The following is an 84,604-nucleotide window of genomic DNA, read 5'->3' as shown; positions in this document are numbered from 1 at the left end:
TTGCTTTTGCTTTTAACACTCAGGTCGGCTTTCAGGCCGCCGTGCTCTTGCTTTTGATCTTGATCTGACTGCCCCAATAAGCCCGAGGCCGAACGCAGGTATTGCGGAGCCCTTTGCCTACTTTGGGCTGGGCCGGCATTCCGGCTTTTCCAAAGTGAGCCGCTGTAAGAGCGGAACCATAGGCCGCCGTTACCCAAATAACGGATATGCCCCCTCAAATCCCCCGCAACGCCAAAATCGCCAAATACAGCAGCACCACCCCACAAGCCCCATAGCTAACCCTCTGCCACATGGGCGAAGCATTCCGCCGCAGCAAATTGACCAACCCCGCAATCAAAAAACACGACAACACCGACGCCAGCATAAACCCCGCAAAAAACATCAACGTCTGCCCATGGCTAGGCGCCGCCCCGACTATCCCCGACAACGCACTCCCCAGCGCACCCCAATAGACAATGTTCTTCGGATTGGCCAGGGAAATCGCCGCCCCCACCACCAGCGCATTCTGCCCGGACCTGGCCGGCGCACGCCCGGCCTCTGGCAAGCGCCAGGCATCCATCAGGCTGCGAATCCCGAGCCAGGCCAGATACAGCCCACAAACGGCCGTCAGCGGCACCCGCACCGACTCATGCTGGATCAACAACGCCATGCCCGTAAGCCCGATCACCGCCCACACTGCATCGCCCACCAGCGAACCGATCTGCACCAACAACGCAGGGGCAAACCCCTGCAACAGCCCACGGCGCAGCGTCTCCGCCAGCACCGCCCCCGGCGACAGGCAAAACACAAACCCAAACACCAGCGCCGAAAAAAAGATCGTCAACATGCCTGCCTTCCTTCAAGTGATGGCCGGCATTTTAGGGAAGGGTGTGTAAGTCGTCTTGAACCAGATTGCGCTTTTCAGCCCTTGAGCACGCGTTGATAGCGCCCCGGTGTGATCCCGTAGGCCGCCCGGAAATGCCGATTCAGATGGCTCTGGTCAGCAAACCCCAAGGCATGGGCAACCTGCGACGCCGCAACGCCTGAGCGCAACAGCCCCTTGGCGCGCCGGGTACGCAGTTGCATCGCCCACTGGCGTGGACTCAGCCCGGTTTCTTTCTGAAAAGCCCGCAGCAGATGGAATTTCGACAGGCCCAACTCGTCACCAAGGGTCTCGAGTGCCACCGCCTGGTGCAGGTTTCCAGCCAGCAATTCCTGGGCCTTGATCACCAACCCGCGTCCCACCGCAGTGCTGCCAGGCAAGCGGACGCCGCTGCAACCGACGACTTCGCCGAGCAGCACCACCAGGGCTTCCTCACTCAGCTCCCGGGCCAGCGGATCGACACCCAACGCACCTTCAATCGCCCCGGCGAGTTTCATCGCCAACGCCGGCTGGAAGCACAGCGAACGGTCAAACTCCAGGTGCGCCAGGCCCAGGTCAGCTGCCAATTGCTCGGCAGTCGCATACAAGCTGACAAACCGCCACGGCTGCCCTTCGGCCGCGCCGCCGCCTTGAATCTGCCCCGGGTTGTACAGGGTGATGCTGCCGGGGCCGGCCTCGAAGGTGCGACGATCCAGCCACACCTGTTCCTCGCCGAGCAGGTTGACGCCGATCACGCATTCATCATGGCTGTGGCGGGCAAATGTCAGGCCGGTGCAGGCGGTGCTGCTGACTTCGTAGTTGCCCAGCCAGGCGTGCTGCATGGAACTCATTGAGGGGGCTCGCTGTGACCGTTGCCCGCGAGCATACGCCGGAAAAGGGCTTCAGATCGACTATTGGCCCGGCTCTCCGGTTACAGCGTGGCGATGCGATCAAGCTCGGCCTTGATTTCGATGGGGTTGAGGCTGGCGAACGGAATCTCGAAAAAAGCCCGGCAGCGTCGTTCAATGATTTCCAGGGTGGCGCGGAACGCGGCGTCGACTTGGGCTTCATCGCCTTGAACATCAGACGGATCCTCCAATCCCCAATGCGCCTTGAGCGCCGGGCCGAAATACACCGGGCAAGCTTCTCCAGCAGCCTTGTCGCACACGGTGACCACGATGTCCGGCGGGCTGCCTTCAAAGGCGTCGTTGCCCTTGCTGTACAAGCCTTCGGTGCTGATGCCGGCGGCTTTCAGCGTGGTCAGGCTGCGTGGCAGCACCTGGCCCTTGGGGAAGCTCCCGGAGCTGATGGCCTGGAAACCGTCCGGCGCCAGATGGTTGAACAAGGCTTCCGAGAGAATGCTGCGGCAGCTGTTGGCGGTGCACATGAACAGGACTTTCATCAAGCGAACTCCGTCAGAAACTCAGGCGCAAGGCCAGGGCGGCGAGGGTGATCAACAGTACCGGCAGGGTCAGCACGATCCCGACCTTGAAGTAGTAACCCCAGGTGATGGTGATGCCTTTGCGTGCCAGGATGTGCAGCCAGAGCAAGGTCGCCAGGCTGCCGATAGGGGTGATTTTGGGGCCGAGGTCGCTGCCGATCACGTTGGCGTAGATCATCGCGTCCTTGACCACGCCCACGGCGTGGCTGGCCTCGATGGAGAGCGCCCCGATCAGCACGGTTGGCAGGTTGTTCATCGCCGAAGACAGCAGCGCGGTGAGTACACCGGTGCCCAAGGCCGCGCCCCATACGCCATAGCTTGCGAAGGTGTCGAGCCAGGTCGCGAGGTAGTCGGTCAGCCCGGCATTACGCAGGCCGTAGACCACCAGGTACATGCCCAGGGAGAAAATCACGATCTGCCAGGGCGCCTCCTTCAGCACCTTGCGGGTGGAGATTTTGTGGCCCTTGGCGGCGATCACCAGCAACAATATGGCGCAGGCAGCAGAAATTGCGCTGATGGGAATGCCCAGCGGTTCCAGGGCAAAGCAGCCCACCAGCAGGATGCCCAGCACCCACCAGCCGGCGCGGAAGGTGGCGCGGTCGTGGATCGCGCTGGCAGGGTCGTCGAGGTCGGCCGGGTCGTAGGTTTGCGGAATGTCCCGGCGGAAAAACCACAGCAATACGGCGAGGGTCGCGGCGACGCTTACCAGGTTTACCGGCACCATCACTGCAGCGTATTCGTTGAAGCCGATCTTGAAGTAGTCGGCCGAGACGATGTTCACCAGGTTGGAGACTACCAGCGGCAGGCTCGCGGTGTCGGCGATAAACCCGGCGCCCATGACGAACGCCAGGGTGGCCGCCGGAGAAAAGCGCAACGCCAACAGCATCGACATCACGATGGGCGTGAGGATCAGCGCCGCGCCGTCGTTGGCGAACAAGGCCGATACCAGCGCGCCCAGCAGCACCATGTACGCGAACAGTCGCCGACCGCGCCCACGGCCCCAGCGCGCCACATGCAAGGCAGCCCAGGCAAAGAAGCCCGCCTCATCCAGCAGCAGGCTGATGACGATCAGCGCGACAAAGGTCCCGGTGGCGTTCCAGATGATGTGCCACACCACCGGGATGTCGGCCAGGCTGATAACCCCACAGGCCAGGGCCAGGATCGCACCCATCGTGGCGCTCCAGCCCACGCCCAGGCCCTTGGGCTGCCAGATGACCAAAATGATGGTGAACAGAAAGATAGCAACGGCTACAAGCATGAAAAGCTCTCCGCAGGATCAGCAGCAGGCGCTGGCCCGTTGTGGTCGGTCACCCATGGTTTCCAGACGCTGGGCGTCTGTTTTTAACCAGGCTTGGTTGGCTTGCAGGGTGGTGTCGAGCACTGCCGTCACCCACTCCGGCAAGGCCGGGTTGAGGCGGTAATAAATCCACTGGCCCTGGCGACGGTCCAGCAGCAACCCGCAACTGCGCAGTTGCGCCAGGTGGCGGGAGATTTTCGGCTGGCTGTCGTCCAGAGCATGGATCAATTCGCACACGCAAAGTTCGCCTTCACGCAGGATCAACAACGTCAGCCTGGCGCGGGTGGCGTCGGCCAGGCATTTGAAGACGTTGGGCGGGGAGAAAAGATCTGACATGGTCAGTGCCTTGATACATATGGAAATACGAATATACGCATTTCCATATGTATTGGTCAAACCTTGTTTCGATTGACCTGCGTCAAGTGCCCGACAATCGATGACAAGTGGTTGAAATTAAACTGAAACACAAATGTCCTAAAGTGCCTGCCCATTGGTGATGAAGGAAGAAAACGTGTGACCCGTGCCACTCGCAACCTGCGCAAGACCCTGGATTCCGTCGCGGACAATAACGAAACCGCGGCCTTTGACCTGATGCGCGCCGTCGAAAAGCTCAGCGATGAAGTGCTGCGCCAGCGCCTGCTCAATACCATCCACCGGCTCAACCAGGACGCCCACGAACTGCGCGAAGCCCGGGACGCGGTGGAGCGGGTGTCGGTCAAACTGGCTTGAGCACGATCGTTCAAGACAATCCCTGATACCGCTGGCATGCTTGTCGACTGACTGTCGATGAGCTTGTTGTGTATGCCTAACGCTCTGCCTCTGAACGCCTTTTCCCGTGGCGCGATTGCGATCATTCCATTGTCCCTGGCGTGTGCGCCGTGGGGATTGCTGGCCGGTTCGACTGCAATTGATGCCCAATTCACGCCACTGGAAGCCCAGGGGCTGTCGACCATCGTGTTTGCCGGTGCCGCACAATTGGTGGCCATCGGCATGGTCAAGAGCGGCGCCAGCCTGATTTCGATCCTGCTGACCACCTTGCTGCTGACCTCCCAGCATTTGCTCTACGGCATGCACATGCGTCCCACGCTGTCGCCGCTCAAACCACGGTGGCGCATGAGCCTGGGCTTTTTGCTGACCGACGAATTCTTCGCCCTGGTCAGCCAGTACGACCGCCAGACCTTCAATCGCTGGTACGCCCTGGGCGTCGGCCTGACGTTCTATATCATCTGGAACGTCTTTACCTTCGCCGGCATCGTGCTCGGCAAAAGCATTCCCGGGCTGGATCAACTGGGGCTGGAATTCTCGATCGCAGCGACCTTTATCGCCCTGATCACCCCGGTAGTGCGCGACGTGCCGACCATCGTCTGCGTAGCCGTGTCGTTGCTGTGCTCGGTTTGGCTGAGCTACCTGCACTGGGAATCGGCGGTGGTGGTGTCCGGTGTGTTGGGGATGAGCGCAGGGTATGCCTGCAAGCGGCTGGGAGTAGGGCAACAATGATCTTCGTGATGATTTTTGGCATGGGTTTGATCGTGTTTCTCAACCGCTACCTGTTTCTCGAGCCGCGCCTGCCGGTGCGCCTCAATCGCGGGGCGCGGGAGTTTCTCGGGTTTGCCGTACCGGGGATGCTCACCGCCATCTGCGGCCCGATCATTTTCCTGGCTGATCACAAGCTCAACCTGAGTGTGGGCAACCCCTACCTGCTGGCCGGAATCAGCGCCGTGGCGTTGATGTTCTGGACCCGTAGCGTGCTGATCACCGTGTTGCTGAGCATGGCGCTGTTCTATCTGTTCCGCTGGCTGCTCTGACCAGCAAATTCCTGCTACGGGGGGAGCAAAACCAAGGCAAAAAAAAGCCTGCGGGAGGGCAGGCTGGAAGGGAGACTTCTTAAAAATGAGCCTGCCGACTATAGGCGGCGAGGTCTTCCTTCACAGTGAAACAAAGTTCATGAATCTGTCAGCTATTCGATAACCGGGGCGGCGGCTTTCTTGTTGGCTTTCGCCTCGGCCGCCAGGCATTCCAGGGCAAACTGCTCGGTGTAGGTCATCTGGATCGGGGTGCTTTCGCCCTTCACGGTGCGCTCGCCGTCAAGGATGTAGCGGATGCGCTTGTCGGTCACGCCGATGCGTTTGGCGATCCACGAAGGCGTCTGGCCGATGCGGCTGATCAGCTTGTCGGCGTAGTCGGTGGAGGGGTTGTAGCGCTCGGCATTGGGTGTCATGGGGTTTCCGGGTAAAAGCGGGTTCGTAAGTAGGCGGCAGGGTGACGCAATAATCCTTCGGTGTCGCCTGCTAATGGTACAGTCGCGTTTTTTCCAAGGAAGCTTCGGTATGCGGATGGTGGTAATTGGCGCTTTGGTCCTGGCATCGCTGGCCGGTTGCGCGGGCTCGAAGATGAAAGAGGCGCGTACCGGCGCGCCCTACAAAACCCTGGCCTCGGACAAGGCTCCGCTGGTGGTTGCCCAGTGCATCCAGTTCGGCTGGCAGGATGAAGCGGTGTTCGGGGTGGATGCCGGTGGTTTCATGGAGCCTGCACAGGCTGGTGGCTTCACCATCTACACCACGGCAGGTGACTATTTTGTCGACGTGCGCAGTGCCGGCGCCGGCGCCTCCGTCAACTATTACGCGGCCCAGGATGACTATCCGGCCAAGCGCCGCCTGGCGGCACTGGCGACCTGCCTGTAATCCATTCCGTTAGAAAAGTTCAGAAATGCCCTGCGGACAGTCCCGCAGGCATTGTTTTAGTATTTTCCTGCTCACCCGGCGTGACGGCTCTTTACCGGTACAGGGATGTCGAGGCCGGAGCGTCGGGAGGGCAACTGTTTTCTAGCGGGGCATGTACCCCAGGTGCCAGCGCCGCGGAATCTTCAGCGACACCAGCCCCAACAGCGCCGACAGCACCCCGCTGACCAGCAGCGCACGAATCCCCATGTGGTGCTCCAGCAACGCACCGATCACCGCACCCACAAACATCCCGGCCCACGGGATCAGTTGCACGCGCCAGCCGTTGCGTCGTTCACCGAGCATCCAGCGGCCCAGTCCGCGACCAAAGCGTGACAGCGCCCCGGTGACATAGGTAAGCCCCACGGGCAATCCGTTCACTTCTTCGACGGCGGCATTCAGCATGCCCATGGCGATGATCGCTGCCAGCAACGCCGGCAATTGATCGGCGAACGGCCAGGCCGCAGCCCCGCACAGCAGGGTGGCGATGCACAGCAACAAGGGCAGGGCGTGGCGCCGGCTGACGCGGCTGACCATCACGCCCAGCGCATTCCCGGCGATAAACGTCGCCACCAGCAGCGTCAGGCGCCCGGTTAGGCCCAGGTCGCCTTCGCTGATCGCCACGGCAAGGCGCGTGGTGTTGCCGCTCATGAACGACACAAAATCCCCGCTGGCCATGAAACCAATCGCATCGGTCATGCCCGCCAGCACGGAAAGGCTGGCCACCAGCAGCAACCCGACACGCCCGCGCCATTTGTGGCGATGCAGCAAGGCGGCGTTGGTGTAGGGCTTCAGGGATGAAGGCAGCATGGGGCCGGGTTCCTCGGTGAGATTATCCGGCCACTACCGTAGGGCGCTTCGTGCTCCGCTGCAATGACTTGGCGCACTTACAGGCGTTCGGCCAGTTGCTCCAGAAACATCGCCAGCCCGACTTCCTCGGCCTTCAAGCCTTTGCGCACTCGGGGCTTGGGCAGTTTCGCCAGTTCGCCCAGGCTGAAATGCTCCAGCACCGCCGGGTGGATGTAGCACTTGCGGCACACCGCCGGCGTGTTGCCCAGTTGCTTGGCAACGTTCTTGACCATCTCCACCACATGTTTCTTGGCGTCGGATTCCGGCTGCCACTCAAGCTCGCGCAGCACTGCCAGCGCCAGGGCGCTGCCGGCCCAAGTGCGGTAGTCCTTGGCGGTAAAATCCGCGCCGGTTAGGGTGTGCAGGTAGGCATTCACATCGGTTGAGCTGACGGTATGGCGCTCGCCGTTCTCGTCCAGGTACTGGAACAGGTTCTGCCCCGGCAACTCCAGGCAACGCTTGATCACCGTGGCCAGGCGCCGGTCCTTGACGCTGATCTGGTGCTCGATGCCGCTCTTGCCGCGAAACTGGAACAGGATCTCACTGCCCTTGATATCCACATGGCGGGTGCGCAGGGTGGTCAGGCCGTAGGAGCGGTTGTCGCGGGCATATTGGGTATTGCCGACGCGGATCAGGGTGGCGTCGAGCAGCAGCACCACCGTGGCCAGGACCTTTTCCCGATTGAACCCGGGCGCCTCGATCTGTGCTTCCAACTGTTTGCGCAACTTAGGCAGCGCGCTGCCGAACTGTTGCAGCCGGGAATACTTGTCGGTGTCGCGCACCTCGCGCCAGCGCGGGTGGTAGCGGTACTGCTTGCGCCCCCGGGCATCCCGCCCGGTGGCCTGCAGATGGCCGCGCGGGTCGGCGCAGATCCACACATCGGTATACGCCGGCGGCACTGCGAGGGCGTTGATGCGCTTGATTTCGTCGGCATCGGTTATGCGTGTGCCGTCGGCCTTGAAGTACTGGAATTTGCCCCGCAGCTTTTTCCGGGACAGGCCGGGTTGGGTATCGTCGACGTAATGCAGGTCGCGGGGCAGGTCGGCAAGCAACGCAGGATCGGGCATGGCGCAAATTCCTTGGCAGGTATTTCTGATTGACCGCAGGGTTTTGCGGTCGTGCCAACAAGTTTGCTCCCCCGTAGCAGCTGTCGGGCAGTCAGGCCAGTACCGCCACCGCCTTGATTTGCGCCCACAGCGGCTGGCCGGGATGCAGCTGCAACTGGTCCCGCGAGTAACGGGTGATGCGCGCCAGCAGCGGCGTGCCGGCGGCGTCCAGGCTTACCAGCACGTGGGCTGCGTTGTCCGCCGGGATTTCCTCGGTCACCGTCACCGGCAGGCGATTGAGGATGCTGCTGTGTTCCTCGGCCTGCAGGCTCAAGCTGACGTCCCGCGCCTGGATCTTGAAACGCAACGGTTTGCCCAGCGCCAATGGTGCATGGGCCACGCGCATCTGCAATTGGCTCGCGGGCAATTGCAAGGTGAGCAACTGGTAGTGCGCGTCGTAGGCGCTGACGGTGCCGTTGATCACCACGCCGGCGTCGTCGCCCAGGGCCATGGGCAGGTCCAGCCGGGCCAGGGTTTCGCCGATGGGACCGCTGGCCAGGGCCTTGCCGTCGCTGAGCAACACGATGTGATCGGCCAGGCGCGCCACTTCGTCCTGGGCATGGCTGACGTACAGCACCGGAATCTCCAGTTCGTCATGCAGGCGTTCGAGATACGGCAGGATTTCGCTTTTGCGTTTGCTGTCCAGCGCGGCCAACGGTTCATCCATCAGCAACAGGCTCGGGCTGGTGAGCAGGGCGCGGGCGATGCCGATGCGCTGGCGCTCACCGCCGGAAAGGTGCTGCGGATGGCGGTCCAGCAGGTGGCCGATGCCCAATAGTTCGGTGGCGTGGCTCATCTCCACCCGGCGTTGCTGGCGCGGGATGCGCTTGAAGCCGAACTCCAGGTTGGCCAGTACCGACAAATGCGGGAACAGGCTGGCTTCTTGAAACACGTAGCCCAGGGCGCGTTTGTGGGGTGGCACGAACAGTCCTTTGCGGCTGTCTTGCCAGACCTCGTCGTTGATCTGCACGAAACCCTCTTCAGCCCGCTCCAGCCCGGCGATGCAACGCAGGCAGGTGGTCTTGCCGGAGCCGGAATGGCCGTACAGCGCCGTCACCCCGCGACCGGGCAGGTGCAGGTCGACGTCCAGGGCAAACCCGGAATACTTCAGTTGCAGGCGTACCTCGATCATCGACATCAGCTCCAGCCCGCCTTGGTTTTACGGCTGGAGTAGAGCGCCAGCAACACCAGGAAAGAAAACACCACCATGGACCCGGCCAGCCAGTGGGCCTGGGCATATTCCATGGCTTCGACGTGGTCGTAGATCTGCACCGAGACCACCCGGGTCTTGTTGGGAATATTGCCGCCGATCATCAGTACCACGCCGAACTCGCCGACGGTGTGGGCAAAACCGAGAATCGACGCGGTGATAAACCCCGGGCGCGCCAGGGGCAGGATCACCGTGAAAAAGGTGTCCCAGGGATTGGCCCGCAAGGTCGCGGCCACTTCCAGCGGGCGAGTGCCAATAGCGGAGAAGGCGTTTTGCAACGGCTGCACCACGAACGGCATCGAATAGATCACCGAGCCAATCACCAGCCCGGCGAAGCTGAAGGTCAGGGTGCCCAGGCCCAGCCATTGGGTGAACTGGCCGAAGTAGCCGTTGGGGCCCATGGTCAGCAGCAGGTAGAAGCCGATCACCGTGGGTGGCAACACCAACGGCAAGGCCACCACCGCGCCAATGGGGCCGCGCCACCACGAGCGGGTGCGCGACAGCCACAGGGCTATCGGAGTGCCGATGATCAGCAGGATGACCGTGGTCAGCGACGCCAGTTTCAGGGTCAACCAGATCGCGGAAAAATCGGCACTCGACAGCGGCATTTACAGCTCGTAACCGTAGGACTTGATCACCGCGGCGGCTTTCGGACCCTTGAGGTATTCAACCAGGGCCTTGGCGGCGGCGCTGTCCTTGCCCTTGTTGAGGATTACCGCGTCCTGCTTGATCGGGTCATGCATCGACGACGGTACGATCCAGGCCGAACCGCTGGTGACTTTGCCGTCCTTGTAGATCTGCGACAGCGCTACAAAACCCAGTTCGGCGTTGCCGGTGGAGACGAACTGATAGGCCTGGGTGATGTTCTGGCCTTCAACGAGCTTGTCCTTGACCTTCTCGGTCAGGCCTTCCTTCGCCAGCACCTGGGTGGCGGCCAGGCCATAAGGCGCGGCTTTCGGGTTGGCGATGGACAGGTGCTGGAACTGGTTTTTCTTCAGCACTTCGCCCTTGCCATCGACGTAGCCTTCCTTGGCCGACCATAGTGCCAGGGTGCCGACCGCGTAGGTGAAGCGCGAGCCCTTGACGGTGTCGCCTTTGGCTTCGAGCTTCTGCGGGGTGGTGTCGTCGGCGCTGAGGAACACTTCAAACGGCGCGCCGTTCTTGATCTGGGTGTAGAACTGGCCGGTAGCGCCGTAGGCAGCGACCAGTTTATGGCCGGTGTCTTTTTCAAAGTCGGCGGCAATCGCCTGGATCGGTGCGGTGAAGTTGGCAGCCACGGCCACCTGTACTTCATCGGCATTCGCCGAGGAGAAGCCAAACGCGGCGATCAGGGTGGCGAGGGCCGTGGGGGCCAGGCGTGAGGCGCGAATCATCATCAAGAAGCTCCTTGGGGTTTGCGGCTTGTTAGGCAGAGGGGGACTACCGCTATGTATGGGAATATATAGCGGTTGGCCACTGCCGGTACAGCGCAAAGTTGTCCCGGGAGTTCAGGTTCAGCGTCGGCCGAGTTTTTCCAGGGTTTGCGCGGCCAGTTCGAGCGTCAGGTCATAGCTGGAGATGTCTTTGCCGAGGCGCAGCGCCTGGCCCGACCACAAGTTGCTGAAGCCGGCTTCGTCCTTGGCCTTGAGCGGCATCAACGCACCGCCGGACAGCGGGAACGCCGGCGCCGTGGGGTTGATCGCGCCCAACTCACGCATTACGCGGTTGATGATGCCCCGCGCCGGGCGCCCGGTGAACAGGTTGGTCAGCGCGGTTTCACTGGCCTGGGCAGTGCGCAAGGCGTGGTGGTGTGACTTCGAGACGGTGGCCTCGGGGGTAAACAGGTACGCGGTGCCAATCTGCACCGCTGACGCGCCAAGGGCGAAGGCCGCGACAATGCCCCTGGCATCCCCGATGCCGCCGGCCGCAATCACCGGCACGCGCACGGCATCGACAACCTGTGGCACCAGCGCCATGGTGCCGATCTGGCTATTCAGGTCGTCGCTGAGGAACATCCCGCGATGGCCACCGGCTTCGTTGCCCATGGCGATGATTGCATCGCAGCCGTGCTGTTCCAGCCAGATGGCTTCTTCGACGGTGGTAGCCGACGACAGCACTTTCGCCCCGGTGGCCTTGACCCGGTCCAGCAGGGATTTTTCCGGCAGGCCGAAGTGAAAGCTCACCACTTCGGGGCGGAATTCTTCCACCACTTCACAGGCGGCGTTGTTGAACGGTGCGCGGTTGGAGACGGGCGTCGGCGCGTCAAAATCGGCGCCCAGCTCGCGGTAGTAGGTTTCCAGCAGGTTCTTCCACTGAAGGTCGCGGTGAGCATCCGGCGTCGGTGGCCGATGGCAGAAGAAATTTACGTTCAGCGGCCGCGAGCTGGCCTGGCGAATCGTGGTGAGCGCTTCGCGCAGTTGCTCGATGCTGAGCGCCGCCGCCGGCATCGAACCAAGGGCGCCGGCCTGATTGGCCGCAATCACCATGGCCGTGCTCGTGGCATTGGCCATGGGCGCCTGAATGATCGGTAACTCGATGCCCAGCAGGTCAAGAATTCGGGTGTCTGGCCAGGTGCTCATGGAACGCTTCTCCAACGGTGGAATGCTGTTCCGTCGTTTTAGCAGGACCAGGCAGCACCAGGCCAGTCTGTATTATTCACTGGACGAATCCAGTGTTTCATGGGCGGTTATCAGTTGATGGCGTCGCCCAGTACTGCATGAATCCGTTGGGCAATGTGCGCGGCGTGGGTTTCCAGGGCGAAGTGGCCGGTGTCGAGTAATTCCACCACGGCGTTGGGGTTGTCGCCTTTGTAGGCATGGGCGCCCGGCGGGATGAAGAAGGGATCGTTCTGGCCCCAGATCACCAGCGCCGGCACTTGCGTGGCCTTGAAAAACGCCTGGAACGCCGGGTACAGCGTCAGGTTGTTGCGGTAGTCGAGGAACAGGTCCAACTGGATCTCGTCATTGCCGGGACGCTGCATCAGGAGCACGTCGAGCATATAGGACTCCGGCGCCACCAGCTCCGGTTGCGACACGCCATGCAGGTACTGATAGCGCGTGCCTTCCAGGCTGATGACCGCGTTGCGGATCACCTCGCGATTGGCCTGGCTCGGCTCGGCCCAGTAGGCCCGGATCGGAGCCCAGGCGTCACCCAAACCTTCCAGGTAGGCATTGCCGTTTTGCGATATCAGCGCGCTGACCCGTTCCGGGTGGGCCACGGCGAGGCGCAGGCCCACCGGTGCGCCGTAGTCGAACACATAGAGGGCATAGCGACTGAGGTTCAGGGCGTCGACGAAGTGGCCAACGGTGATCGCCAGGTTATCGAAGCTGTAGTAGTAATTGCGTTCGGCGGGGACTTCGGTGAAGCCGAAGCCTGGCAAGTCCGGGGCGATGATCCGGTAGCGGGTGGCAAGCAGCGGGATCAGGTCACGGTACATATGGGACGAACTGGGAAAGCCATGCAGCAGCAGCAACACCGGCGCGGACGGGTCGCCGGCTTCACGGTAGAAAATGCGCACACCATCGGCATCAACGTGCTGATAGCGAACAACCGGGGCTGAAATCGACATGATCGTAGTCCTCTTTGTAACTGGTTAAATTGATTTGTTGGGTTACTGGTTTTGCAGGCTGCGCTTGAAAATGTAACCTGTCAAATTAATTTAATGGGTTACTGATCGATGAATTTAGTAACTATTCAAAAGCGAAATCAGCGGTTACGATGGCGCGGACTTGAAGAGGATTTGCCATGCCCGCCATCACCCCATCCCCATTGGAACCCTACGTCCTGGCTGATCATCCCGTGCTGGACATGCTCAATACCCGGGCGAATGTCGACGGTGTGCCCTTTGAATTCTGGCAAGGCGATGCCGATGTCGAGCGCTGGCTGGTGCGGCTTGGCTGGGCCGAGGAGGGCGCAGTACCGGTATTTGAGGAGGGAGCACTGCTGGGCGCGGCGCGGGGATTGCGGGAAGTGATCCGCGTGTTACTGGAGCAGCGCAAGGCCGGCCAGCAGGGCGATCCTGCCGCGCTGAATGCGTTCCTGCGCAAGGCGGTCAGTCACCCGCAACTGGCTTGGCCGGCGCCTGGCGAGTTGCGGCTGGAGCGCCAGCGCAAGGTGCAGACTGCCGAGCAGTTCCTGGCGCCGATTGCCGAAGCCGCCGCGACGTTACTGGTGGAAGGGGATTTCGGCCTGATCCGCACCTGCGAACATCCCGAGTGTGTGCTGTGGTTCTACGACCGCACCAAGGGCCACAAGCGCCGCTGGTGCAGCATGGCGCTGTGTGGCAATCGGCATAAGGTGGCCGAGTTTCGCAAGCGCAAACTGATGTAGACGTCCTCAGGATTCTGCCGGGCTTTCGCGCTCCAGCAACTGCCGCTTGCGCTCGACACCCCAGCGGTAGCCCGACAGATTGCCGTCGGCGCGCACCACGCGATGGCAGGGAATCGCCACCGCCAGGCTGTTGGCACCACACGCCTGGGCCACGGCGCGATAGGCGGTCGGCGCGCCGATGCGCTGGGCGATCTCGGCGTAGCTGGCGGTGCACCCCACCGGGATTTCCCGCAAGGCTTGCCACACGCGTTCCTGAAACGCAGTGCCGCGCAAGTCCAGGGGCAAGTCCAGGCCCAGGGCCGGCGCTTCGATGAAGCCCACCACCTGGGCGATCAATTGTTCGAAGTCGTGATCGGCACCCAGCAGATTGGCGCGGGGAAACTGGTCCTGCAGGTCGCGCACCAGTTTGTCCGGGTCATCCCCCAGCAGGATCGCGCACACACCGCGATTGCTCTGGGCCACCAGAATGGCGCCCAATGAGCATTGGCCAACGGCAAAGCGAATATCCGTATTGGTGCCGCCGGCTTTGTAGTCGCGGGGCTTCATGCCGAGCAATTGGTCGGCAGCCTCATAAAAGCGGCTGTTGGAATTGAAGCCGGCGTCGTACAGCGCATCGGTCACCGAGTGCTGGTCCTTGAGGCCGTCCCGTACCTTGCGCGAGCGATGAGCACTGCCGTAGCGCTTGGGCGTCAGGCCGGTCACCGCCTTGAACACCCGATGAAAATGGAACGGGCTCAAGCCGGCGAGGGCGGCCAGATCTTCAAGGGGCGGCAGGGTTTCGGCCTGTTCGATGTGCCGGCAGGCCGCTGCCACCAGTTGCGCATGGCGTGCGGCCACCTGGGTCTGGTCCCCCGACGCGCGCTTGTTGGGCCGGTAGCCCGCCGCTTCAGCCTGTTGCGGGGTGTCGAAGAACTCGACGTTCTCCGGGCGAGGGCGCCGTGCGGAACTGCTGGGGCGACAGTACACACCGGTGGTTTTCACGCCATAGACGAAGGTCAAGTCGGCCTTGGCGTCACGGGCGACAATCGCGGCCCAACGGGGGTCTTGTTCGGTGGCGTGGTGCGCGGTCATGGTGGTGGCTCCTGGTTGAAGAATGCCAGGTTAGTCCCGTGGGGCATTCCCATCACTCCGATGCTTGCGGTCAAATTCATCCGGCCGTGCGAAACGTCAGGTTGATGCGCTGCGGCCCCATGACCGGATGCGTGCCGGGCTTGATCGGCATCACGCCGTGAAAGCGCAGGCGGTCCACGCCGCCCCACACCACTACGTCGCCATGGAACAACGAGACTTTTTGCGTCTTGTCGCTGCGCTCATGGCCGCCGAACAGGAAGATCGCCGGTAAACCCAATGACACGGAGACCACCGGGGCGGCATAGCGACGCTCGTTCTTGTCCTGGTGCAGGGACATTTTCGCGCCTGGCACATAGCGGTTGATCAGGCAGGCATCCGGCTCGAAATCGTCGAAACCTGCATCTGCTGCCGCCATCACGGCCAGTTCGCGCAATGCGGCCGGCAGGGCTGGCCAGGGTTGTTGGTTATTCGGGTCAATCGGGGAGTAGCGATAACCGGTAGAGTCGGTCGTCCAGCCCAAGTCACCGCAACTGCTTAACGCCGCCGACATGGTAAAACCACCGGGCGTGACCATTTGCCGGAAGGGCGATTGAGCCAATACCCGTCGCAGTTCCGGTAGCAAACGCTCGACCCAGGGCAGGGCATAGCCCCTGAGGACGTAGGATTGTTCACCGATTTGCTCGCGCCCCGGGGGCTGTTGCAGTGCCTCATCGGCGAACAAATCGGCGGTTGATCCGGGAAGGGTCTTACTGCGCATCGTGAAAAATCACTCCCAAGGTATGCCGGGTACCACTGTGCAGAACACTGACCCCATGGCGCAAGGTCACCCGATGAAACCCCCTCACACTCGGCATGGGTCGCTGATTGACCGCGAAAATTACCGCGTCACCCTGGTTAAGAGGGACGACCTGGGCCCGGGATTGCATTCTTGGCCGCTGCTCCGTCAGCACCAACTCCCCGCCACGAAAGTCCTCTCCCGGCTGCGACAACAGGATGGCTACTTGTAGGGGAAACACATGTTCCCCGTACAGATCCTGATGCAGGCAGTTGTAGTCGCCTGGGCCGTATTGCAGCAATAACGGGGTAGGTCGTTGCTGCCCGGCAGCGTGGCAGCGGGCAATGAAGTCGGCATGCTGCGCCGGATAGGTGATCGGCAGGTTCATCTGTTCGTTCCAGCGATTGGCCTGGGGCGCGAGGAACCCGTACAGCTGTTCACGCAGCGCGCAGATCGGCGCTGGCAGCGGGTAGCGGAAATATTTGTATTCGCCCCGGCCAAAGCCGTGCCTGGCCATCAGCACATGGGCGCGAAACAGTTCGGGTCGGGGGTAGTGGCCGCTCAGTTCAGCGCATTCCTGCTGATCCAGCAGGGCCGGAATCAGTGCGTTACCCTGTTCATCGAGGGCGTGCTCGATGGCGGCCCAGTCCAGCTTGGCCAGGCGTTCATGCAGTGGAGTGGAAGGCATCGACAAGTTCCTGTGGCAGCGCATTAGGGCTGCCAGTCTAGAAAGTCGTCAGCGTCAGAACACTCCGATGCTTGCGCTCGAATTACAGCGCCTTGCTCACATTGATGTCAGTAATCTCATCGCTGGCATCGTGGATTTTCGCCAGGGCTTCCTTGGCCTCCTCGACGCTGCCTGCCTGCAGTTGGGCGAACTCGAAGCGGCGCTCACCGTTGAGTTTGTACTTGATCACATATTTGGTGGTAGTCACGGGCATTCCTGTCAGCTCAGTTTCGAATTGGTGCGGCGCACAATGCGGATCTTGTGGGACAAGGTCGGCTTTTTGGTCACGCTGATGGCGCGGCGGGTCACGACGTCCAGGGTGATGTTCCAGAACCCGGTGCTGGGCGCAGTGATTTTTGCCGGGAACTTGTCGAAGGCGCCGCCGTGGTAAGTATGGCGGCCGCCGTTCTTGAAGCTGCGAAAGTTGGCATCGCTCATCAGGCGGATGTTGCAGGTTTGCGAGCATTCAATGACGACAATATCTCCTTCATTGAGGTGCTCACGCTGGTGGATGAATTTCATAAGGTGTCTCCAGAAGGGCTTTTTCTGAAAAATCAGAACGATACGTAGGATAAGATGGAGTTTATCAGCCCCAGCACGTTTATTATCGGACCGTCGTCGACGACTTCGACAATTTAAAACAGTTATTTACCGAGTTATCAGGGATAAATCCTACGTGGGCGGGAGAAAAATACCTTCTTCGCTGTCGTAGGGTCTTTATCGGAGGTTTTTATATGAAGTGGAGTGTGTTGGTTCTGGCCCTGGCGTTGGGTGGATGTGCTTCGGTGGCGGATATCAAGCAGACCCCACCAACGCTGGCAGTGATCTCCGGGAAAAAACCACAGGAATACGCGGCGTGCGTTGTCCAGAAATTGTCTAAAACCCGCAGGCCTTCGCAGATCGAGCCTCACAAGGATGGTGTTCAAGTTATCGTACCGCAGAAGTTTTCTGCCGACCCGTCGGCCATTTTTGAAATTGAAGAGCGCTCCAGCGGGAGCAGTATCAAGCTCTACGAGAGCATGTCCAATGTGCCTATTCGTCCAGGTGACGTGAAGGCTGCGGGGGAAGCGTGCATTTCCGGCTGAGTCTGTAGCCGCCCACCTCGAATCCGATCAAGAAGCCCGACCCTGCTGCCGCAGCGTCGGGCTTTTTTGTGCGCGATGTTCAGTACACCGTCCTTTTGCTCGCGGATGAGTGTTGTCGCGACCGGACCATTGCCCTACCATTTGTAGGCTTATGCCTAATTCGCCTAAGCATATAACTATAAAAATGGAGTCGTGATGATGTCTCTGGAACGAGTTCTGATGGGTAGCGCGTTGTTGCTGATGTTGGGCAATGCCCACGCGCTGGAGGGGAAAAACGTTTATATGCAGGGCGGCTCGCAGCCGGGAGCTGCGCCGTGCGTCGCCTGCCACGGGGCTGATGGCCTGGGGCTGGCAGCCGCGGGTTTTCCGCGTTTGGCCGGTTTATCGGCGGGGTATTTGCGTAAGCAACTGCAGGATTTTAAAAGTGGCACCCGGAACAGCCCGGTGATGCAGCCACTGGCCAACGCCCTGACGGAAGAGGAAGTCAGCGCTGTAACCCGGCAGCTGGCGGCAATGCCTGCGCCCGCACCTGTGCCGGTGCACCGCAGCGAGATGCCTACTGACGCTGCGCAAAAGATTGCCCTGCAAGGTGCGTGGGAGCGCCAGATTCCGGCCTGTGTCAGCTGTCATGGCCCGGCCGGCGTGGGCGTCGGCGACGGGTTTCCACCCCTGGCCGGACAACCTGCGGCCTACCTCGCGGCGCAGTTGAACGCCTGGCGCAGCGGCACGCGCCATAACGATCCGAATGATCTGATGGGCCATATCGCCAAATCCCTCAGCGCTGAAGAAGTGCAGGCCGTGGCCACCTATTTTGCCTCGTTGAGCGGCCAGGAGGCCAAGCCATGAAGCGCTTCTTGTTTGCTCCGCTGCTGGGAAGCCTGATCGGCGTACCCGTCCATGCCGCCCCTATTGCCATGGAAGACCAGTCACAGTTGCAGCCAGCCGGCGCTGATGGAACTACCGTGCAGTTCCAGCCGCCAAAAGAAAGCGAGCTGCCGGACAACGCCTACGGCAAGCTGGTGAAACAGGGCTACGCGCTGTTTGTCGACACCAAGCGCCTGGCGCCGCAATTTGTCGGTAATGGCCTCAATTGCAGCAATTGCCACCTGGACCAGGGTCGCCTGGCCAATTCGGCGCCGCTGTGGGGTGCCTACCCGATGTACCCGGCGTATCGAAAAAAGAACGACAAGGTCAACACCTTCGCCGAGCGTTTGCAGGGCTGTTTCCAGTTCAGCATGGATGGCGGCACGCCACCGGCTGCAGACAGCCCGGAGATTACCGCGCTGTCGGTATATGCCTACTGGCTGGCGAGCAAGGCTCCCTTGGGCGTCGAACTGCCGGGCCGTGGCTACCCGGACGTGCCGGCACCCGCCAAGGGTTACGACCTGGCCCAGGGCGCAGAGGTCTACAAGGGCCAGTGCGCGGTGTGCCATGGCGCCGAAGGCCAGGGCCAGAAAGTGGGCGACAACTACGTGATGCCGCCGCTCTGGGGTAAAGACTCCTACAACTGGGGCGCCGGGATGCATCGAATCAATACGGCAGCGTCCTTCATCAAGCACAACATGCCCCTGGGCCAGGGCGGCAGCCTGACCGACCAGCAAGCCTGGGACGTGGCAGCCTACGTCAACCGTCACGAGCGTCCTCAGGACCCGCGCCTCGTGGACGGCTCCGTGGAGAAAACCCGGGTGAAGTTCCATGCCAATGACGGCGTCAATCTTTACGGGCAGACGGTCGATGGCGTACTGATCGGGCAAGGCATCCGTTAAACTGTCGATAACCCATAAAAAATGCCGCTGAATCAGCGGCATTGTCTTTTCGGAAACTCAGTCATGAAACGTGAGCAAGTCAGGGAACAGCATGCAGGGGGGCATATTTCTGCGACCCATGTGATTCAAAATCCCGCGGATACGGGCGAGTGGATCGTGTTCTTCAAGAAGAGTGGCGGTCGCAGTTACTTCCTGGTGGATGACCAGGATGAAGTCGAATCCTTCTCCCGCCTGGACGACTTGATCGAGACCATTCGCGGCCTGGGCATCAAGTTCGCCGAAATTCACATGTAGTTATTTGCAGACCACCGTCACGCTGCGGGTCTTGTAGTTGCCGACATCCTTGCCCAGGGTCTTGTCGCTTTCTTTCAGGGCCGGTGTGCCTTCGGTGCCGACAATCCGGTAGCCGGTGCCCGCGCAGGACGCATCAGCCTTTTCATAACAGCTGGCCCAGGAGTTGGCTTCGCCGGAGCAGTCGATGGCCAGTCCTTGTTCGCCGTTCTTCAGGACCGTGTCGGAAGTGGTGGTGCAGCCACCGGTAAGCGCCAGTACCGCAATCAGTGCCAGGATCTTGTTCATGTAGGAGTCGTCATCAGGGTGTTGGAGGGGAGCGCTGACACTGTCGTGGGGCGTTACAGGCGAGATTATAGCGAACCGCCATTAACGTACAGACAAACACAAAAAAGCCCCGTCAAACGAGGCTTGATTGGCGTTACCGCGGTGTTACTTGGTTTTCGGACGCTTGCTCGACGCGTGGCCGGCTTCATCCACAAACACTTCGGCCACGGCACAGGCTTGAGCTTCGGTCGCGAATGCGCCGGCAACGCTGTCGCCATGGAAGTTGATCAAGTGCCAGCCGTCCGCTCGCTTGGTGATCAGGTAGCCGTTCACGCCTTTTGGTTCTGACATCTATCAATCTCGTTGTCTGGTTCAAGGGCGTAATGATAGCGCCAAACGGCGTGGGGCGGCGCAAGTTGTTGCAGGTCAGTGCCGATCGTCATAAAGCGTGCTAAAAAGGTTGGAGCCCTTTGAATGACGGGCACAAGCCGACGATTTCTAACAGCGGCGAAGGTACTTGATTGAATGCCGGCGGAACTTACGCCGACATTTTTTCTCTATGTTGACATCGCAACGCCAGCAGGACCCATTGTAAGGTGACTGCGGCCTGATTAGACTGCGCCGAATTTCGTACGCACAGCCCTTTGTAAGGACTCATATGATCAAGAAATGCTTGTTCCCAGCAGCCGGTTACGGCACTCGCTTCCTGCCAGCGACCAAGGCCATGCCCAAAGAAATGCTGCCGGTGGTGAACAAGCCACTGATCCAGTATGGCGTGGAAGAAGCACTGGATGCCGGCCTGAACGAAATCTCGATCGTGACCGGCCGTGGCAAACGCGCCCTGGAAGACCACTTCGACATCAGCTACGAGCTGGAAAACCAGATCAAGGGCACCGACAAGGAAAAATACCTGGTCGGCATCCGTAAGCTGCTCGACGAGTGCTCGTTCTCCTACACCCGCCAGACCCAAATGAAAGGCCTGGGTCACGCGATCCTGACCGGTCGTCCGCTGATCGGTGACGAACCGTTCGCCGTGGTACTGGCCGATGACCTGTGTGTAAACCTGGAAGGCGACGGCGTCCTGACCCAGATGGTCAAGCTGTACCAGAAGTACCGTTGCACCATCGTCGCGGTTCAAGAGGTCGATCCTCAGGAAACCAACAAGTACGGCGTGATTGCCGGCGACGATATCGGTGATGGCCTGATCCGCGTACGCGACATGGTTGAAAAGCCAGCGCCGGAAGATGCTCCGTCGAACCTGGCGATCATCGGCCGCTACATCCTGACCCCGGACATCTTCAAGCTGATCGAAGAAACCGAGCCGGGCAAGGGTGGCGAGATCCAGATCACCGACGCTCTGCTGAAGCAGGCAAAAGACGGTTGCGTGATTGCCTACAAGTTCAAGGGTCGTCGTTTTGACTGCGGTGGCGCTGAAGGCTACATCGAAGCGACCAACTTCTGCTACGAGCACTTCTACAAGACTGGCAAGGCTTACTGATTCACGGTTGCCTGCCTGATCTGAGAAAGCCACCTTCGGGTGGCTTTTTCGTTTTTCGGTCCCATGTAAGCAGGTATGCTGTTGTCCTGCCGAGGAGAGTGAAATGGCCTACGATTTTGACCTTTATGTAATTGGTGCCGGTTCCGGCGGTGTGCGCGCTGCACGATTCGCTGCGGGTTTTGGCGCCAAAGTGGCAGTGGCTGAAAGCCGCTACCTGGGCGGTACCTGCGTGAATGTGGGCTGCGTGCCGAAGAAACTGTTGGTATACGGCGCGCATTTCGCCGAAGACTTCGAGCAGGCCAGCGGTTTTGGCTGGTCCCTGGGTGAAGCGAACTTCGATTGGGCGACCCTGATCGCCAACAAGGATCGTGAAATCAACCGTCTCAATGGCATCTACCGCAACCTGCTGGTCAACAGCGGCGTGACCCTGCACGAAGGGCATGCGCGGCTGGTGGACCCGCACCAGGTAGAAATCAACGGCGAGCGTTTCACCGCCAAGCACATTCTGGTGGCCACCGGTGGCTGGCCGCAGATCCCGGACATCCCGGGGCGCGAGCACGCCATTGGCTCCAATGAGGCGTTTTTCCTCAAGGAGCTGCCCAAGCGTGTGCTGGTAGTCGGCGGTGGCTATATCGCCGTCGAGTTCGCCGGGATTTTCCATGGCCTGGGCGCACAGACTTCGCTGCTGTATCGCGGCGACCTGTTCCTGCGCGGTTTTGACGGCTCGGTGCGCACGCACTTGAAGGAGGAGTTGACCAAGCGCGGCCTGGACCTGCAGTTCAACGCCGACATCGAGCGTATCGACAAACAGGCCGATGGCAGCCTCAAGGCCACTTTGAAAGATGGCCGCGTGCTGGAAGCCGATTGCGTGTTCTACGCCACTGGCCGACGCCCGATGCTCGATAACCTGGGGCTGGAAAACACTGGCGTCAAGTTGGACAAGCGCGGCTTTGTCGAAGTGGATGAGCTGTACCAGACCGCCGAACCGTCGATCCTGGCGATTGGTGATGTGATCGGCCGCGTGCAACTGACGCCAGTGGCCCTCGCTGAAGGCATGGCCGTGGCACGTCGCTTGTTCAAGCCTGAGCAATATCGTCCGGTGGACTACGCGATGATCCCGACGGCGGTGTTCAGCCTGCCGAATATCGGCACCGTGGGCCTCAGCGAAGAGCAGGCCCGTGAAGACGGGCACAAGGTGCAGGTGTTCGAAAGCCGCTTCCGGCCGATGAAACTGACCCTGACCGACTGCCAGGAAAAGACCCTGATGAAGCTGGTAGTCGACGCCGAGACCGACAAGGTCCTGGGTTGCCACATGGTCGGCCCCGACGCTGGCGAGATCGTGCAGGGCCTGGCGATCGCGCTCAAGGCGGGCGCGACCAAGCAGCATTTCGATGAAACCATCGGCGTGCACCCAACAGCGGCGGAAGAGTTCGTCACCATGCGCACGCCAGTGGCGCAGTAATCAGCCCTCGGTAGTTGCTTCCGGCACCGTCGCAACGACGGCTGCCAGGCGCAGCGCATCAATACTGGCCTGGGCCTTGACCAGGTCCAGTTCCAGGGTTTTGTTGGTCTTCTGATGCTCGGCCAGCGCTTCCTGGCGCGCCTGATTCTCCAGTTGGGCAACCCGCAAGCGCTCCTGCAACAGGGTACGCTCGCTGTCGATCACACTCACTTGCTCGCTCAATTGACGCTGCTGTTCGCGGTCCTGGCGAGCCTGTTCCTGCAGTGCGCTCAATTCCTTCACGGTCACTCGATGCTCGATCAGCAGGCGCTCGTTATCGCGGTGCAACTGAGTGATTTCATCCTGGCGCACCATCGCGCTCTGCTGGGCCTGGCGCAGCTCTGCCTGGACCTGCTGCAACTGGCCTTCATGGCGACGCTGTTCCTGTTCACGCTGGTCCTTGATCGCATTGCGGTAATGCTCCAGGGCGTCCCGGGCATGCAGGTGCTTTTCTTCCAGTGAGCGAATCTGCTCGTCCTTGTCGTTGATCCGCAACTCGTAATCGCTGCACGCCTGGCTCAGCCCGGCGTTGCGGGTTTGCTCGGTTTGCAGGCTGGAGCGAGTGCTTTGCAAGGCTGCGCTTTCATCGGCCAGGGCGGCGGACTGGATATCGAACTGCTGCTTGAGCTGGGAGTGGGCCGCTTCCAGCTCCTCAACCTGGGCGAGCAGGGCGGTTTTCTGTTGCTGGAACTGCGCCAGGGCCAGGTCGATAGGCTCCTGGGCCTTCTCCTTCAGGCGCTGGGCCAGTCGCGCCACCAGTTCACCCAGTTCGTCGTCAATGGGCGCTTCGGTGATGGTCTGGCGGGTTTCGCTTTCGTCCAGCTCCTTCAGATAGCGGTGAATCGTGGTTTTCGAGCCGGTATTGCCCATCTCGATGCGTACTGCATCGATGCTTGGGTTTTCGCCACGGGCAAGGATCGCCAGGCGTGCCGTTTGAACTACTGCTTTATTGATGCCGCCGCGAGCCATGGAGTCTCCGTCGATTTAGTACTGTGGTACGTAGTATGTATATACGTACTATATCACGATTGTTTTAAAGCCGAAATTGATGATTTATCAGATGGGATATTGGCGTATTATCCCGTGTGATACAGGTTTTGAAATGGACAACAGCCAATGGCAGTACAGGCATGAGTGAGCTGGACCGTTATCTGAATGCGGCCACCCGCGATAACACCCGCCGCAGCTATCGAGCGGCAATCGAGCATTTCGAGGTGAATTGGGGTGGGTTCCTGCCGGCGACCAGCGACAGCGTGGCGCGCTATCTGGTGGCGCATGCGGGCGTGCTGTCGGTCAACACGTTGAAGCTGCGTTTATCGGCGCTGGCCCAGTGGCACACCAGCCAGGGGTTTCCTGATCCGACCAAGGCGCCAGTGGTGCGCAAAGTCCTGAAAGGCATTCGCGCCCTGCACCCGGCTCAGGAAAAACAGGCGGAGCCATTACAACTGCAGCATCTGGAGCAGGTCATCCAGTTCCTCGAACAGGAAGGCCACGACGCCCGAGGCGCAGAAGACCATCCCCGATGGCTGCGGGCCAAGCGTGACGCAGCGTTGATCCTGCTGGGTTTCTGGCGTGGCTTTCGCAGCGATGAGTTGTGCCGGTTGAATATCGAGCACGTGCAGGCGGTGCCCGGTTCGGGCATCACCCTGTATCTACCGCGCAGCAAAAGTGATCGGGAAAATATCGGCCGCACCTACCAGACGCCGGCGCTGCTGCGGCTGTGCCCGGTGCAGGCCTATAGCGAATGGCTCAGCGCTTCAGCGCTGGTGCGCGGCCCGGTGTTTCGCGGCATTGATCGCTGGGGCAACCTGGGCGAGGAGGGCTTGCACGCCAACAGCGTGATCCCGCTATTGCGCCAGGCGCTGGAGCGCGCCGGGATTGCGGCCGATCAGTACACCAGCCACTCCCTGCGCCGGGGCTTCGCTACCTGGGCTCATCGCAGTGGCTGGGACTTGAAGTCGTTGATGACTTACGTCGGCTGGAAAGACATGAAATCGGCCATGCGCTATGTTGAAGCGACGCCCTTTCTCGGCATGACCCGGGCATCCCTCGAGTGATTCAAGGTTTCTTCTATTAATACAGTCTCTTGATAGTGAAAACCAATCGTCAGCATCAGGTTTGCCAATGAGCCATCGGCCGGGAGAGTGGGTAGGATTCACCTCATCAACTTACTAAGCCCTTCTACAAACCTGACGGAGAGTCAACGATGCCTATCATCAACAGCCAAGTAAAACCGTTCAAAGCTACCGCCTACAAAAACGGCAACTTCGTAGACGTGACTGATGCTGACCTGAAAGGCAAATGGTCTGTCGTGTTCTTCTACCCAGCCGACTTCACCTTCGTCTGCCCAACCGAACTGGAAGACCTGGCTGACAACTACGCCGAATTCCAGAAACTGGGCGTCGAAATCTACAGCGTTTCCACCGACACCCACTTTGCCCACGCTGCCTGGCACAACACCTCGCCAGCCATCGGCAAAATCCAGTACACCATGATCGGCGACCCGACCCTGACCATCTCCCGCAACTTCGACGTGCTGATCGAAGAAGCTGGCCTGGCAGACCGTGGCACCTTCGTGATCAACCCTGAAGGCCAGATCAAAATCGTTGAACTGAACGATGGCGGCGTTGGCCGTGACGCTTCCGAGCTGCTGCGCAAAATCAAGGCGGCCCAGTACGTTGCTGCTCACCCGGGCGAAGTCTGCCCAGCCAAGTGGAAAGAAGGCGAGGCCACCCTGGCTCCGTCCCTGGACCTGGTCGGCAAGATCTAAGTCTGTGAAATGCCAAGGGCGGGTTACCGCACCTAAGTAAGCTGCATCCGCCCTCGAAACGCCCGGGCGAGATTCGCTCGGGCGTTTTTTTGTCTGCAATAAACCGAATTAATAGGAAATCGCCCGTATGTTGGACGCCAATCTTAAAGCTCAGTTGAAGTCATACCTGGAACGGGTCACCCAGCCGATCGAGATCGTCGCCTCCCTCGATGACGGTGCGAAATCCCAGGAAATGCTTGCCCTCTTGCAGGATGTAGCCAGCCTTTCGACGCTGATTACCCTGAAAAGCGATGGCAATGATGCGCGCAAGCCATCGTTCTCTATCAACCGCCCGGGTGCCGATATCAGCCTGCGTTTTGCCGGCATCCCAATGGGCCATGAATTCACTTCGCTGGTGTTGGCGCTGCTGCAAGTCGGCGGCCACCCCTCGAAGGCCAGTGTCGAAGTGATTGAACAGATTCGCGCCCTTAAAGGTGAGTTCAGCTTCGAGACTTACTTCTCGCTGTCGTGCCAGAACTGCCCGGACGTGGTCCAGGCGCTGAACCTGATGGCAGTACTGAACCCGAACATCCGCCACGTCGCCATTGACGGTGCGCTGTTCCAGGCAGAAGTCGATGATCGTCAGATCATGGCCGTGCCCAGCGTTTACTTGAATGGTGTGAACTTCGGCCAGGGTCGCATGGGCCTGGAAGAAATCCTCGCCAAGCTCGACACCAGCGGTATCGAAAAAGCCGCCGAGAAAATCAGCGCCAAAGATGCGTTCGACGTACTTGTCGTCGGCGGTGGCCCAGCGGGTTCGGCAGCGGCTATCTACGCTGCACGTAAAGGCATCCGTACCGGTGTTGCAGCCGAGCGTTTCGGCGGGCAGGTGCTGGACACCATGTCGATCGAGAACTTTATCTCGGTACAGGAAACCGAAGGGCCGAAACTCGCCAGCGCCCTGGAGGCCCACGTGCGTCAGTACGACGTGGACATCATGAACCTGCAGCGTGCTACTGCGCTGATCCCGGCGAAAAACAACGGTGAGCTGCACGAAATCCGTTTCGAAAGCGGTGCGACCCTCAAGTCCAAGACCGTGATCCTGGCCACCGGTGCCCGCTGGCGTGAAATGGGTGTACCGGGCGAGCAGGAATACAAGGCCAAAGGCGTGTGCTTCTGCCCGCACTGCGACGGCCCGCTGTTCAAGGGCAAGCGCGTGGCGGTGATCGGCGGCGGTAACTCCGGCGTTGAAGCAGCCATCGACCTGGCCGGTATCGTCAGCCACGTGACCTTGCTTGAGTTTGACAGCAAGTTGCGCGCCGACGCCGTGTTGCAGCGCAAGCTGTACAGCCTGCCGAACGTTGACGTGATTACCAGCGCGCTGACCAGTGAGGTCAAGGGGGATGGCCAGAAAGTTACCGGCCTGGCCTACAAGGATCGCGACAGTGGCGAATTCAAGACTATCGACCTGGAAGGCATCTTTGTACAGATCGGTTTGCTGCCCAACACCGACTGGCTCAAAGGCACTGTGGAGTTGACTCCACGTGGCGAGATCATCGTCGATGCACGTGGTGAGACTTCGCTGCCAGGTGTTTTTGCCGCCGGTGACGTAACGACTGTGCCGTACAAGCAGATCGTGATTGCAGTAGGCGAGGGCGCCAAGGCTTCCCTGAGTGCTTTCGATCACCTGATCCGCACTTCCGCCCCGGCGTAAATTCCGGCCCGGAAATGAAAAACCCCATGAGTGATCATGGGGTTTTTTATTGCCGGCGGAACCTTACAGCGGCGTTGGCTGAATGATTTCAACCCAGTACGCATCCGGGTCTTTCACGAATGCCAGGCTTTTCATGCGGCCGTCACTCAGGCGCTTCTGGAAGTCGCAGCCCAGTTCTTCAAAGCGCGCGCAGGCAGCAACGATGTCCGGCACCGAGATGCAGATATGGCCAAAGCCACGCGGGTCGGTGTTGCCGTTGTGGTAGGCAAAGTCCGCGTCGTTTTCGGTGCCGTGGTTGTGGGTCAGTTCGAGGATGCCCGGGATCGACTTCATCCACTGGGTGCGGGCGGCAGCGTCGGCCGGGATCTGGGCCTTGTCGACCAGGGCCAGGAAGTACAGGCTGAATTCGGCTTCCGGGAAGTCACGTTTTTCAACCAGGGAAAAACCCAGTACGCGGGTGTAGAAATCCAGCGACTTGGTGATGTCCTTGACCCGCAGCATGGTGTGGTTGAATACGAAGTTCGTGGTGGCGGCGTCAGGCTGGGCGGTGACGCCCGGGAAAGTGTTCAGTTCGTGCAGGCTCATGGGCCCTCCAGAGAAAAATGGGGCAAACGTGGCTCCGGTTGGAGCATCCCTTGGCTTGCGGCTGGCATCCGTGCAGCCGGTCCATGATACGCAGCCCTGCCGGTTGCGCCAAATGAAAAAGGTCACGCAACCCTTGCGGCCAGCGGGTGCAGGGGCCCAAACTTTGTCGCTTGAACCTTGAGTGTTTTTCGTAATGACCGGATTTCGCGCACCGTTGTTGAGTACCCTGGGCCTGTTGCTGGGCAGCACCGCTGCATGGGCGGCTGACCCGGAAATTCATTGGCCCAGCGGCTGGCAGGTAGAGGAAGTGGCGCCCGACGACCAGGCCCCGGCGCAACCGTCGGCGGTGTCCCGCCAGCGGGCCATAAAGAATGATGAGAATGGCGCGACCTTGATGGTCATGGAGTTGACGGGCACGCCAATCGAAGCGGGGCATACGGTCAACCTGCAAGGCGTGCTGCTGGAAATGCGCAAATCCATCCAGAAGGACTTTGCCCAGGGTGGTTATCAAAGTGTGTGCACCAAGATGCACCCCACAACATTGAGCCGGCTTGAGGCATTGGAAACTACCTGTGTAATCACCGAGAACGGTCGGCATGTGCTGTCGCAAACGTTGGTGGGGGCTGTCGATACCGATAAGGCCTATGTTTTTTCATACGCAGGCCAGGCCGACGCTTACGAATCAAGCAAGGATGAAGTCAGTTCGGTGCGTGACAGCCTTAAACTTTGAGCGTTGTAGGCATCGCGACAAATAAGTCGATTTGAACAAAGTGAAATGTTTTTTAAAGTTCGTTTTTGAAAGTGCCAGCGTCCTGATTTGTTTCACTATCGATGCCTGTAAACAAAAAAGCCCTGCATGTGCAGGGCTTTTCTTAGTGCGTTTGTACTAGCCGCAAAGCATTAGCCGCGAAGCCAGGAGTCTACTGTGGCTGCGCCGTACTGTTCTTTCCACGCCTTCAGGCCGCGATGGTTGCCGCCCTTGGTTTCGATCAGTTCACCCGTGTGCGGGTTGTGGTAAACCTTGACGACGCGGGCACGTCGCTGTTTGGGTGCGGCAGCGACGGAAGCGCCGGACTTGCCCGGGTTAGGATCCAGGATGGAGATGATGTCGCGCAGGCTTTTGCCGTAGGTCTTCATCAGCCCTTGCAGCTTTTCTTCGAATTCGATTTCTTTCTTCAAACCAGCATCGTTCTTCAGGGATTCCAGCTGGGCAAGCTGCTCTTGAAGGGCTTTTTCTGCTGCGCGAAATTCGGCGAGTCTGGACAAAATCTATACTCCAATAGTGTATTTGGCTGATATCTACTGCAAACAAAGCGATAAGCCAAGAGCCTTAAGGCGACTCAATGAAAGTGGCCTTCCTGCCAATTCAGCACAGGCAGGAAAAATTGTAGTAGTTAATCAGTCATGAGTAAATCATGTCTTTTGTATAAATAACAATATTTCCGTTGAAGTGGCTGGCTATTCAATGGCTGTTCAGGAATCTAATGAACTCGTCGCAAGGTACAGGCTTGCCAAACAGGTAGCCTTGCAAGAAATCAACGCCTTGGGCCGCCAGATAGTCGCATTGTTCTTGTGTTTCGACGCCTTCGGCAACGATGCCCAGGTCCAGCTTGGCAGACAGTTCAATGATGCTGTCGAGTATATGCCGCGAGAGTGCATCAACACCGATCATTGCCACGAAGCTTTGATCTATCTTCAAGTAATCGACATTGAAGTTGCGCAAATAACCCAGGCTGGAGTGGCCGGTGCCAAAGTCGTCGATCGCGATCATTACCCCCATTTCATGCAGCGCCTGGAACAGCTGGCGGGTGATATCCGTGGGTTCGATCAACTCGCGCTCGGTCAACTCCAGGACCAGGATCACCTTGCCCGGCGGGAAGGCAGCGAGGAACTCCCGGCAGTCCTCCACCAGTCCCAGGTCGTGACAATGGCGAGCGGTAATGTTGATGCCCACGTGAAAATTGTCGGCAAACTGCGCGGTGTGGGGCGCCAACTGTGCGGCGGTCTGGCGCATCAGGGCGCGGGTCATCGGTACGATCAGGCCCGAATGTTCGGCCAGGGGAATGAACAGGTCCGGGCGCACCAGACCTTCCCTGGGATGATTCCAGCGCATCAGCACTTCACAGCCGGCCCACTGCCGGATGTTGTCGCCACGCACCACTGGCTGGTAATAGGGCACAAATTCATTGGCGCCCAGGGCCCGTTGCAGTTCCAGGGTCGGTGCCGATGAGCGCTTTTGCAGCCAGTGGGCGAAGATGCCTGCCAGCACGCCGAAAAACACCACCAGAACGAACAGCGCGGGATACCGTGCCTGCATGTAGCGCCAGGTCTCGCCCTCCGGCATCCCGGCTTGCACGCTATAGGCATACCGCTTGGAATCGAGATGCTGCTGGGCCACGGCAAACGTCGGCAGTACCGCGTCGTGCACCTTGCCATCTGCGGCCAGCCAGTTGTCGCCGACCTGCAACACCAGGTCTGCATAACGGCTGATCAGGCGCAAGGCGTTTGTCAGGTGGTAGCCATCAATGGAGGCAAAGGCCCCCCGGTCTCCCTCGGTGAGGCGATACACCAGCAATGCGGTGTCGGGTGTCACCGGGTTGCCTTTCATCAGCCAGAGACGGCCGCCGACGTAGTCCTCAGGGTTGACCGGTGACTGGTAGTTGCCACCAAACAACGAGCTGCAATAGATGTTGCGCTGCCAGGACAAGGTGGTGGCGCGCACGAACGGCCGGCGGGTGACCTGTTCCCGCAGCTTCAGTTGAGTCGGGTTATCACATTCATGGCCGGCCAGTGGCAGCAGGTCCTGGGCGGCGAGGGCGGTGTTGTCGAGCATCAGGTCAAACTGGCGCACGGCCTCCTGGGCGGTTTGCGCGGTGCTGTGCTCGAGGGTGCGCCCGGCTTGCCAATACAGGATAAGCACACCCAGCAAAATGGGCAGCACGCCACTGAGCAGGGTGATCAGGTGGCGAGTGGAGGCCTTTCGGGGGCCTTTGACGGTCAGTGGCATTTGCGCAGCCTGTAGCGGGAGAGGGCAATAGGACGCTCAAATGCGGTCGGGACAACCTCGGTGGCCTTCCAACAAAGCGTATCGGTATTGGCCATGATAGATGGCGGCAGGCGTCTGTGCATGTTCAATAAAGCTTCAACCGTGTGGCCAGTTGAATAAATGCCAGGGTTGCCGGCGAGGACTGCCGTCGATCCAGCACCGCCAGCCCCACCTGGCGTTTGACGGCAGGCTTGAGCGGTTTGATCAGGTAATCCGCCTGCGTGGATTCAGGCAGCGACAACTCGGCGACAATGGTCACGCCGTCGCCCCGGCGCACGGTGTCCAGGGTGCTGAGCAGCTGTGAGCAGCGATAACGCACATCCGGCTGCAACCCTGCACCTACGAACAGCCTTGAGACCAGTTCGGCCGAACCGGCCTGGGTCAGGATAAAAGGTTCACCACACAGCGCTCTCAGGTTGACACTTGGCTGCGCGCCCAAGTGATGCCCCAAGGGCAGCAGCGCGACCAGTTGGTCCTCAATCAACGGGAACGTATCGAAGCGCTCTTCAGGCAGCACCACAAACCCAACGTCGACGCGCCGCTCTTCCAGCCACTGCGTCACCTGGCGATCGGGGCCTTCGTCGACATGCACCTCGATGCCCGGATGCTGCTCGCGAAAATGCTGCAGGATCGCGGGCAACAGGCGAATCGATGAGGTCGGCCCGAACGAACCGATGCGCAGCGTGCCGCGCTTCATCCCGCGGGCATCGGCGGCTTCCTGTTGCAGCGTGTTGGCCAACCCGAGCATGGCCCGGGCGCGCAACAGCAGTTGTTGGCCGATATCGCTGAGTTCGACCTGGGACTGATGACGTCGGATCAACTCCACACCCAGTTCCTGCTCCAGGGATTTGATCGCATGGGACACCGCCGATTGGCTGATGCCCAGGCGATTGGCGGCGCTGGTGAAACCTTGCAGTTCGGCCACCAGGGAAAAGATTTCCAGTTGGGTAAGGGTCATGAGTATTTACTCATTTTACGATGATCGGGGATTAGCCAAACAATAAGCCAATCCCGTGTCTTGTGAGTAGAAATCTGATGAACCCGAGCCCTGACCGTCTGACGTATCTGAAGCTGGCGGCCGTGACCATGATCTGGGGCGGCACCTTCGTTGCCGGGCGCTATCTGGCGGCAGGCCTGGACCCACTGTTAGCGGCGACCGTGCGCTTTGTACTGGCCAGCCTGGCACTGCTGGCCTTCCTGGGCGTCGCGCGTATTCGCCTGGCGCGTCCGACCACCGCGCAATGGGTGCAATTGGTGGTGCTGGGCTTTTTCGGGATATTTTTCTATAACCTGTGTTTTTTCTACGGCCTGCATTACATCAATGCGTCCCGGGCCTCGTTGATCGTGGCGCTGAACCCGGCAGTGATTGGCCTGGCCTCGTGGCTGCTGTTCAAGGAACGCCTGGGCTGCTTCAAGCTGGTGGGGATCGCGCTGTGCCTGGGTGGCGCAGGGCTGGTGATCGTCAGTCGCAACCCGCAGTTGCTGCAGGGCACGGCAGATGCGTGGGTCGGCGACTTGCTGATTTTCGGCTGCGTGGTGGGGTGGGGCGTGTACTCGCTGTTTTCCCGGGGTCTCAACCAGCGCCTGGGGCCATTGCAAACCGTGACCTGGTCGATCCTGCTGGGCACGCTGATGCTGACGATCACCACGCTGGTGACGGGTCGACTAACGGTGGCCGCATTGGGCCGGATTGATCTGCCCCAACTGATGAGTTTGCTGTACCTGGGCGTGCTGGGTTCGGCACTGGCCTACATCGGCTACTACGATGGCCTGCGCCGCATCGGCGCCACCCGTGCGGGTGTATTTATCGCCCTCAATCCGCTGACGGCAGTGATCTGCGGCGCATTGCTGCTTGGCGAGCAACTGACCGTGCCGATGCTGCTGGGTGGGGCGGTCATCCTGCTGGGCATCTATCTGTGCAACAAACCCCTTGCGCGGGCCAGGGCAATGGGGATTTGATAAGAGTACGGACAAATCCGTTTACGCTGTGTAGAATCGATTTACGCATACAAGAATAAGGACTTGCGCTAACGCAAGCCTCGCCCGTCAGAGACTGATGTAACCATGAAGCTACTCGGGTCCCCCCTCATCTTTGGTGACTTCCTCGCCCGCAGCGTGCGGGGTATCTCCTGTGCGCCACCCGCTGACCTCATCCTTGCTCGCAAATAAACATTTGTTAATTACAAGAATGATGATGAGGCACCGAAAATGGCAGACCTGTACGAAAACCCAATGGGCCTGATGGGCTTCGAGTTCATCGAATTCGCATCGCCAACCCCGGGCACCCTGGAGCCGATCTTCGAGATCATGGGCTTCACCAAGGTCGCGACCCACCGCTCCAAGAACGTACACCTGTACCGGCAGGGCGAGATCAACCTGATCCTCAACAACGAACCCAACAGCATCGCCTCCTACTTTGCGGCCGAGCACGGCCCGTCGGTGTGCGGCATGGCGTTTCGCGTCAAGGACTCGCAACAGGCCTACAACCGGGCCCTGGAACTGGGCGCCCAGCCTATCCATATCGAAACCGGCCCGATGGAGCTGAACCTGCCGGCGATCAAGGGCATTGGCGGCGCGCCGCTGTACCTGATCGACCGCTTTGGTGAAGGCAGTTCGATCTATGACATCGACTTCGTGTACCTCGAAGGTGTCGAGCGCAACCCGGTGGGCGCGGGCCTCAAGGTCATCGACCACTTGACCCACAACGTGTACCGCGGCCGCATGGCCTACTGGGCGAACTTCTACGAGAAGCTGTTCAATTTCCGTGAGGCGCGCTATTTCGACATCAAGGGCGAATACACCGGCCTGACCTCCAAGGCCATGAGCGCCCCGGACGGCATGATCCGCATCCCGCTGAACGAAGAATCGTCCAAGGGTGCCGGGCAGATCGAAGAGTTCCTGATGCAGTTCAACGGCGAGGGCATCCAGCACGTTGCCTTCCTCACCGATGACCTGGTCAAGACCTGGGATGCGTTGAAGAAGATCGGCATGCGCTTCATGACCGCGCCGCCAGACACCTATTATGAGATGCTCGAAGGCCGCCTGCCGAACCACGGCGAGCCGGTGGATCAACTGCAGGCACGGGGCATCCTGCTGGACGGCTCGTCAGTGGCGGGGGACAAGCGCCTGCTGCTGCAGATCTTCTCGGAAACCCTGATGGGCCCGGTGTTCTTCGAGTTCATCCAGCGTAAGGGTGACGACGGCTTTGGTGAAGGCAACTTCAAGGCGCTGTTCGAATCCATCGAGCGCGACCAAGTGCGTCGTGGTGTGTTGACCGCTGACTGATCGCCTGGGCGATACACAAAAAGCCCGACCGGGATTGCACCCGGTCGGGCTTTTTGCTGCCCGGCAGAAACATCGGGACACAGGCGGTTGCCAGCGGCCAGGAACGGAATTCGCCGCAAGCATTACTCAGTGTAATATGCCCAGTTGAGGTTCACGTATGACAGTCATTGCGCACACCGGTAGTCCACCTCCAGGTTTGAATCAGGCAGCAGCCGTCAACGACGAACCCGCCATCAGTTCCTTGGCCCCAACTGCTTCCTCCCCATCAAGTCCTGCCACTGTCGCCCGCGTGACGTTTTCCTCGAACGTGGAATGGAGCAGTGCGCAGGGCGAGCTGACCGCCGCAGGCGTCGAACTGGCCAATGCCGTATTGGCCCCGGGTACCTCATCGACCGTCGGCGCGCAGGTCTTCACGTTCGCGGTGGACGGGATCCAGTCGAGCGACATTCTGGTGGTCAAACGCGTACCCGCCTCTGAAACCGGAACGAATGTCCTGTTGTACATTCCTGACGAGGAGGGCAACTCGTTCTTCGAATTCAATAACCTTGAAGAAATGAACACTTGGCTCAAAGAGATCGCCACCGACCCTGACAAGTTGGATGTATTTGCCGGGCATTTTTCCCGCAATGCGCCTGCCGATCAGACAAAGCGGGTAAAAGACACGATGGCGCGCTTCGCAGCAGGCGATATCAATGCCGTGGTCGGGCCTTTTGGCTACGAAAAGGGCGATATCTTCAATCGCCTGGACAAGCACACAAGCGTCCCGCCGGTACCGGTCAACGGGCTGACGGGGACCTACCTGAAAGTTGAGACCCGTGAAGGCCGGGTGACTTTCGCAGGCACACGTCCGGACGGAGAAACCGTGCTCTATCAGTACGATGCCTACGGCAACTTCCATGGAGGAGGTGACAAGGGCAACTTCTACTTTGTGGAAGACGGCCTGAACAATGACCAGCCGCTGTCGCCTGTCTCGCGAGAGCAATACTTGAAAACGGTCGTCAGTGTCGGCCTGGATAATGTGGGTGCCAACGATTTATGGGGGCTGTTCGACGAGTTCATCCGCCAACTGAAGAATCCGGGCTCCGGCATTGGGACGGCCTTGATCGCACTGGGCGTGCCTGAGGATGTGGCGGAGTCCATCGAAGAAATCGTCAAGAACCCCGTCACCGGCACCTTGCTTGAACTCAACCAGGGCAACCGGCTCGGTAAGCTGTTTGGCGTTGAAAAGGCGCAAATGGACGCCGCACTGACGCAAATAGGCGACGAAGTCCAAGGCAGGATTCCGTATTACGGGGCCATTCGAGGGGGGTTGTCGCAGACGGCTGTAATGCTCGAAATGGCAGCAAAAGAAAGTGCTGTCAGGCCTTCTGCTGACGCACCAAATGCTTGAAGCCTTCAAACACCAGCACCATCACCGCGAGCCAGATCGGAAGATACGTCAGCCATTCCCCCGCCTTGATGCTTTCGCCCAACAACAAGGCCACGCCGAGCAGCAGCACCGGTTCTACATAGCTGAGCAGCCCGAACAGGCTGAAGGCCAACAAGCGGCTGGCGACGACATAGCACACCAGCGCCGACGCACTGATCAAGCCCAACATCGGGATCAAGGCGTACAAGCCCTTGTGGGCGTCGAGCACGGCAAAACCCTGTTCGCCGCTTTGCACGAACCACAGTGCCACCGGCAACATCAGCGCCATATCGAGCCACAGCCCGCCGAGGTGGTCGGTCTTCAGGCGTTTGCGCAGTACGAAGTAAACCGGGTAGCCGATGATCACTACCAGGGTTGCCCAGGAGAATCCGCCCACCTGATACAACTCGTTCAGCACACCAGCACCGGCGAAGAACACCGCAATCTTTTGCAGGCGTGACAATTGTTCGCCATACACCAGCCGACCGGTCAGTACCATCGTCAATGGCAGCAGGAAATAGCCCAGCGATACATCCAGGCTGCGACCGTTGAGCGGCGCCCACATGAACAGCCACAACTGCACCCCCAGCAGGGCCGAAGACACCACGACCCCGCCGATCAGCGCGGGTTTGGCCGCAACCAGGCGAACCAGTTCCCACACCCGTCGCCACTCGCCGCTGACAATCATGAACACGGTCATGCAGGGCACCGTCAACAACATGCGCCAGCCGAAGATCTCCAGGCCGCTCAAGGGCGTAAGCAGCGACGTGAAGTAATACATCACGGCAAACAACACCGAGGCCAAGACCGATAACACAACACCTTTAGACACACTGTCCTCACGAAAGCCGATTGATACAAAAGAAGGGGGATTTCAGGGAGGGAATATAGTGCTTTTGAGGTGAGATGTTTGCTCTGTTTTGGAGCGGTTTACGGGAGGATTTCTCAGGTCCCCCCATAAAAGGGACTTATGGCCGGGCAACTCGCCCCGACACAAAGTGGCTCACATCATTGAACCCTGGCGTCGACGCATGCCCTGGCGTGACCAGCGAGTCGATGAATGCTTCGTCCTCCGCCGTGATCTTCACCTCCAGCGCGCCGGTGTAGGCATCCCACTGCGCCTCGGTGCGCGGCCCGACAATCGCCGAACTGACCGCCGAGTTGTTCAGGACCCAGGCAATCGCGAACTCGACCATCCCCACGCCACGGCCCTGGGTGTATTGCTGGATCTGCTGGGCGATGCGCAGGGATTCAACGCGCCATTCGGTTTCCAGGATGCGCTTGTCCTGGCGCCCGGCACGGCTGCCGGCTTCAGGCGTTACGTCCGGCGCATATTTGCCGCTGAGCACGCCACGGGCCAGCGGGCTGTAAGGCACCACGCCCAGGCCATACGCGGCGGCGGCGGTGATCTGCTCCACCTCGGCCTGGCGGTTGACGATGTTGTACAGCGGCTGGCTGATGATCGGTTTGTCCACCCCGAGGCGCTCGGCCACGCGGATCACTTCAGCGATCCGCCAGCCGCGGTAGTTGGACAGGCCCCAGTGGCGGATCTTGCCCTCGCGGATCAAGTCGCCAATCGCTGAAATCGTGACTTCCAGTGGCGTGTTGTGGTCTTCGCGGTGCAGGTAATAGATGTCCAGGTAATCGGTGTCGAGGCGCGTCAGGCTGGCTTCCAGCGCATTGAAAATCCGCTTGCGACTCAGGCCGCTGCGGTTCGGCAGGCCATCCGCCGGGCCGATGCCGACTTTCGAAGCCAGCACCCAATCCTGGCGCTGGCGGGCGATGGCTTCGCCGACGATTTCCTCGGAGCGCCCGCCGGTGTAGACGTCGGCGGTGTCGATAAAGTTGATGCCTTGATCCCAGGCCTTGTCGATGATGCGCAGCGAGTCCTCGGTGTTGGTCTGCTCGCCAAACATCATGCTGCCCAGGGTCAGTGCGCTGACCTTCAACCCGGACTGGCCCAGTGTGCGGTAAATCATCGTGAACACCTCAAAAGGGGGAGACAGGCCCTATCCAATACCAGAGAGCAAGGCTCTGGAACAAGCCCCGCGATGGTTATTGCGGTAATAGTTCGGCGCAGCGCAGTTGCAGGAAGCGGTGCAGCACCTTGACCCGCTCCGACACCTGCAACCGATGGGGACACATCAGATTGAACGGGGTCGGTTCGCCTTGCCAATCGGTGAGCAACGGCACCAGGCGCCCGGCCTTGATATCGCGCGCTACATCCAGCCGCGCTTTATAGGCGATGCCGTGCCCGGCCAATGCCCAGCGCCGCACGATCTCGCCGTCATCACTCAGGTAGTCGCCGCCGACCTCGACTTCCTGCAGCACCTCGCCCTGGCGAAAGTACCAGGTGTTGTTCGCCCGACCCTGGCGCATATAGCGCAGCGTGCTGTGTTGTGCCAGGTCCTGGGGGAGGCGTGGCGTACCGTGGCGCGCGAGGTAGTCGGGGCTGGCGCACGCCACCCGCGTGTGGTCGGGCACCACCGGCAACGCGACCAGGCTGGAGTCCCGTGGTACGCCGAAACGCAGGGCGATGTCGACGGTTTCGCGGAACAGATCGGCATTGCTGTCGTTGAGCAGCAACTGAAGGCGCACGTTCGGGTGTTCGAGCTTGAACTCATCCAGCCAGCCCAGCAGCACATTGCGCCCGAAATCCGAGGGCGCGGCCAATTGCAGTAATCCGCTGAGGCTCTGGCCTTGCTGCTTGACCGCCTGTTCGCCTTCCGACAGCGCCTCCAGGGCCACGCGCACACTGTCGAGGTAGCGCCGGCCTTCTTCGGTCAGGCGCATGCTGCGGGTGGAACGCGCCAGCAGCCGGATGCCCAGGCGGGTTTCCAGGCGCTTGAGGGCAATGCTCGCTGCGGCCGGGGTCAGGCTGAGGCTGCGGGCGGCTGCCGACAGGCTGCCGGTGTCAGCAGTGCGTACGAACACTTCAAGGTCGAGGATTGAGCTCATTTGTAAAAATCCTTTAAAGATCTTGTCGTTTTACCGGGATTTTTCAACGATTGCCAAGCTGGGAAGATGAAAGCTCATTTTCTCAGCCAGGTATTTCCCCATGACATCTCCCCTCAACGGCAAAACCATCATCGTCATTGGCGGCAGCAGCGGCATCGGTGCCGAGGTGGCCAGGCAGGCCGTGGCACGCGGTGCCCATGTGGTGCTGGCCGGGCGGCGCTTGTCTTCAACCGTGGAGAACGGGGTGCGCAGCGAGCAGGTGGACGTGACCGACGCAGCCTCATTACAGCGCTTGTTCGAAACCGTGGGGCCGTTTGACCATCTGGTCTACACCGCAGGGCCTGCGGTGCAGGCCAAGGCCCTGATCGAGACCGACCTGAACCTGGCGCAAGACAACTTCAACGTGAAGCTCTGGGGTTCGCTGCGGGCGATCCAGTCGGCGCTGCCATTTCTCGCCGAGCGCGGCAGCATCACCCTGACGTCGGGGCAGTTGGGGCGCAAAACGGTTGCGGGGCAATTCATCAAGACCGGCATCAATGCGGCGACCGAAGCGCTGGGCAAGCAACTGGCCAAGGAACTGGCGCCACGGCGGGTCAATGTGGTCAGCCCGGGCGTGATCGACACCGAGGCGTATGCCGGATTGTCCGATGAGCAGCGACTGGCAATGTTTGCCAAGGCGGGCGGGGCGTTGCCGGTGGGGCGCGTGGGGCAGGCCGAAGAAGTGGCTGCCGGGTACGTGTTGGCGATGGAGAACGGGTTTATCACCGGTAGCGTGATTGATGTCGACGGCGGCGGATTACTCTAAAGGCAGCTGAATAAAAAAGGTCCCGCTTTCAGGCGGGACCTGCATTATCAGTAATAGGGCCGTGCTTAATAACGTGGCACCGGAACCGGTTGTGGCGGGTAGTAATAGCCTGGAGGCGGCGCCTGGTAATAGACCGGCGGCGGCTGTTGGATGTACACCGGCTGCGGTTGCACGTAAACCGGTTGCTGCTGCACATAGACCGGAGGCTGGGAGTTGGCGACCACCGAACCCACTACGAGACCGCCGACAACCGCACCCAGCAAAGCCGGGCCACCCCAGCCCCAACCACCGCCATGCCCGTACCCATAACCGTGACCCCAGCCATAGCCATATCCTCCACGGGCTTCTGCTTGCCCTGCGATGGCGAGGGTGGCAATGAGCAACATGGCTACTTTCATTTTTGAGAGTCGACTGATCATGATAAGTCCTCTACGTATGCACCGAACCGGTCTTGATAATATCCCCGGGCATAGGCTTCAGACAGCGGTTTCGGACGGGATGATGGGGTACGAAAGTAAAGGCTGGGTAAAGGTTGTAGCCTATTTGTTACCTGGAATGGGCGTAGAGGTTAATACGGCTGTCAGGCAGTTGTTTGCCTATAAAAACACGCCTTTATATGAGCAGATAGATGACCGGCGCCGCCCTCGATATCGCGGCACCGGTCAGCACTGATTCAAGCCTTGAGTGTGCGCGTCATGCGCAACGCCAACACACTGCCCGCGACGATCACCGCCGCCAGCAGGTACAGCGCCAGGTCCGTAGACCCGGTGGCATCTTTCACAAACCCGACGATATACGGGCTGAGGAACCCCGCCATCTGGCCCATGGAGTTGATCAACGCCAGACCGCCCGCTGCCGCACCTGCGCTGAGCATCGCGGTTGGCACCGGCCAGAACATCGGCAGGCCGGTGAGGGCACCCATGGTGGCGATGGTCAGGCCGAGGATCGCAATGGCCGGCGTGGTTGCAAAGTTCACCGCAATCACCAGCCCGATCGCGCCCATCAGCATCGGCACCACCAGGTGCCAGCGACGCTCCTTGCGCAAGTCGGCAGAGCGGCCCACCAGCAGCATGAACACCGCCGCCAGCAGGTACGGGATCGCACTCAGCCAGCCAATCACCAGATTATCGCTGAAGCCCATGTTCTTGATGATCGATGGCAGCCAGAAGTTGATGGCGTACACACCGCTCTGGATGCAGAAGTAGATCAGGCCGAACGCCCAGATCGCCGGGTTCTTGAACACTTCCAGCAGCGAGTCGCTGGTGGTCTTCGGTTTGTTGGCCAGGTCGGTCGCCTGGTCGGCTTCCAGCACCGCGCGCTCATGGGGCGTGAGCCACTTGGCGTTGGCAAAGCTGTCGCTGAGCAGGAAGTAGGCGAGGGCGCCGAGGATCACCGTCGGCACGCCTTGCAGCAGGAACATCCACTGCCAGCCCGCAAGCCCGCCCTGGCCGGCGGCGAAGTGGTTGAGGATCCAGCCGGAGAACGGGCTGCCGAGCAGGCCGGATACCGGAATCGCCGACATGAACAGCGCCATGATCCGCCCACGGCGGAAGGTCGGGAACCACTGCGAGAGGTACAGCACCACGCCCGGGAAGAACCCGGCTTCAGCGGCGCCGGTCAGCAGGCGCAAGCCGTAGAAGTGCGTCGGTGTGGTAACGAACAACAGGCAGGTGGACAGGGCGCCCCAGACGATCATCATCAGCGCAATCCAGCGCCGTGGACCGAATTTGGTCAACGCCAGGTTGCTCGGCACGCCGCACAGCACGTAGCCGATAAAGAAGATCCCGGCACCGAGGCCGTACACGGTCTCGCTGAATTTCAGGTCGTCGAGCATCTGCAACTTGGCAAAGCCGACGTTGACGCGGTCGAGGTAGTTGAACAGGTAGCAGATGAAAATGAAGGGGATCAGGCGCAGGGTGATGCGCTTGTATACGGCGTTTTTATCGTCATCGGTGGCCTGGGTAACAGCGGCGCTCTGTGACATGGCAGTCTCTCTTTATTATGATTTTTCGCGATGCGAGGGTAACGTTGATCGCCCAACGAGTCTCGGCCACCTCAAGGGGTGCTGTCTTTGTGCTCGCGCACAGTGAAGCATGGTTTGCGCTGTGCCTATGAACAACCGGTTTTTTTCAGGAATTTAGCCCCATGTTCGAGCTGGATCATGACCTGGCGCAGGATATCGTCAATCGCACCATGGCGATCCTGCCTTATAACGTCAACGTCATGGACAGCCAGGGCCTGATCCTGGGCAGCGGCGAACCCGAGCGGATCAACACCCGCCACGAAGGCGCGCAGTTGGTGCTGGCCAACGGGCGGGTGGTGGAAATCGACGGCCAGACCGCCAAGCACCTCAAGGGCGTGCAACCCGGGATCAACCTGCCGCTGCTGCACGACCAGCGCCTGATCGGTGTGCTGGGCATTACCGGTGAGCCGGAATTGCTGCGCACCTATGCCGAACTGGTGCGCATGACCGCCGAAATGCTGGTCAGCCAGCGTCACCAGCAAGCCGAGCAGCAATGGCGGCGCCAGCGCTGCGATGATCTGCTGGCACTGCTGCTGGCCGAGACCGGCGATTCGCCGCGCCTGGTGGATGAAGCCCAGCAACTGGGCCTCAAGCCGCAGCTGGCGCGCACGCCGTACCTGTTCGAGCTGGGCAGCGGCCAGTCGGCCGAGGCCTTGAGCGCCTGGCTGACCTCGCGCTACCCCGACAGCTGGTGCGTCAGCTCCGCGCAGTTTTCCCTGCTGTGGTGCCGGCCGGCGTCGGTGCAAGTCGATAACCCGCGCCTGCTGGAAAAGCTCGACGGCCTGGGCTGGAACATCCTGCGGGTCGCCGTCGGCGGGCAAGCGGACGGGCTGGCCGGCCTGCGCCGTTGTTACCGGCGAGTCGGCGACCTGCTCGCCTATGGCCGTGATGTGCTGCCCGAATCGCGGTTGCTGACCCTCAATCGCTACCGCCTGCCGGTCATGCTCTGGCGCCACCGCAACGACGACGCCCTCGATGAATTGCTCAACCCGCTGCGCAAGGTACTGGCCAAGGACAGCAACGGCCAGTTGCTGGCGACCCTGCGCAGCTGGTGCGACCACGACGGCCAAAGCCAAGCCTGCGCCGATGCCCTGGGGATCCACCGCAACAGCCTGCGCTACCGCATGGAACGCATCGCCGAGCTGAGCGGCGTCGACCCGCTGACCCTCGACGGCATGCTCGCGTTGTACCTCGGCGTGCAGCTATTGCCGCAAGCTTTGTCCAAATGAACAACAAACCCCAGCCACTCTTGTGCAATGGACCGGCGTTATTGCCGGTGCCAACTGGCAGCATGGGCGTTATAAAAACCGGAGAAAGCCCATGAAAATCATCATCGCCCCCGACTCGTTCAAGGACAGCCTGAGTGCTGAAGGCGTGGCGAATGCCATTGCCGAGGGGTTGGCCAGCGTGTGGCCCGACGCCGAGCTGATCAAGTGCCCGATGGCGGACGGTGGTGAGGGCACAGTGGAATCGGTACTCGCCGCCTGCCAGGGCGAGCTGCGCGCCACCCGTGTGCAAGGGCCATTGGGCGGCAGTATCGACGCGCATTGGGGCTGGTTGGCCGAGAGCCACACCGCAATCATCGAAATGGCCGAAGCCAGCGGCTTGCAACTCGTGCCACCGGGTCAGCGAGATGCGTGTTCCAGCAGCACCTTCGGCACTGGCGAGCTGATCCGCGCCGCCCTGAATGCCGGCGCCCAACGCATCATCCTGGCCATTGGCGGCAGCGCCACCAACGACGGCGGCGCCGGGGCGATGCTTGCCCTAGGTGTGCAGTTGTTTGATGCCGAGGGAGCAGTGCTGCCCCTTGGGGGCCTGGCGCTGGGCAAGCTGTCGCGCATCAGCCTTGAACAACTGGATCCCCGCCTGAACGAAGTGCGCTTCGAAATCGCCGCCGACGTGAACAACCCTCTATGCGGTCCTCACGGGGCCTCGGCGATTTTCGGCCCGCAAAAGGGCGCCAATCCCCAGCAAGTCGAACAACTGGATGCGGCCCTCGGCCATTTTGCCGATCACTGCGCCAGGGTCTTGCCCAAAGACGTACGTGACGAACCCGGCAGCGGCGCCGCCGGCGGCTTGGGTTTCGCCGCCAAGGCTTTCCTTGGCGCGCAGTTTCGCGCGGGTGTTGAAGTGGTCGCAGAGCTTGTTGGGCTTGAGCAAGCCGTGCGTGGCGCCGACCTGGTGATCACCGGCGAAGGCAGGTTCGACGCCCAGACCCTGCGCGGCAAGACCCCGTTTGGCGTGGCGCGAATCGCCAGGCAGCACAACGTGCCGGTGATCGTGATCGCCGGCACATTGGGGGATGGCTACGAGCAAATGTACGCCCACGGCGTGGATGCCGCGTTCGCCTTGCCGTCCGGCCCGACTACCCTGGAACAGGCCTGCAGCGAGGCACCGCGCCTGTTGCGCGAGCGCGCCTCGGACATTGCCCGGGTTTGGAAATTGGTGGCTGCGCGTTCCCGATGAGTGCAGTGCAGGGCTCGCCATTCTGGGGCCTTGCCGCCTACACTGGTCGGCCACGTGTTTTTCAAAGGACGAAACACCATGCACACACCTGAACCCAAGATCGTTATCACGCGCTTCACCGAGGCCCATCTTGAAGGCGTCGCTGCGCTCTACAACGACCCGGCTGTATGCCGTCAGGTGCTGCAAATGCCTTTCCAGTCGGTCGAGGCCTGGCGCAAACGCCTGGTGCAGGACAACGAGCGGCGGCTACAGCTGGTGGCGCTGCATGCCGGTGAAGTGATCGGCCAGCTGGGTTTGGAACAGTATTTGCGCGTGCGCCAAAGCCACGTCGGCTCATTCGGCATGGGCGTCGCCACCGCCTGGCAGGGCAAGGGCGTGGGCTCCCGGCTGCTGGGCGCGGCGCTGGAGGTGGCGGATAACTGGATGAACCTGCACCGGGTGGAACTCACGGTGTACGCCGACAACGAAGCCGCCCACCGCCTGTACCACAAGTTCGGCTTCGAGACCGAAGGCCTGCTGCGCGATTACGCCGTGCGTGACGGCGCATTCGTCGACACGCTGACCATGGCGCGCATCCGCAAGCCGGCCTAGTCGTCCTGCAACGCAAACGCCACCGCAGCCTGCGCATGCAGCTCGGTGGTGTCCAGCAAGGGCAGGTCGCTGTGCTGCGGCTTGATCAACAGGCTGATTTCCGTACAGCCGAGGATGATGGCCTGGGCGCCACGGGCGGCCAAAGACTCGATCACTCGCTGGTACACCTCGCGCGATGCGTCGCTGATCACCCCGACACACAATTCCTCATAGATGATCCGGTGCACGGCCTGGCGCTCGTCTGCGTCCGGCACCAGCACGGTCAGCCCCTGCGCCGCCAGGCGTGACTTGAGAAAATCCTGCTCCATGGTAAATGCGGTACCCAGCAGGCCAACGGTCAGGGTGCCAGCTTCCACGGCCGCCGCGCCGGCAGCGTCTGCAATATGCAGAAACGGTATCGACACCGCCGCTTCAATCTGCGGCGCTACCAGGTGCATGGTGTTGGTACACAGCACCATGCACTCGGCGCCCCCGGCTTGCAGGCGGCGGGCGGCGTCTTCGAGGATCAGCGCCGCATCGTCCCAGCGCCCGGCGTGCTGGGCCTGCTCCACCGGGCCGAAGTCGACGCTGTACATCAACAGTTGTGCCGAGCGCAGCGGCCCGAGCTGGTCGCGCACGTTCTGGTTGATGATGCGGTAATACTCGGCGCTGGACTCCCAGCTCATGCCGCCGATAAGGCCGATGGTGCGCATGCGATGCTCCTGAATTGGACGGGCGAGGGCACCACATTACCCGCGCGCTGCGCTTTAGTCATACGCCGGTGTGCGGCATCTGCCATGATCAAGGCTCGCAACATGGGTCACCCAAGGAACACGGCAATGGACGATGTACAACAACTGGGCGAGATGCTGCGTCATTACGCCGACAGCGAAGCCCACAAGAAACAGCAGTTCGAAGTGCAGTCGGCCCATTGGGCGCAGAAGATCGGCGAGTTGTTCGGCCAGATCGAGCAGTGGCTTGCGCCTGTGAAGACGGTCGGTTTGCTGGAAGTGCAGCGCGAGACGTACGTGGCTTCCGGCCCCAGCGTGCCGGTGGAGACCTCCACCTTCAAGACCGAGAAACTGACCATCCATATCGCCGGCAAACCGGTGGAGTTCGTGCCGGATGTGATGGGCGCCGGCGGTTTGATTTCGCTGTCGGTGATGGGCTTGACCGCCGCCCGCTACGGCAGCATTTCCCTGGTATTGCTCCCGGGGAAAAACGACTGGCTGTGGAAGAAAACCAACGGTTTGAAAGACCCGGATACGTTCGGCTTCGATGCCAACTTCCTGGCGTTGCAGTTGCAGAGCCTGATTCCCCGCGAACGCGGCTAGTCGCTCAATGTGGTGCTTGTGTGGGAGCGGGCTTGCTCGCGAAAGCGGTGTGTCAGTCGCTGTATATGTTGACTGAACCACCGCATTCGCGAGCAAGCCCGCTCCCACAATTAGATCTCTATATTGCCCCAGTCCTGCTTTGTTTCCTCAGGCGCCACCGCGTTGACTCGCTTGCCCGTGGCCAGCTCCACCCGCCGTGCCACTTCCGGGTCATCGGCGAACGGCATCAGGCTGGCCTCATCCAGGCTCTCCTTCGACTGGCCCCGCAGGCAATACTCCACCGCGCCATACAGACTGATCACCGCCGCCAGGTTCAGCGCTATCTCCCACATCAGGCGATCTGCGCGTCAAGCTGCGCCACCTTCAAATCCGCCACACGCACGGTGCGCCAGGTGTTGTACGCCATCAGCAACATGCCGCTGAGGAAGAATACCCCGCCGACGAATCGCACTACAAATCCCGGATGGCTGGCCTGTAACGCTTCCACAAACGAGTAGGTGAGGGTGCCGTCATCGTTCACCGCCCGCCACATCAGGCCCTGGGTGATGCCGTTGACTCACATTGACGCGATGTACAGCACCGTGCCAATGGTCGCCAGCCAGAAGTGCATATTGATCAGCCCCACGCTGTGCATCTGCGCGCGCCCGAAGACTTTCGGGATCATGTGGTACAGCGAGCCAAATGTGATCATCGCCACCCAGCCCAGGGCGCCGGCGTGGACGTGGCCGATGGTCCAGTCGGTGTAATGGGAGAGGGCGTTGACGGTCTTGATCGCCATCATCGGCCCTTCAAAGGTCGACATCCCGTAGAACGCCAGCGACAGCACCAGGAAGCGCAGGATCGGGTCGGTGCGCAATTTATGCCAAGCCCCGGAAAGCGTCATCATGCCGTTGATCATCCCGCCCCAGCTCGGCGCCAGCAGGATCAGCGACATCGCCATCCCCAGCGACTGCGCCCAGTCCGGCAGCGCGGTGTAGTGCAGGTGGTGCGGACCGGCCCAGATGTACAGGGTGATCAGCGCCCAGAAGTGCACGATGGACAGGCGATAGGAATACACCGGCCGCCCGACCTGCTTCGGCACGAAGTAGTACATCATCCCCAGGAAACCGGTGGTCAGGAAGAACCCCACGGCGTTGTGCCCGTACCACCACTGCACCATCGCGTCGGTGGCCCCGGAATACACCGGGTAGGACTTGAACCAATCCACCGGGATCGACAGGTGATTGACCACGTGCAGCATGGCGATCACCACGATAAATGCACCGAAGAACCAGTTGCCGACGTAGATGTGCCGGGTCTTGCGCTGCACCACAGTGGTGAAAAACACGATCGCATAGGCCACCCACACCACGGTCATCCACACCGCGCCGCTGAACTCGATCTCGGCGTATTCCTTGGTGGTGGTGTAACCCAGTGGCAGGCTGACCAGCATGATCACGATCACCGACTGCCAGCCCCAAAAGGTAAAGGCAGCGAGCTTGTCCGAGTACAGCCGTACCTGGCAGGTGCGCTGTACTGCGTAGTAGCTGGCGGCGAATTGCGCGCTGCCGGCAAAGCCGAAAATCACCAGGCTGGTGTGCAGCGGGCGCAGGCGGCCGAAGGTGGTCCACGGCAGGTCGAGGTTCATCTCGGGCCACACCAGTTGCGAGGCGATCCACACGCCCATGGCCATGCCGACCACGCCCCAGACGATAGTTGCAATGACGAATTGACGCACGACCTTGTAGTTGTAGGCCTGTGCGGTTGATGGTGGTTGCATGCTTAGTCCTCCCACGGTTCCAAGTGGGCGGCACTGTAGGAAGTATGGGTAGAACAATACAGACTCAGACCCGGGTCATTAATACGGACCAGCCACTAACCTGCATTTTTCGCACGTTACCCCCGTCAATAAATCGTTTGTCCAACCCCCGCCCAATGACAAAACTGCAAGTCACTCGCAAAACAACAACGATTGGGCAAAAAACCATATGCAAATCGAGCGCAACTTTTACAACGGCCACTTCGCCGAACCTGCCAGCACCGCCCAAATCGCGGTCTACAACCCCGCGACCGAGGCCCAGGTAGGCCGGGTGTCCGCCGCCACCCCTGATGAAGCCATTGCGGCCGTCGATGCCGCCGCCAGCGCACAGAAAACCTGGGGCAAGCTCACCAGCATCCAGCGCGCCGAACACCTGCGGGCTTTCGCCGCCGCCCTCGAAACCTGCGCTGAAAGCATAGGCCGGGCGCTGGCCAGCGAATCCGGCAAAAGCCTCGACGACGCCAGCAACGAAGCGCGCTACGCCGCCCAGATCACCCGCTACCACGCCGAATGGGCACGCCGCATCGAAGGCGAAATCATCCCCAGCGACACCCCGGACGAAAACCTGTTCCTGCAACGCGAGCCGATTGGCGTCGTGGCTTGCCTGATTCCGTTCAACTACCCGGTCTATACCCTGCTGCGCAAAATCGCCCCGGCGCTGATTGCCGGCAACACCGTGGTGGTGCGCCCGAGCAACAACACGCCGTTGTCCGCCTTTGAAATCGCCCGTGCCGTCGAGCAGTCGGGCATGCCGGCCGGCGTGATCAACATCCTGACCATGGACCACGCCACCGCCGCCGCCCTGTGCACCCACAAGGCCGTGGGCCTGATCACCCTGACCGGCAGCGTCAACGCCGGGCGCATCGTGCTCGACTACTGCAAGGCCAACATCGCCAAGCCGTCCCTGGAGCTGGGCGGCAAGACCCCGGCGATCATCGAGGCCGACGCCGACCTGGAAAAAGCCGCCAGCGACATCATCGCTTCCAAGACCACCCACTGCGGCCAACTGTGCACGGCGGTCGAGCGGGTGTATGTGCAGGAAAGCGTGTATGACCGATTCCTGGCCCTGCTCAAGGCCAAGATCGGCGCCGTCAAATTCGGTGACCGTGCCACGGATGCGGGCCTGATGGGCCCACTGGTCAACGCCAGCTCCCGGCAGAATATTCACGCCATGGTCGAGCGCGCCATCGCCGACGGTGCTGTACTGGAAACAGGCGGCGTACTTCCCGAAGGTCCGGGCCATTTCTACCCGCCGACGCTGCTCAGCGCCTGCCGCCAGGACATGGAAATCATCCAGGAAGAAATCTTCGGCCCGGTGCTGCCGGTGCTCAAGTACCGCGATATCGACGAAGCGCTGGCCATGGCCAACGATCACCAGTTCGGCCTGTCGTCGGTGCTCTATACCGAGAACTACCGCACGGCCATGAAAGTCGCCAACGCCATCGAGGCCGGCGAGTTGTACGTCAATCGCACCCCGGCCGACCCTTACCAGGGTTTCCACGCCGGTTGGAAACGCTCAGGGCTGGGCGGCGATGACGGCAAGCACGGGATGCTTGAATTCACCCAGACCCGTTTGGTGGTCATGAAGTACTGATTCACCGACCACCGGCTTCACCTCAATAAAAACAATTATCGGGGCACCTGCACAGTGGGTGCCCGAGGTCTACAAGATGTCCAAGCCTGCACCCGTTGCCCAGGGTTTCGATGCCGTGTCCGCGGCTAAAAGCGACAAAGCCAGTCGCTACTTCCAATTGATGTTGCTGGTATTGGCTGCCGGGGCGATCTACCCGATCCTCTACCTGCGCCAGGTCTACCAGACCACCATGCTCGAGGTGTTCCAGATCAACCACAGCCAGCTGGGTTATCTGTACTCGATGCTCGGTACGATCTTCCTGCTCAGCTACCTGCCGAGCGGCTGGTTGGCCGATCGCCTGCCGCCACGCTTCCTGATCTTCTTTTCGCTGGTGGCCACCGGGGCCCTGGGTCTCTGGTACTCCACCGTGCCGTCGATGACCGGGCTGATGATCATCTTCGGCTGCTGGGGCCTGACCACCGGCCTGACCTTCTGGGCTTCGGTGCTCAAGCGGGTGAAGATGATCGCCCATCACAGTGAGCAGGGCCGTTTCTTCGGCATCCTCGACGGCGGCCGTGGCCTGGTGGAAGCCTTGCTGGCGACCGTGGCCCTGGGGCTCTTCGCCTACGCCACCGAGACCCGCAGCCAAACTGCGGCCGAAGGCTTCAAGCACGTGGTGTACCTGTATTCGTTCGTGTGTATCGCCATTGGTTGTGTGCTGGTGCTGCTCAAGGACCCCAAGTCCATGGCCGAAACTGCGGCGGTGGAGAAGGGCAAGTTCAACCTGATCGCCGACCTCACCACCCTGGTGAAAATCCCCGAGCTGTGGCTGGTGACCGCCATCGTGTTCTGCGGTTACCACATGTTCTGGGCCACCTACAGCTTCTCCGATTACCTGCAAGGCAGCGGCATGACCGCCGTGATGGCCGGCACCATCACCACCATCAAGCTGTGGATGCGGCCCATCGGCGGGATCGGCGGCGGCTGGCTGGGGGACAAGTTTTCGAACATCTCGGTGCTGATCGTCGCGCTGCTGCTGGTGACCCTGGCGATGGTCGGCCTGATCGTGTTCCCGGCCATTGGCAGCCTCGGCTTGCTGATCGGCACGGTGATCTTTATCGGCCTGATGACCTACGCGATTCGCGGCCTGTACTGGGCGATCCTCGACAGCTGCGACATCCCGCTGCGCATCACCGGCCTGGCCATCGGCATCGTCTCGGTGGTGGGTTACCTGCCGGACACCTTTATCCCGCTGATCAATGGCTACCTCACCGACACCTACCCGGGGCAGGTCGGCTACAACCTGTACTTCGGCTACATCGCCTTCATCGGCGTGCTCGGGACCCTCGCGGCCCTGACCTTGCGCGCCCGGATCAATCGTAAAAAATTCAACCAGACAGGTGCCTGAGATGAAAATCGTCGCCCTTGAAACCCATATTGTCGCCGTACCGCCACCGCACATAGGCGGCATGTATTGGCTGTTCGTCAAACTGAAAACCGACTGCGGCATCGAAGGCGTGGGCGAGATCTACGCCGCCACCTTCGGCCCCAAGGCCATGCTGCCGATCATCGAGGACGTGTTCGAGCGCTACCTGCTCAACCACGACCCGCACCATATCGAGCGCTTCTTCCGCCAGGCGTACTCCAGCGGTTTCACCCAGCGCCCCGACCTGACCATGATGGGCGTGGTCAGCGGCCTGGAAATGGCCTGCTGGGACATCATCGGCAAGGCCGCCAACAAACCGGTCTATGAGTTGCTGGGGGGCAAGGTCAACGAACGCCTGCGTTCCTACACCTACCTGTACCCGGTCAACAGCAAGGGCGAGTACGACTACGACGACCCGGACCTGGCCGCCGAATGCGCGATCGAGAACATGAACAAGGGCTTCACCGCCGTGAAGTTCGACCCGGCAGGCCCGTACACCGCGTACTCCGGCCACCAGATCTCCCTGGAAGTGCTGGAACGCTGCGAAACCTTCTGCCGCAAGATTCGCGAGGCGGTGGGCGACAAGTGCGACCTGCTGTTCGGCACCCACGGGCAGATGGTGCCGTCGTCGGCGATTCGCCTGGCCAAGCGCCTGGAGAAATACGACCCGCTGTGGTTCGAAGAACCGGTGCCACCAGGCCAGGAAGAGGCCATGGCCCAGGTCGCGGCCAAGACCAGCATTCCCATCGCCACCGGCGAGCGCCTGACCACCAAGTACGAGTTCTTCAAGCTCTTGCAGGCCGGTGGTGCATCGATCCTGCAAATGAACGTGGCCCGCTGCGGCGGCCTGCTGGAAGCCAAGAAAGTCGCGAGCATGGCCGAGGCCTACTACGCGCAGATCGCCCCGCACCTGTACAACGGACCGATCGGCGCAGCGGCGAGTTTCCAGTTGGCCACGTGCACGCCGAATTTCCTGATCCAGGAAAGCATCATGACCTGGGGCGGTTTCCATGCCGAAGTGCTGACCAAGCCGCTGCAATGGGAGGACGGCTACATCATCCCGTCCACCGAGCCGGGCCTTGGGGTGGAGCTGAACATGGACGTGGTGCGCAAGCACACGCCGTACACCGGCGAGCGGCTGCACCTGCAAATGGCGCCCACGCCTGCTGACGTGAAAGACACTTCGCCCGCCAAGGGCTAAAAAAAACGACTTATGCGGTAACCGTGAATGACATACGACTACATCATCGCCGGCGCCGGCGCCGCAGGTTGCGTCCTGGCCAACCGACTCTCCGCCTCGGGCGAGCATTCGGTATTGCTGCTGGAAGCCGGCGGCAAGGACAGCTCCTGGTGGTTCAAGATCCCGGTCGGTTTCGCCAAGATGTACTACAACCCGACCTTCAACTGGATGTACTACAGCCAGCCGCAAAAACAACTGGCCGACCGTGCCATCTATGCCCCGCGGGGCAAGGTGCAGGGCGGTTCCGGCTCGATCAACGCCATGATCTACGTGCGCGGCCAGGCCCATGATTTCGATGACTGGGCGGCCAATGGCAACGACGGCTGGGGCTTCAAGGACGTGCTGCCGTACTTCCGCAAGCTGGAAAATCACCCCCTGGGCGACACCGAATACCACGGCAGCAGCGGCCCCATCAGCATCACCCCGATGAAGGGCCAGACCCATGCCATCTGCGATGTATTTCTCAAGGGCTGCGAGCAATTGGGCTATGGCCTGAGCGATGACTTCAACGGGCCGAACTTCGAAGGTGCGGGCCTCTACGACGTCAACACCCGTAACGGTGAGCGCTGCTCCAGCAGCTTTGCGCACCTGCACCCGGCGTTGGGTAGGCCGAACCTGACCGTGGAGTTGCATGCGCTGGTAGACCGCGTGCTGTTCGACGATCAGCAGCGCGCCACCGGCATCAGCGTGACCCAGCACGGCGTGGTTCGCACCTTTACCGCGCGCAAGGAGGTGATCCTGTGCGCCGGGGCGGTGGATACGCCGAAGATCCTGCAACTGTCGGGTGTGGCGGACAAGCAATTGCTCGCCGAACACAACATCCCGCTGGTCAAGGACCTGCCTGCAGTGGGGCAGAACCTGCAGGACCACCTCTGCGCCAGTTATTACTACAAGGCCAATATCCCGACCCTGAACGACCAGCTCAGTTCGCTGTTTGGCCAGCTCAAACTCGGCCTCAAATACCTGCTGACCCGCAAGGGCGCGCTGGCCATGAGCGTCAACCAGGCCGGCGGGTTCTTTCGCGGCAACGAAGGGCAGGCGCACCCCAATCTGCAGCTGTACTTCAACCCGCTGTCGTACCAGATCCCGAAAAACAACAAGGCCAGCCTCAAGCCCGAGCCGTATTCAGGCTTCCTGCTGTGCTTCAACCCGTGCCGGCCTACCAGCCGCGGGACGATCCGCATCGCCTCAAAAAACCCACGGGACGCGGCCTTGATCGACCCCAACTACCTGAGCACCCAAAAGGACATCGACGAGGTGATCCAGGGCAGCCGGCTGATGCGCAAGATCATGCAGGCGCCGGCGCTCAAGGGCGTTACTGTGGCCGAGGTATTGCCGGGGCCGGCGGTGCAAACCGATGAGCAGATGCTGCAGTACTTCCGCGAGAACAGCGGCTCGATCTATCACCTGTGTGGCTCATGCGCCATGGGCTCGGACCCGCTGGTGTCGGTGGTGGACAAGCGCCTGAAGGTGCACGGGATGCAAGGGCTGCGGATTGTCGATGCGTCGATTTTCCCCAACGTGACCTCGGGCAATACCCATGCGGCGGTGTTGATGGTGGCGGAGAAGGGTGCGGATCTGATCCTGCAGGATGCCTGAATTGATCGTTCCCACGCTCTGCGTGGGAATGCATCCTGTGACGCTCCGCGTCACGACTTCAAGAGCAGACGCGGAGCGTCCAGGGCGGCGTTCCCACGCGGAGCGTGGGAACGATCATAGAGAGACCGTGTTCTGCCACTGAGCAACCGTTTCGGCACTGATGCTCACCCCACCACACACAATCACCACCACATCCTCAATCCCGGCAATCGCCCCATGCTCCAGATACGCCACGGCCAACGAAACCCCACACGCCGGTTCCACCAACTGGCGTAAATCATCGGCGTACCGCGCCACGCCCATCATCGCGTCGGCATCACTCAACACCACGCATTGATGGGCAAACCTGCCGATATGCTGCACCGGCCACGCCGCCACCTGGGTCGCGGCCAACGACTTGGCCACCGTATCGATCTTCGCCAGCCGCACGGGCTTTCCAGCCTCTACGGCAGCAGCAAACGAAGCCGCGCCCGCCGTTTCACACGCAATCACCTTGCAGCCGAACCGCCCATGACGCTCCAGGCCCGTCAGAACGCCCGCGAGCAGTCCACCGCCGCCCACCGAGGTCACGATGGCGCCCACCTGAGGGCAGTCCTCAAGAATCTCATCGATCATGCTGCTGTGGCCTTCCCACAACAGCGGGTGATCAAAGGCCGGCACATACAGTGCCTCAGGTGATTCGGAGAGTTGCAGCGCCAGCTCATTGGATTGATCCCACAGATCACCGTGCACCAGCACCTCGGCCCCGGCCTGGCGGATGCGTGCGCGGGTGGCTTCGGGGGTGGTGGTCGGCACCACGATCCGCGCCTGTAACCCCAGGCCGCGCGCCGCGAAGGCCGTGGCCAGCCCGGCATTGCCGCCGGAGGGGCATACCACCGTGGTCTTGCCCTGGCTCGCCGCATAGGCGCACAGCGTGGTCATGCCGCGCAACTTGAACGAGCCACAGGGTTGCAGGTTCTCGAGCTTCAGCCAGACCCGCCGGGTAGCGGTAGACAAGCCGGGGTGCAGGATCAACGGGGTGCGAATCGGCAGCATTTCACAAGTTCCTTTTGGGTGAGGCTGCCATCCTACCTCAGCTCGTGGCTGCCACCAGAGGCCATGGCTACCTATGGTTTCGCTCTTGCAGCGAGTCCTGCCGGCTTCCCGCGTTCGCAGCCCTAACCGAAGAAACGGATAACCCCCGACCTACCAACCGCGCAACCGCTCCCACACCCGCACCTCGCCATTCCCCAGCAGCGCACTGTAGCTACCAAATTGCGTCCCGGTGGCACACGCATGATTGGGCAGTACCCGCAGGCGCGTGCCCAACGGGAAACGTTCAACCACATCCACCGCCACCCCGTCGAACCAAGCCACCCCATGCTCCTGATTCGCGCTGCCCACCAGCAACCCCTCAATCACCTCGCCACCCTCGGTACACACCTGCCCATAACCAAAATCCCGCTTCTGCGACTGCGTCCCACGATCCCGACTCATCGCCATCCACCCCGCGTCGGTAATGATCCAGCCCTTTTCCACCTGATGCCCGATCACCGTAGTCAGCACACTCAACGCCAGCTCATCAATGCGGCACACCCCAACGTTATGCATCACCAAATCAAAAAACGCATAAACCCCAGCCCGCAGCTCAGTCACACCCTCCAGGCTCACCGCCGACAGCGCCGTGGGCGTCGAACCCACACTCACCTGCAAGCAAGGCAACCCCGCCCCCCGAATCACCTCGGCCGCTGCAACACAGCGCGCCCGTTCCTGCTCGGCAATCGCCCGCAACGCCTCAGGCGTATCCAGCCCGTAACTTTCCCCGGCATGAGTCAACACCCCGGCAAGCATCCCGCCGCCATATAGCAGCCTTGCGATCTCCAGCAACAGCGGATCCTGAGGCTTCACCCCGGACCGGTGCCCATCACAGTCAATCTCAATCAGCACCGCAAAAACCTCACCCTGCAGCGCACCAAACTCGACAATCGCCCGGGCCCCGGCAAGGCTGTCGGTGATCAGCGTCAGCGCACACCCCTGACGACGCAATGCCAACGCCTGAGGCAATTTATGCGGCGCCATCGCCACCGCATACAGAACGTCCCGAATGCCGAGGTCGAAAAAATACTCGGCCTCCTTCAACGTCGAAACCGTAATCCCCGTGGCCCCGGCGGCGATTTGCGCCGCCACCACCTCGGCACATTTATGGGTCTTCACATGGGGCCGCAAGCTCACACCCAAGTCATCGGCACGCTGCTGCATACGCAGGATATTGCGCTGCATCCGGCTCACATCCAGCAAAGCTGTCGGGGTTTCCATCGTGCACACTCCAAAAGGTAAATTGACGGTCTATCCAGTACTGGATATGTTGTCTGAATGAAAAAACACACTCCCGAACAAGCGGCCTTGATCAGCCAACTCGAACAGATTGCCGAAGGCCTGAGCAAGACCTTCAGCCCGTTTTGCGAGGTCGTGCTGCACGACCTGCGCGACCCGCAGCACGCAATCATGGCCATCCACAACAACCTCTCCGGGCGCCGGCCGGGTGACCCGGCCACCGAGCTGGGCCTGGCGCGGATTGCCGATCCCGAGTACCCGCAGGTGATCGCCAACTACCAGAACCAGTTCGCCGACGGGCGTCAGGTCAAGAGCACTTCCATCGGTATCAAGGACTCCACCGGCAAGTACGTGGCGGCCTTGTGCATGAACGTCGACCTCTCGTTGTTCCGTGGCTTGCAGGGCATGCTGGAACAGTTCGGCTCGGTCAGCGGCGACCGGCCCGCCGAGTCTCTCGACCCGTCCGGTGCGGACGCCATTCGTGCGCGCATCGACCAGTTCGCCGCACGCCTGGCGACCACCCCACGTGCCCTCAAGGCCGCCGACCGGCGCCTGCTGATGCAAGAGCTGAAAGAAGCCGGCGTGATGGACATCCGGCGTGCCATGGAAACGGTTGCCTCACACCTTGGGGTCTCGCGGGCGGCGGTCTACACCTACGCCAAATGACCTATGCCGAGCGCGCCACGGCTTCGATTTCAATCAGATAGCCGTGGTGCAGTTCCGGCACCGGCACCACCGCGCGGGCGGGGCGGTGATCCCCCAGCGCAGCGGCGTACAAGCCATCAAATTCAGGCCAGTGTTTTACCCCCACCACGTACACCGTGACTTTCACCAGGTCTGCGGATGAGCCGCCTGCGGCCTTCAAAATCGCCAACAGATTGTCCAGGGCCACTTGAGCCTGTTCGGCAAACGAAGCCTCGAGGTTATGACGCCCGTCAGGGCTCACTGGCAATTGCCCGGAGATGTACAGCGTGCCCTGGTGGCTTACGGCCTGGGAGTAGTGACCGGCAGGCGCCGAGGCTGCGGGGGTGTGGATGAGGTTCATTGTGGAGCGCTCAGCAGCCGCGCATACGTTTGGAGGTCGACGTTGCCGCCTGTCACGATGACGCCCACGCGCTGGCCCCGGAACTGATGCTTGAGGTTTCGCAGGGCCGCGAGGCCAAGGCAGCCGGTGGGCTCCACGACCATCTTCATGCGCTGCATGAAGAACTTCATCGAGGCCACCAATTCGGCGTCCGAGACAGTGAAAATGTCAGTGACCTGCTCGCGGATGATCGGGAAGGTGTGCTGACCCAAATGCTGGGTCTGGGCGCCGTCGGCGAGGGTGACGGGCGTGTCGATGTGCACGATGCTGCCGCTCTGGAAGGAGCGCTGGCCGTCGTTCCCGGCTTCGGGCTCGACCCCGTACACGAGGCAATCGGGCGCCAGCGCACGGGTGGCCAGCGCGGTGCCGGAGAGCATGCCGCCACCACCCAGGCCGACAAACAGCGCGTCCAGCGGGCCGGTAAACTCCAGCAGTTCCTTCGCGGCAGTGCCCTGGCCGGCCAGCACGTCCGGGTGGTCGAAGGAGGGGATCAGGGTCATGCCGTGTTGCTCGGCGAGGGTGCGACCGATCTGCTCGCGGTCTTCGGTGATGCGGTCATAGAACACCACGCTTGCACCGTATTCCCGGGTAGCGGCGACCTTCGCGGCGGGGGCGTCGGTGGGCATCACGATGGTTGCTGGCATCTGCAACAACCGTGCGGCCAGCGCGATGCCTTGCGCATGATTGCCCGAGGAAAACGCCACGACGCCAGCCTTGCGCTGCTGCTCATCAAAACGCGACAGCGCATTGAAGGCGCCGCGAAACTTGAACGAGCCGGTGCGTTGCAGGTTTTCGCACTTGATGAACACCTGAGCGCCGGTCTCGGCATCGAGGGTACGCGAGGTGAACACCGGCGTGCGGTGGGCGAAGCCTTCCAGGCGTTCGGCGGCTTTGATCACGTCATGGTAGGAAGACGGTGGCATGGAAGGAAACTCTCGAATGTCGTTGAGTGGATAAAATATCCATATCTATACAAACTGTAAAGCTGCATTTCATGCTAGCGTTTCGGGCTTCTCTGATCTGTAGAGGGCTCGACGTTGATTCGACTGACCGATTACATCGCTGATTTTTCCCGTTCGCCGCTGGCACCCTGGGTGGATCTTGCGCCGTGGGAGTTGGTGACCCAGGCGCCGGAAATCGTTCGCAAGTTGCTGGAGGGGCTTTCTGACGACGATTATGAGATTCATGACGAGATCGCCGTGCACCGTACTGCGGTGGTTGAAGCGGGCGCTGTTTTGAAAGCTCCGCTGATCATCGGCGCCCACTGTTTTATCGCTGCCGGTGCCTACCTTCGCGGCGGTTGCTGGGTGGATGAATATTGCATCTTCGGACCGGGTGCAGAGCTCAAGACATCCTTTGTCTTCAGCGGCAGCAAGTTGGCGCATTTCAACTTTGTCGGTGATTCGGTATTGGGCCGCGGGGTTAACCTGGAAGCCGGCAGTATCGTCGCCAACTACCGGAACGAGCGTGACGACAAGGAAGTGCAGGTGCGCATTGACGGGCAGTTGCAGCGCACCGGCTGTGACAAGTTTGGCGCGCTGCTGGGGGACCAGTGCCGGGTGGGAGCCAATGGCGTGCTGGCGCCGGGTGCGGTGCTCGGTTCAGGTCGTGTGGTGGGGCGCGGTCAACTGTTCGATGGAGAAGTGGGCAACGGTTAGTCGAAAAGAACGTGGTATGCCGGCGGGTTATTAAATAGAATGAATCTCATTTGAGACTGACTCGCGCCGCGCAGGTTACTTGCCATGAATGATGCTGTAGTGCCGACGCACCTCGCTGAACCCAGCCTTCACACGTTGTACCGCGACCACCGCAGCTGGCTCGAAAGCTGGCTGCGGCGCCGCTTGGGCAACGCCTGGGATGCGGCCGACCTGAGCCAGGACACGTTCCTGCGGGTGCTGGCCAGCGCGCAGCCGATTGCGCAGTTGCAGGAGCCCCGGGCCTATCTGGTGACGGTGGGCAAGCGCTTGCTGGTGAATTTTCACCAGCGGCGCAGTCTGGAACAGGCGTATCTCAATGCGTTGATGCAGTTGCCGGAGGCTTGCGTGCCGTCGCCGGAGCAACGCTGGTTGCTGCTGGAAACCCTGCAAGCCCTGGATGAATTGCTCGACGGTTTGCCGGCGGTAGTGCGCCGCGCGTTTCTTTGGAGCCAGCTGGAAGGACTCGCCTATCGGGAGATTGCCGAGCGGCTCAAGGTGTCCGAGCGTACGGTCAAGCGCTACATGGCCCAGGCTTACGAGCATTGCCTGCTGGTGGAACTGTGAGCCGTACTGCGCCGGATCTCGCCCGGGCGGCGGCGCAATGGCTGGCGTTGCTGGAATCCGGCAGCGCCACCGAACGTGATCACGCCCGCCTGCAGCAGTGGCGTGACAGCCATCCCCAGCATGAGCAAATCTGGCAAAAAGCCCAATCGCTGCGCCAGCGGTTTACCGACTTGCCGCCAGCGTTGGCCATGGCCAGCCTCGATCGTCCGCAACCGGGACGGCGTGCAGTACTCAAGCGTGCCTTGGGCGTCGCCGCGTTGTTGCCAACCGCGTGGTTGCTCAGCCGGCAATTGCCTATCGACGTGTGGCGCGCCGACCTGCACACCGCTACTGGCGAACGCAAGCGAGTGCCGCTGTTGGATGGCAGCAGCCTGCAACTGAATACCGCGAGCGCGGTGGACGTGGATACGGCCCGGCGCCGTGTGACGCTGGTGGAAGGGGAGATGGCGTTGACGGTGCCGGGGGCTGGTGCGCTGACGGTGCAGACGCGTTATGGCCAGGTGATCGTCAGCCAGGCTGAAGTGTGTGTGCGGCAGTTGTCTTCCGGGTGTTTGGTGTCGGTGTTGAAGGGCGCGGTGCAGGTGCAGGACCTGCGTGGGCAAGTGGCGACATTGCAGGGGGGGCAGCAGGCACGGTTGCAGGCGTCGGGGATGGGCGCTGCGGTGGGGTTTGATGTGTTGCAATTGGGTTGGCGCGACGGTGTGCTGACTGCGCAGAACCAGCTGTTGGGTGATTTTTTGCGGGAGCTGGAGCGGTATCGGCCGGGTGTGCTGCGCTGGGACCCGAGCCTTGAAGCGCTGCGGGTCACTGGGAGTTTTCAGTTGGCTGATACCAATCGAATTCTTGCGTTGCTGGCGTCGACGATGCCGCTGCAAGTGCAGTCCCGTACGCAGTATTGGGTGACGTTGACGCCGCGTAAATCGGCTGCTTGATGCGATCCTTGTGGGAGCGGGCTTGCTCGCGAAGAACCTGAGAGCGCCGCGTTGAATCAGGATGCCCGCGTCATCGTTAACGACCTTCNNATTTGAACCGTGCCCGCTTTAGCTTTTGATTTTGGGCGGACTCAACACGTGCCTTTCAGATCACATGCGCCCGCTGCAGCTCAGTCAACGCCAGTGCCTTGAGCCGCGCCAACAGCGGATCCCGCCGATCCCGCGGATGCACCAACTCCACCGCCAGCTCTTGGCGAATACTGCTCGGCCGGTTATCCATCACCAACACCCGGTCACTCAGGTACAGCGCCTCGTCCACATCGTGAGTCACCAGCAGCAGGGCGATCCCGTGGTGCTCGGCCAATTGCAGCAGCAGGTCCTGCAGCTTCATGCGGGTAAACGCATCCACCGCGCTGAACGGTTCGTCCAGCAACAGCACCTGCGGCCGTGAATACAGCCCGCGAGCAATCGCCACCCGTTGCGCCATCCCGCCAGACAACGCCTTGGGCAACGCCTGGCCAAAACCCGTAAGCCCCACCTCATCGATCAACTGCGCGACCCAGACCCTGTCATAGCCATCGTCATCGCTGAAACCAATGTTTTGCTCCACCGTCAGCCATGGCATCAGGCGTGGCTCCTGGAACACAAACGCGACCTCACCACCGCCTTGCAACAGTTCCCCCTGATAGTCCTTTTCCAGCCCGGCGACGATCCGCAGCAAGGTGCTTTTGCCGCAGCCACTGGGGCCCAGCAAACTGACGGCTTCCCGCGGCTGCAAGGCCAAATGGACGTTGGTCAGCACCGTCGTTGCGCCGAAGTTTTTCCGCTCGACGCGAATGTCCAGTAGCGCTTCACTCATGCTCAATTCTCCGGGCCTTGGCCGTTGAAGGTATCGCGCCAGGCCAGGCAGCGTTTTTCCAGGGCCGCCAACAGGCCGTCGCTGATCTTGCCCAGCAGCGCCAGCACGATGATCGCCGCCAGCACAATGTCAGGCCGTGAGGTTTCCCGGCCATCGCTGAGCAGGTAACCCAGGCCCTTGGTCGCAGCGATCAACTCGGCCGCCACCAGGAACATCCACGCCAGGCTCAGGCCGCTGCGCAAGCCGGTGAACAGGCCGGGCAGGGCGGCAGGCAACAGGATGCGACGCACCAGGCGCGTGCGGCTGAAGCCATACATCTGCCCGACTTCCACCAGCTTGCGGTCGATGTCGCGAATGGCCGCGACGCCATTGAGGTACACCGGGAAGAACGCGCCGATGGCAATCAGCACGATCTTCGAGGTCTCATCAATGCCCAGCCACAGCAGCAACAGCGGCACCCAGGCCAGGCTCGGGATCGAGCGCAGGCCGGCGAAGGTTGGTTCCAGGTACGCCTCGGCCTCGCGGCTCAAGCCGACCCAGGCGGCAAACACCAGGGCCAGGCCGGCGCCGATGGTGAACCCCAGCAGCACCCGCAACAGGCTGGCGCTGATGTGTTTCCACAGCGCGCCTTCGGCGAGGTCGGTGAGGGTCACGGCGATCTCGCTGGGCGCCGGCATCTGGTAGGACGGCAGCCAGCCGATGCGCACCACCACTTCAAGGATCACCAGGATCAACACCGGCAACGCCAGGCCCTTGAGCCGCCGCGGCCAGGCGCTGCGCTGCACGGTGAGCGTTGGCGCGAGTGCGACGGGCAGGGTTTCGCTTTTGCTGCGCATGACGCTCCCCTTATGGACGAGGCAAAGCCTGGCCAAAGCTTGGGTCGATCAACTGGTCGATCACCTGATCCACATTCACCCCACGGCGCACCAGTTCTTCCGACACCAGGATCGGCGCGGCCGCCTTGGACGACACCACGTCCTGGGCAGTGAGCAATGGGCTGCTCAAGTCGGTACGCGACAATTGCAGCTTGGCCACGTCCAGAGGCAGGCCGGATTCGTCGGCCAGCAGCTTGGCAAATTCGTCGGGGTGTTTCACCGCCCAGTTGCGGGCTTTTTCATAGGCGCCGAGCACCTTGGCGATGGTCTGTGGATGCTCCTTGGCGTATTTGTCGGTCACGCTGACCACGCCGTAGCTGTTGAAGTCCTTGTTGCGGTACAGCAGGCGCGAACCCGCCTGGATTTCGCTGGCGGCCATGTGCGGGTCGAGACCGGCCCAGGCATCCACATCACCTTTCTCCAGCGCGGTACGGCCGTCCGGGTGCTGCAGGTGCACCAACTCCACGTCGTCCTTGCTCAGGCCGGCTTTCTGCAGGCTGCGCAGGGTGAACAGGTACGGGTCGGTGCCTTTGGTGGCGGCGATTTTCTTGCCCTTGAGGTCGCTGACGCTCTTGAACGTCGAGTCCTTGCGCACCACGAGTGCGGTCCACTCGGCGCGGCTGTACACATACACCGACTTGATCGGGCTGCCATTGGCCCGGCTGAGCACCGCCGACAGGCTGGCGGACGAGGCGAAGTCGACGCCGCCGCTGTTGAGGTATTCCAGGGAACGGTTGCTGCCCTGGCTCAACACCCAGCCGACCTTGGTTTGCGGCAGCGCTTCTTCAAGCCAGCCGAAGTGCTTGAGCACCAGGCTCACCGGGGAGTAGTAGGCGTAGTCCAGATTGACTTGCGCAGGGTCGGTTTCCGCTGCATGGGCCAGGGGTTGCAGGCTGAAGGCGAGGGCGCAGGCGCCCAATAGGGTATTGAAGTAGGGTTTCATGGAACAGCTCCGGACAAGGCGGGAAAAGAGAAGGCTTTTCTTATATTCAGAAAATTCATATGGCATGTTCCATCATGCGTTATAGGAATATGCAGTCTCTGTGCCAGCGTCTTTGCAGGGCAGGGCAACGCCCTGGCGTAGCAGCTGTCGAGCCTCAGCGAGACTGCGTTCGCGGTGTGTCAGACAGACCGCTGACGCAGTCTCGCTTGGGCTCGACAGCTGCTACGTGGGGAGGTGGTTGGGAGTGGGGAGGCGGGCACTTTGTTGAATCGCTGTTGGCTGTGCAACAGCTCGCATATGTTTTTATGGAATAAATAAAGAGTTATATATTCCTTTTGTTGGTTTCACGAATAGGGCACTTTGAGTGCCTGCGCATTCGTGCGGATTGACCCAACAGACCAAAGGAAAGCCGACATGACCATTAAAGCGATCAACGTGCGCAACCAGTTCAAAGGCGTGATCAAGGAAATCCTGATCGGCGAAGTGGTGTCCGAGATCGACGTGCAAACCGCGTCGGGGATCGTGACGTCGGTGATTACCACCCGCTCGGTGCGTGACCTGGAATTGAAGGTGGGCAGTGAAGTGATTGCCTTTGTGAAGTCGACTGAAGTGTCGATCGCCAAGCTGTAAACCCGAGTCCAGTTGTGAACCCAATCCAAATGTGGGAGCGGGCTTGCTCGCGAAGGCGGTGTGACAGTCAACATCTACAGTGACTGATCCACCGCATTCGCGAGCAAGCCCGCTCCCACATTTTGTTTTGCATACAGCCGTTGGAGGGTTAGTTGAGCCGAGGCCCGCCTCCCGATGGCCGGGATCCTGGCTTCTCATCCGACGCATCCGGCAGTGCCTTGGGCGTTTCACTAGGGTCCTTGTAGTCCTTGTGCAAATCCCCATCCAGCCGGTTGCTCGACGAGCCGCCGCTTTGTGGTGTGGAGTCGAAATGCTCCCACTCCGATTGCTGGAAGCGGAACAGGCTGTCATCGGTCGGCGTGTCGCGGCCGTGGTAGTGGTGGATCTCGTAGTGGGCGTATTCGACCTTGTCGGCCCAGTTGTCCTGCAGCAAACCGTCGCCAGCCAGGTCGCGGTACCAGTCGTTTTCCTTCTCGGTGGCCTTCTGTTTTTTGTTGTGGTCGACGAAGTAACCGATGATTCCGCCTACCACCGCCAACACCACGCCCACCAGGAACAGCGGCCCGGTCAGCGCCGCCGCCGTGCCTGCGCCAAACAGCGCCGCCGCACCCAATACCCCGGCCGACGCGCCGAACGCACCGCCCGCCACTTGCAAGCCACCTGCGGCCTGAGCCAACGGGTCTTTGCTGTCCACGCCGCTTTTGATCGCCAGGGCGCCGAGCACAATGTCGGCAAAACCACCGGCAATGTCCGTCGCCGGGCCCAACACCTTGATCACGGAACCGGCGATCTTCGCCGATTGGGAGGCGCCAAGCTTGGCCGCACCGGCTGCCTTGAGGCCGTCATCCAGGTGAGTGGCGAGGCCTTCGGTGGCTTCGGTTACCGCCTTGTCGCCCTCGCCAAACAGCTTGGCCACGCCGTCGTACTGGCTGTCGGGAACCGCGTCCAGGGCCGCAGCGATTTCCTTGCTGACCTTTGAGTCGATTTCGGTGGGCTTGCTGAAGTCGATGACTTTGCCGGCCGCACCTTCCTTGCCCCAGATTTCCGGCAGGGTCTTGTCCAGGCCGAGGAAGTCCACCAGGCCGCCCTTGCCCAGGGCTTCGCCGATCTTGTCACCGAGCTTGACGAAGTGGCTGGCGCCGCCGGCAAAACTCAGGAAGTCCTTGGCGATGGTCATGCGTTGGGCCGGGGTTTCGCCGAGCTTGCCGCCTTTGCCCACCAGTTGGTAAATCCCCGAGAACAGGCTGACGCCGGCGCCCATCGAACCGAGGATGCCTTTGCTGTTGAGGGTGTTGAACACCTCGCCGAGCATCCCGCGATCCGCCACCGGGATATACGGTTTGCTCAGGGCGGTTTTCACGTCGGCTTCGCTGATGGTGCCGCTGTTCTTGTAGACGTCGCCGAGCTCTTCCAGGGCCTTGGTCACGGCCGAGGATTTCTCCTTGCCCTCCAGGCCCTCGTTGAGGAATTTCTCCAGCACTTCCTGGCTGCGGCGCGGCAGGTCCAGCAGGTTGCCCTTGAGCACGCCCTTGAGCAGGCCGAACAGGTCCTTGGTGGCCAGCTCCTTGTTGTCGTCGGAGATCTTGCTCGGGTCCGAGAGAATCTCGTTGAGGTCGGTGGTGAGGCCATCGGCCTGGATATTCTGCGCGGCCTTGGTGGCGGCTTCCGGGTCGAACAGCGACAGCGAGGTCAGGGTGTTGCTCAGGTCTTGCTGGGCCTCGTGGCTCTTGCCCTGTTTTTGCAGGTCCTTGAGGTACAGCACATAGTCGGGGTTGCTGGTCAGGTCGAGAAGCTTCTGCTTGATCTCGTCCTTGTTGGGCAGGTGACTGATGGCGTCGTCCATCTTGGTCTTGTAGTCGGCCTGCACCGTCGGGTCCTTGAACAACTCGCCGATCTGCTCCTGCACCGCCTTGCCGTCGATGATGTCGTGCATGTCGGCGGAGGTGAGCTCGGTCTGCTTGTCATCGAACTCGCGCCAGGTGGTGTTGAACGGGCGCTTGGATTCTTCGTAGCCGGTGATGCCATGGCCGTTCTGGTAGGCGGCCTGGGCTTCCAGGGCACGGACCAGTTTGGCCCGTGGGTCGTCTTTGGGAATCGAGCCGTCCTTGACGCCGGCGCGGTAGGTGTCGATCAGTTCGGTGGTGGCCAGTTCGCTGACGCTCTGGGTCGGCGACTTGTCGTCGTCCTTGTCGGCATGCACGCCGGTGTCGAGGTTGAGCACGTCGAGCTCATCGTTGCTCGGCAGGTTGTACTTGGCGCGGGTCTCGTCGACGGTGCCGGCGCTCCAGGCTTCCCATTTCGCCACCACTTCGTCGTAGAGCTGCGGGCTGAGCTCCTTGGAGACGATGACCTTGCCTTCGCTGGTTTCATAGCGGATCAGGCCGTCCCCCAGCTCGTCGGGGGAACCGAAGGTGATCTCGGTGTTCTTCAGGAAGTCATTCGGCCCGGCCAGCTTGTAGCCGGCGTCTTCACTGGAGTGGATCTTGCTCCAGGTGTCCTGGGCGGTGGCCACGCTCTTGAACAGTTCCGGGCTGACGTCGGCCGATACGACGACCTTGGTGCCGTCGTGGGTTTCATAGGTCAGCACATTGCCTTGCTGGCCTTCGATCCAGCCGAAGCCCTTGTAGTCGTTCAGCTCCGGCGCCTTGGTATTGGCGTCTGCCAGGGTCGAGCCGTCGTTGAGCGCGGACTCTACGGCGGCCTTTTTGTCGGGGTTGGTGTAGACCTCGTGCAGGCCTGCCAGGTAGTCGAACAGCTTGGGATTGTCGTCGCGGGCCACGACCATTTTCTGGCCATTGCTTTCAAAGCGGATCAGGCCGGGGCCGACTTCATCCTTGGGGCCGACGGTGGTGCCGGCGTAGGGCGGCCACACTTCGTTGTCGCTGGCGCGCTTGTAGCCGGCGTCTTCGCTGCTGCCCAGGCCGGTGAAGCTTTCATAGGCTTCCTTGGCTTTCTGGAAGGCCTCGGGGTTGTCGCGCTGGCTGATGACGAACTTGTTGCCGTCCTGGGTCTCGTAGCGAATCACGCCGGGGCCGGTTTCGTCGGGCGGGCCGAGGGATTTGTAATCACCGAGCTTTTCCGGGGCCGTGGCGTCGCCGCCCAGGCGCTGGTAGCCGGCGGCTTCGCTGGCGTTGACGCCGGAGAGTGCCTTGAAGTCGGCGCTGACTTGCTTGAACAGCTCGGGGCTGTCTTTTTCGCTGACGATGACTTTCTTGCCGTCCTGGGTTTCATAGCGGATCAGGCCGGGGCCGACTTCGTCCGCCGGGCCGATGGCCTTGTAATCCCCCAGGGTGGTGGGCGGCGCGGCGTCCTTGGCGGCCAGTTCATAGCCTTGTTCCTTGCTGGCAGCGAGCCCTTGCGCGGTTTTGTCGCCGGCCTCCACCTTCTTGTTGTTGGCGCTGTTCTTGAGCAGCACGTGGAACGCCGCGCCGGACTTGGGCGGTGTGAGAGGAAGGGCTTTGGGGTCGGTCGAGCGGTTGAGCGGCTGGGTCGTCATGCCATGGAACTCCTGCTGTTACCGGTGGGACGAATCGGCAAAAACAGTAACAGCAGGGGTTCGGCGGTCGTTGCGAAAAGTTGTGAATTGCGCCTTAACGGTGACGCAGGCTGCGTTCCAGGCGGGCGATGCCTTCTTCCAGCATGGCCCGTGGGCAGCCGAAGTTCAGGCGCACGAATTGCTGGCTGTCATCGCCGAATTCAATCCCGGCGCTCAAGCCGACCCTGGCCTGTTCGAGGAAGAACCGTTGCGGGTCGTCCAGGCCCAGGGCGCTGCAGTCCAGCCAGGCCAGGTAGGTGCCTTGAGGCGCATGCATGACCACGCCGGGCAGGCGGGTTTGCACGGCGTTCAGCAGGTAATCGCGGTTGGCTTGCAGGTAGGCCACCAGCGCCTGCAGCCAGTCGCCGCAGTCGCTGTAGGCCGCACGCGTGGCTTCCAGGCCCAGGGGGCTGACGCTGTCGACCATGCCGCAGCGCGCTTGGTTGAAGCGTTCGCGGATCTCGGGATTCTGGATCACCGCGAAGCAGGTCTTCAACCCGGCGACGTTATACGCCTTGCTCGCCGACATCAGGGTGATGGTGCGCTGGGCAATCTCGGGGCTGAGGCTGGCGGTGGGAATATGCCGGCGGCCGTCAAAGCACAGCTCGGCGTGGATTTCATCGGAGACGATCAGCGCACCCTGGTCCAGGCAGGCGCTGGCCACGGCCAGCAGTTCCTCACGGGGGAAGACCTTGCCCATCGGGTTGTGCGGGTTGCTCAACAGCAGCGCCCCGGCGCCGGTGAGGGCTTCACGCATTGCCGGCAACGGCGTGAGGTACTCGCCTTCGGCGCTCAGCTCAAACGGCACTTCGATCTTCGGCAGGTTCCAGTGGCCGGGCGCCAGGCGGATCGGGCGATAGTTGGGGGTTTGCAACACCACCGGTTGGCCGGGCTGCACAAATGCGTGCAGCGCCATGTTGAAACCAGGCTCGACCCCCGGCAGGAACAGCAACTCATCCGGCTGTACGCGCCAGGCGTACTTGGCCCACAGGTCGGCGACGATCGCCTCGCGCACGCCATCGCAGGCCACGCTGTAGCCGAGGATCTGTTGACCGAGGCGCTGGTGCAGCGCCTGAAGCACAGCCGGTGGTGCGGCGATGTCCATGTCGGCAATCCACATCGGCAGAACGTCTTGCGGGTAACGACTCCACTTGGTGCTGCCGGTGCCGAGGCGGGAGTGGATCGTGTCGAAATCAAAGCTCATGGGTGGCTCGTATCAGGGAGGCGGGCGTAGAAATGGCGCTGATTCTAGCGCCATTAATTTTACGCGCCAGCGCTGATTGCCGCCCGGGCGCCCGCTTGCCGGTCAAATGCCTCGGCCAACTGCGTGTGGGCCTGTTCCAGGCTGCGCTGCACGGCGGCTGCGCCACGCACCATGGCCCCCAGATAGACGAAATCCACCGCGTGAATGCCCACGGTTCCAAGGATCGCCTGCAGGTAGGGCGTGAGGAAGTCGGGCTCGCGGTTTTTTCGCGAACTGCCGGAGCTGACCAGTACAAAGGTGCGCCGGTCCTTGAGCAAGCCGACTTTCTCAAACTGCGGATTCACCGTGAAACTGCGGTGGATGCGCACCACATGGTCGATCCAGCACTTGAGGGCCGCCGGCACCGTGAAATTGTGCACGGGGGTGCAGATGATCAACAGGTCACAGGCTTCCAGCTCGACAATCAGTTGCTCGGAGCGCTCGGTTGCCGGGCCGCTCAGGCCGCCGGGCGTGGTCAGGGCGTTGGCGTATTCCCGGGTCAGCGCCGGCAAGCCCTGGCCGCCGTAGTCGCGTTCGACCACTTCGGCCTCGGGTGCCTGTTCGCGGAGCAGGGCGCGGGCCAGGCGGAAGGTCTGGGCGGCCTTGCCGTGGGGGCTGAAGCTCAGTAGCAGGGCGCGGGTCATTGGCCGAGGTCCTGTGAAAAGTGCATCCCCAGTGGCAGCAGGCCCTGGCGAAAATAGAAGCGTTGGGCCAGGGCCATGTGCATGCCGGTGTCCAGCACCAGGTAGCGATAGCCCAGGCGGCGGGTGTGCTGGCGTACCTCGTCCAGCAGGCGCGCACCCAGGCGTCGGCGTTGCAGGGAGGCGTCCACCACCAGGTCATCGACGTAGATAAAGCGCCCATACAGCAGGTTTTCCGTCAGGCGATAACCGGCCAGGCCCAGCACCTGGCCGTTTTCCCGGGCGGCCAGCAGGCGGTAGCCGGTTTCGCGCTGGCGCTGAATCTGCTGGACGAAGGCGTGCGGGTCTTCGAGCTTTGGCCGCAGTTGCTGCATGACGGCAAAGCAGGCCAGGCAGTCGGCGTCGCTTTCGATGTGCACAAACTCAACAGCGTCATTCATGGTTGCCGTGCTCCATGTGCGCTTTTACGGCGGCAGGGACTTTGCGAAAGCTGATGGCGACGCGGTTCAGGGCGTTCATCAGGGCGATAGCCAGGGTCAGGTCGGCAATTTCCTTGTCATCGAAGAGGGCCTTGGCCTCGGCATAGTGTTCGTCCGGCACCTCGGTTTGTGCGACCTGGGTGACCGACTCGGCCCAAGCTAACGCGGCGCGTTCACGCGGGCTGAACAACGGCAACGCTTCGCGCCAGGCGGCCAGCAGCATCAGCTTTTCCAGGCTCACGCCCTGTTTGAGCAGGTCGCGCGAATGTGAGTCCAGGCAGTAGGCGCAGCCGTTGAGTTGCGAGACCCGCAGGTACACCAGGTCAATCAATTCCTTCTCCAGGCCGCAGCCGTGGATGTAGCTGTGCACCGAGCCAAGGGCCTTGTAGCCGACGGGCGCCGCCAGGGCGTAGTCGAGACGGTGTTGCATGGGGTGCTCCTTGTTTCGTGAAGTGATGCCGTCAGTGTGGCGGCCGGGTCGCCGGCTCAATAGGGCCAAGAATGGACAAGCGGGTTGGGACAAGATCAGACTTCAGGGCTGATTCACTGTGAGCCGGATAACGATGTCGTCACTGCCCAAATACCAGGAGATCTACCGGCGCTTTCGCCAGGCCATCGACCAGGGCCAACTGCGCCCCGGTGAGCGGGTGCCGTCGGTGCGCAGCCTGGCCCAGGAACTGAAGGTGGCCCGGGGCACGGTGGAGACGGCCTACCAGTTGCTGGTGAGCGAAGGGTTCTTCCTGGCGCGGGGCCAGGCGGGAACAGTGGTGGCCGAGGCGTTGCCGCAGCGCTCGATCAAGTCGTTGCCGGTTGAACCCGAACCCGTGGCGCCGGCGTCGGCCCCGCGCCTGTTGCAGTTGGGCTTGCCGGCGCTCGACAGCTTTCCGCGCAAGCTGTGGGCGCGGCTGGTCACCCGGCAAGTGCGCCGAGTCGATGTGAACAGCCTGGCCATGGGCGATGTGCGTGGTGCCCGCTCGCTGCGTGTAGCGATCGCGCAATACCTGGCGCTGTACCGGGGCGTGGAATGTTCGCCGGAGCAGGTGTTCGTGTGTGCCGGTTACTCGGCGTGCCTCGCGCTGGTGTGTGATGCGCTGCAGATGGCCGGCCAGCCATGCTGGTTCGAAGACCCGGGCTACCTGCATGCGCGGCAACTGCTGCTGCACCTGGGGGCGCAGTTGGTCCCGGTGCCGGTGGACCACGACGGGCTTGATGTGGAGGAGGGCATACGGCGTGCGCCCGGCGCCCGGCTGGCGATTGTCACCCCGGCCCACCAGAGCCCGCTGGGGGTCGCCCTCGGTACTGCGCGGCGCCATTGCTTGCTCGATTGGGCACAGGCCCACGGCGGCTGGGTGGTGGAAGACGACTACGACAGCGAGTTCCGCTACAAGGGCCAGCCCCTGGCCGCGCTCAAGAGCCAGGACACGGCCGACCGGGTGATCTACTCCGGCAGTTTCAGCAAGATGCTCTTCCCGGGGCTGCGCCTGGGTTATCTGGTGGTGCCTCGGGCGCTGCTCCCGACCTTTGAGGCCAGCGCCGGCGTACTGCAAAACCGCAGCGCCGAATTGTTGCAAGCCACCACGGCGGACTTTCTCGACCAGGGCCATTTCACCCGCCACCTGAAAAAAATGCGCCAGCTCTACACCGCGCGGCGCGGCTTTCTGGTGGAGGCACTGGCCAGTCATTGCGGGGCGCTTTTGCAGGTGGATGAGCAGTCCGGCGGGATCAACCTGCTGGCGCGGCTGCGGGTGGACGTCTGCGATCAGGCCGTCGCTGCGGCCGCCGCACGTGCCGGGCTGGGGATACAGGCCGTGTCGGGCTGGAGCATCGAGCCCGGCGGTCAGCAAGGCCTGTTGATGGGCTTCACCAACCTGGCGACTCGCCAGCAAGCAGTGCAAGCGGCGCTGGTGTTGCGCGAGGTCATCGACGGCGCTTTATGAACACCGGTTGAACATCTTCATTCGCCACATCGGCCCCGAGCTTCTACCCTGAAGGCATAGCCCTCAGGACGCCAAGCGCTCATGTACAAAGACCTGAAGTTCCCGGTTCTGATCGTACACCGCGACATCAAGGCCGACACCGTTGCCGGCGACCGCGTCCGGGGCATCGCCCGGGAGCTTGAGCAGGAGGGCTTCAGTATCTTTTCGGCGGTGGACTACGCCGAGGGGCGCCTGGTGGCTTCGACCCATCACGGCCTGGCCTGCATGCTGATTGCCGCCGAGGGGGCTGGGGAAAATACCCATCTGATGCAAAACATGGTGGAACTGATCCGCCTGGCGCGGGTGCGGGCGCCAAACCTGCCGATCTTCGCCCTCGGTGAGCAGGTCACCCTGGAAAACGCCCCGGCCGATGCCATGAGCGAGCTGAACCAGTTGCGGGGCATTCTTTATCTGTTTGAAGACACCGTGCCGTTTCTTGCCCGGCAAGTGGCCCGTGCGGCTCGCGCCTACCTGGATGGCCTGTTGCCGCCATTCTTCAAGGCCCTGGTGCAGCACACGGCGGATTCCAATTATTCCTGGCACACCCCCGGTCATGGCGGCGGCGTGGCCTATCGCAAAAGCCCGGTGGGGCAGGCGTTTCATCAGTTCTTCGGGGAAAATACCCTGCGTTCGGACTTGTCGGTGTCGGTGCCGGAGCTCGGCTCGCTGCTGGACCACACCGGCCCGTTGGCCGAAGCCGAGGCGCGGGCAGCGCGCAACTTCGGCGCCGATCACACCTACTTCGTGATCAATGGCACTTCCACCGCCAACAAGATCGTCTGGCACTCGATGGTGGGCCGGGATGACCTGGTGCTGGTGGACCGCAACTGTCACAAGTCGGTGTTGCATTCGATCATCATGACCGGCGCCATCCCGCTGTACCTGTGCCCGGAGCGCAATGAACTGGGGATCATCGGGCCGATTCCCCTGAGCGAGTTCAGCCCCGAGTCGATCCGCGCCAAGATCGACGCCAGCCCGCTGACCCGAGGCCGACCGGCCAGGGTCAAGCTGGCGGTGGTCACCAACTCCACCTATGACGGCCTGTGCTACAACGCCGAGCTGATCAAGCAGCAACTGGGCAACAGCGTCGAGGTGCTGCACTTTGACGAGGCGTGGTACGCCTACGCGGCGTTTCATGAGTTCTTTGCCGGGCGCTACGGCATGGGCACCTCGCGCACGCCCGAGAGCCCGCTGGTGTTCACCACGCACTCCACGCACAAGCTGCTGGCGGCGTTCAGCCAGGCGTCGATGATCCATGTGCAGGATGGCGGCGTGCGCAAGCTGGACCGCGACCGCTTCAACGAAGCGTTCATGATGCATATTTCCACCTCGCCGCAGTACAGCATCATCGCCTCCCTGGATGTGGCGTCCGCAATGATGGAAGGGCCGGCGGGGCGGTCGTTGCTGCAAGAGATGTTTGACGAGGCCCTGAGCTTTCGTCGCGCCCTGGCCAACCTGCGCCAGCACATCGCCGCTGAAGACTGGTGGTTTTCCATCTGGCAGCCGCCGCTGGTGGCGGGCATTGACCGGGTGGTGACGGCGGACTGGCTGCTGCAACCCCAGGCCGACTGGCATGGCTTTGGCGATATCGCCGAAGACTACGTGCTGCTGGACCCGATAAAAGTCACCCTGGTGATGCCTGGCCTGAATGCCGGCGGGGCTTTGAGCGAGTGCGGAATTCCCGCTGCGGTGGTCAGTAAATTCCTCTGGGAACGTGGGCTGGTGGTGGAAAAGACCGGGCTGTATTCGTTCCTCGTGCTGTTTTCCATGGGCATCACCAAAGGCAAGTGGAGTACCCTGCTCACCGAACTGCTGGAATTCAAGCGCAGTTATGACGCCAACGTGAGCCTTGCTGTCTGTTTGCCATCGGTGTTTCAGCAGGGCCCGGTGCGGTATCAGGGATTGGGTTTGAAGGATCTGTGCGACCAGTTGCACAGCTGTTACCGCAGCAATGCCACGGCCAAGCACCTGAAGCGGATGTACACGGTACTGCCGGAAATCGCGATGAAACCGGCCGACGCCTACGACCTGTTGGTCAAGGGCGAAGTCGAGGCGGTGTCCATCGACGCTTTGCCAGGTCGGGTCGCAGCGGTCATGCTGGTGCCTTACCCGCCGGGCATTCCGTTGATCATGCCGGGTGAGCGCTTTACCGAATCGACTCGCTCGATCATTGATTACCTGGCGTTTGCCAGGACGTTCGATAGCAGTTTCCCCGGCTTTGTTGCCGATGTTCATGGACTGCAACACGAAGATGACGGCAGTGGTCGTTGTTACACCGTCGACTGCATCAAGGGTTAAGGATGTTTATGCAAGCTGTAATGAACCCGAAGTACCCGGGCCTCAGTGTCCGGGTGGCTGACGAAGGATTTGACGCCTACGTGTGGGGGAACGACTTCAGCTTTGAAGTCAACGCCTACGGCAAGCCGGAAATGGGCAAGCGCGTCGACCAGTGGGCGGTGGAGCGTATCGTGCCGTACCGCAAATGCTACGGCATCGACCCAGAGGAGTTCGCCAGCTTCCGTGACGCGGCCGACAGTGCGGTGTTCATGGCCTACCTCGATGACCGGCCAGTGGGGCATATCGTGGTCAGCACCAACTGGAACGGCTTTGCCCATGTGGATGAGCTGGCGGTGGTCTTGCCCGCGCGGCGCCACGGGGTGGCCAAGGCGTTGCTGGACGTGGCGCAGTTCTGGAGCCGCAAGAAGAACCTGCCGGGGATGATGCTGGAGACCCAGAACAACAACCTCGGTGCCTGCCGGCTGTATGAGCGCTGCGGGTATGTGATGGGCGGGATCGACCACCTGCGCTATCGCGGGATTGATCCGCAGACGCGCGAAGTGGCGATTTTCTGGTATCGGTTGTTCAAGACAGAATTGGAAGCAGTCTGAGCTGTACCGATCAACTGTAGGAGCCGTCGAGCCCCAGCGAGGCCGCGATAGCGGTAGGTCAGGCAACCTCTTTATCGACTGTGCCGCCGTCTTCGCAGCCTCGCTGAAGCTCGACAGCTCCCACATTCGATTTGCGCAAGCCGAGTGCTTGCGACCGAGCACACAACTCCCAGACTTCCCCCGATCCCCTGTGGGAGCCGTCGAGCCCCAGCGAGGCCGCGATGGCGGTGTTTCAGGCAACCACTTTATCGACTGTGCCGCCGCCTTCGCAGCCTCGCTAAAGCTCGACAGCTCCCACATTCGATTTGCACAAGCCGAGTGCTTGCGACCGAGCACACAACTCCCAGACTTCCCCCGATCCCCTGTGGGAGCCGTCGAGCCCCAGCGAGGCCGCGATAGCGGTAGGTCAGGCAACCTCTTTATCGACTGTACCGCCGCCTTCGCAGCCTCGCTGAAGCTCGACAGCTCCCACATTCGATTTGCACAAGCCGAGTGCTTGCGACCGAACACACAACTCCCAGACTTCCCCCGATCCCCTGTGGGAGCCGTCGAGCCCCAGCGAGGCCGCGATGGCGGTGTGTCAGGCAACCTCTTTATCGACTGTGCCGCCGCCTTCGCAGCCTCGCTGAAGCTCGACAGCTCCCACATTCGATTTGCACAAGCCGAGTACTTGCGACCGAGCACACAACTCCCAGACTTCCCCCCGACCCCCTGTGGGAGCCGTCGAGCCCCAGCGAGGCCGCGATGGCGGTGTGTCAGGCAACCTCTTTATCGACTGTGCCGCCGCCTTCGCAGCCTCGCCAAGGCCCGACAACTCCCACATTCACGGCAATGTGCTTGTCAGTAGGTTTTCAGCCTTCTCGGTGACAATCTCCAGCAGCGCATTCAAGGCGGGCGATGGCTCGCTGCCCTTCAGGGTCAACGCATACAAGGTCACCACAATCGGCGGTGACAACGGGCACGCATCCAGCCCGGCTTCCCGTGCGCCGCTGGCGGTGAACGGGTCGACAATCGCCAGGCCTTCCCCGGCTTCTACCATGCTGCGCATCATCTGGTACGTCTGCACCCGCGTTTGCACCACCGGCAGCGGGCGCAGGGCTTGCAGCTTGCTGTCCAGCAGGCGGCTCAGCGGGTCCTGGCCTTCAAGGCCGATCATCGACTGCCCGGCCAGTTCCTGTAGCGCAATGTACTTCTGCCGAGGCTTCAGCCAGCCATGGGGCGCGAGCAATTGCAGCTTGCCGTGGGCCAGCGGTTGGCTGTGGATTTGCGGGTGTTCCGGGTTGTGCAGGCTCAGGCCGAGGTCGGCTTCGTGCAGCAGCAGGCTTTTGACGATGTCCCGGGTGGAATGGCTGGAGAGGTTGCACGGCGTGTCTTGGAAACGTCGGCGCAGCACGGCGATCGCCTGGGGCAGCAGTTGATTGGCCAGCGGCGGGGTGCACAGCGCGCGCAAGGGCGGGGCATGGTGGTGCTTCAGGCTGCTGGCCAGGCGTTGCACCGGCTCAAGGGCTGCATAGAGGTGGGCGATTTCGCCCTGCAGCTCGAGGGTTTCCCGGGTGGCCTGCAAGCGTCCGCGCACGCTGGCGAACAGCATGACGCCCAATTGCAGCTCGGCCTCCTTGAGGGTTGCGTCCACATCGGCCACGGGCAGTTGCAACCATTCGGCGGCGGTGCCGAGGTGTCCGGTCTGTAAAATCGCTTGAATGACTTCGATATGACGTAAACGCATGGCCGGAGTCTATGTTCAGCGCGACGTGGATTCAATGGCTCAGGCCCGGGCGTGGAAAAAAGACCCGCCACGGCAGCGCCCCAACTAGACTTGCACGATCAAGTCCCTTGGCGCCTGCAACCAGCAGGTCATACAAAGGGCGTATCAACCAGAGGATCCACGGGGGAGCCTTATCGATGCTCGGTAAAACAGACACGCGCGGGTTTTCGTTGTGGGACCTGCTGGTGGTGGTGCTGGTGGTCGGCGTGTTGGCGGTTGCGGTGGGGCCGCGGATCTTCGGCGACGTGACTCAGTCGGAAATCGCCACGGCCAAGGTCCAGTTGAAAGAGCTGGGCAAGGCAGTCGAGCAGTTTCATCAGGATGTAGGGCGTTATCCTACCGACGACGAGGGGCTGGCGGTGTTGACGGTTCAGCCAGCGGGAGAAGGGAAGTGGCGGGGCCCCTATCTCAAGGATCAGGACATGCTGACGGACCCTTGGGGCGTGGCCTATCAGTACCACTATCCTCCCAGCCAGGCCAAAACCAACTTTGATCTGTTCTCGTTCGGCAAGGACCGGACACTGGGAGGCGTCGGCGATAATGTTGATATCGCCTATGGGGAATAAGGTCTTATGAAGCGTGGGTCGTTGCCGATTCGCGTTTGATGACGGTGCCCGACTGAATCAGCCTGAACTCATCGCCATCCAGTTTTTCTACGCGGTCGCCAATGGCCAGCTTGTAGGTGGTGGTGGGCGCCGAGCCAGCCAGGCCGTCGAGGGGCGGGTTGGATTCCTGGAACTCATGCACCGAATAAACGCGACCTTCCGCGTCTCTGGCATGGAACTGTCCGACAAGTACTGCTGCCATCTGTTTAGAACCTCTGGAGATAAACACTCGATTTGCGGTTCTGTAGACCGTAGGAGAGCGGGGTAGTTTACCTATTGAAAAAAAATACTATTCGTTGACTTTTTCAGACATTACTTACAAATCCATCTGCGGTGTAAACGTCCCTGGGGATTGCAAAAACGCGCTGGTGATAGCGTCGCGCAGGCTCTATAACTACAAGCTCCTTAAGTCAGAAACCGGGAAACCCCAATGAGCAAGGTCTACACGATTGCCGTACTGGTCGGCAGCTTGAGAAAAGAGTCGATCAACCGCAAGGTCGCCCTGGCACTGGCCGAGTTGGCGCCCGCCAACCTCAAGTTGAACATTGTCGAAATTGGCGATTTGCCGCTCTACAACGAGGACATCGACGGTGCTGCACCGCCGGCAGCCTACAGTACTTTCCGTCAACACGTGCGTTCATCCGACGCGGTGCTGTTTGTGACCCCCGAATACAACCGCTCCGTGCCGGGTGTATTGAAGAATGCGATTGACGTCGGTTCGCGCCCTTATGGCCAGAGTGTCTTCAGCGGCAAGCCGGGTGCGGTGATCAGTGTGTCTCCCGGAGCCATCGGCGGTTTTGGGGCCAATCACCATTTGCGCCAGTCGCTGGTGTTTCTCGATGTGCCGTGCATGCAGCAGCCGGAAGCCTATCTGGGCGGTGCGGGCAGCGTGTTCGATGAGTCGGGCAAGGTCTCGGAAAAGACCAAGCCGTTTTTGCAGGCGTTTATCGACGCCTATGGCAAGTGGGTGGAAAAACAGCACGGTTGATCAGTCGTGCGAAAAAAGACCCCGCTATTTAAGCGGGGTCTTTTTTGTCTGCGGTCGGCCGCGTGGTCGGCGACTAAGGCGCGATTAACGCAGCCAGTTGGTTTTCGCCAACTCGATCACCTCATCACCGCGTCCGCTCATCACCGCCTTGAGCATGTACAGGCTGAAGCCCTTGGCCTGCTCCAGCTTGATGCTCGGCGGCATCACCAGTTCCTGGGTGGCGGTGACCACGTCCACCAGCACCGGGCCGTCGTGGGCCAGGGCGCGGCGCAGGGCCGGTTCCAGGTCTTCGGACTGCTCTACGCGAATACCGAGGATGCCCATGGCGTTGGACATGGCGGCAAAGTCCGGGTTTTTCAGCTCGGTGCCGGTATCCAGGTAGCCCGCCGCTTTCATCTCCATGGCGACGAAGCCCAAAGAAGAGTTGTTGAACACCACCAGCTTCACCGGCAGGTTCAGCTGCGCCAGGCTGATGAAGTCACCCATCAGCATGGTGAACCCACCGTCACCGGACATCGAAATCACCTGGCGCCCGGGAAACGCGGCTTGCGCACCGATGGCCTGGGGCATGGCGTTGGCCATCGAGCCATGGTTGAACGAGCCGATCAACCGGCGCTTGCCGTTCATTTTCAAGTAACGCGCCGCCCAGACTGTCGGCGAGCCAACGTCGGCGGTGAAGATTGCGTCGTCGTCCGCCAGTTCGCTGAGCAGGCGCGCAACGTATTGCGGGTGAATTGGCCGGCCGGCCTTTGACGGTTCCGCCAGGTCATCCAACCCTTGGCGGGCTTTTTCATAATGCTTGAGCGAGGTTTCGAGGAAGCTGCGGTCCGTCTTGCGGGTCAGGCGCGGCAGCAGCGCCTGGATGGTCTCGCTGACGTCAGCTGCAATGCCCAGGTCCAGCGTGGCACGTCGGCCCAGTGCCTGTGGGTTGCGGTCGACCTGGATAATTTTTGCGTCGGTCGGGTAGAACTGGCGATACGGGAAGTCGGTGCCGAGCATGATCAGCGTGTCGCAGTTGAGCATGGCGTGGTAGCCGGAGCTGAAGCCGATCAGGCCGGTCATGCCGACGTCGAACGGGTTGTCCCACTCCACATGTTCCTTGCCGCGCAGGGCATGCACCACGGGCGCGCCGAGGGCGTCGGCCAGGGCCACCACCTCATCGTGGGCGCCGGCACAGCCGCTGCCACACAGCAGGGTGACTTTGCCGCTGTGTTCGAGGATGTCGGTGAGGCGTTGCAGGTCCTGTTCCGCCGGCAACGTGCGCGGTGCCAGCAGGGCCGGCCACGGTTTGAATTTATCTTCTACTTCCAACAGTGACACATCCCCTGGAATCACCACCACCGCTACGCCGCGATTGAGGATCGCCGAGCGCATGGCACGGTGCAGCACGTGAGGCATCTGCTCGGGGTTGGTCACCAGCTCGATAAAGTGGCTGCACTCCTTGAACAGCTCCTGGGGATGGGTCTCCTGGAAGTAGTTCAGGCCGATCTCGGAGGAGGGGATCTGCGCCGCGATGGCCAGCACCGGCACGTGGTTGCGATGGCAATCGAACAGGCCATTGATCAAGTGCAAGTTGCCGGGGCCGCAGCTGCCGGCGCATACGGTCAGCTCGCCGGTGGCGGCGGCTTCGGCACCGGCGGCAAACGCGGCCACTTCTTCGTGGCGCACATGCATCCACTCGATGCTGTCCATGGTGCGCAGGGAGTCGGTCAGGCCGTTGAGGCTGTCGCCGGTCAGGCCCCAGATGCGCTTGATGCCCGCCTGTTCAAGGGTGGTCGCCAATTGCTGGGCCAGGGTGATTTTCGCCATGAAGAACTCCAATCGTCAGTGAGGGTAAAAAGCTGCTGATCAGTTAAGGACAGTTCCATGGCGCTGAATGCTCCCCGCTCAATGTGAAGAATTGGTCATCGCAGCGCGATATTGCCGAGTGCGGCGGGCGATAAACAGTTGGTCTTTTATCAACGCCAGCAGCGGCGTCACCCCGGGTTTCGGCTGGCGGCCACGGCTCAGGCGGCGAAGCTGATAGCGCACCACTGCCATGCTCGCCAGGCTGGCCAGGGGTTTGCGCTTCCAGCGGATCGGCGGCAATTGCGGGTTGAGATCGCGGCCGGCGCGCCATTGCTTGATCAGGTGCGGCTCCAGGGTCAGCGCGGTGGCGATCCCGGCCATGGCGATGCCGCTGTCCAGGACTTGCTGCACGATCGGCAAGCGCCGGATGCCGCCGGTGACCATCACCGGCATGTTGGCGACTTTCGCCAGGTCGCTGGCCATCTCGATGAAATAGGCTTCGCGGGCCAGGGTGCGTCCGTCGCGAGCCTCGCCTTGCATGGCCGGGGCTTCGTAGCTGCCGCCGGACAGTTCCAGCAGGTCGATGGCCAGCGGGTTGAGCAGCTCGACCACGGCGTGGGCGTCGGCGGCGTCAAAGCCTCCGCGCTGGAAGTCGGCGGAGTTGAGTTTCACCGCCACGCAGAAATCCGCGCTCACGGCGGCGCGTACGGCTTTGATCACTTCCAGCAACAGCCGAGCGCGGTTTTCAACGCTGCCGCCCCAGCGGTCTGTGCGCTGGTTGCTCAAGGGCGAGAGAAACTGGCTGAGCAGGTAGCCGTGGGCCGCGTGAATCTGCGCGCCGCTGAAGCCGGCCTTTTCGGCGAGACGCGCGCTGGTGGCGAAGCGCGTGATGACGTCCTGGATATCGTCCTCGGTCATGGCTTTGGGTTGGGCGAACATCTTCGAAAAGCCGCCGAGATCGAGGGCCACCGCCGAAGGTGCCAGGGCCTGCTGGCCGAGGTTGGCCATGGTCTGACGGCCCGGGTGGTTGAGCTGCACCCAGAACTGCGCGCCCTTGGCCCGGCCAATCGCGGCCCATTGGCGAAACTTGTCCAGGTGACGTTCGTCTTCCAGCACCACGCCGCCGGGGCCGGTCATGGCACGGCGATCAATCATCACGTTGCCGGTCAGGATCAGGCCGGGCTCGCCGTCGGCCCAGGCTTGATATAAGCGCATCAGGGCCTCGGAAGGCGCCTGGTTCGCATCCGCCATGTTCTCTTCCATCGCCGCCTTGGCGATGCGGTTACTGATGAGCTGGCCGTTGGGCAATTGCAACGCTTCAAAGGGCGACATGCTTGACTCCTCACATTGGGAGCGCTCAGGCTAAGCTTAAAGGTCACTTTAAGGTCAATGGGGTTGGCGATGAATATTGGTGAACTGGCGGAACGCAGCGGCTTGGCAGCCTCGAAGATTCGCTTTTACGAAGCCCAGGGGCTGATCCAGGTCGAGCGACAAGGTAATGGCTATCGCCGTTATCCCATGCAGACGTTGCAGACGCTGCAATTGATCCAGGGCGCTCAGCGCGCCGGTTTCAGCTTGCAGGAGTTGAAGGCGCTGATGCCCGACGATTCCCCGAGCGAGGCGAAACGCGCCGATATCGTCTTGAGGCTTGAGCGCAGGATTGCGCAGATAGAAGAGCTTCAAGCCCGAATGGACCAGAGCAAGGCCGAGTTACGCGCGGTGATCGCCACGATCCAGGCACACCCGGAAGGCACGCCGTGCACCCAGGCGCAGGACAAGGTCTGGGCCTCAATCGAGGCGCATAAAAAAACGCCGCGCATCTGACGATACGCGGCGTTCGTTTACAGCAACAAAACCTTAGGCTTGAACCACAGGGATGTTGGCGCTTGCAGCAATTTCACGGAACTCGGCGATCTGGTCAAAACTCAGGTAGCGATACACGTCGCTGGCCATGGTGTTGATCTTCGCGGCGTATTCCATGTACTCCTCGACGGTCGGCAGGCGACCCAGGATGGAAGCCACCGACGCCAGCTCGGCCGAAGCCAGGTAGACGTTTGCGCCGTCACCCAGACGGTTCGGGAAGTTACGGGTCGACGTCGACACAACGGTCGAGTTCGGCTCTACACGTGCCTGGTTACCCATGCACAGCGAGCAGCCCGGCATTTCCATGCGCGCGCCAGCCTTGCCGTAGATGCCGTAGTAGCCTTCTTCGGTCAGTTGGTGAGCGTCCATCTTGGTCGGCGGCGACAGCCACAGACGGGTTGGCAGCTGACCCTTGACCTGATCCAGCAGTTTACCGGCAGCGCGGAAGTGACCGATGTTGGTCATGCACGAACCGATGAACACTTCGTCGATCTTCTCGCCAGCAACGCTGGACAGCAGACGGGCGTCGTCCGGATCGTTTGGCGCGCAGAGCACAGGCTCCTTGATGTCGGCCAGGTCGATCTCGATGATTTCAGCGTATTCGGCGTCAGCATCGGCAACCATCAGCTCAGGGTTGGCAACCCAGGCTTCCATCGCTTGGGCACGACGTTCCAGGGTGCGCGCATCGCCGTAGCCTTCACCAATCATCCAGCGCAGCAGGGTGATGTTGGAGTTCAGGTACTCGGTGATGGATTCTTTCGACAGCTTGATGGTGCAACCGGCAGCCGAACGTTCAGCCGAGGCGTCGGACAGCTCGAAGGCTTGTTCGATGCTCAGGTTATCCAGGCCTTCGATTTCCAGGATGCGGCCGGAGAAGGCGTTCTTCTTGCCTTTCTTCTCTACGGTCAGCAGGCCAGCCTGGATCGCGTAGTAAGGAATGGCGTGAACCAGGTCACGCAGGGTGATACCAGGTTGCATTTCACCTTTGAAACGCACCAGGATCGATTCCGGCATGTCCAGCGGCATGACGCCGGTGGCGGCGGCGAACGCTACCAGGCCGGAACCGGCCGGGAACGAAATGCCCATCGGGAAACGGGTGTGGGAGTCACCACCGGTACCGACGGTGTCCGGCAGCAGCATGCGGTTCAGCCAGCTGTGGATGATGCCGTCGCCCGGACGCAGCGATACGCCGCCACGGGTCATGATGAAGTCAGGCAGGGTGTGGTGGGTGGTCACGTCGATCGGCTTTGGATAGGCCGCGGTGTGGCAGAACGACTGCATTACCAGATCGGTGGAGAAGCCCAGGCACGCCAGGTCTTTCAGTTCGTCACGGGTCATGGGACCGGTGGTGTCCTGGGAGCCGACGGTGGTCATCTTCGGTTCGCAGTAGGTGCCTGGACGAACGCCAGCCACGCCGCAGGCCTTGCCGACCATTTTCTGCGCCAGGGTGTAGCCCTTGTCGCTTTCAGCCGGGGCTTCCGGCAGTTTGAACAGGGTCGAAGGTGGCAGACCCAGCTCGGCGCGAGCCTTCTCGGTCAGGCCACGGCCGATGATCAGCGGGATACGACCGCCGGCACGGACTTCATCCAACAGCACCGGAGTCTTCATTTCGAAGGTGGTCAGGACTTCATCGCTGTTGTGCTTGGTGACTTTGCCAGCATGCGGGTACAGGTCGATCACGTCGCCCATGTTCATGTTGGTAACGTCGAACTCGATTGGCAGTGCGCCGGCATCTTCCATGGTGTTGTAGAAGATTGGAGCGATCTTGCTGCCGAAGCAGAAGCCGCCAGCGCGCTTGTTCGGCACGTAAGGCACGTCGTCGCCGAAGAACCACAGTACCGAGTTGGTGGCCGATTTACGCGACGAACCGGTACCGACCACGTCACCGACGTAGGCGATCGGGAAGCCCTGGCCGCGCATTTCTTCGATCTGCTTCATCGGGCCGGTCTTGCCTTGCTCATCCGGCACGATGCCTTCACGGGCCATTTTCAGCATGGCCAGGGCGTGCAGCGGGATGTCAGGGCGGGACCAGGCGTCCGGGGCAGGGGACAGGTCGTCGGTGTTGGTTTCGCCGGTGACCTTGAACACGCGCAGGCTGATCTTGTCGGCCAGGGTCGGGCGGTTCTTGAACCACTCGCCGTCGGCCCAGGACTGGATCACGGCTTTGGCGTGTTCGTTGCCGTTCCTGGCTTTTTCCGCGACGTCGTGGAAAGCATCGAACATCAGCAGGGTGTGCTTGAGTTGGGCGGCAGCGACGGGGGCCAGGGTGGCGTCGTCCAGCAGCTCGACCAGGGTCACGATGTTGTAGCCGCCTTGCATGGTGCCGAGCAGTTCAACAGCGCGTTTCTTGTCGATCAGGGGAGAAGTGGCTTCGCCCTTGGCCAGGGCAGACAGGAAACCGGCCTTGACGTAGGCAGCTTCGTCAACGCCTGGTGGAATGCGGTTGGTGATCAGGTCAACGAGGAATTCTTCTTCGCCAGCCGGGGGATTTTTCAGCAGCTCGACCAGGCCTGCGGTTTGTTCGGCGTTAAGCGGCTGGGGAACGATACCCAGGGCTGCACGCTCTTCGATATGTTTGCGGTAGGCTTCAAGCACAGTTATTACCCTCATCAGTGGTCCCACGGGACGCTCATCCAGAAATGCACGGCACGCATGCGCTCAGGGGCTTTTTGGGCCGTAGAGCCAGCGCTGCCGGCAATCCTCACAGAAGCTGCTTTCAAAGTTTTACGCCTGCAGAACGGAGCTGATGAGGGTTGGCGCTGGCTATTTACCGGGTAAATAACCATCGCCAACACCGTTCTTTAGGAACGACTGTGCTCGTGACGCTTTGAAAACAGCTTCCAACGGATTATTGGCGCCTTACAAGGCCGGATGATTCTACGGCAAAAAAATTCTAAACGTAAGTTGCCGCGCCAAGTTTGCAGGGTGATCAACCTTAGACAAAGGGCTAACATGTGCAACTGTTTCGCTGATTTGTGCGTTGTCGACCATGTCTAACCAAACCATCAAGACCCCCTGCGTAGGCCTGTGCTCCACGGTTTACGGCGATCTTGTGTGCCGGGGGTGCAAGCGGTTTCACCATGAGGTGATTCAGTGGAACGGGTATAACGAGGAAGAAAAACGTGCGGTGTGGCTGCGGCTGGAGCAGTTGTTGGTGCAGGTGATGGCCGGGAAGCTTGAGGTGTTTGACCCTAAAATGCTGCGGGGGCAGCTGGAGCAGCGCAAGATTCGGTTTGTGCCGCATCAGTCGGAGTACTGCTGGGCCTATCAGTTGATTGCCCGGGGGGCGCGGGTGATCAGCAATCTGGAGGCTTACGGGATGGTGTTGATGCCGGAGTTTCGGGAGTGGGGGTTGCCTGAGTTGCGGGATGCGATTGATCGGGAGTTTTTTATTTTGTCCGAGGCGCATTATCAGCGGTATATCGCTCCGGGGTTTCTCAGGGATGCGTTTGGGGGGTGATTGAGTACATATCCGTTATTTAGGTAACGGCGGCTTATGGTTCCGCTCTTACAGCGGCTCACTTTGGAAAAGCCCCAAAGTAAGCAAAGGGCTCTGCCCCGCCTGTCGGCACCTCGCCTAGGCTCGGTGTTCCCTCACTCCGGCACC

General features: G+C 61.3%; 88 protein-coding genes and 1 pseudogene. 39 read left to right on the top strand and 50 right to left on the bottom strand.

From position 1 onward, the window contains the following. Window positions 1–214: 214 nt before the first annotated feature. The 5 genes from HX811_RS02690 to HX811_RS02670 all read right to left on the bottom strand — a co-directional run bounded on the left by HX811_RS02690 (window position 215) and on the right by HX811_RS02670 (window position 3,915). Window positions 215–826, bottom strand: coding sequence for a LysE family transporter (locus HX811_RS02690; RefSeq protein ID WP_102604923.1), 612 nt, complete (start codon window positions 824–826; stop codon window positions 215–217). A 74-nt stretch (window positions 827–900) separates the two neighbouring features. Then, window positions 901–1,692, bottom strand: coding sequence for an AraC family transcriptional regulator (locus tag HX811_RS02685; RefSeq protein ID WP_177044605.1), 792 nt, complete (start codon window positions 1,690–1,692; stop codon window positions 901–903). Window positions 1,693–1,772: 80 nt separating this feature from the next. Further along, complete coding sequence (locus tag HX811_RS02680; protein ID WP_177044604.1) at window positions 1,773–2,243, bottom strand: arsenate reductase ArsC; 471 nt, start codon at window positions 2,241–2,243, stop codon at window positions 1,773–1,775. Between the two features lie 13 nt (window positions 2,244–2,256). Beyond that, a complete protein-coding gene (locus HX811_RS02675) occupies window positions 2,257–3,540 on the bottom strand; it encodes an arsenic transporter (protein WP_003212605.1) in 1,284 nt (427 codons plus the stop codon). Window positions 3,541–3,558: 18 nt separating this feature from the next. Further along, window positions 3,559–3,915, bottom strand: a complete 357-nt coding sequence (locus tag HX811_RS02670) for a metalloregulator ArsR/SmtB family transcription factor (protein ID WP_003212604.1) — start codon at window positions 3,913–3,915, stop codon at window positions 3,559–3,561. Window positions 3,916–4,092: 177 nt separating this feature from the next. On the opposite strand from HX811_RS02670, the gene HX811_RS02665 reads away from it, so the two are divergent. The 3 genes from HX811_RS02665 (at window position 4,093) to HX811_RS02655 (ending at window position 5,384) form a co-directional block, all read left to right on the top strand. After that, window positions 4,093–4,308 carry a hypothetical protein gene (locus HX811_RS02665; RefSeq protein WP_003212603.1) on the top strand — a complete coding sequence of 72 codons (216 nt, stop codon included), beginning with the start codon at window positions 4,093–4,095 and terminating at the stop codon, window positions 4,306–4,308. 72 nt (window positions 4,309–4,380) lie between these two features. Then, window positions 4,381–5,076 (top strand): AzlC family ABC transporter permease, encoded by a 696-nt coding sequence (locus HX811_RS02660; protein WP_087693909.1) that lies wholly within the window; start codon window positions 4,381–4,383, stop codon window positions 5,074–5,076. Further along, the gene (locus HX811_RS02655; protein WP_008432487.1) at window positions 5,073–5,384 is read left to right on the top strand and encodes an AzlD domain-containing protein; all 312 of its coding nucleotides are present in this window, start codon (window positions 5,073–5,075) and stop codon (window positions 5,382–5,384) included. Before HX811_RS02660 ends, HX811_RS02655 begins: the two co-directional genes overlap by 4 nt. A 152-nt stretch (window positions 5,385–5,536) precedes the next feature. On the opposite strand, the gene HX811_RS02650 is transcribed toward HX811_RS02655, so the two are convergent. Next, complete coding sequence (locus HX811_RS02650; RefSeq protein ID WP_003212600.1) at window positions 5,537–5,797, bottom strand: hypothetical protein; 261 nt, start codon at window positions 5,795–5,797, stop codon at window positions 5,537–5,539. Window positions 5,798–5,906: 109 nt separating this feature from the next. Between HX811_RS02650 and HX811_RS02645 the strand changes: the two genes are divergently transcribed. Then, window positions 5,907–6,260, top strand: a complete 354-nt coding sequence (locus HX811_RS02645; protein WP_087693907.1) for a hypothetical protein — start codon at window positions 5,907–5,909, stop codon at window positions 6,258–6,260. A 141-nt stretch (window positions 6,261–6,401) separates the two neighbouring features. On the opposite strand, the gene HX811_RS02640 is transcribed toward HX811_RS02645, so the two are convergent. The 7 genes from HX811_RS02640 to HX811_RS02610 all read right to left on the bottom strand — a co-directional run bounded on the left by HX811_RS02640 (window position 6,402) and on the right by HX811_RS02610 (window position 13,008). Beyond that, window positions 6,402–7,106: a YoaK family protein gene (locus HX811_RS02640; protein ID WP_003212598.1), complete on the bottom strand. Its 705-nt coding sequence runs from the start codon at window positions 7,104–7,106 to the stop codon at window positions 6,402–6,404. Between the two features lie 77 nt (window positions 7,107–7,183). Beyond that, window positions 7,184–8,212, bottom strand: a complete 1,029-nt coding sequence (locus tag HX811_RS02635; protein ID WP_003212597.1) for a DNA topoisomerase IB — start codon at window positions 8,210–8,212, stop codon at window positions 7,184–7,186. 91 nt (window positions 8,213–8,303) lie between these two features. Then, complete coding sequence (gene modC / locus HX811_RS02630; RefSeq protein WP_177044603.1) at window positions 8,304–9,389, bottom strand: molybdenum ABC transporter ATP-binding protein; 1,086 nt, start codon at window positions 9,387–9,389, stop codon at window positions 8,304–8,306. Further along, entirely contained in the window at window positions 9,389–10,069 is a 681-nt protein-coding gene (modB, locus tag HX811_RS02625; protein ID WP_003212595.1) for a molybdate ABC transporter permease subunit, read from the bottom strand. The genes modC and modB overlap by 1 nt, the downstream gene beginning before the upstream one ends. Beyond that, window positions 10,070–10,837 (bottom strand): molybdate ABC transporter substrate-binding protein, encoded by a 768-nt coding sequence (gene modA / locus HX811_RS02620; protein ID WP_256344364.1) that lies wholly within the window; start codon window positions 10,835–10,837, stop codon window positions 10,070–10,072. 117 nt (window positions 10,838–10,954) lie between these two features. Further along, window positions 10,955–12,019: a nitronate monooxygenase family protein gene (locus HX811_RS02615; protein WP_177044602.1), complete on the bottom strand. Its 1,065-nt coding sequence runs from the start codon at window positions 12,017–12,019 to the stop codon at window positions 10,955–10,957. Window positions 12,020–12,129: 110 nt separating this feature from the next. Beyond that, window positions 12,130–13,008 (bottom strand): alpha/beta fold hydrolase, encoded by an 879-nt coding sequence (locus tag HX811_RS02610; protein WP_177044601.1) that lies wholly within the window; start codon window positions 13,006–13,008, stop codon window positions 12,130–12,132. Between the two features lie 176 nt (window positions 13,009–13,184). On the opposite strand from HX811_RS02610, the gene HX811_RS02605 reads away from it, so the two are divergent. Beyond that, window positions 13,185–13,769 carry an ABATE domain-containing protein gene (locus tag HX811_RS02605; RefSeq protein ID WP_177044599.1) on the top strand — a complete coding sequence of 195 codons (585 nt, stop codon included), beginning with the start codon at window positions 13,185–13,187 and terminating at the stop codon, window positions 13,767–13,769. 6 nt (window positions 13,770–13,775) lie between these two features. On the opposite strand, the gene ada is transcribed toward HX811_RS02605, so the two are convergent. The 5 genes from ada to HX811_RS02580 form a co-directional block, all read right to left on the bottom strand. Continuing rightward, window positions 13,776–14,840, bottom strand: coding sequence for a bifunctional DNA-binding transcriptional regulator/O6-methylguanine-DNA methyltransferase Ada (gene ada / locus HX811_RS02600; RefSeq protein ID WP_177044598.1), 1,065 nt, complete (start codon window positions 14,838–14,840; stop codon window positions 13,776–13,778). Window positions 14,841–14,916: 76 nt separating this feature from the next. Next, entirely contained in the window at window positions 14,917–15,597 is a 681-nt protein-coding gene (gene alkB / locus HX811_RS02595) for a DNA oxidative demethylase AlkB (protein WP_087693902.1), read from the bottom strand. After that, window positions 15,587–16,303: a 2OG-Fe(II) oxygenase gene (locus HX811_RS02590; RefSeq protein ID WP_177044597.1), complete on the bottom strand. Its 717-nt coding sequence runs from the start codon at window positions 16,301–16,303 to the stop codon at window positions 15,587–15,589. Before HX811_RS02590 ends, alkB begins: the two co-directional genes overlap by 11 nt. Before the next feature lie 82 nt (window positions 16,304–16,385). Beyond that, window positions 16,386–16,550 carry a hypothetical protein gene (locus tag HX811_RS02585; protein ID WP_166742130.1) on the bottom strand — a complete coding sequence of 55 codons (165 nt, stop codon included), beginning with the start codon at window positions 16,548–16,550 and terminating at the stop codon, window positions 16,386–16,388. A gap of 11 nt (window positions 16,551–16,561) precedes the next feature. Further along, window positions 16,562–16,864 carry a DUF1883 domain-containing protein gene (locus HX811_RS02580; protein ID WP_003212586.1) on the bottom strand — a complete coding sequence of 101 codons (303 nt, stop codon included), beginning with the start codon at window positions 16,862–16,864 and terminating at the stop codon, window positions 16,562–16,564. Window positions 16,865–17,076: 212 nt separating this feature from the next. Between HX811_RS02580 and HX811_RS02575 the strand changes: the two genes are divergently transcribed. The 4 genes from HX811_RS02575 to HX811_RS02560 all read left to right on the top strand — a co-directional run bounded on the left by HX811_RS02575 (window position 17,077) and on the right by HX811_RS02560 (window position 19,487). Beyond that, on the top strand, window positions 17,077–17,427 hold the full coding sequence (locus HX811_RS02575) for a hypothetical protein (protein ID WP_003212585.1): 351 nt from the start codon (window positions 17,077–17,079) through the stop codon (window positions 17,425–17,427). Between the two features lie 195 nt (window positions 17,428–17,622). After that, window positions 17,623–18,273: a c-type cytochrome gene (locus HX811_RS02570; protein ID WP_256344363.1), complete on the top strand. Its 651-nt coding sequence runs from the start codon at window positions 17,623–17,625 to the stop codon at window positions 18,271–18,273. Further along, window positions 18,270–19,193, top strand: coding sequence for a c-type cytochrome (locus tag HX811_RS02565; protein WP_177044596.1), 924 nt, complete (start codon window positions 18,270–18,272; stop codon window positions 19,191–19,193). The genes HX811_RS02570 and HX811_RS02565 overlap by 4 nt, the downstream gene beginning before the upstream one ends. 63 nt (window positions 19,194–19,256) lie before the next feature. After that, window positions 19,257–19,487 (top strand): hypothetical protein, encoded by a 231-nt coding sequence (locus tag HX811_RS02560; protein WP_003212582.1) that lies wholly within the window; start codon window positions 19,257–19,259, stop codon window positions 19,485–19,487. Here HX811_RS02560 and HX811_RS02555 read toward each other — a convergent pair whose 3' ends face one another. Beyond that, the gene (locus HX811_RS02555; RefSeq protein ID WP_003212581.1) at window positions 19,488–19,772 is read right to left on the bottom strand and encodes a hypothetical protein; all 285 of its coding nucleotides are present in this window, start codon (window positions 19,770–19,772) and stop codon (window positions 19,488–19,490) included. A gap of 144 nt (window positions 19,773–19,916) precedes the next feature. Beyond that, window positions 19,917–20,102, bottom strand: coding sequence for a hypothetical protein (locus tag HX811_RS02550; RefSeq protein WP_003212580.1), 186 nt, complete (start codon window positions 20,100–20,102; stop codon window positions 19,917–19,919). Between the two features lie 307 nt (window positions 20,103–20,409). On the opposite strand from HX811_RS02550, the gene galU reads away from it, so the two are divergent. Both galU and gorA read left to right on the top strand, forming a co-directional pair. Further along, window positions 20,410–21,249 (top strand): UTP--glucose-1-phosphate uridylyltransferase GalU, encoded by an 840-nt coding sequence (gene galU, locus HX811_RS02545; protein WP_003212579.1) that lies wholly within the window; start codon window positions 20,410–20,412, stop codon window positions 21,247–21,249. A 103-nt stretch (window positions 21,250–21,352) separates the two neighbouring features. After that, the gene (gene gorA / locus HX811_RS02540; protein WP_102369015.1) at window positions 21,353–22,711 is read left to right on the top strand and encodes a glutathione-disulfide reductase; all 1,359 of its coding nucleotides are present in this window, start codon (window positions 21,353–21,355) and stop codon (window positions 22,709–22,711) included. Here the strand turns inward: gorA and HX811_RS02535 are convergent, their stop codons facing one another. Further along, on the bottom strand, window positions 22,712–23,719 hold the full coding sequence (locus HX811_RS02535; RefSeq protein WP_177027858.1) for a DNA-binding protein: 1,008 nt from the start codon (window positions 23,717–23,719) through the stop codon (window positions 22,712–22,714). It lies immediately after the preceding gene. 161 nt (window positions 23,720–23,880) lie between these two features. Here HX811_RS02535 and HX811_RS02530 point away from each other — a divergent pair, with 161 nt between their 5' ends. The 3 genes from HX811_RS02530 to ahpF all read left to right on the top strand — a co-directional run bounded on the left by HX811_RS02530 (window position 23,881) and on the right by ahpF (window position 27,213). Beyond that, window positions 23,881–24,807, top strand: a complete 927-nt coding sequence (locus HX811_RS02530) for a site-specific integrase (RefSeq protein ID WP_102369017.1) — start codon at window positions 23,881–23,883, stop codon at window positions 24,805–24,807. Between the two features lie 149 nt (window positions 24,808–24,956). Further along, window positions 24,957–25,520, top strand: coding sequence for an alkyl hydroperoxide reductase subunit C (gene ahpC / locus HX811_RS02525; protein WP_003173835.1), 564 nt, complete (start codon window positions 24,957–24,959; stop codon window positions 25,518–25,520). A 127-nt stretch (window positions 25,521–25,647) separates the two neighbouring features. Beyond that, window positions 25,648–27,213: an alkyl hydroperoxide reductase subunit F gene (gene ahpF, locus HX811_RS02520; protein ID WP_003212573.1), complete on the top strand. Its 1,566-nt coding sequence runs from the start codon at window positions 25,648–25,650 to the stop codon at window positions 27,211–27,213. Window positions 27,214–27,276: 63 nt separating this feature from the next. Here ahpF and gloA read toward each other — a convergent pair whose 3' ends face one another. Then, window positions 27,277–27,798, bottom strand: a complete 522-nt coding sequence (gene gloA, locus HX811_RS02515) for a lactoylglutathione lyase (RefSeq protein ID WP_008432524.1) — start codon at window positions 27,796–27,798, stop codon at window positions 27,277–27,279. A 193-nt stretch (window positions 27,799–27,991) separates the two neighbouring features. Between gloA and HX811_RS02510 the strand changes: the two genes are divergently transcribed. Next, window positions 27,992–28,528, top strand: a complete 537-nt coding sequence (locus HX811_RS02510; protein ID WP_008432526.1) for a DUF4946 domain-containing protein — start codon at window positions 27,992–27,994, stop codon at window positions 28,526–28,528. Window positions 28,529–28,698: 170 nt separating this feature from the next. Here HX811_RS02510 and HX811_RS02505 read toward each other — a convergent pair whose 3' ends face one another. The 3 genes from HX811_RS02505 to HX811_RS02495 form a co-directional block, all read right to left on the bottom strand. Further along, on the bottom strand, window positions 28,699–29,064 hold the full coding sequence (locus tag HX811_RS02505; protein ID WP_003212570.1) for a histone-like nucleoid-structuring protein, MvaT/MvaU family: 366 nt from the start codon (window positions 29,062–29,064) through the stop codon (window positions 28,699–28,701). Window positions 29,065–29,260: 196 nt separating this feature from the next. Then, a complete protein-coding gene (locus HX811_RS02500) occupies window positions 29,261–30,805 on the bottom strand; it encodes an EAL domain-containing protein (protein ID WP_177044595.1) in 1,545 nt (514 codons plus the stop codon). Between the two features lie 124 nt (window positions 30,806–30,929). Beyond that, window positions 30,930–31,802, bottom strand: a complete 873-nt coding sequence (locus HX811_RS02495) for a LysR family transcriptional regulator (protein WP_177044594.1) — start codon at window positions 31,800–31,802, stop codon at window positions 30,930–30,932. A gap of 77 nt (window positions 31,803–31,879) precedes the next feature. Between HX811_RS02495 and HX811_RS02490 the strand changes: the two genes are divergently transcribed. From HX811_RS02490 to HX811_RS02480, 3 genes are all read left to right on the top strand, one after another. Next, a complete protein-coding gene (locus HX811_RS02490) occupies window positions 31,880–32,803 on the top strand; it encodes a DMT family transporter (RefSeq protein ID WP_177044593.1) in 924 nt (307 codons plus the stop codon). A gap of 249 nt (window positions 32,804–33,052) precedes the next feature. Next, window positions 33,053–34,129: a 4-hydroxyphenylpyruvate dioxygenase gene (gene hppD / locus HX811_RS02485; protein ID WP_003212566.1), complete on the top strand. Its 1,077-nt coding sequence runs from the start codon at window positions 33,053–33,055 to the stop codon at window positions 34,127–34,129. 157 nt (window positions 34,130–34,286) lie between these two features. Next, window positions 34,287–35,519 carry a dermonecrotic toxin domain-containing protein gene (locus HX811_RS02480; RefSeq protein WP_256344362.1) on the top strand — a complete coding sequence of 411 codons (1,233 nt, stop codon included), beginning with the start codon at window positions 34,287–34,289 and terminating at the stop codon, window positions 35,517–35,519. On the opposite strand, the gene rarD is transcribed toward HX811_RS02480, so the two are convergent. The 3 genes from rarD to HX811_RS02465 all read right to left on the bottom strand — a co-directional run bounded on the left by rarD (window position 35,488) and on the right by HX811_RS02465 (window position 38,495). Then, entirely contained in the window at window positions 35,488–36,369 is an 882-nt protein-coding gene (rarD, locus tag HX811_RS02475) for an EamA family transporter RarD (protein WP_023658818.1), read from the bottom strand. The two genes, HX811_RS02480 and rarD, sit on opposite strands and share 32 nt — an antisense overlap. Before the next feature lie 136 nt (window positions 36,370–36,505). Further along, the gene (locus HX811_RS02470; RefSeq protein ID WP_177044591.1) at window positions 36,506–37,516 is read right to left on the bottom strand and encodes an aldo/keto reductase; all 1,011 of its coding nucleotides are present in this window, start codon (window positions 37,514–37,516) and stop codon (window positions 36,506–36,508) included. Window positions 37,517–37,592: 76 nt separating this feature from the next. Then, the gene (locus HX811_RS02465) at window positions 37,593–38,495 is read right to left on the bottom strand and encodes a LysR family transcriptional regulator (RefSeq protein WP_008432540.1); all 903 of its coding nucleotides are present in this window, start codon (window positions 38,493–38,495) and stop codon (window positions 37,593–37,595) included. Between the two features lie 100 nt (window positions 38,496–38,595). On the opposite strand from HX811_RS02465, the gene HX811_RS02460 reads away from it, so the two are divergent. Further along, window positions 38,596–39,300, top strand: coding sequence for an SDR family oxidoreductase (locus HX811_RS02460; protein WP_177044589.1), 705 nt, complete (start codon window positions 38,596–38,598; stop codon window positions 39,298–39,300). A gap of 65 nt (window positions 39,301–39,365) precedes the next feature. Here HX811_RS02460 and HX811_RS02455 read toward each other — a convergent pair whose 3' ends face one another. Together HX811_RS02455 and HX811_RS02450 are read right to left on the bottom strand one after the other, a co-directional pair. Then, window positions 39,366–39,719 carry a hypothetical protein gene (locus HX811_RS02455; protein ID WP_023658819.1) on the bottom strand — a complete coding sequence of 118 codons (354 nt, stop codon included), beginning with the start codon at window positions 39,717–39,719 and terminating at the stop codon, window positions 39,366–39,368. 254 nt (window positions 39,720–39,973) lie between these two features. Beyond that, window positions 39,974–41,284, bottom strand: a complete 1,311-nt coding sequence (locus tag HX811_RS02450; RefSeq protein ID WP_003212559.1) for an MFS transporter — start codon at window positions 41,282–41,284, stop codon at window positions 39,974–39,976. 161 nt (window positions 41,285–41,445) lie between these two features. Between HX811_RS02450 and HX811_RS02445 the strand changes: the two genes are divergently transcribed. The 3 genes from HX811_RS02445 to HX811_RS02435 all read left to right on the top strand — a co-directional run bounded on the left by HX811_RS02445 (window position 41,446) and on the right by HX811_RS02435 (window position 44,380). Beyond that, window positions 41,446–42,552, top strand: a complete 1,107-nt coding sequence (locus tag HX811_RS02445) for a sugar diacid recognition domain-containing protein (RefSeq protein WP_003212558.1) — start codon at window positions 41,446–41,448, stop codon at window positions 42,550–42,552. 91 nt (window positions 42,553–42,643) lie between these two features. Next, complete coding sequence (locus HX811_RS02440) at window positions 42,644–43,789, top strand: glycerate kinase (RefSeq protein WP_177044587.1); 1,146 nt, start codon at window positions 42,644–42,646, stop codon at window positions 43,787–43,789. A 78-nt stretch (window positions 43,790–43,867) separates the two neighbouring features. Next, the gene (locus tag HX811_RS02435; protein ID WP_003212556.1) at window positions 43,868–44,380 is read left to right on the top strand and encodes a GNAT family N-acetyltransferase; all 513 of its coding nucleotides are present in this window, start codon (window positions 43,868–43,870) and stop codon (window positions 44,378–44,380) included. On the opposite strand, the gene HX811_RS02430 is transcribed toward HX811_RS02435, so the two are convergent. Next, complete coding sequence (locus tag HX811_RS02430; RefSeq protein ID WP_177044586.1) at window positions 44,377–45,072, bottom strand: aspartate/glutamate racemase family protein; 696 nt, start codon at window positions 45,070–45,072, stop codon at window positions 44,377–44,379. The two genes, HX811_RS02435 and HX811_RS02430, sit on opposite strands and share 4 nt — an antisense overlap. 126 nt (window positions 45,073–45,198) lie before the next feature. On the opposite strand from HX811_RS02430, the gene HX811_RS02425 reads away from it, so the two are divergent. Continuing rightward, entirely contained in the window at window positions 45,199–45,693 is a 495-nt protein-coding gene (locus HX811_RS02425; protein WP_177044584.1) for a hypothetical protein, read from the top strand. A gap of 110 nt (window positions 45,694–45,803) precedes the next feature. Here the strand turns inward: HX811_RS02425 and HX811_RS02420 are convergent, their stop codons facing one another. Together HX811_RS02420 and ccoN are read right to left on the bottom strand one after the other, a co-directional pair. Further along, window positions 45,804–46,025: a cbb3-type cytochrome c oxidase subunit 3 gene (locus HX811_RS02420; protein ID WP_177020105.1), complete on the bottom strand. Its 222-nt coding sequence runs from the start codon at window positions 46,023–46,025 to the stop codon at window positions 45,804–45,806. Then, a pseudogene (ccoN, locus tag HX811_RS02415) lies at window positions 46,025–47,452 on the bottom strand (cytochrome-c oxidase, cbb3-type subunit I). The gene HX811_RS02420 and the pseudogene ccoN overlap by 1 nt, the downstream one beginning before the upstream one ends. 208 nt (window positions 47,453–47,660) lie before the next feature. On the opposite strand from ccoN, the gene aldA reads away from it, so the two are divergent. The 4 genes from aldA to HX811_RS02395 all read left to right on the top strand — a co-directional run bounded on the left by aldA (window position 47,661) and on the right by HX811_RS02395 (window position 53,329). Further along, on the top strand, window positions 47,661–49,085 hold the full coding sequence (gene aldA, locus HX811_RS02410; RefSeq protein WP_003212551.1) for an aldehyde dehydrogenase: 1,425 nt from the start codon (window positions 47,661–47,663) through the stop codon (window positions 49,083–49,085). Between the two features lie 76 nt (window positions 49,086–49,161). After that, window positions 49,162–50,472, top strand: a complete 1,311-nt coding sequence (locus HX811_RS02405) for a nitrate/nitrite transporter (protein WP_177044582.1) — start codon at window positions 49,162–49,164, stop codon at window positions 50,470–50,472. Window position 50,473: 1 nt separating this feature from the next. Continuing rightward, window positions 50,474–51,691 (top strand): mandelate racemase/muconate lactonizing enzyme family protein, encoded by a 1,218-nt coding sequence (locus HX811_RS02400; protein ID WP_177044579.1) that lies wholly within the window; start codon window positions 50,474–50,476, stop codon window positions 51,689–51,691. A 27-nt stretch (window positions 51,692–51,718) separates the two neighbouring features. Beyond that, window positions 51,719–53,329: a GMC family oxidoreductase gene (locus HX811_RS02395; protein WP_177044577.1), complete on the top strand. Its 1,611-nt coding sequence runs from the start codon at window positions 51,719–51,721 to the stop codon at window positions 53,327–53,329. Window positions 53,330–53,443: 114 nt separating this feature from the next. Here HX811_RS02395 and HX811_RS02390 read toward each other — a convergent pair whose 3' ends face one another. Both HX811_RS02390 and HX811_RS02385 read right to left on the bottom strand, forming a co-directional pair. Beyond that, window positions 53,444–54,364: a pyridoxal-phosphate dependent enzyme gene (locus tag HX811_RS02390; protein ID WP_177044575.1), complete on the bottom strand. Its 921-nt coding sequence runs from the start codon at window positions 54,362–54,364 to the stop codon at window positions 53,444–53,446. A gap of 150 nt (window positions 54,365–54,514) precedes the next feature. After that, on the bottom strand, window positions 54,515–55,624 hold the full coding sequence (locus HX811_RS02385; protein WP_177044573.1) for a DSD1 family PLP-dependent enzyme: 1,110 nt from the start codon (window positions 55,622–55,624) through the stop codon (window positions 54,515–54,517). Window positions 55,625–55,681: 57 nt separating this feature from the next. On the opposite strand from HX811_RS02385, the gene HX811_RS02380 reads away from it, so the two are divergent. Then, entirely contained in the window at window positions 55,682–56,308 is a 627-nt protein-coding gene (locus tag HX811_RS02380) for a transcriptional regulator (RefSeq protein WP_177044571.1), read from the top strand. A gap of 1 nt (window position 56,309) precedes the next feature. On the opposite strand, the gene HX811_RS02375 is transcribed toward HX811_RS02380, so the two are convergent. After that, complete coding sequence (locus HX811_RS02375; RefSeq protein ID WP_177044569.1) at window positions 56,310–56,687, bottom strand: RidA family protein; 378 nt, start codon at window positions 56,685–56,687, stop codon at window positions 56,310–56,312. Continuing rightward, complete coding sequence (locus HX811_RS02370) at window positions 56,684–57,649, bottom strand: threo-3-hydroxy-L-aspartate ammonia-lyase (protein ID WP_177044567.1); 966 nt, start codon at window positions 57,647–57,649, stop codon at window positions 56,684–56,686. The genes HX811_RS02375 and HX811_RS02370 overlap by 4 nt, the downstream gene beginning before the upstream one ends. A 114-nt stretch (window positions 57,650–57,763) precedes the next feature. On the opposite strand from HX811_RS02370, the gene HX811_RS02365 reads away from it, so the two are divergent. The 3 genes from HX811_RS02365 to HX811_RS02355 all read left to right on the top strand — a co-directional run bounded on the left by HX811_RS02365 (window position 57,764) and on the right by HX811_RS02355 (window position 59,919). Further along, complete coding sequence (locus tag HX811_RS02365) at window positions 57,764–58,384, top strand: LpxA family transferase (protein WP_177044565.1); 621 nt, start codon at window positions 57,764–57,766, stop codon at window positions 58,382–58,384. A gap of 84 nt (window positions 58,385–58,468) precedes the next feature. Continuing rightward, window positions 58,469–58,987 (top strand): sigma-70 family RNA polymerase sigma factor, encoded by a 519-nt coding sequence (locus HX811_RS02360; RefSeq protein WP_003217001.1) that lies wholly within the window; start codon window positions 58,469–58,471, stop codon window positions 58,985–58,987. Next, the gene (locus HX811_RS02355) at window positions 58,984–59,919 is read left to right on the top strand and encodes a FecR domain-containing protein (RefSeq protein ID WP_177044563.1); all 936 of its coding nucleotides are present in this window, start codon (window positions 58,984–58,986) and stop codon (window positions 59,917–59,919) included. The genes HX811_RS02360 and HX811_RS02355 overlap by 4 nt, the downstream gene beginning before the upstream one ends. A 145-nt stretch (window positions 59,920–60,064) precedes the next feature. Here HX811_RS02355 and HX811_RS02350 read toward each other — a convergent pair whose 3' ends face one another. From HX811_RS02350 to HX811_RS02340, 3 genes are read right to left on the bottom strand one after another with little or no spacing between them, the layout of a single operon-like run. Beyond that, the gene (locus HX811_RS02350; protein WP_177044561.1) at window positions 60,065–60,778 is read right to left on the bottom strand and encodes an ABC transporter ATP-binding protein; all 714 of its coding nucleotides are present in this window, start codon (window positions 60,776–60,778) and stop codon (window positions 60,065–60,067) included. 2 nt (window positions 60,779–60,780) lie between these two features. Then, window positions 60,781–61,614 (bottom strand): ABC transporter permease, encoded by an 834-nt coding sequence (locus HX811_RS02345; RefSeq protein WP_003217006.1) that lies wholly within the window; start codon window positions 61,612–61,614, stop codon window positions 60,781–60,783. A 10-nt stretch (window positions 61,615–61,624) separates the two neighbouring features. After that, entirely contained in the window at window positions 61,625–62,596 is a 972-nt protein-coding gene (locus HX811_RS02340; protein ID WP_177044558.1) for an aliphatic sulfonate ABC transporter substrate-binding protein, read from the bottom strand. 414 nt (window positions 62,597–63,010) lie between these two features. Between HX811_RS02340 and HX811_RS02335 the strand changes: the two genes are divergently transcribed. Beyond that, window positions 63,011–63,226, top strand: coding sequence for a molybdopterin-binding protein (locus HX811_RS02335; RefSeq protein WP_003217010.1), 216 nt, complete (start codon window positions 63,011–63,013; stop codon window positions 63,224–63,226). A gap of 148 nt (window positions 63,227–63,374) precedes the next feature. On the opposite strand, the gene HX811_RS02330 is transcribed toward HX811_RS02335, so the two are convergent. The 5 genes from HX811_RS02330 to HX811_RS02310 all read right to left on the bottom strand — a co-directional run bounded on the left by HX811_RS02330 (window position 63,375) and on the right by HX811_RS02310 (window position 69,554). Further along, window positions 63,375–66,722: a hypothetical protein gene (locus HX811_RS02330; protein WP_134326606.1), complete on the bottom strand. Its 3,348-nt coding sequence runs from the start codon at window positions 66,720–66,722 to the stop codon at window positions 63,375–63,377. A gap of 94 nt (window positions 66,723–66,816) precedes the next feature. Then, a complete protein-coding gene (locus HX811_RS02325) occupies window positions 66,817–67,965 on the bottom strand; it encodes a MalY/PatB family protein (RefSeq protein WP_102605241.1) in 1,149 nt (382 codons plus the stop codon). A 59-nt stretch (window positions 67,966–68,024) separates the two neighbouring features. After that, window positions 68,025–68,648, bottom strand: a complete 624-nt coding sequence (locus tag HX811_RS02320; protein ID WP_102605240.1) for an FMN-dependent NADH-azoreductase — start codon at window positions 68,646–68,648, stop codon at window positions 68,025–68,027. Then, the gene (locus tag HX811_RS02315) at window positions 68,645–69,085 is read right to left on the bottom strand and encodes a GNAT family N-acetyltransferase (protein ID WP_177044556.1); all 441 of its coding nucleotides are present in this window, start codon (window positions 69,083–69,085) and stop codon (window positions 68,645–68,647) included. Before HX811_RS02315 ends, HX811_RS02320 begins: the two co-directional genes overlap by 4 nt. After that, window positions 69,078–69,554: a carboxymuconolactone decarboxylase family protein gene (locus HX811_RS02310; protein WP_003217021.1), complete on the bottom strand. Its 477-nt coding sequence runs from the start codon at window positions 69,552–69,554 to the stop codon at window positions 69,078–69,080. The genes HX811_RS02315 and HX811_RS02310 overlap by 8 nt, the downstream gene beginning before the upstream one ends. A gap of 133 nt (window positions 69,555–69,687) precedes the next feature. Between HX811_RS02310 and HX811_RS02305 the strand changes: the two genes are divergently transcribed. The 3 genes from HX811_RS02305 (at window position 69,688) to HX811_RS02295 (ending at window position 73,988) form a co-directional block, all read left to right on the top strand. Further along, window positions 69,688–71,061, top strand: coding sequence for a PLP-dependent aminotransferase family protein (locus tag HX811_RS02305; protein WP_177044554.1), 1,374 nt, complete (start codon window positions 69,688–69,690; stop codon window positions 71,059–71,061). A gap of 81 nt (window positions 71,062–71,142) precedes the next feature. Beyond that, window positions 71,143–73,398 carry an arginine/lysine/ornithine decarboxylase gene (locus tag HX811_RS02300; RefSeq protein WP_177044552.1) on the top strand — a complete coding sequence of 752 codons (2,256 nt, stop codon included), beginning with the start codon at window positions 71,143–71,145 and terminating at the stop codon, window positions 73,396–73,398. Window positions 73,399–73,418: 20 nt separating this feature from the next. After that, a complete protein-coding gene (locus tag HX811_RS02295; protein ID WP_003217028.1) occupies window positions 73,419–73,988 on the top strand; it encodes a GNAT family N-acetyltransferase in 570 nt (189 codons plus the stop codon). 823 nt (window positions 73,989–74,811) lie between these two features. Here HX811_RS02295 and HX811_RS02290 read toward each other — a convergent pair. Next, complete coding sequence (locus tag HX811_RS02290) at window positions 74,812–75,714, bottom strand: LysR substrate-binding domain-containing protein (RefSeq protein ID WP_177044550.1); 903 nt, start codon at window positions 75,712–75,714, stop codon at window positions 74,812–74,814. Window positions 75,715–75,890: 176 nt separating this feature from the next. On the opposite strand from HX811_RS02290, the gene gspG reads away from it, so the two are divergent. Continuing rightward, window positions 75,891–76,319, top strand: coding sequence for a type II secretion system major pseudopilin GspG (gene gspG, locus HX811_RS02285; protein WP_102369043.1), 429 nt, complete (start codon window positions 75,891–75,893; stop codon window positions 76,317–76,319). Between the two features lie 4 nt (window positions 76,320–76,323). On the opposite strand, the gene HX811_RS02280 is transcribed toward gspG, so the two are convergent. Next, on the bottom strand, window positions 76,324–76,560 hold the full coding sequence (locus tag HX811_RS02280; RefSeq protein ID WP_177044548.1) for a hypothetical protein: 237 nt from the start codon (window positions 76,558–76,560) through the stop codon (window positions 76,324–76,326). A gap of 228 nt (window positions 76,561–76,788) precedes the next feature. On the opposite strand from HX811_RS02280, the gene HX811_RS02275 reads away from it, so the two are divergent. After that, window positions 76,789–77,346 (top strand): NADPH-dependent FMN reductase, encoded by a 558-nt coding sequence (locus tag HX811_RS02275; RefSeq protein WP_008431334.1) that lies wholly within the window; start codon window positions 76,789–76,791, stop codon window positions 77,344–77,346. 84 nt (window positions 77,347–77,430) lie between these two features. Here HX811_RS02275 and poxB read toward each other — a convergent pair whose 3' ends face one another. After that, complete coding sequence (gene poxB / locus HX811_RS02270) at window positions 77,431–79,155, bottom strand: ubiquinone-dependent pyruvate dehydrogenase (protein WP_008431335.1); 1,725 nt, start codon at window positions 79,153–79,155, stop codon at window positions 77,431–77,433. A 78-nt stretch (window positions 79,156–79,233) separates the two neighbouring features. Next, complete coding sequence (locus HX811_RS02265; RefSeq protein WP_102605235.1) at window positions 79,234–80,466, bottom strand: NADH:flavin oxidoreductase/NADH oxidase family protein; 1,233 nt, start codon at window positions 80,464–80,466, stop codon at window positions 79,234–79,236. A 69-nt stretch (window positions 80,467–80,535) separates the two neighbouring features. Here HX811_RS02265 and HX811_RS02260 point away from each other — a divergent pair, with 69 nt between their 5' ends. Beyond that, a complete protein-coding gene (locus HX811_RS02260; protein WP_008431339.1) occupies window positions 80,536–80,958 on the top strand; it encodes a MerR family transcriptional regulator in 423 nt (140 codons plus the stop codon). Between the two features lie 33 nt (window positions 80,959–80,991). Here HX811_RS02260 and acnB read toward each other — a convergent pair whose 3' ends face one another. Continuing rightward, window positions 80,992–83,592: a bifunctional aconitate hydratase 2/2-methylisocitrate dehydratase gene (acnB, locus tag HX811_RS02255; protein WP_003209239.1), complete on the bottom strand. Its 2,601-nt coding sequence runs from the start codon at window positions 83,590–83,592 to the stop codon at window positions 80,992–80,994. Between the two features lie 394 nt (window positions 83,593–83,986). Here acnB and HX811_RS02250 point away from each other — a divergent pair, with 394 nt between their 5' ends. After that, the gene (locus tag HX811_RS02250; protein ID WP_003209237.1) at window positions 83,987–84,457 is read left to right on the top strand and encodes a DUF1289 domain-containing protein; all 471 of its coding nucleotides are present in this window, start codon (window positions 83,987–83,989) and stop codon (window positions 84,455–84,457) included. Window positions 84,458–84,604 lie beyond the last annotated feature (147 nt).

Origin of the sequence: Pseudomonas sp. F8002, from assembly GCF_013385495.1 — a bacterium.
Classification (GTDB): Bacteria; Pseudomonadota; Gammaproteobacteria; order Pseudomonadales; family Pseudomonadaceae; genus Aquipseudomonas.
Note: the sequence above shows the minus strand (reverse complement) of the source record. Positions and strands in the feature narration are given on the sequence as shown.

Excerpts from the sequence above, each read along its gene's own strand:
- ahpC (WP_003173835.1), top strand. The coding sequence starts at position 24,957 with ATGCCTATCATCAACAGCCAAGTAAAACCGTTCAAAGCTACCGCCTAC.
- HX811_RS02420 (WP_177020105.1), bottom strand. The coding sequence starts at position 46,025 with ATGTGGGAGATAGCGCTGAACCTGGCGGCGGTGATCAGTCTGTATGGC.
- modC (WP_177044603.1), bottom strand. The coding sequence starts at position 9,389 with ATGTCGATGATCGAGGTACGCCTGCAACTGAAGTATTCCGGGTTTGCC.
- HX811_RS02460 (WP_177044589.1), top strand. The coding sequence starts at position 38,596 with ATGACATCTCCCCTCAACGGCAAAACCATCATCGTCATTGGCGGCAGC.
- HX811_RS02290 (WP_177044550.1), bottom strand. The coding sequence starts at position 75,714 with ATGCGTTTACGTCATATCGAAGTCATTCAAGCGATTTTACAGACCGGA.
- gspG (WP_102369043.1), top strand. The coding sequence starts at position 75,891 with ATGCTCGGTAAAACAGACACGCGCGGGTTTTCGTTGTGGGACCTGCTG.
- HX811_RS02280 (WP_177044548.1), bottom strand. The coding sequence starts at position 76,560 with ATGGCAGCAGTACTTGTCGGACAGTTCCATGCCAGAGACGCGGAAGGT.
- HX811_RS02440 (WP_177044587.1), top strand. The coding sequence starts at position 42,644 with ATGAAAATCATCATCGCCCCCGACTCGTTCAAGGACAGCCTGAGTGCT.
- HX811_RS02405 (WP_177044582.1), top strand. The coding sequence starts at position 49,162 with ATGTCCAAGCCTGCACCCGTTGCCCAGGGTTTCGATGCCGTGTCCGCG.
- hppD (WP_003212566.1), top strand. The coding sequence starts at position 33,053 with ATGGCAGACCTGTACGAAAACCCAATGGGCCTGATGGGCTTCGAGTTC.
- HX811_RS02425 (WP_177044584.1), top strand. The coding sequence starts at position 45,199 with ATGGACGATGTACAACAACTGGGCGAGATGCTGCGTCATTACGCCGAC.
- HX811_RS02610 (WP_177044601.1), bottom strand. The coding sequence starts at position 13,008 with ATGTCGATTTCAGCCCCGGTTGTTCGCTATCAGCACGTTGATGCCGAT.
- HX811_RS02645 (WP_087693907.1), top strand. The coding sequence starts at position 5,907 with ATGCGGATGGTGGTAATTGGCGCTTTGGTCCTGGCATCGCTGGCCGGT.
- alkB (WP_087693902.1), bottom strand. The coding sequence starts at position 15,597 with ATGCGCAGTAAGACCCTTCCCGGATCAACCGCCGATTTGTTCGCCGAT.
- HX811_RS02295 (WP_003217028.1), top strand. The coding sequence starts at position 73,419 with ATGAACCCGAAGTACCCGGGCCTCAGTGTCCGGGTGGCTGACGAAGGA.
- gorA (WP_102369015.1), top strand. The coding sequence starts at position 21,353 with ATGGCCTACGATTTTGACCTTTATGTAATTGGTGCCGGTTCCGGCGGT.
- HX811_RS02260 (WP_008431339.1), top strand. The coding sequence starts at position 80,536 with ATGAATATTGGTGAACTGGCGGAACGCAGCGGCTTGGCAGCCTCGAAG.
- HX811_RS02335 (WP_003217010.1), top strand. The coding sequence starts at position 63,011 with ATGACCATTAAAGCGATCAACGTGCGCAACCAGTTCAAAGGCGTGATC.
- HX811_RS02510 (WP_008432526.1), top strand. The coding sequence starts at position 27,992 with ATGACCGGATTTCGCGCACCGTTGTTGAGTACCCTGGGCCTGTTGCTG.
- HX811_RS02605 (WP_177044599.1), top strand. The coding sequence starts at position 13,185 with ATGCCCGCCATCACCCCATCCCCATTGGAACCCTACGTCCTGGCTGAT.
- HX811_RS02375 (WP_177044569.1), bottom strand. The coding sequence starts at position 56,687 with ATGAACCTCATCCACACCCCCGCAGCCTCGGCGCCTGCCGGTCACTAC.
- aldA (WP_003212551.1), top strand. The coding sequence starts at position 47,661 with ATGCAAATCGAGCGCAACTTTTACAACGGCCACTTCGCCGAACCTGCC.
- HX811_RS02360 (WP_003217001.1), top strand. The coding sequence starts at position 58,469 with ATGAATGATGCTGTAGTGCCGACGCACCTCGCTGAACCCAGCCTTCAC.
- HX811_RS02465 (WP_008432540.1), bottom strand. The coding sequence starts at position 38,495 with ATGAGCTCAATCCTCGACCTTGAAGTGTTCGTACGCACTGCTGACACC.
- HX811_RS02330 (WP_134326606.1), bottom strand. The coding sequence starts at position 66,722 with ATGACGACCCAGCCGCTCAACCGCTCGACCGACCCCAAAGCCCTTCCT.
- HX811_RS02435 (WP_003212556.1), top strand. The coding sequence starts at position 43,868 with ATGCACACACCTGAACCCAAGATCGTTATCACGCGCTTCACCGAGGCC.
- HX811_RS02250 (WP_003209237.1), top strand. The coding sequence starts at position 83,987 with ATGTCTAACCAAACCATCAAGACCCCCTGCGTAGGCCTGTGCTCCACG.
- HX811_RS02495 (WP_177044594.1), bottom strand. The coding sequence starts at position 31,802 with ATGACCCTTACCCAACTGGAAATCTTTTCCCTGGTGGCCGAACTGCAA.
- HX811_RS02320 (WP_102605240.1), bottom strand. The coding sequence starts at position 68,648 with ATGACCCGCGCCCTGCTACTGAGCTTCAGCCCCCACGGCAAGGCCGCC.
- HX811_RS02315 (WP_177044556.1), bottom strand. The coding sequence starts at position 69,085 with ATGAATGACGCTGTTGAGTTTGTGCACATCGAAAGCGACGCCGACTGC.
- HX811_RS02480 (WP_256344362.1), top strand. The coding sequence starts at position 34,287 with ATGACAGTCATTGCGCACACCGGTAGTCCACCTCCAGGTTTGAATCAG.
- HX811_RS02500 (WP_177044595.1), bottom strand. The coding sequence starts at position 30,805 with ATGCCACTGACCGTCAAAGGCCCCCGAAAGGCCTCCACTCGCCACCTG.
- HX811_RS02395 (WP_177044577.1), top strand. The coding sequence starts at position 51,719 with ATGACATACGACTACATCATCGCCGGCGCCGGCGCCGCAGGTTGCGTC.
- HX811_RS02325 (WP_102605241.1), bottom strand. The coding sequence starts at position 67,965 with ATGAGCTTTGATTTCGACACGATCCACTCCCGCCTCGGCACCGGCAGC.
- HX811_RS02300 (WP_177044552.1), top strand. The coding sequence starts at position 71,143 with ATGTACAAAGACCTGAAGTTCCCGGTTCTGATCGTACACCGCGACATC.
- HX811_RS02385 (WP_177044573.1), bottom strand. The coding sequence starts at position 55,624 with ATGGAAACCCCGACAGCTTTGCTGGATGTGAGCCGGATGCAGCGCAAT.
- gloA (WP_008432524.1), bottom strand. The coding sequence starts at position 27,798 with ATGAGCCTGCACGAACTGAACACTTTCCCGGGCGTCACCGCCCAGCCT.
- HX811_RS02660 (WP_087693909.1), top strand. The coding sequence starts at position 4,381 with ATGCCTAACGCTCTGCCTCTGAACGCCTTTTCCCGTGGCGCGATTGCG.
- HX811_RS02275 (WP_008431334.1), top strand. The coding sequence starts at position 76,789 with ATGAGCAAGGTCTACACGATTGCCGTACTGGTCGGCAGCTTGAGAAAA.
- HX811_RS02580 (WP_003212586.1), bottom strand. The coding sequence starts at position 16,864 with ATGAAATTCATCCACCAGCGTGAGCACCTCAATGAAGGAGATATTGTC.
- HX811_RS02530 (WP_102369017.1), top strand. The coding sequence starts at position 23,881 with ATGAGTGAGCTGGACCGTTATCTGAATGCGGCCACCCGCGATAACACC.
- HX811_RS02575 (WP_003212585.1), top strand. The coding sequence starts at position 17,077 with ATGAAGTGGAGTGTGTTGGTTCTGGCCCTGGCGTTGGGTGGATGTGCT.
- HX811_RS02370 (WP_177044567.1), bottom strand. The coding sequence starts at position 57,649 with ATGCCACCGTCTTCCTACCATGACGTGATCAAAGCCGCCGAACGCCTG.
- HX811_RS02455 (WP_023658819.1), bottom strand. The coding sequence starts at position 39,719 with ATGATCAGTCGACTCTCAAAAATGAAAGTAGCCATGTTGCTCATTGCC.
- HX811_RS02570 (WP_256344363.1), top strand. The coding sequence starts at position 17,623 with ATGATGTCTCTGGAACGAGTTCTGATGGGTAGCGCGTTGTTGCTGATG.
- ada (WP_177044598.1), bottom strand. The coding sequence starts at position 14,840 with ATGACCGCGCACCACGCCACCGAACAAGACCCCCGTTGGGCCGCGATT.
- HX811_RS02635 (WP_003212597.1), bottom strand. The coding sequence starts at position 8,212 with ATGCCCGATCCTGCGTTGCTTGCCGACCTGCCCCGCGACCTGCATTAC.
- HX811_RS02535 (WP_177027858.1), bottom strand. The coding sequence starts at position 23,719 with ATGGCTCGCGGCGGCATCAATAAAGCAGTAGTTCAAACGGCACGCCTG.
- HX811_RS02450 (WP_003212559.1), bottom strand. The coding sequence starts at position 41,284 with ATGTCACAGAGCGCCGCTGTTACCCAGGCCACCGATGACGATAAAAAC.
- HX811_RS02265 (WP_102605235.1), bottom strand. The coding sequence starts at position 80,466 with ATGTCGCCCTTTGAAGCGTTGCAATTGCCCAACGGCCAGCTCATCAGT.
- HX811_RS02550 (WP_003212580.1), bottom strand. The coding sequence starts at position 20,102 with ATGTCAGAACCAAAAGGCGTGAACGGCTACCTGATCACCAAGCGAGCG.
- HX811_RS02640 (WP_003212598.1), bottom strand. The coding sequence starts at position 7,106 with ATGCTGCCTTCATCCCTGAAGCCCTACACCAACGCCGCCTTGCTGCAT.
- galU (WP_003212579.1), top strand. The coding sequence starts at position 20,410 with ATGATCAAGAAATGCTTGTTCCCAGCAGCCGGTTACGGCACTCGCTTC.
- HX811_RS02675 (WP_003212605.1), bottom strand. The coding sequence starts at position 3,540 with ATGCTTGTAGCCGTTGCTATCTTTCTGTTCACCATCATTTTGGTCATC.
- HX811_RS02350 (WP_177044561.1), bottom strand. The coding sequence starts at position 60,778 with ATGAGTGAAGCGCTACTGGACATTCGCGTCGAGCGGAAAAACTTCGGC.
- HX811_RS02685 (WP_177044605.1), bottom strand. The coding sequence starts at position 1,692 with ATGAGTTCCATGCAGCACGCCTGGCTGGGCAACTACGAAGTCAGCAGC.
- HX811_RS02650 (WP_003212600.1), bottom strand. The coding sequence starts at position 5,797 with ATGACACCCAATGCCGAGCGCTACAACCCCTCCACCGACTACGCCGAC.
- HX811_RS02470 (WP_177044591.1), bottom strand. The coding sequence starts at position 37,516 with ATGATTTACCGCACACTGGGCCAGTCCGGGTTGAAGGTCAGCGCACTG.
- HX811_RS02555 (WP_003212581.1), bottom strand. The coding sequence starts at position 19,772 with ATGAACAAGATCCTGGCACTGATTGCGGTACTGGCGCTTACCGGTGGC.
- HX811_RS02680 (WP_177044604.1), bottom strand. The coding sequence starts at position 2,243 with ATGAAAGTCCTGTTCATGTGCACCGCCAACAGCTGCCGCAGCATTCTC.
- HX811_RS02305 (WP_177044554.1), top strand. The coding sequence starts at position 69,688 with ATGTCGTCACTGCCCAAATACCAGGAGATCTACCGGCGCTTTCGCCAG.
- HX811_RS02310 (WP_003217021.1), bottom strand. The coding sequence starts at position 69,554 with ATGCAACACCGTCTCGACTACGCCCTGGCGGCGCCCGTCGGCTACAAG.
- HX811_RS02690 (WP_102604923.1), bottom strand. The coding sequence starts at position 826 with ATGTTGACGATCTTTTTTTCGGCGCTGGTGTTTGGGTTTGTGTTTTGC.
- HX811_RS02670 (WP_003212604.1), bottom strand. The coding sequence starts at position 3,915 with ATGTCAGATCTTTTCTCCCCGCCCAACGTCTTCAAATGCCTGGCCGAC.
- HX811_RS02445 (WP_003212558.1), top strand. The coding sequence starts at position 41,446 with ATGTTCGAGCTGGATCATGACCTGGCGCAGGATATCGTCAATCGCACC.
- HX811_RS02565 (WP_177044596.1), top strand. The coding sequence starts at position 18,270 with ATGAAGCGCTTCTTGTTTGCTCCGCTGCTGGGAAGCCTGATCGGCGTA.
- HX811_RS02390 (WP_177044575.1), bottom strand. The coding sequence starts at position 54,364 with ATGCTGCCGATTCGCACCCCGTTGATCCTGCACCCCGGCTTGTCTACC.
- ahpF (WP_003212573.1), top strand. The coding sequence starts at position 25,648 with ATGTTGGACGCCAATCTTAAAGCTCAGTTGAAGTCATACCTGGAACGG.
- HX811_RS02590 (WP_177044597.1), bottom strand. The coding sequence starts at position 16,303 with ATGCCTTCCACTCCACTGCATGAACGCCTGGCCAAGCTGGACTGGGCC.
- HX811_RS02340 (WP_177044558.1), bottom strand. The coding sequence starts at position 62,596 with ATGAAACCCTACTTCAATACCCTATTGGGCGCCTGCGCCCTCGCCTTC.
- HX811_RS02490 (WP_177044593.1), top strand. The coding sequence starts at position 31,880 with ATGAACCCGAGCCCTGACCGTCTGACGTATCTGAAGCTGGCGGCCGTG.
- HX811_RS02615 (WP_177044602.1), bottom strand. The coding sequence starts at position 12,019 with ATGAGCACCTGGCCAGACACCCGAATTCTTGACCTGCTGGGCATCGAG.
- HX811_RS02380 (WP_177044571.1), top strand. The coding sequence starts at position 55,682 with ATGAAAAAACACACTCCCGAACAAGCGGCCTTGATCAGCCAACTCGAA.
- HX811_RS02655 (WP_008432487.1), top strand. The coding sequence starts at position 5,073 with ATGATCTTCGTGATGATTTTTGGCATGGGTTTGATCGTGTTTCTCAAC.
- modA (WP_256344364.1), bottom strand. The coding sequence starts at position 10,837 with ATGATGATTCGCGCCTCACGCCTGGCCCCCACGGCCCTCGCCACCCTG.
- HX811_RS02560 (WP_003212582.1), top strand. The coding sequence starts at position 19,257 with ATGAAACGTGAGCAAGTCAGGGAACAGCATGCAGGGGGGCATATTTCT.
- modB (WP_003212595.1), bottom strand. The coding sequence starts at position 10,069 with ATGCCGCTGTCGAGTGCCGATTTTTCCGCGATCTGGTTGACCCTGAAA.
- HX811_RS02430 (WP_177044586.1), bottom strand. The coding sequence starts at position 45,072 with ATGCGCACCATCGGCCTTATCGGCGGCATGAGCTGGGAGTCCAGCGCC.
- HX811_RS02400 (WP_177044579.1), top strand. The coding sequence starts at position 50,474 with ATGAAAATCGTCGCCCTTGAAACCCATATTGTCGCCGTACCGCCACCG.
- HX811_RS02345 (WP_003217006.1), bottom strand. The coding sequence starts at position 61,614 with ATGCGCAGCAAAAGCGAAACCCTGCCCGTCGCACTCGCGCCAACGCTC.
- poxB (WP_008431335.1), bottom strand. The coding sequence starts at position 79,155 with ATGGCGAAAATCACCCTGGCCCAGCAATTGGCGACCACCCTTGAACAG.